We start from the raw sequence: 112,404 nt of genomic DNA, 5'->3' as shown, positions 1-112,404 counted from the left end.
GGAGGACGCACTGGGTGCATAGCTCGCCCAGCGCCCCGCCGCCGTGCCCGTTGCGTGCCCGATCGGGCGGTGAAGCACGGTCGATCAGGGACCCTAAGGAGTCCTGGCGTGCAACAGCAGGTAGCCCGTTCCCGCAGGTGAGAGCTTGTTTCGGGCCTGTGAGGCCCGGTGATTCCCAAGGTCAGAGCGCGAGTTCGATTCTCGTCACCCGCTCCAGCACAAAGCCCCAGGCCAGCGGCCCGGGGCTTCTTTGTTGTCTAGATCTCTCTCGGCGTCTTGCACCAGATGCGGAGTCATCGGCGGTCTTCTCGGTCGGGCGCTGTCGTGGCAGCAGGCACGGCCGACAGGGAGAGTCCTGACTGCCGCCCATGACTACAGCGATCTGCACGACTTCATCGAGCGGCTTGAGCCCGAGCAGGTCGAAGAGCTGCGTCGACATTCCCTGCGACTGGTGAAGACGCCTCCGCCGAGCCGGTTCCGCGTCCTGCGAAGCTTCGACGGGCCGTCGGACGACCTTGGAGCTCGTGCCAAGGACATCGCTCGCGAGGAGCTCGGCGAGGCCGATGCTGATCATTGACACCGGCCCGCGTCGCTCTGCTGAACCGCAACGACCCCGAACCATAAGGGCTGTGCCGAGCTGCTGGAGTCCCACGACGGCGAACTACCACTGGCACCGAGATCAACCATCGCTGACCGCCTACGACCAAGGGGAACTCCAGACTCGTTCAGCTAGTCGGCCAGTCGCTGACGGCGCAGCAGGAACCACGCCGCCACTGCGGTTGCCAGGAGCACGCCCGCACCGACGCCGGCCGCGATCCGCAGACCGCCGACGAACGCGTCCCGCGCCGTGGCCAGCAAGGCCGTCCCCGCCTCGGGCGGCAGCGCGGCGGCCGCCTCGACGGCACCGCCGATCGAGTCCTCCGCCCTGTCGGCCGCCGGGCCCGGCACCCCCACCGGCGGGGTAAAGCCGCGGTAGGCACCGGTCACGATGGAGCCGAGCACCGCGATGCCGAGCGCCGCGCCCAGTTCGTACGCGGTCTCCGACACGGCGGACGCCGCTCCCGCCTGGTCCTTCGGCACGGTGGAGAGGATCACGTCGGCGGTGACGGTGAACGCGAGACCCGCGCCGGCACCGACCACCAGCAGGACCGCTCCGAGGAGCGGGTAACCGGTATCGGTGCGCAGCCAGAGGAGAGCGGCCAGAGCGAGCCCGATCGCCGCCAGACCGCCTGAGACCACCGCCCGCACGGAGAAGCGGCGGGCGGCGCGTCCCGCCAGCAGCCCTGCCACCACGGCTCCGACCGCTGTGGGGAGTTCGGCGAGTCCGGCCTCCAGCGGGTCCCGGCCCTGCACCAGTTGCAGGTACTGCGACAGGAAGAAGACCAGCCCGGAGAGGCCGAGAACGGTGAACAGGTCGGCGAGGACCGCACCCGAGAAGCCCCGGTGATGGAAGAGCCGCATGTCGAGCAGTGGGGCGGGGAGCGTCAGCTGCCGCCGTACGAACCACCCCAGGGCCAGCACCCCGACCACGCCCGTGGCCGCGAGGTCCCCGCGCACTCCGTACACCGCCGTCTCCTTGACCGCGTAGACGACACCGACCATGCCGACGAGGGAGAGCAGCACGCTGGGCAGGTCCCATGGTCCGGGCGCCGGGTCACGCGACTCGGGGAGCAGCTTCGCTCCGACGATCACGAGGAGCGCCATGACGGGGAGGTTGATCAGGAAGACCGAGCCCCACCAGAAGTGTTCGAGCAGGAAACCGCCGAGGACCGGGCCGACGGCCATGCCCGCCGAGGCCGTCGCACCCCAGATGCCGACGGCCAGGCTGCGCTCCCGGGGGTTCCGGAAGAGGTTGCGGATGAGGGCGAGGGTGGAGGGCATGAGGGTCGCGCCCGCGACGCCGAGCAGCGCCCGCGCGCCGATCATCATCTCCGCGCTCTGCGCGTACGCCGTCAGCGCGGACACAGCGCCGAAGGCAACCGAGCCGCCGAGCAGCAACTTCTTGCGCCCGATGCGGTCGCCGAGGCCCCCCATGGAGACCAGCAGGCCCGCGATGACGAAGGAATATATGTCTCCGATCCACAGCAGCTGGGTGCTGGAGGGCCCGAGATCCTCGCTCAGGAACGGGGTCGCCAGCCCCAGGACGGTCGCGTCGACCGCGACCAGGAGGACGGCGAGGACGAGCACGGCGAGCGCCAGCCAGCGGCCGGGCCGCGGGGGCGCCTCGGCACTCTCTTCCCTGGCCTCGACGGGGCTCCCGCTCATGCGTCCCCGCTCCCCCGCCGCGCACCGCCGAGCAGCAGCTCCAGCACCATGTACTCCACGTCCTTGGCGGCGAGCCGCCCGTCGTAGACGCCCCACGCAGCCGACGCCATGAGCCCGTACATGGCCTCTGTCAGCCACACGGGTGTCAGGTCGATGCGGAATTTCCCCTGCTCCTGGCCGCGGCGGAAGAGCGCGGTGATACGGGCGTCGAGCCGCGCCCAGCCCGTGTTGATCTCCGCGCCCTCGAAGAGCTGGTTCTCGCTGTAGAGAAAGGCGAGGAAGCCGGAGACCGGCTGAATGGCCCCCACGAGCCGGCGCAGCGCCTCGACCGCGTCGCCCTCCTCGATGTGGGCCGTGTCCAGTGCCGCCTCGAACCGCTCGATGCCCAGCTCCTCCAGAGCCCGGATGAGCGCGTCGCGCCCGGCGAAGTGCCGGTGGAGCGTGGCACGGCTGATCCCCGCCGCCTTGGCGATGTCGTCCATCGAGGCGGTGGCCCTGCGGGTGAGCAGGGCGGCGGCATCGCGCAATACGTCTTTGGGGTCAACGGCCATGCGATAACCATAGCCCTTATAAGACGTTGATGTCTCATAAGGAACGCACTTGCCTCACCTGCGGCCGTCTCAGGCACGGACTGACCGGGACGACGGGCGAAGCATGCCTCAGACTCGCCTGCCGCCTGATCGCCCACCGGCAACTCAGCTCTTCGTACCCGTCGTTGCTTGCTTGAGCGGGACATCGGCCAGGGGGATTCCCTCGCCGAGGCGGGTGAGTACGTCGGCGAGCGCGTCCATCACGTTCCACCGCCCCGGCTCCCGGTCGGCCAGCGACATCGCGGCCAGCCGTGCGCCGATCAGCACCCCGGCCAAGCATCACGGCCTCCGGGGTCGTCGTCCTCGGGGCGCCCGACGGCCGTCGCCATCGTGCGGGCGATCGCCGACGTGCTGGCGATCGCCGACGTGCTGTGGAGTGCCGTCTCCCCGACGGTCGCGTTCTCCTACCTGACGGCCTGGATGCTCCTGGCCTTGGCCGGCCTACTGTTCGCCGGCCGACGCCCGAGCCACTGACGCCCACCGACTCCAAGGCCCCGACCTTCCTCGCCATGACCGGCTACGAACAGGTCCGTTCCATCGCCGCCGCCCTGGCAGGAGACCGCGCGGCGGTCGCGTGGTGGATGCTGACGGACACGCCAGCGGCTACGAGCGGTGACGCCCTCGGCGTCTCCTCGGCGGCGACCAGCCGCTTGCCGTACGCGAACCGAACGCCCGCGGCGACCGCATGGTCGGTCAGTGCCCGGAACAGACAGTCGCGCGGCAGCATCAGCGTGGCGGGCAGTTCCGGGAATCCGCCGAAGCCGGCGAGGGGGTTGCCGGCGCCATCCGCCATCACCATGCCGGGCACCGGCTGCCCGACGGCCTTCACCGCCGCGTCGGCACCGACCGTCGCCAGCGCCGCCTGACCGTTCGGCGCCAGGCCCAGCCAGGCCCCCACGCCGTCCGCCGCGCGGGGATACGCCTCGTAGACCGTCGCCCCGATGCCCGCCTTGCGCAGTGCGAGCGCCGTCACCGGGCCCGCTACACCGCCTCCGATGACCAGTGCTGTCCGTATACCGGAGCCGTGGCCGCGGTTATCGCCAAGGAGCAGGTCGTCAACGTCGGCCAGCGGGCCGGGCTGTATCGCACCATCGAGCGGCTACAGGCCGGCGGGCTGATCACCGTCCGGCAGACCGAGCGCGACCAGCAGTACCCCGAGCGGACCGTCTATGAGGTCACCGATGAGGGCCGGGCGGTCACCCGTGAGTGGCTGGAGCAGATGCTGGCGGTGCCCAAGGCCGAGTTCCCCGTGTTCCCGGCGGCGCTGTCGAACATGCTCCTGCTCAGCCCGGACGAGGTGGCACCGATCCTGGAACGACGGGCAGCACGACTCGCCGCCCAACGTGCCGAACTGGAGCGTCAGTCCGCCGACGCCGCGACCGGGCTGCCGCGCATCACTCTGATCGAGAACGAATACCTGCTCGCCGTCCTTGTCGCCGAGGAGGGCTGGCTACGGGGGGTGATCAGCGATCTGCGGGACGGAAGCCTGACCTGGTCCCCGGAGATGCTCGCTGCGTTCCAGGAGGCATCCGCACCAGATTCGGCTGCGACCTGACACGGTCAGCCAGGACGTAGGGGGCGAACCGTTCTTCACCTGGGCCCGTCGCTCTTCATCAAAGGAGCACCTCGCGCAGGCAGCGCCTCGGAGGCCGCGCCGCTCATGCGCAGGCGCTCGACCAGGAGGGGCAGTCCGACGACGACTATCAACCACACCTGCACGTAGAGCCTGTCGCCCTCCATCGCCACCGGGTGGGCCACGGACGTCAGCAGGCCCGTACCGCCCACGGCGATCAGGCACAGGGCGATGGGCACCGAGCGGCTGATCGCGCCCCAGGCGCCCAGCGCCAGGAGGAGGAGCAGAGAAGGAGCCAGTGCCTCTGTCTGTAGCCACTGCCACCAGTAGTTGACGTTGAGCCGGGCCAACCGGCGCCAGGGGTCGGCGACTTCGGAGTACGTCCAGTGGAGGGAGAAGGTGTCCTGGAGCGACGCCTCCCACCCGGGCAGCCGGAGCATCCTGCTCGCCGCGAAGGCGACCAAGGACTCGAAGAGCGAGACGATGAGCAGGCAGCGCATGCCCTTGTGCCGGGCCTGTGGAATGAAGATCAGCGCCGTGGCGCTCGCCGCCACCAGGCATGGCCCCACCAGGGCGAAGCTCGAGTACTTGACCGCGAAACCCAGCGCGAAGGCCCCCAGGGACAGCAGGGCCCCCGCCACCCACCGGCCCTGGCACAGCCACACCGCGCCGAGCAGCATGGCCACCATGAGGGCGATCACCGGCCCCTCCGTCATGGGCCGGCTGCCCCACAGCCCTATGGGCGTGACGTAATAGAGGCACTGACCGAGCCATGCCACGGGAGGCGGTGCACGCAGCGCGCGCAGGAGCACCAGGACCAACAGCCCTCCGAGCGCCGTGAAGCCCAGCGCAACGGCCGTCAGCCCCGCCTTGGCCCCCAGGAGCCGGACGAACGGTGCGGCCAGCAGGGGATAGGCGGGACGAGCGTGGAAGAGCGCCTCGTACCGCGGGTTGCTGGGGTTGAGGCCCTTCGCGTACTGGGTCAGGCAGTCCTGGAACTCCTTGGGGCGCACCGGGGCCCGGAACTCGATCTGGTGCAGCATGCGGCCTCGCTGAAGCATGGCCGCCGTGTCCGCGCAGTAGGCCCGCAGCGCACTGTCCTGGGCTTTCCGGTGGGGGGCGCCCAGGAACTCGTACGCCGAGCGGGCGTAGCGGTATGAGTCGTTGGCGAAGCGCGTGGCGGGATAGGCGAAGACGTGCAGTAACACGAAGACGACGACCGTCAGTGGCGGGGCGATCTTGTGTATGCGACTCATGACATACACCCTAAAGGCGGACAAACATGGCAACATCTCGAATCGTCCACCAGGGTGCGGCGGTCTTGGCCCACCGGGGCGGCCAGGCCACGCCCCGCGCGCTCAGGTTGCGTACAGGAGGACCGTGCCAGCCTCCCGCCATGACAACCACGACACAGCAGTCCGAAGCGGTGCCGGGCCACCGGCGCGTGTGGAACAAGGTCCCGGAGGTCACGGCCTACTTCTGGATCATCAAGGTCCTGTGCACCACGGTCGGTGAGACCGCGGCGGACTATCTGAACGACACCTTGGGCTTCGGCCTCACCAACACCACCTGGATCATGAGCGCCCTGCTGATCGGCGCACTGGTCGTGCAGTTCCGGTCCGCGCGGTACATCCCCGGGGTCTACTGGCTGTCCGTCGTGCTGATCAGCATCGTCGGCACACTGGTCACCGACAACCTGACGGACGGCATGCACGTACCGCTGGAGACGACGACCATCGTCTTCACCATCGTGCTGGGCGGCACCTTCGCGCTGTGGTACGCGAGCGAGAAGACCCTGTCCATCCACACCATTCACACCACCCGCCGAGAGGCGTTCTACTGGGCGGCGATCCTGTTCACCTTCGCCCTGGGCACCGCGGCGGGCGATCTGACGGCGGAGAAACTGGCCCTGGGCTACTGGGTGTCCGCCCTCATGTTCGGCGCACTGATCGTGGCCGTGGCCGTCGCGCACTTCTGGTTCCGGCTCAACGCGGTCACGGCGTTCTGGATCGCGTACGTGCTGACGCGCCCCCTGGGCGCCTCCCTCGGGGACGGCCTGTCCCAGCCACGCGCGAACGGCGGGCTCGCCCTCGGCACGGTCGGGACCAGCGCGCTCTTCCTCACCACGATCCTGGGCCTGGTCGTCTACCTGACCGCCACCCGAAAGGACCGGGAGCCGCTCGGCTGACGCACCTCCGGCACTCAGGGTCACGGTCACGGACTGTGTCCGACCGTGCTCACCTGTACGCGACCTGAATACGTCACGGCCGGGCCAGGGCCCGTGCGGCGCGGCAGGTGATACTGGGCGGGTGACCATTCACCGAGTGCTGGTCGTCGAGGACGACCGCGGATTGCGCGGTGTACTCGTCCGCGGCCTGCGGGACGAGGGCTTCGAGGCGCTGGCGGCCGCCGATGGCGCGTCCGCCCTGCGGGCGGTCACGGACCAGCGGCCGGTGGACGCCGTCGTCCTGGACGTGGGCCTGCCGGATTCGGACGGACGGGACGTGTGCCAGGCCATGCGTGCCGGCGGCCTGGACGCCCCCGTCCTGTTCCTCACCGCGCACGACGGCCTGGTCGACCGGCTCTCGGGCTTCTCCTCGGGCGGCGACGACTACCTGGCCAAACCCTTTCACCTGGTGGAACTGGCCGCCAGGCTGAGGGCGGCACTGCGCCGGGCGGGCCGCCGGGCGGCCCTCGAAGTCGGCGGCATCCGACTGGACCCCACCCGCCACCTGCTGGAGCACGGTGAGCACACCGCCTCGCTGACCCCCACCGAGTTCCGGCTCCTGGCATGTCTCATGGCCGCGCCCGGCACGGTGGTACGACGGCACACCCTGCTCCGGGCGGCATGGCCGGAGGGCGCGCTGGTGACCGACAACACGCTCGACCAGTATCTGATGCGGCTGCGGCGCAAACTGCGCGACGTGGGCGGCGACCGCGGCATCGGCACCGTGCGCGGCGTGGGCTACCAGTTCGGATGAAGGCGCCGCGCCGGGGGTGGCACCGCGCCCGACCGGGTACCCTGCGCGGGCGTCTGGCCCTGCTGGCCCTGTTCACGACCGCGGCCTGGGTGATCATCCTCACGGTCGTCTTCAACATCGCGCTGAGCGGACGGCTGCGCGCCGAGACCGACGACCTGCTCCGTACCCGCGCCACCGCGGTGACGGCCACGGTCCGGGTCCATCCCGACCGCTCGCTCGCCGTCGCCGAACCGGCGGACGACCGCGCCCTCGACACCGGCATCTGGATCTATCAGGGCCGACGGCCGCTGGAACGGCCGCCCGCGTCCCCCGAGGTACAACGTGCGGTGGACACGCTGGCCGGTCGGCAAGACGTCTTCGAGAACATCGGCGATCCGGCCACCACCCGCCTGTACGCACGCCCGATCCGGGCCGGCGGACGCCAGGTGGGGACCGTGGTGACCGCGGTGGGCCTCGCCCCGTACCGGCACAGCGCGCAATCGGCTCTCGCGGGTTCGATCGGGCTGGCCCTGCTGCTGCTCGGCGGGGTGTACCTGGTGACCCGCGCCACGGTCGGGCGCGCCCTGCGGCCGGTGACCGCGATGACCCGGCAGGCGGCCGAATGGAGTGACCATGACATCGGCCGCCGCTTCGGCGCCGTACCGCGCGCGGCGGAGCTCGACGCGCTCGCCGGCAACCTCGACGAACTGCTCGACCGGCTCGCCGCCGTCCTCCGCCACGAACAGCAACTGACCTCGGAGCTTTCCCACGAGTTGCGCACACCACTGGCGCGGATCACGGCGGAGGCGGACTGGCTGCTGGCCCGCGACCGCGGCGCCGAGGAACGCGACGAGGCCATCGAGGCGATCGCCGAAGGGGCGGACCGCATGCGGACCATCTGCGAGACGCTCCTGGCCGAAGCCCGCGCCCGCGGCACCGGCCGGGCTCCCGGCCGGGCGCCCGGCCGGTGCGAACTCCCGGCGCTCGTACGGGATCTCGCCACCCGCGACGCGCCAGGCCGCCCGGACGCACCACGGATCGCCGTCCACCTGACCGGTGAGGAATCCGCTCTGGTCGCGGGTGTCTCCCCGGAGATCGCCGAGCGGGTCCTCGCCCCGCTGCTGGACAACGCCCGTCGCTATGCCGCGGACAGCATCACCGTGGAGTGCGCCCCGGGGCCGCCCGGCAGCGTCCGGATCGTCGTCGGCGACGACGGACCGGGCGTACCGGACACCGCGCGGGACGCGATCTTCGAGCCGGGCCACCGGGCCCACCCGGACGACGGCCACGACGGCGCCGGGCTTGGCCTCCCCCTCGCCATCCGGCTCGCCCGCGCCGCCGGCGGCGACCTCCGTCTCGATCCCACGGCAGCCGCTGCGTCTGCCGTTTCTGCCGCGTCCGCCGTGCGGGGAGCGCGGGGAGCGCGCTTCGTGGTCACGCTCCCCGCGGGCTAGGGAGACCTTTTCGGACTTCCTTCGGCGGGTGGCGCGATGCGCACGCGGCGGGGCGGGGCCCCCTCTACACTTCTACATGTGTGTAGAAGTGCGGGCGGGTCGGCCGACGCGTTGGGCCTCGGCCCCGGCCGCGCTCGACAGCACGGGCAAGTAACCACAGGCGCATACGTACATAAGGAGTGGACGCCACGATGGTGTTCAAACGACTGCTCGGCTCACTCGGTGTCGGCGGCCCCACCGTGGACACCGTGCTGGACGCCGGTCCCGTACGTCCCGGCGGGCCGCTGAGCGGGCAGGTCCATCTTGAGGGAGGCAAGGCGGATTTCGAGATCGAGTCCATCACCCTGGACCTCGTCGCCCGGGTCGAGGCCGAGCAGGGCGACGAGGAGCGCGAAGGTGTCGTCGTCTTCGACCACTTCACGGTCGGGGGCGGTTTCCGGCTCGGCGAAGGGGAGCGGCGAGACCTGCCGTTCACCATCCATCTGCCCTGGGAGACACCCGTCACCGAGCTGTACGGGCAGCCGCTGGGCATCGTGCTCGGGGTCCGTACCGGACTGGAGGTGGCGGGCGCGAAGGACAAGGGCGATCTGGACCAGCTGACGGTGAGTCCGCTGCCCGCCCAGGAGGCCGTCCTGGAGGCGCTGGGGCAGCTCGGTTTCGGCTTCAAGTCGGCCGATCTGGAGCTGGGTCACATCGGCGGTACGGGGCAGCGGCTGCCGTTCTACCAGGAGATCGAGCTGACGCCGGCCCCGCAGTACGCCCACGCCGTCAACGAGCTGGAGGTGACCTTCCTCGCGAACCCCGGCGGCCTGGACGTCGTCCTGGAGGCCGACAAGCGCGGTGGGTTCTTCTCCGGGGGGCATGACGCCCTCACCCTCTTCACCGTCGGCCACGAGGGCGTCGAGCACCGGGACCTGAACACGGAGGTCGACGCCTGGGTCCGGCAGCTCGTCGATCAGCGTGGCGGGCGGGGCGACCGCAACCACGGCGGGGATGCGTACGGCCACGGGCACGACTACGGGCACGACCACGGGCACGGGGAACGCCGTTCCGGGCCCAGCACCGGGGCCATCGTCGGGGGTGTCGCGGCGGGCGTCGCGGTCGGCGTCGTCGGCGGCATGGTCGCGGCGGAGGTCGTCGACGAGATCGGCGACGCCTTCGAGGACGAGGAGGACTGAGCCCCCTCGGGCCACGGCCACTCTGCTAACTTCTACAGTATTGTAGAAGTAACGTGACGACATACGGAGTTGGTCATGGCCCTCTGGGACCGCATCAAGGAATCCGCATCGACGATGCAGAGCCAGCTGATGGCGAAGAAGAACGACCTCAAGAGCGGCGCGTTCCGCGACGCCAGCATGGCGATGTGCGCGTTGGTGGCGGCGGCGGACGGGTCGATCGACCCGTCCGAGCGGCAGCGCGTCGCCCAGCTGATCGCCACCAACGAGGTGCTGCAGAACTTCCCCGCCGACGACCTGCAGTGGCGTTTCAACGACTACCTCAACAAGCTCACGGCGGACTTCGACTTCGGCAAGGTCAGCGTCCTCCAGGAGGTGGCCAAGGCGAAGAAGAAGCCCGCCGAGGCGCGCGCGGTGATCCAGATCGGCATCGTCATCGGCGGCGCCGACGGCGACTTCGACAAGACCGAACGGGCCGTGGTCCGCGAGGCGTGCTTCACGCTGGAGCTGGATCCCGCCGAGTTCGACGTGTAGGACGCTCCGGGTCTGGTCACGGCGGCGATCCAGGCGGCGACGCCCGCGGCCGTGGAGGCGGGCGGCCGGTGCCGGGTGGACGGGACCGGGCGTACGGCACCGGGGCCCAGCAGCACGGCCACCCGGCGCGGGACGGGTCCAGGCGCGGCGAACCCGGCGAGCGTCGGGGCGGGGGTGCCGCGGGAGACCAGCGTGGCCTTGCCGACCGCCCTGGACACGACCTTCCGGCCACCGCGCTCGCCGCCTCCTCGTCCGCCCACCACTCCCCGCAGCGGGCGCGGCGCTCCGTGGCCAGCCGGCGCAGCAGGGGGTTCGCCCGCGCTGCCAACTGGGCGGGCAGGTAGCGGTGGTGCCGTCCGGCGGGGTGGGCGTGCACATGGGCGATCAGGGCGCGCCGTTCGGAGGCGTACAGGCAGGCGAGCATCGCTGTGGGGACGACGATCCGGCCGGTCCTGCCGGACGCGGCGGGCAGCGTGCCCGCGTACGGCTCGTCGGCCCGTCCTGCGACCGCCTCCTGGGCGCGCCGCCGCGCCCGGCGGTGCCGCCGCCCGGCAGCCGGGCCGTGCCGACGACCACCTCCACGCCGTGCCTGGCGCCGCAACCAGCCCCGGCAACAGGCGAGGGCGCGCCGGGGATGGAGGTACTGCTCGGCAGGACGAGGAGCAGAAAGACGAACGCCCCCCTCAGCTACCCTCCGCCTCGCTCAACAGGCCGCGCAGCAGCCGCTCGTCGTCGGCCGTCAGCCCCGTCACGAAGCCGGCCGGCACCGCTCCCCGGTCGTAGGCGAGATCGCCGTCGAGCCGCTCCCGCACCCAGGCGGCCGCCACCGGGCCGTCCGCCCGCTGGAGCGCCGCCGGCACCTGCGCCTCCGGCTCGCCCTGCCCCCGCCGACGGAAGCGCGGGGGCGGGTGCTCTCACACCGACTCCCTCCGCACACCGCTCACATCCAGCCGTCGGGTGGCGGTACAGGGTCCTCGAATACTTCTACAGTGCTGTAGATTTTCACTCGTCAGCAGCCGGACGCATGAAGTACTCAGGAGGAGATCGTGGGAGTTTCCCTGTCCAAAGGCGGCAACGTCTCGCTCAGCAAGGAGGCGCCGGGCCTGACCGCGGTCCTGGTCGGTCTGGGCTGGGACGTACGGACGACCACGGGCACCGACTACGACCTCGACGCCAGCGCCCTGCTGTGCGACGAGGCCGGAAAGGTCGTGTCCGACCGGCACTTCGTCTTCTACAACAACCTCACCAGCCCCGACGGTTCGGTCGAGCACACCGGCGACAACCTCACCGGTGAGGGCGAGGGGGACGACGAGTCGATCAAGGTGAACCTGGCGGCGGTCCCCGCCGACGTCACCCGCGTCGTCTTCCCCGTCTCCATCCATGACGCCCAGAGCCGCGGCCAGAGCTTCGGCCAGGTCCGCAACGCCTTCATACGGGTGGTCAACCAGGCCGACAACGCCGAACTCGCCCGCTACGACCTGAGCGAGGACGCCGCGTCCGAGACCGCGATGGTCTTCGGTGAGCTGTACCGCCACGGCGCGGAGTGGAAGTTCCGCGCGGTCGGCCAGGGGTACGCCTCGGGCCTGGCGGGCATCGCCTCCGACTTCGGCGTCCACCTCTGACACCGGCACGCCACGCACCGAGGACACAGACATGACCGGCACACCCGCGTTACGTCCGGAGGACAGACCCGCCTTCGAGCGGGTGCTGCGGCAGGCCCTGAACACCCCGGAGATCCGTGCGGCCCTGCGGCGGCACGGGTCCGCCGGGGCCGCGGCGGCCGAACGGCTACGGGCCCGCGCGCTCGCCGAGCGCGCGGGCATCGCCACGGCCGCGGCCCCCGAGTACGCCGCCTACCTGCGGCAACGCAACACGGTGGCCTCTTGCGTACGCGCCGATGGCACACCGTCCGCCGGGGCGGGGGCGCGCGGGCTGCTGTCGGCGCTCGCGGTCCTGGCGCCGGTGCTGGCGGCGGCCGCGACAGCGGTCTTCCTGCTCCTCGGATACGTCCTCGGGTACGTCCCGGGGCTCGGCGGCTCGGGACGCGAGCTGGGCGACGCGCTGCTGACCGCGGGGCATACCGCCGCCGTGGTCACGGCGGTGACGACGGCGGGCGGTGTGACCTGGCTGCTCATCACCGCCGCCCGCCACCGCACCCCGGCGACCGGCCCGCCCGGCGGCGCACCGGGAGCGGACGAGGCCTGGCGGCAGGCCCTCCTCGAACGCGGCATCCTGCCGTTCCTGCGCGACCAATTGCGGCAGACGCAGCCGGGTCGGCAGGGCCGGGCCGCTCACCCCCGGCGCCCGACGCTGGGCTACACCAGCCCGGATTTCGCGAGCCCCGAATTCTCCGGCCCCGGCTTCACCGTGCCGCCGTCCTCGTCCGAGGGATGACGAGGACTGACGAGGACTGACCAGGACTGACCAGGACTGACACCGAAAGGGAACGCATGACCGTGAACCTGGCCAAGGGCCAGCAGATCAGCCTGAGCAAGCCCGACGGCGGCGCGCTCACCGCGGTACGCATGGGCCTGGGCTGGCAGGCCGCGCCCCGCAAGGGCTTCTTCGCGCGGATGACCGCCCGCGACATCGACCTCGACGCCTCGGCGGTGCTGTTCTCCGCCGCCCGCCCCGTCGACGTGGTCTTCTTCCAGCAGCTCAGCAGCAAAGACGGCTCCGTGCGCCACACCGGCGACAACCTCGTCGGCGGCACCGGCCAGGGCGGCGACGACGAGTCGATCCTGATCGACCTGGAGCGGGTTCCGGAGCACGTCGACCAGATCGTGTTCACCGTGAACTCCTTCACCGGGCAGACCTTCGAGCAGGTGGAGAACGCCTTCTGCCGCCTGATCGACGAGACAAACGGGCAGGAAATGGCCCGTTACACGCTCAGCGGCGGCGGCCCCTACACCGCGCAGATCATGGCCAAGGTCTACCGCTCCTCGAACGACTCCTGGCAGATGGCGGCGATCGGCGCCCCCGCCACCGGAAAGACCTTCCAGGACCTGATCCCCGTCATCTCCCCGCACCTCTGACCCGCGGCCGCTACGCCGCTCGGCCCCGGGGGCCGCGGCGGGTCTGGGCCAGCCATTCGGGGGCCGGTTCGGTCTCGCCGTAGGCGTCGTGCCAGTTCCACCATTCGTACGGCGGGGTCTGGGGGTAGCCCTCGGGCGAGCTTTCCCAGTTCTCCTGCCGCCCGAGCGCGGTCATGTCGAGGTAGCTCCAGGTGCTGCCCAGCGCCTCGTCGCCGCGGGCGTTGATGAAGTAGGTGCGGAACACGCGGTCGCCGTCGCGGATGAAGGCGTTCGTGCCGTGCCACTGGTCCACGTCGAAGTCGGCGTCGAAGTCGTCGGTGATCGTGTACCAGGGCATCGTCCAGCCCATCCGCGCCTTCTGGGCCTCGATGTTCTGCTGCGGCGCGCGCGAGGCGAAGACCAGGGTGGTGTCGCGGGCGTGCAGATGGGCGAGGTTGCCGACGTGGTCGGCCACCATGGAGCAGCCGCGGCAGGCGTGGTCGGGCCAGCCGAAGACGCCGGGCTCGTAGAAGGCGCGGTAGACGATCAGCTGACGACGCCCCTTGAACAGGTCGAGCAGGCTCACCGTGCCCTCGGGCCCTTCGAAGGCGTACGGCTTCTCCACCGCCACCCACGGCATCCGGCGACGCTTGGCGGCCAGGGCGTCATGGGCGTGGGTCAGCTCCTTCTCCTCCACGAGCAACTGCCGGCGCGCGTCTTCCCACTCCTGCGGCGAAACGATCGGGGGTGTCTTCATGGCGCTGGTCCCCTTCCGGTCCGGTCCGCGCTCCCTTCGTCCAGGGTCGGTCGATGCGGGCGCGGGCGCACGCCGACCGTCGGAGGCACCGGAAAGCCCCAGGCCAGTGGCCTGGGGCCCGCTTGCTGCGGTCGGCGCTGATCGCGCCGTCCTTGCTCTTGAGGTCGACGCCGGGGAAGCCCTGGAGGGTGCAGAGCCATGGGAGGAGGAGTCGTCCCCCTGACAGGCGCTGAGCGAGAGGCCGGCCGCGACGGACCCTAACCCGAGCGCGCGGCGTCGAGGCTCAGGTCCTGCCGCATACGGGCCCGCAGCGCGGCGAGGGCGTCGTCGTACTGGCCGCGCCCCTCCACATAGACCTCGTCGGTGGCGGGCACGCCGTCCATCACCCGGTCCCGGAGATCGCGCAGACGGCGGAAGGCGTTCTCCGATGCCTCCACCACATGGCCGGGCGCCGTGATGGTGATCTGGTAGCGCAACCCGATGCACGGTCCGAACGCCTCACGCGCCGTCGTCCGGCGCGTCGCGCGGTCCATGTCCGGGTCCCGGGCCACGTTGCCACAGGCGTGGCGGGCCTCGGAGAGGCACGCCAGATAGTCGCCGTACAGGATGCGCCGTATCTCCACATCCCGGTCCTGACGTTCCCGTTGCCAGCGTCGGCGGTCCAGGAGCATCGCGGAGCCCGTGGCGATACCCGCGCCAACAACCGTGCCGGCCAGAGAAATCCACTCCATGGGCCCGACGGTATCCGGATGTCGCAGGTGAGCCGCCGCGCGTGACGCGCGCGGGGGCTCGGTGTGCCGGGGGTGGGGCGGGGCGGCCTAGTGTAGGGGCGGTTAAAGCCGTTGGGGGGAGGGGAAAGGGGGATCGCGATGCCGCTGAGTACCGATGATCCGGCGTCCATAGGCGGCTACGCCCTGCTCGACCGGCTCGGGTCGGGCGGGATGGGGGTCGTCTATCTGGGACGGTCGGCCTCGGGGCGGCAGGTCGCGGTCAAGCTCGTGCACGCGCAGTACGCGCAGGACGAGGAGTTCCGGACCCGCTTCCGGCAGGAGATCACGGCGGCGCGCAAGGTGAGCGGGGCGTTCACCGCGCCCGTGGTGGACGCCGATCCGGAGGCCGAGCGGCCGTGGATGGCGACGCAGTACGTGCCGGGGCGCACCCTCGCCGATGTGGTGCGGGAGGGCGGGCCGCTGGGCGGGCGGGAGTTGCGGACGCTGGGGCTGGGGCTCGTCGAGGCGCTGCGGGACATCCACCGGGCCGGGGTGGTGCACCGGGACCTGAAACCGGCCAACATTCTGATGGCCGAGGACGGGCCGCGCGTCATCGACTTCGGCATCTCGCGGGCCGCCGACAACCAGACGCTCACCCTCACCGCCGGTCGGGTGCTCGGCACGCCGCGCTTCATGTCGCCGGAGCAGCTGCGCAACCCGCGGGAGGTCACCGCGGCCTCGGACGTGTTCTCGCTGGGGGCGCTGGTGGTGTACGCGGCCACCGGCACCGGGCCGTTCGACGCCGAGAGCCCGTATCTGTCGGGGTACCAGGTGATGTACGAGCCGCCGACGCTGACCGGGGTGCCGGGTCCGCTCATCGCGCTCGCCAAGCGGTGTCTGGACAAGGATCCGGACGCGCGGGCGGGCCTGGACGAGCTGCACCGCATGCTCGGCGCGCTGCCGGACTTCGCCGCCGCGGCTCCCCCGGAGGGGACCGTCACGCGGGCGATGCGTCCGGCTCCACGGGGCGAGCCGACCGCGGTGGCGCCCCCGGAAGAGGCCGCGGAAAGAGCCGCGGCCGAGATCGGCCGGCGGCGCCGGAAGCGGCGGATCCTCATCTCGGCCGGCGCCGTGGCGGTCGGCGGGCTGCTCGCGCTCGCGCTGCTCTACGGTCCGCTCGCCACGAAACCGCCGCCGTACGACCCCTCCGCGTCCGCCACCGAGGACGCGAACCCCGTGTCCCTGCCCGAGGGCTGGCGCCCGTGGCGGACGACGCTGCGGTACGAGGCCCCGCTGCCCCCGCTCGTGTACCAGGACGCCGCGTGCGTGCACGACCGCGCCGCCGAACTGTACTGCGGCGGCAAGGGCTTCACCGTCGCCAAGGTCGACGCCGCCACCGGCCGCGTCCAGTGGCACAGCGGCACCAGGCCGCAGGACGCGCGCCCCATCGGGGTGCGGGACGGAATCGTCTACGCCTACTCCGCCCCGAAGGACGGGGACCGCCGGGTGGTGGCCCTGGACACCGGCTCCAAGAAGCAGCTGTGGGAGCGCCCGATCAGCGAGTCGGCGTCGGTGCGCCTGTTCCGCGGCGGGGTGCTGACGCTGTCGCCCGACGGCCGACGGATCGTCGCCTACGGGAAGTCGGGCGGGTTGCTGTGGCAGTCGCCCGCTAAGGAGGGGCAGTTCTGCGAACCGGCGACGCCGGTCGAGTCCGGCCTCCCGTACGTCCTGTGCTCGCCCCTCACGTCGGAAGGGCTGAGCACCGAAGGCCCGTACACCCTGCTGCGGCTCGACCCCGTCGACGGTGCGCGGCGCACCAGCGCGGCGCTCCCCAAGAAGGCGCTGAGCCTCGGCTCCCCCGACGGGGCGCCCCTCTTCCTCGCGCCGCAGACGGCGAAGGAGGTGTACGACGCCGGGTACGAGCGCCCGTACAACGCGCTGGTCCGGGTCGATCCACGCACCGGCGACACCAAGCGGATCCCGCTGCGGCACCCCCTGCGCGGCACGGCCACCCTCCTGGGCGGGGTCGTCTACGCCGCCCGGACCGACGGGACGGTCACCGCGGTGTCGGCGCGCAGCGGCGAGCAGCTGTGGCAGCGGCCGACGGAGACCGAGAACCTGTCCGCGCCCGTCGAGTCGAAGCGGCACGGCAAGCTCTACTTCTCCAACCGCTTCGGCCGTCTGCTGGCGCTGGACAGCGACACCGGGGCGGAGGCGTGGCGCACCGCCGCGCTGACCAACCCCGGGGACACGGCGCAGGAGCGGCCGCCTTCCTTGTTGCTCGTCAAGGACGCGCTCGTGGCGATGGCCGGGGACACGGTGTTCTCCGTACGCCCCGACCGGCCCACGGTGCCGAAGAAGTGATGCAGCGGGGCTAGGTCCTGTCCGGCGGATCTTCGTGGATCAGCCCGCGGCGTCTGGCGCGGTGTATCGCAAGGCGGAGGGTCGTCCTCGTACCGGGTCGTACTCGGGCGATCCCGACAACGCAGCGAGGTGCCGTGCCAGGCGTCGCGGGCCCGCGAAGATCCGCCGGACAGGGCCTAGCGGGAACCGTACGGGATCAGGGCCATCTCGCGGGCGTTCTTGATGGCGCGGGCGATCTGCCGCTGCTGCCGGCGCGTCACATGGCTCACCCGGCGGCTGCGGATCTTGCCGCGGTCGGAGATGAACTTCCGCAGCAGGTCGGTGTCCTTGTAGTCGACGTAGGTGATGCCCGCGGCGTCCAGCGGGTTGGCGCGGCGTCGCCGGGGGTCGGGGCGGCGGGAGGTGCGGTGGGACGGCATTCGGGGTCCTTTCCGTACGGAGGGGGAGGGATCACGCGACCGGGTCGAGGAGGTCGTCGAAGGCGTGCGGCAGCTTCTTCCAGCCGTCCGGGCCCGCCGCGTACTCGTCGTCGGTGAGCAGGCAGGAGTCGAGCAGGGTCAGCAGTCCGTCGCGGTCGAGGCCCGGGGACGTGAAGGTGAGGTGCTGGCGGCGGTCGCCGTGTTCCGGGTGCCAGTCCAGGGAGGCCGCGACGCGGCGTTCGGCGGGGACCATCTCCCAGGCGGCGTCCGGGAGGGCGGCCAGCCAGGGGCCGGAGGACTCCACGCAGAGCGCGCCGCCCGCGGCGTCCCACGAGAGGAGGGAGTCGGGCCGGTCGGCCAGCCAGAACCGGCCCCGGCTGCGGGCCGCGGCGCACGTCAGGTCCTCCAGGGCGGCATAGAGCCGACCGGGGTGGAAGGGGCGCCTCCGCCGCCAGACGAGGGTGGACACGCCGTGTTCGTCGGTGTCCTGGGGCAGCAGGGCGCACGCCGGGTGCTGACGGGCGGCCGCCGCCTCGATGTCGAAGCCGCGCAGCAGGGCGGCCCCGAGGGCACCGTCGCCGTCGCCGTCGTCGAGCCGTAGGTGCCGGGCGCCGGGGGTGAGCTGGGTGAGCACGGCGTGGTCACCGTCATCGGCGGGCTCGTCCCGCTCTCTGTCCTCGGCGACGGCGATCAGCGTGGGGTACTCCAGCTGCCGGGCGAAGGTGTCGGCCACGGTGCGCTGGTCGGTCGGGGCGGCGGCGAGCCCGGCGTCGGCCAGGTCGTCGCCGTTTGCCAGGTACGGCACGACCAGCGCCGGGTCGACCGCGGTGGCCACCCCGGTCAGCGCCAGGGGCGCGCCCTCGGCGGCGATGACCGCGGCCATGGCCTGCGGTTCGACGGAATCCCACAGCTCGACCACGGCCAGCCGGTGGCCGCCGCCCGCGGCCAGCCGCAGCAGCTCGGGGACCAGGTCCGCGCGCAGGGCACAGCACGCGCAGTCGTTCACCAGCGGCGCCTGACCGCTGCCGAGCGGGCCGGTGGCGTCCCGTACGGTGCGGTGCACGGCGCGGTCGGTCGCGGCCGACAGGTCGTGGTGCAGGGCGACGGCGCCGGGCACCGTGCGCAGGATCTCCTCGACGGCGGCCCGGCGGGCGTCGGCGTGCAGCCCGCCCACGACCGCGACGGCCAGCCGGGTCCCGTGCTCGCCGCTCACCGGGCGCCCCGGCCGGATCCGTACCGCCGCTCGAAGCGCTCCACGCGGCCCGCGGTGTCCACGATGCGCTGCGTGCCGGTGTAGAAGGGGTGGCTCGCCGAGGAGATCTCGACGTCGATGACCGGGTACGTACGGCCGTCCTCCCACTCGACGGTCTTGTCGCCGGTGGCCGTGGAACGGGTCAGGAAGGCGAAGCCGGCGGCGCGGTCGCGGAAGACGACCGGCTCGTACGCGGGGTGGATACCGGGCTTCATGGCGGTCAGCGCTCCTCTCGGAAGTCGACGTGGCGGCCCACGACCGGGTCGTACTTGCGCAGGACCATCCGGTCGGGGTCGTTTCGGCGGTTCTTGCGGGTCACGTAGGTGTAGCCGGTGCCGGCGGTGGACCTGAGCTTGATGATCGGGCGTAGTTCGTTGCGGGCCATGACACACAGAGTACATGGTGTTGGTTTTCATTTTCATATAAGGGTGGCAGCGCGCGGCGGGTATGGCACTTTCCCGCCATACCTTCATCCCCTACGGCCGCCGATGAGCGGAACCGCCCCGGTTTTCGTATCGCAGTACGACAACTACCAATGAGGGGCGTAGTGGTGAGGTACAAGAAGAGACACAAGCGGTCCCGCGTGCTGGTCGTGTCCGCCGTCGGCGTCACGGCTCTGGCGATCGGCGGCGGGGCGCTGATGATGACCGACAACAACGCCTCGGCCGGGCAATCCCCCAACCGGACCGAGGCCGCCCGACAATCCTCGATGACCATCCAGTGTCCCGACGTCGCCACGAAGCTGTCGAACGTGCCGCAGAAGGCACGGCCCGCCGTGGACAAGGAACTGGCGCAGATGGACACCCAGGTGGCCGCCGCCTACAAGCAGCTCTCCGCGCGGGGCCCCCAGGCCGCCGACCAGGAGTGGGTGCGTACGCGCGTCCTGGCGCCGCTGTCGTCCCAGCGCCGCAGCGCGCTGAACCGCATCGCCACCCGGATGGGACGGGGCTCGCAGCAGGCGTCCGGGCTGGACTCGATGGCGTCCTGCACGGTCAAGCAGGGCGAGACGAACGCCGTGGCCGCGGCCCCCGCGGCGGCCAAGGGCGGTGCGCAGGGCTCCGGTCCGCAGAAGGCCGACTTCGTGGACATCCGGAAGGTGCAGCCCAACGTCAAGAACCCCCGCCAGCAGGCGGCCGCCTCCAAGGGCACCTTCTCCTCGCGGTGCGGGCGCAACGAGAACAAGAAGTTCAACTCCGACAACGTCATCGTCGCCCCCGGCGTGAGCAACGGCGCCCACCACATGCACGACTACGTGGGCAACCAGAAGAACGACGCGTTCGCCACCGACCAGGTCCTCGCCACGGCGACCACCTCGTGCACCAACGGCGACCGCTCCACCCACTACTGGCCCGTGCTGCGCCTCCGCAACGGCAAGAACGAGAAGGACGTGAACGCCCCGGGCGGCGGCACCGAAGGCAACGTCGGCACCATCCTCCAGCCCGCCTCCGTCCAGCTCACCTTCCGCGGCAGCGCGGTCGGCAAGGTCGTGGCGATGCCGAAGTTCCTGCGCATCATCACCGGTGACGCCAAGGCCTTCACCAACGGCACGGCCAACGCCAACGCCTCCTGGAGCTGCACCGGATTCGAGAACCGCCAGCTCAAGGACAAGTACCCGCTGTGCCCCAAGGGCAGCAACGTGGTGCGGACGTTCAAGTTCCAGAGCTGCTGGGACGGACGGAACTCCGACAGCGCCAACCACCGCACCCATGTCGCCTTCGCCGGTGCCAACGGTGCGTGCGGCAAGGGCTTCAAGGCCATCCCGGCCCTGACCCAGCGCATCACCTACAAGATCGCGCCGAACTCGGTCTTCGCGGTGGACAGCTTCCCCGAGCAGCTGCACAAGCCGGTCACGGACCACGGTGACTTCATCAACGTGATGTCCAACTCGCTGATGAAGCAGGCCGTGAAGTGCATCAACAGCGGCCGTAAGTGCGGTTGACGCACGACCGCACCCACCGGGCCCGGCCCGGCAGGATGGCTGCCCCCATCCTGCCGGGCCGTCTCTTTTCGCGGTAAACCGCCTGCACACCTAGGGTCAGCCGGATCGCCGAACCGCATCCCACGGCGGCCGCACCACAGAGCGGCGGCGGTCAGGCTCCGGTGACGGGACGGTCCGTGGCGAGCTGGGCCACGTACGTCGCCACGGGGAGGTGGCTCGGGGGGAAGCGCGGGGCGCTGCCGTCCTTGGGGACGATCACCACCCGGGTGAAGGGCTGAAGTGCCACGTTCCCGGTGTCGAGGTATTCCTGCGAGGTGAACCGGATCGCCCACGCCGCCGCGTGCTCTTCCGACCGCTCGCGCTGCATGACGACCGTGAACTCCCCGGCCGCGTATACCTGTCCAAGGAACTCACGCGCTGCCGGAACGGCTTCGTCCAGTGAGAGCGTCACCGCTCCACGGTGGCCGCCCCCTTGCGCCGGGAGAGCCTTCGGTCGCCGCCACCACATCCACCTCGCCATGGGGCCACGATAGGTGTCGGGCGGGACCGCGACGGGGCCCGGGGCGAGCACTAGAATCAGGGGCTTACCGCTGGTTGGGGCCGGTGCGCGAGTGTGGGGCCCGTGGGCCCGGGGGGAGTGGGTACCGCATGAGCCGTCGCTCCGGTCGTTCCAGCGGCCTGATCTCCCTGTGGGCCGAGGCGCAGCGGCAGCGCGAGGCGCAGGAGCGGGCGCGGGTGCAGCGGGAGCGGGAGGAAGAGCGGCGGCTGCGGGCCGCCGAGCGGGCGCGGGCGCGCGATCAGCGGGAGCGGCAGGCGGCGTACCGGCGGCAGCGTGAGGCGGACGCGCGGCGGCGTACGGAGGAGCTGGAGGCGCGGGTCGGGGCGCTGGGGTCGTTGCTGGTGGACGGGTGCCGGGCGCCGGCGTTCCGGCCGGCGGGGCCGGCCCGGCCCGAGCAGGTCGAGCCGTTCGACCCGGGCGCGCTCGCCCACCCCGTACCGATGCCGGACCAGCGGCACTACCAACCGCAGGGCGGCGGGGTCTTCGGGGCCGGGCGGCGGGCTCAGGAGGAGGCGCGGGAGCGGTACGAGCGGGACTGGCAGGCCGCGCAGGCGGCGGAGGCCGAGCGGGTGCGGCAGCTGGACGCGTACCGGCGGCAGTACGAGCGGTGGGCCGAGCAGCGGATCGCGGAGATACAGCGGCTCAACGAGGGCGTGGCGGACCTGGCCGCCGAGGTGCGGGCCGGTGAACCCGACGCGGTGGTCGAGTACTTCACGGCGGCGCTCTGCCACACCGCGTATTCCTCGTATTCCTCCCCGGTGTGGCCGCCAGACCTGCCCCGCGAGGTGTCCGCCGCGTACGACCCGGCCGCGCGGCAGCTCGTCGTGGACTGGGAGTTGCCGCGGTACGAGATCGTCCCGGAGATCAAGTCGGTGCGGTACATGCCCGGTGCCGACGAGGACCGGGAGACGGCGCGCCCGGCCACGCAGCGCCGGGCGCTGTACCGGGACGTGCTCGCGCAAGTCATGCTGCTGGCGCTGCGCGACCTGTTCGCGGCGGACGAGTCCGGGGCGCTGGACTCGGTCGCGCTGAACGGCTTCGTGGACGACCACGATCCGGCGACCGGCCACCGGGCCCGGATCGTCCTGGCGACGGTGACGGTGACGCGTACCGCCTTCGCCGAACTGCGGCTGGAGCAGGTCAGCGCGGTGGACTGCCTGGTCGACGGCGTAGGCGGCCGGCTGTCCACGCGCCCCGACCAGCGCGCCGCCGTGACGCCCGTGCGGACGCCGGACGACGTCGGCTCCGGCGTCCTCACCCAGGGCGGGGGCGACGATCCGGATCTGTTCGCGATGGATCCGTTTCGCTTCGAGTCGCTGGTCGCGGACCTCTTCCGGGCCATGGGGATGCGGGCGGTGACGACCCGGCGTTCGAACGACGGCGGGGTGGACGTGGAGGCGGTGGACCCCGCGCCGATCCGGGGCGGCCGGATCGTGGTGCAGGTGAAGCGCTACCGCGGCACGGTGCCGCCGACGGCGGTGCGCGATCTGTACGGGACGGTGCAGGACAGCGGCGCGAACAAGGGCGTCCTGGTCACCACCTCGCGGTTCGGCCCCGGCTCGCACACGTTCGCCCATGGGAAGCCGCTGGAGCTGGTGTCCGGGGCGGAGCTGGTCGACCTGCTGCACCGGCATGGGCTACGGGGGCGGCTGGGGGACGGCGCCGCCGCTTCCGGGTCCCGTTCCGCTGAGGAACCGCCGCCCGAATACAACGTGCTGGGCATGTCGTGGTCGGGCGAGGTCGCCCTCGACGTCTGCGCCCTCGTCTGCGACGGCGACCGGGTGCTGAGCGAAGACCACTTCGTCTTCTTCAACAACCCCCGCACCCCCGACGGCACCGTCAGCGCAGCTCCCGCCACCGCCCCCGACCGGGCGGCGGTCCGCGTCGCCTTCGACGCCCTGCCGCCCGAGGCCGACCGCCTCGTCCTCGCCGCGGCCGTCGACCCCGAGGTCGACCCCGGGGCGGACCTGTCCGGCTTCGCCGACGCCCGGATACGGCTCCTGGACGCGTCGGGCGCGGAACTCGGCCGGCTGGAGGTCTCCGATGGCCGCCGCGGCGAAACCGCCCTGGTCCTCGGCTCGTTCCGGCGCCGCGCGGGGGGCGACTGGGCCTTCGTGATCGGCGGCAAGGGCTACCCGGGCGGGCTGGAGGCGCTGGTCCGGGAGTACGGCATCGACGTCGCGTGATCGTGACGCGTGGCGGAACAGTCGGCGGAACACTCGGGGTGTGGGTGTCGCGGGCACGGCTTCATCCGACATACTGCCGGGCGTGGAGCAGCGCATAGGTCAGATCACCCCGCCCGTACCCGCCGCCGGGACTGATCCGGGGCACATCCCCGGCCTGACGCCCCCGCGCCCGGAGGAGACCGAGGAGGTGACCGCAGGAACGAAGACGGCCACGGAAGAGGCGCCGGAGGCCGCGGAAGCGCCGGAAGCCCTGGAAACTCCGGAAGCGGAAGCGGAAGCCGAAGCCGCGGAAGCCCCGGACGAGGCCGCCGACGAGGCCGAGGAAGAGGCGGCGGCGGAAGCCGAGGACGAGCCCGAGGACGGGCCGGTCTTCGAGGTCTCCGACCGGCGCGGCTCGATCACCGCCGGGCGCTCCGGCGTCGCCTTCCAGCTGGACGGCGAGAAGGCCGAGTTCTCCTGGGACGAGATCGGCGCGGTGGAGATCGACACCCCCCGCTTCGGCCGCCGCTTCAGCGTCACCGTCTACACGACCGCCCACCGCTGGTACGCCGCCGACGTGGAGGCTTCGGCCCGCGGCGCCCTCAAGGAGTGGACGGCGAAGCTGGACGAGGTCCTGGACACGTACTTCGAGGACACCGCGGAGAAGTAGCCGACCACGTCAGCTCACGGCACGCGCCAGCCGAACTGGTGGGCGCCCGCGCCCTCGCCCTCGCCCCTGAAGGTGACCGCGTTCCGCGATATCCCGTGTCCCGTCACCGTCCTTGACGGCCCCGACAGCGTAGAACGTCCGTACACCGTCGCGATTCGGACCCGGAACGGTAAGGGCCGCGTAATGGCCGTGCTTCCCCGTATCCGGTGTCACAGGGGAGGGCTAAGGTTCGAATTCAGTGCACATGACGAGGGGGATGCCGTCACATGGCGCGGGATGAGTCCGTGATCGGTTGTACCGGAGTGCTGGTGATCGGCACCCGGGGGGCCGCCGGTCCGGGCGAGGTCCTGGTGCGCGTACGGGGCGGCTCGGAGACCTTCCTCGCCTGGTCCTCCGACCCCCTGCCGCAGGGGGCGTCCGTGCTGGTCATCGACTCCCGGGGTACCCGGCAGGTCGATGTCATGGAGTGGGCCGACCCATTGAACGCGTCGGCCGACTCGGCCGGCGGCGCAGCTTGAGGGAGACGAGCGATGTTCGGATACCGCGTGCCCGCGCCTGACCAGGCGATGCTGATTTCCGGAGGCAGGCGTGGCCAAGGGGGCGCGCCGTTCCGGGTGGTGACCGGCCACGGCAAGTTCGTGCTGCCCGTCTTCCGGAAGGTGCGTTTCCTGACGCTGGCGATGTGCGAGGCGGAGGTCGCCGAGACGTGCGTCAGCCGGCAGGGCATCGTGCTGACCGTCCGCTCGGTGATCGCCTTCAAGGTCGGCAACGACACCGAGTCGATCGTCAACGCCGGACAGCGCTTCCTCTCCGACCAGGAGCAGATGTCCGTCCTCACCGGCCGCATCTTCGCGGGTCATCTGCGGGCGATCATCGGCTCGATGACCGTCGAGGAGATCATCACCGAGCGGCAGAAGCTGGCCACCGAGGTGCTGGACACCTCCAAGGCCGAGATGGCGAAGATCGGCCTGATCGTGGACTCGCTGCAGATCCAGTCCATCGACGACGGCGACGCCGGCTACATCGACGCGATGTCCGCCCCGCACAAGGCCGCCATCCAGCGCCAGGCCCAGATCGCCCAGGCGCAGGCCACCCAGGCGTCGGCCGAGGCGGAGCAGGAGGCGGCCCGCAACCAGGCCGAATACGCCCGGCAGACCGCCATCGTGCAGGCCCAGTACAACGCCGAGGTGGACCGCGCCCAGGCCCAGGCCGCCCAGGCCGGGCCGCTGGCGCAGGCCCACGCCCAGCGGGAAGTGCTCGCCGCGCAGACCGAGCTGGCGCAGCGGGCGGCCGATCTGCGGCAGCAGGAGCTGGTGGCCGAGATCGTGAAGCCGGCGGAGGCCGAGGCCGAGCGGATCCGGGTGCTGGCGACGGCCGAGGCGGAGCGGATGAAGATCCAGGCCGAGGCGGCGGCCTCGCACGGCCGGGTCGCGCTGGACCGCATGCTCATCGACCAGCTGCCGCAGATCGTCAAGGAGGCTTCGTCGGGTCTGTCCGGCGCCAACGTCAACGTCCTCAACGGCGCGGACGGACTCGGCGAGATCGCGGCCGGGCTGGTGGGCCAGGGGCTGACCATCCTGGACTCGGTACGGAACAACCTGGGCGACGGGGAGACGCCGTCCCCGCGTGCGGGGAGCGGACGGAACGGGGCCCGGCCGGACGACGGCGCGGTCGACATCCGCTGACGACGGGAGCCGGCCGGCGCACGGCGCCCTCCGCGTCAGTGCGCCCTTTGCCGGTACGGGACTTGGGCTACCGTGAGGGCCGCGAAGCCAGTCGAGAGGGCCGAGGAACGTGACCGTGGACCGCCCGCACACAGTGAATGTCGCCGGCGTCATCGTCGACGAGCGGGGCCGGGCGCTGCTGATCAAGCGCCGGGACAGCAGCACCTGGGAGCCGCCGGGCGGGACGCTGGACCCGGACGAGACGATCCCCGATGCCCTGCGGAGCGAACTGCTGGCGGAGACCGGCGTCAAGATCGCGCTTCCGGCGGCCCTCACCGGCGTCTACAAGGACATGAACGGCCTGGGCGTCTGCCTCGTCTTCCGCTGCCGGGCGCTGGACGGCACCCCCGCCACCGGGCCCCGCACCCGGGCCTGGCGCTGGGCCACCCGTGCGGAGGTGCCCGACCTGGCGAGCGAGGCGTACGCGGCCCGCGTCCTGGACGCGCTCGACACCGCCGCCCCGCCCGCCGTCCGCGCCCATGACGGCGTGCGGCTGCTCTAGGGGGTGTCCGCCGGGAGGAGGCGGGCCAGTTCGGTGGCGACGGCCTGGGCGGCGGGGCTGGTCCAGCGGCGGCGGGCGTGGGTCAGCTGGACCGGGACCGGGGGGATTTCGGGGCCGTGGACCTCGGCCAGCGTGCCCTCGGCCAGCTGGCGTACGACCGTGGCCCGCGGGAGCAGGGTGAGGCCGAGACCGGCGGCGACGCAGGAGCGGGCGGCCTCGATGCTGCCGAAGCGGGTGAGGCGGGGCGGTGGGCCGGGGAGGGCGCGGAGGGTACGCACCAGGTGGTCGCTGTACGAGCAGCCCTCCTCGTGGACGAAGAAGCTCTGCCGGCCCAGCTCGGCCCAGCCCACGGTGCGGTCCGCGCACGGGTGGCCGGGGGCGGCGAGATAGACGAGGGGTTCGCGGGCGAGGGGGCGGGCGGAGAGGTCGGCGTGGTCGACCCGCTGCTCCAGCAGGAGCGCGAGGTCGAGGCGGCCCGCGCGCAGCCCCTCGACGGCGGCGGCGCTGCCCACGGGGTGGAGGTTGAGCTCGATGCCGGGGTGGCTGCGGGCGAGGGAGGCGATCACGCGGGGCAGCCGGGAGGCGCACAGGGACTCGCCCGCGCCGAGGGCGACCTGCCCCTCCGGGGTGCCGTGGGCCCCGGCGACGCCCGCAGCGGCCGCGCGCAGCCGGGCCTCGGCGTCGAGGACGTCCTCGGCGTCGGTGAGCAGCCGCCGCCCGGCGCTGGTGGGGACGGCGCCGGTGGGCAGCCGGTCGAACAGGCGGGTGCCCAGCTCCCGTTCCAGGGTGCGGACCTGGACGGTGACCGTGGACTGGGCGAGATGCAGCTCGGCGGCGGTGGCGGTGAAGCTCCCGGTCCTGGCCAGGGCCGCGAACGTCCGCAGGAGTCTGGTGTCCATCATGAAGAGGCTATCGGGTTTTTCGATCGCGTCCAGCGAAAGGAATCGTTGGACGCGATGGCATCCCGGTGGAAGCCTGGACGGCATGACCGACGTACTGCGTTACTCCGCCTTCACCACCGACCCTGAAGGCGGCAACCCCGCCGGTGTGGTCCTCGACGCCGGGTCGCTCGACGACGCGGCCATGACGGCCATCGCCGCCCGGGTCGGGTACTCCGAGACCGCGTTCCTCACCGCACACGACGAGCCCCGGCGCCGCTATCGGATGCGGTTCTTCAGCCCGCGCGCCGAGGTCCCCTTCTGCGGCCACGCCACCGTCGCCACCGCCGTCGCCCTGGCCGAGCGGGACGGCCCCGGCGAGCTGGTCTTCGACACGGCGGCGGGCGAGGTCCGGGTGGCGACGACCGTGGACGGCGGGGTGCCGAGCGCCACCCTCACCTCCGTGCCCACCCGGACGCGTCCCGCCGACGAGGCCACGGAGCTGGCGCCCGCGCTGGCGGCGCTGGGCTGGTCCCCGGACGACCTCGATCCGGCCCTCCCCCCGCATGTGGCGTTCGGGGGCAACGACCACCTCGTCCTCGCCGCCGCCACCCGTGCCCGCCTGGGCGACCTCGCGTACGACTTCGACGCGCTGGAGGAACTGATGCGGGAGCGCGGCTGGACCACCGTGCATCTGGTGCACCGACCCGACCCGGACCGGCTCGACTTCGACGCCCGTGACCCGTTCCCGGTCGGCGGGGTCGTGGAGGACGCGGCCACCGGCGCCGCGGCCGCCGCCTTCGGCGGGTATCTGCGCACGCTGGGCCTGATCGAGAAGCCGGAACGGGTCCGGATCCGGCAGGGCGAGGACATGGGACGGCCCAGCGAACTCCTCGTGGACATCGACCCCGACGACACCAGCGTCCGCGTCAGCGGCCAGGCGGTGCGGATCCCCGCATGACGACGCGCATCACGCGGACGACGCGTCACTTCGAACTGCCCCGCTTCACCGGCGTGGACGCCCTCCGCCCCGCGACGCGCGAAGTGCCCGCCCCCGGGCCGCGCGAAGTGCTGGTCCGGATGCGCGCCTGGTCGCTCAACTACCGCGACCTGATGATCGCTTCGGACACCTACGGCCGCGCGCTGACCCCCGGCCTGGTGCCGCTGTCCGACGGCGCGGGCGAGGTGGTCGACGCGGGGCCCGAGGTCACGCGGTGGTCCGCCGGGGACCGAGTGGTGGGCATCTTCATGCCGCGCTGGGTCTCCGGCCCGGCCACCGCGGACCGGACCGCGGGCGCGCTCGGCGGCCCGTCCGACGGCGTGCTCGCCCAGTACGTCCTCTTCGACCAGGACGCCCTCGTCGCCGCCCCCGCCCACCTGGACTTCGCCGAGGCCGCGACCCTCCCCTGCGCCGCCGTGACCGCCTGGCACGCGGTGGTGACGGCGGGCGGGGCCGCTCCCGGACAGAGCGTGCTGACGCTGGGCAGCGGCGGTGTCTCGCTCTTCGCCCTGCAATTCGCCGCGCTGAGCGGCGCCCATGTCATCGCCACCTCCAGCAGCGAGGAGAAGCTGGCGCGGCTGCGCGCGCTCGGCGCGGCCGACGGGATCGACTACGTCGCGACGCCCGCGTGGGGACAGTCGGTGTACGAGGCGACCGGCGGGGGCGTGGACCACGTGGTGGAGGTCGGCGGCGCGGGCACCCTGCCCCAGTCCCTCACCGCCGTCCGCACCGGCGGGCGGATCAGCATCATCGGGGTGCTGGCCGACGGCGACGGGGTCGATCCCATGGCGGTGGTGCGCAAGGGGGTCACGTTGCAGGGGATGTTCGTCGGCAGCCGTGACATGTTCGAGGAGATGAACCGGGCGATCGAGCGGCACCGGCTGCGCCCGGTGATCGACCGCGCCTTCCCCTTCGCGGACGCACCCGCCGCGTACCGCCACTTCGCGGGGCGGGGGCACTTCGGGAAGGTGGTCATCACCGATACGTGATCTCAGTCGTCCCAGAGGAAGTACGTACCGCCACCGTCGTCCTTCGCGATCGGCTCCAGCGGGGCGCCGGAGAACAGCCACACCGGCTCGTGATTGCCTAGGTGACGGCGTGGATCTTCCGTAGCAGGCGGTCCAGCAGATGGGCCCGGTCGGCGCCGGACGGGCGGCAGTTCTCCAGGCGGCGGACGACGCTTGGCCGCACATGATCGGGGCCGACGACGTCGACGACCTTGTCGAGGGCGCGGATTCCCCAGTACTGGCCGAAGGGGAGCGGTTCCTCGGTGACGGCGTACGCCAAGGTGTCCAGCGTGGCATCGTCCGGTACGGCGTACAGGCGGGCGTAGGCCGCGAGCCGCAGGCCGCCGTCCGATGACGTGAGCCAGTCGTCGAGTGCGGGGTTCGCGAGGCGCTGGGTGGTGCGTACCAGGCGGGCGAAGATGCCGTTCATGCGCTGCGTACGGGCCGATCCGTGGCGCATCGAGGCGCGCACCGACAGGTATTCGGCGGCCAGCCTGCGGACCTCCTCCAGGACCTCCGGGCCGTCGGTCTCCCCCGCGCCCTCGCCGCCGACGAGCGCGGCGTCGGCCATGCGCTCGGCCGCCTCGATGCGCTGCTCGACGTCCCGGAACTCGACCCTGAGCCCGCCGGGCAGTTCGATGCTGGTGAAGAGTTCGCGCAGCCAGGGGACGACGGCGATGACCAGCAGCGCGACCGTGACGTTGTCAATCTTCAGGTCCGGCGCGACGAGATGGGCGATGGCCACCCCGAGGGCCAGCAGACTCACCACCGTCGCGATGACATGCCGCCGCCACATCGGACTTCGCTCTCCCCGTTCGCTCACGGGGGCATCTTCTCAGGCCGGATAGGCGTGCGTCTGGGCGGCCTTGAGGGTGGCCCAGACCTCGCGCCCCGGGTGGAGGCCGAGTTCGGCGACGGCGGCGGTGGTGAGGTCGGCGAGGAGCGGCAGTTCGCCGGTGAGGGCGACGCGGATCTGGTCGCCGTGCGACTCCAGGCCGGTGACCTCGGCGCGCCAGGCGTTGCGCGCGCTGGAGGCGGGGCGGTCGCGGTGGAGGGTGACGGCGGCGGGCGGGAAGGCGACGAAGGCCGGTCCTGTGAGGTCGTCGGCGGTGGTGATGGCCGTACCGCTGTCGAGCCTCACGGTGTGGCCCTCGGCGCGCCCCTGGTACAGGTTGAGGCCGACGAGGCTCGCGATGTAGTCGGTACGAGGACGGCGGGACACCTCGGACGGGGTGCCGTCCTGGACGACGCGCCCGTCCTCGACGACGACGAGCCGGTCGGCGAGCACCATCGCGTCCAGCGGGTCATGGGTGACCAGGACGGCCACCGCCTCGAACTCGGCGAGGTGGCGGCGGAGTCCGGCGCGTATGTCGAGCCGGGTGCGGGCGTCCAGCGCGGCCAGCGGCTCGTCCAGCAGCAGCAGCCGGGGGCGTACGGCCAGGGCGCGGGCGAGGGCGACGCGCTGGGCCTGGCCGCCGGACAGCCGGCGCGGCTTGGCGCCCGCGTGGCCGTCCAGCCCCATCCGGGCCAGGATGCCGGCGGCCTGGGCGCGGGCCTCGGCCTTGGGGACGCCGTGGCAGCGGGGGCCGAAGGCCACGTTGTCGAGGGCGGTGAGGTGCGGGAAGAGCAGATAGTCCTGGAAGACGACGCCGACCGGGCGGGCCTCGGGCGGGATCCGCAGCCGCCGCGCCGGTTCCTCCAGCACCCGCTCGTCCAGGCGCAGTTCGCCCGCCGTGAGCGGGGTGAGCCCGGCCAGGGCGCGCAGCGCGGTGGTCTTGCCCGCGCCGTTGGGGCCGAGCAGGGCGACCACCTCGCCGGGGGCGGCGGTCAGCCGCAGATCGAGCCGGAAGTCGCCGCGGTCCACGACGAGATGGGCGTCGAGGCCGTCGGTGTGCGTATGCCTGGCGGGGGTGCGGGTGGTCATGCGGAGGACCCCATCCAGCGGTCGCGCAGCCCGGCGAGGACCGCGACGGATACGGCGAGCAGCACCAGGCTCAGCGCGATGGCGGCGTCCGGGTCGCTCTGGAGCGCGAGGTAGACGGACAGCGGCATGGTCTGGGTACGGCCGGGGAAGTTGCCAGCGAAGGTGATGGTGGCGCCGAACTCCCCCAGGGCGCGCGCCCACGCGAGCACCGCACCGGCCGCCACCCCCGGGGCGATCATCGGCAGGGTGACGCGCCGGAAGGCGGTGAAGCGGGAGGCGCCGAGGGTGGTGGCGGCCTCCTCGTACCGCGCGTCGGCGGCCCGTAGCGTGCCCTCGATGCTGATCACGAGGAACGGCATCGCCACGAACGCCTCCGCCACCACCACGCCCGCCGTGGTGAACGGCAGGGTGATGCCGAAGGCGGAGTCCAGCCACTGGCCCACGATCCCGTTGCGGCCCAGCGCGAGCAGCAGCGCCACACCGCCCACCACCGGCGGCAGCACCAGCGGCAGGGTCACCAGGGCGCGCACCACACCGCGGCCGGGGAAGCGGGCCCGGGCCAGCAGCCAGGCCAGCGGCACGCCCAGCACCAACGCGACGGCGGTGGCGGCGGTCGCGGTGATCAGGGAGAGCCGCAGCGCCTGCCACACCTCGACGCTGGTCAGCTGCTCCGGCAGCGACCGCCAGGGCGCCCGGATCAGCAACGCGGCCAGCGGCAGGACGAGGAAGGCGAACCCGGCGACGGCGGGCAGCAGCAGCGGCAGCGGGACGCCGGACCGGGTCCGCCGTTGCCGCCCCCGTCGGGGTTCACCTTCCAGGACCTCGGTGTCCTGCGGGGCGGAGATGGTCACGGCTTGAGGAAGCCCGCCTTGTTCAGCACCTTCTGGCCCTGCGGGGACTTCACGAGGTCGATGAAGGCGGAGGCGGCCCCGGCGTTCGGCGCGTGCTTCAGCAGGGCGATCGGGTAGTCGTTGATGGCCTTCTTCGACTCCGGGAACTCCACGCCCTCGACCTTGCCGCCCGCGGCCTTCACATCGGTCTTGTAGACCACGGAGGCGTCGACCTCCTTCAGCTCCACCTTGGTGAGCGCGCCCTTGACGTCCTGCTCGTAGCTGGCCGGGGTGAGCTTCAGATGCTCATTGTCCAGCACCTTCTGCGCGGCGGAGCCGCACGGCACCTCCTTGGCGCACAGTGCGACCTTCAGCCCGCCCTTGGTGAGGTCCTTGAAGTTGGTGATCTTCTTCGGGTTGCCGGGGAGGGTCGCGATCTCCAGCTGGTTGCGGACGAAGGTCGACGGGGTGCCCTTGGCGTCGCCCGCGTCGGTGACCGTCTTCATGGTCTTCGGGCTGGCGGCGGCGAAGACGTCGGCGGGGGCGCCGGAGGTGATGCTGGCGGCGAGGGCGTCGCTGCCACCGAAGTTGAACGTCACCTTGGCGCCGGGGTGTGCCTTCTCGAAGGTCTTCTTCAGCTCGGTGAAGCTCTCCTTGAGCGAGGCGGCGGCGAAGACCGTGACCGTGCCGGACACCTTCTTCGAGGACGATCCACTCTCCCCGTCCGACTTCTCGGCGGAGTCGGAGGAGCCGCCTCCGGAGCAGGCGCCGAGCGCCAGCACGGCCACGGTGAGGCCGCCCGCCATGCGCAGGGTGCGGGTTCGGCGAGTTCGGCGGGTTACGGAACGGGGCGTCACAGGTCTCTCCCTCGTCGGCGTGTGCGGCGGGGCGCGCTCACGGTTTCTCCACGACCACGTTGGTCGACTTGATCACCGCCACCGCGGGGACGCCCGGCTCGAGACCCAGCTCCTCCGCGGATTCCCGGCTGATCATGGACACCACCCGGAACGGCCCCGCCTGGATCTCCACCTGCGCGGACACATCGCCGAGGATCACCTCGGTGACGATGCCCGCGAACCGGTTGCGGGCCGAGGAGACTCCGCCGCCCTCCCGGTCCGCGCCGCGGCTCAGCTCCCGGGCGAACGCGGCGAGCGCCGGGCCCGGGATGATCCGGCGGCCCTGTTCGTCGCGCTCGGCGGTGAGCCGTCCGCCGTCGACCCAGCGGCGCAGGGTATCGGCGCTGACGCCCATCAGGGCCGCCGCCTCTCCGATCCGGTACGTGTGCATCCACCCATGATACGAGCGCGTTTGCGAGGACCTGCTCATCCATTGGATTGCATCGGCCCAACGATCGGGCAACGAACCCTGGCAGATGCGTTTCAGACTCCTGGTGCCTCAGTACACGTCGCGGGCGTAGCGCTTGTCGGCGGCGAGCTGCTTGACGTACAGCTCGGCCGCGTCCTCGTCGAGCCCGCCGTGGGCGACGGCGATGTCACGCAGCGCCCGGTCGACGTCCTTGGCCATCCGGGTGGCGTCCCCGCAGACGTAGAAGTGGGCGCCGTCCTGGAGCCAGGACCACAGCCGGGCGCCGTGTTCGCGCATCCGGTCCTGGACGTACACCTTGGCCCGCTGGTCGCGGGAGAAGGCGGTGTCGAGCCGGGTGAGCGTGCCGTGGCGGCGCAGCTGGTCGAGTTCGTCCTCGTAGTAGTAGTCGGTGGCGCGGCGCTGTTCGCCGAAGAACAGCCAGTTGGGGGCGGTCGCGCCGCGCGCCCGGCGCTCCTCCAGGAAGCCGACGAACGGGGCGACGCCGGTGCCGGGGCCGACCATCACCATCGGTGTCGTGGGGTCGGCCGGGGGCCGGAAGGCCGGGGCGCGCTGGACGAAGACGGGCACGGGGCGGTCGGTGTCGGCGTCCGCGAGATGGGTGGAGGCGACGCCCTTGCGGAGCATCCCGCCGCGGCTCTCGAAGCGCACCACGGAGACGGTCAGCCGCACCTCGTGGGGGTGGGCGAGGGGGCTGGAGGATATGGAGTACAGCCGGGGCTGGAGCCGTTTGAGGACGTCGGCCCACTCCTGGGCGGAGGCGCGCACCGGGTTTTCGGCGAGGACGTCCACGGCCTGGCGGCCCCAGGTCCACTGGGCCAGACCGTCCTTGTTGTCCGGGCGCATCAGCCGCTTGAGGTCGTGGCAGTGGGTGCGGTCGAGGACGAAGCGCAGCAGGTCCGGGGTGATCTTCGCGATCTCCAGATGGCGCCGGAGGGCGTCGCCGAGCGGCATCGGGACCAGGTCCGTGCCGGGCACGGCCTGGACGGCCACCTCGGCGGCCGGGTCGAGGCCGGTGACGGCGAGCCACTCGGCGACCAGGTCGGGGCAGTTCTCGGGCCAGACGCCGAGGGCGTCCCCAGCCTCGTAGGCGAGCGCGCCGTCGCCGGTGTCGAACGCGAACTGCCGCACCTCCTTGGCCGCGCCGGGCAGGCTCAGCAGCCGGTTGCCGGTGAGGCGGGTGGTGAAGGGCTCGGCCTTGGTGGGGCGGCCGGGGGCCTTCGGGCGCGGATCCTTCGGCGCCGGGGCTTTCGGGGCCCGGTTCGTCGGCGCCGGGGCCTCGGGCGCCGCGGTGCCCAGGGCGTCGAGGACGGCGTCCAGCCAGGCGCGGGCGGGCTCGTCGTAGTCGGGTTCGCAGTCGGTGCGCGGGGCGAGGCGTACGGCGCCCAGCTCGTCGAGGCGTTCGTCCAGGCGGCGGCCGTGGCCGCAGAAGTCGTCGTACGTGGAGTCCCCGAGGGCGAGGACGGAGTAGCGGGTGCCGTCCAGGCGGGGCGCGTCGGCGGCGGCCAGGGACTCCCAGAAGCCGGAGCCGTTGTCGGGGGCGTCGCCGTCGCCGAAGGTGCTGGTGATGACGAGGAGGTCGGCGGGGCGGGGCAGGGTGGCGACGGCGAGGCCGTCCATCTCCAGCAGCCTGGCCTCGCGTCCGGTCTCGGCGAGGCGGCGGGCGGTGGCACCGGCGACGTCCTCGGCGTTGCCGGTCTGGGAGGCCCACAGGACGACCACCTCGCGCCCCTGACCCGCGGTGTCCGGGGCCGCCGCCGGGGCGGGGGCGGTGGCGCGCGAGAACGCCCCGGCCAGGACGCCGTTGACCCACAGGGCGTGCTCGGGCGAGAAGGGCGCGTCCGGGGGCAGGACGGGGACGGCGGTGGTGGCCTGGGCGCTCGGGTTCGGCACCGCACCGTGCAGCCCGGAGAGGAAGCCGCGCAGATACTGGCGCTCGGGCTCGGTGAGGACCGGCGGGGTCAGATCGCCGAGGCCGAACGTCCCGGCGAGCCCGTCGGCGTCCGAGGCACTGGGGGTTTCCGAGGCCGGCGGCGCCGACGCGACCTTCGCCAGCGACACCGCGCACACCTTGAACTCCGGCTGGAAGGACACCGGGTCGACCGCGTCGCTGGTGACCGCGTTGACGCTGAGGTATTCGCCGAACAGGTCGTTCCAGTGGAACGGCGCGAAGCAGTTACCCGGCCGCACCCGGTCGGTCACCACCGCGGGCAGCACCGCGCGCCCGCGCCGCGAGGCCACCTCCACCGCGTCGCCCTCGCCGACGCCCAGCCGCTCCGCGTCCCGCGGATGCAGCTCGACGAAGGGCCCCGGGTTGAGCTTGTTCAGCTTGGCGACCTTGCCGGTCTTGGTGAGCGTGTGCCACTGGTGCTGGAGCCGCCCCGTGTTCAGGACATACGGGAAGTCGTCGTCCGGCAGCTCGGCGGCGTCCATGTGCGGGCGGGCGTGGAAGACGGCGCGGCCGCTCGGCGTGGGGAACACCAGCCGGGGCCGGGTGCCGTCCTCCCGGACGGCGAGGGTCTGGCTGACGCCGTCGTTGAGGTAGCGGACCGGGTTGCGGTCGTCGCCGTCGCCGGGCGCCGCCGGCCACTGCACCGGGGTCTCGCGCAGCCGCCCGTACGTCACCCCGCGCAGGTCATAGCCGGTCCGCGGGTTCGAGGCGCGCTTGATCTCCTCGAAGATCTCCTCCGCGCTCTCGTAGCCGAAGGCGTCCCCGTACCCCATCTCGCAGGCGATGCGGGCGATGATCCGCCAGTCCGGCAGCGCCTCGCCTGGCGGGTCGACCGCCTGCCGGGCGAGGGTGAGACTCCGCTCGGAGTTGATCATCACGCCGTCGGCCTCGGCCCACATGGCGGCGGGCAGCACCACGTCCGCGTACGCGTTCGTCTCCGTCTCGGCGAACGCGTCCTGGGTGACGACGAACTCGGCCGCCTCCAGCCCCTCGATCACCGTCCGGCGGTTGGCGACGGAGGCGACGGGGTTGGTGCAGACGATCCAGCACGCCTTGATCTCGCCGTCCGCCATGCGCCGGAACATCTCGACGGTGCCCTTGCCCGACCCGTCCGCCCGCAGCGTGCCGGGCTCGATCCCCCACAGCTCCTCGGTGAACGCCCGGTCCTCCGCATCGAGCACCGACCGCTGCCCGGGCAGCCCCGGCCCCATGTACCCCATCTCCCGGCCGCCCATGGCGTTGGGCTGGCCGGTGAGCGAGAAGGGCCCGCTGCCGGGGCGGCAGATCGCGCCGGTGGCCAGGTGCAGGTTGACCAGGGCGTTGGTGTTCCAGGTGCCGTGCGTGGACTGGTTGAGCCCCATCGTCCAGCAGCTCATCCACTCCCCGGCCTCCCCGATCCACCGCGCGGCTTGACGGATGTCGGCCTCCGGGATGCCGGTGATCTCCGCGACCCGCGCGGGCGGGTAGTCGTCCAGGAAGGCGGGCATGGTGTCCCAGCCCTCGGTGTGCTCCTCGATGAACTCCTGATCGGTGTACCCACCCTCGACCAGCAGCCGCAGCAGCCCGTTGAGCAGCGCCAGATCCGTACCCGGCTTGATCTGCAGAAACAGATCCGCCTTGGCGGCGGTCGCGGTGCGCCGCGGATCGACCACGATCAGCTTCGCGCCCGCCTTCACCCGGTCCATGAGCCGCAGGTACAGGATCGGATGGCAGTCGGCCATGTTGGAGCCGATGACGAGGAACGCGTCGGCGTGCTCGAAGTCCTCGTACGAACCGGGCGGCCCGTCCGCCCCCAGCGACAGCTTGTAGCCGCTGCCCGCGCTCGCCATGCACAGCCGTGAGTTGGACTCGATCTGGTTGGTGCCGATGAACCCCTTGGCCAGCTTGTTGGCCAGGTACTGCGCCTCCAGTGTCATCTGCCCGGACACGTAGAAGGCGAGCGCGTCCGGCCCGTGCTCGTCGAGGATCGCCCGCAGCCGCCGCGCGGTCGCCGTGATCGCCTCGTCCACCGGGGCCGCCGCGAGCTCCGCCCCCCGGTCGTCCCGCGACAGCGCCGTCTCCAGCCGCCCGGGCGCGGCCAGCATCTCCGCGCTGGTGGCGCCCTTGGTGCACAGCCGCCCGGCGTTGGCGGGATGCGCCTTGTCGCCGGATGCCTTCAGCGCCGTCCGGCGCCCCTCGGCGTCCCGCCCGACCTCGAGCACGATCCCGCACCCGACCCCGCAGTACGAGCACACGGTCCGCACCGATCCCGCCGCCCCCGCGGCAGGGTCGGTACGTGCCGGCTCCGCCGACCGAGCCGATGCCGTCACGACTGCCCCTCTCCCGCTCGCGGTGGGCCTCTCCCACTGCAGCACACCGTAAAAACTCCCGGTTGCGAGCGCGTCACAGCCGCCGATCGCGGGCGATTACGTCCCCTGCACAATCCCCTTCCTGCGCCTGTGAGCTTTGCCTTCTCCCGGGGCGCTACTCGGCGGCCCGGCGGGCCGGGCGGCGCTCCAGTTGAGCGACGACCCCGGCGTGGAAGCGGTCCACGGCGTCGTCGACGCTGCGGATGAAGCCCGACTCGGCATTGCCACGGGTGCTGCCCATGCTCTTGAAGAGGGACAGCCGGAAGCCGGTGATCCGGTCGCCGTCCTTGGGGAGGAGATCGCCCGGCTCGGGGCGCAGCCGCTCCAGCGTGCCGCGCGGACCGCCGTTCTGCCCCTCGACGAGGGTCTCGATGTGGAGGTCGGCCGGGGCCTCGGCCAGCTGGCGCACCAGGCGCTTGACCCAGGTCAGGGGGTAGCCCTGGCCGGGCGCCGGGATCTCGAGGGAGGTGCGCAGCTTGCCGGTGCGCAGGTCGGCGACGATCCCGAGGATCCCGGTGGTGCCCTCGATGCGCAGCTCGGCGTGGAGGCGGCCGTCCTGGCAGAACTGGTCGGCGAGGGCGGCGCGGCGGGAGCGCTGGTCCGTGCCGCGCTTGGCACGCTGGACGGGCAGCGTCCGCTGGCCCAGCTCGCCACCGAGCCGCAGACACACCTGCCGGATCAGCCGTTCCCAGCTCTCGACCACATCGATGGCGCGCTGGTCGCCCTGGCACAGGGTCTCGTCGTCGATGCCGTTGCGCACCGGCACCCAGGCCGGGCCCATGTTCTGGAAGCCGTGGCAGCCGGAGTTCTCGTGCTGCAGATAGTGCAGCAGTTCCTGGAGAAGCCAGGCGTGGGCGGGGTTGCCGACGCCCTCGTGCCGGATGAGCATCTGGGCGTGATGGGTCACCTCGGCCCAGGACAGATGCCACAGCGCGACCTTGTGCTTGCGCCGCCCGTCGATCTTGATGTCGACCAGCGGGCTGCCTTCCAGGGCGACATCGTTGGACAGGGTGATCACGGCCTCGTAGCCGCGCCGTGCCGCGATGTCCATGTAGTCCTGTACCTGCTCGGGCTTGAGCGGATTGCCGTTGGTCTTGGTCTCGACCAGGGCGGTCCAGAGCTTGCCGGCCCGCTCCACCCGGATCACGCCGTCGGGACGCTTGGGGGCGTTGCCCCCGTGCGGCAGCGAGACCTCCGTGAAGGTCTCCATACGGCCCGCCGGCGCACCGAACGCGGCGGTGAGCCGACGCCCGAACTCCGGCACCTGGGCGATCACCGACAGCAGCACGGACGTGGCGCGCATCTCGCGTTCGCGGTCGCTCTTGAGCGAGGAGACCGGGAAGAGCCGGGCCCGCCGCCAGGAGTCGTTCTCGGCCAGCGACTTCTTGGCGACCTTCGGGAGCGTGACCTTCTTCTTCGCCGTACGGGGGCGCCGGGGCGCCGCCGGTGCCGCCTCCGCCACCGGGCCCGCCGCCTGGGCGGGGACGGTCGGCGGCGCCGCGGGCGACGGCTCCTGCTCGACCGCGACGGTCTCCGCCGCCTCCGGTTCCTGCCCGGCGCCCTCGTCGTCGGTGTCGTCCTGGGCGTCGTCCTGGGCGTCATCGTCGATGTCGATGCCGAAGTCCGTCGCCAACCCGGCCAGCCCGGACTCGTATCCCTGGCCGACGGCCCGGAACTTCCACTCCTCGCCGCGCCGGTACAGCTCCCCGAAGATGAACGCGGTCTCCACGCCCGCGTCCTCGATGGTGAACCCCAGCAGGGTCTCCCCGGCCCGGTCGGCGAGCGTCATCCGGAGGTCCGCGAGGTCGCCGAAGCGGGCGCCGCCGTACCGGCTGGCCGCCACGACGATGCGGTCGACGTCGGCCGGGGCGGCGGTCAGATCGAGGCTGATGCGGTCCTCGCTGCCGTCGGCCGTCGGCGTCTTGCCGAGCAGTTGCACACTGCCGTCGGCCGCGGCCGGATTGTTGTAGAAGTAGAAGTCCGCGTCGCTGCGCACCTTGCCGCCCGCGTCGAGCAGCAGGACGGAGACGTCCGCGTCTCCCTCACCGGTGGCGGTGGACCAGCCCAGGCTCAGAATCACGGAGCCGGTGTCCTCGCTCAGCGCGGCGAGTCCGACGTTGCCGCCCTTGATCATCTCGTGCATAGGTTCCCCCCTATGTGCACAGCCGCTTCGGAACGTCCCCCCGCGGCTACCCGTGTCGCGATGCGTGATGGCTACATCCGCATGAGTGGTGAACCTTAACGCCCGAACCACGCGTTTCGCGACGCGATGGGGCGATTGCACCCCGGGATCATCGGCGGAATACGCGCCTGATGGCGCGTCAGGGATGACTTCTGACGCTGCGTCATAGCTATTTCTGACACAACGTCACTCATCGGTTCGGGACCCTTGGCCACAACTCCTTCGCCACTCCTCTATCGTCTCTTGTCAGTCGACTCACGGACGTGAAAGGCTCGGCCCACCCGTGAAGGGGATCCCCAACTCCGAGCCAGATCTGTGCTGTTGGCTGCCCACCCCCGCGGCCCCATGTGAGAGGCTTGCCCCCCGGCGGGGCGCCACTGTTCGTGAGTGAGGAATGTGCCTCCATGCCCGACCACTCGGCATCCCGGGACGGCGCGTTCGCGCCACCCGGCCAACCGTCCGTCTCCCCAGCGGACACCGACGCCGTCTCCCCGACGGACCTGCTCAACCTCTATTGGGACGCGGTAGCCGACTACGCGGACCTGTGCACCACCACCCCTGAAGACGGCATGCGGCTGGCCACCGAGGCGTTCCGGCGCGGCATCCGGGCCGCGCGCAACCGGCGGGCCCGCTCGTGGGGGCCGCGGCTGCCGTGGCTTCCGCTGCTCCTGACGTCCGTACGCAAGACCGCAGCCGACTGGCACACCCACCGGGACGGCGACCGGCTCGACCCGGAGCTGCGGGTCTGGCTCTCCTCCACGGGTGTCGCCCGCTACGCCGTCCCGCCCCGCGAACAGCCGCTCGCCCTGCGCGGACTGCGCGACCTGGGGGAACGTGACGGGGCGCTGCTGTGGGAAGTCGAGGTGGAGTCACTGCCGGTCGAGGCGGTCGCCTGGCAGCTGGGCGGCGACATCGAGTACGCCGCCGAGGAGATAGCCCGGGTCCGGTACGCCTTCCGGCAGCGCTGCCAGCGCAACCATCTGGACACCCTCGCGCATGAGGAGTGCCGCAGCTACGCCAAGCTGCTGGACGCGGCCACCCGTTCGCCCGATGCGCACTCCCCCGCGGACCTGTGGCAGCACCTCGCCCGCTGCCGCAACTGCCGCGAGGCCGCCGCCTGCCTGTACCTGCACGGTGGCGGGCTGCCCAACGCGCTGGCCGGTGGGGTGCTCGGCTGGGGCGGATCGGGCTATGTGGCGCGGCGGCGAAGAGCCGCCGAGCGGACCCCGGGCGCCACCTCCCCGTCGCACGCACCGGCCTCGCACGCCGTCCACATCCCGTTACGGGACCGGGTCCTGGACAAGGTCGGCGGACCGCTGATGATGGCGCCGCGCCTGCTGCGCCAGAGACTCGGCCCGACCGGGCGCCGGAGAGCCGCGCACAGCGTGCGCAGAGCCCGTACGGCGACGGTCGCGCTGGCGGTGGTGGCCGTCGTGGCGCTGGCCATGATGGTGGCGTTAACGCGAACCGCCGCGGTGTCCGGCGGCGGAAACGGGGAGCAGGCCCACGTCACCCGCGACACCACCGCCCCCGGCGCCCCCTCGGACACCACACCGGCGGGCACCGGGACACCCGGCCACCCGGGCGATTCCGCCGAGCCCTCCTCCTCCCGCAGCGGCGACGGCGTGGGCGGCAAGCCCGGGAAGGACGACCCGGAGGGCGAGGACCGCAAGGGGGACGAGGGAGGCGAGGGGGACAAGGGCGAGAAGGACGGGAAGCGCACCTCGCCGCCGCCCGCCTCACCCTCCGGCTCGCAGGACTCCGGCGAGGGCCACCGGCCCCCCGGCGACTCCCCCCGGAAACCCCCGGGCGAGCAGCCCGGCTGCACGGCCCGCTACAACGTTGTCACCGAATGGCCCGACGGCTTCAAGGCCGAGGTCACGCTGACCTCCCGCAGTGCGCTCGACACCTGGCGGGTCTCCTGGGACTTCCCCGGATCCCAGCGCGTCACCCAGATGTGGAACGGCCAATTCACCCAGCAGGGTTCCACGGTGACCACCACTCCGGCCGACTACAACCACAAGGTCGACGCGGGCAAGCCCTTCTCCGTGGGCTTCCTCGGCACCTGGAACGGCCAGAACTCCCCGCCCCGCGCCTTCAGCCTCAACGGTGAGCGCTGCTCGGCCTGAGCGCCTGAAACACCACACGACGCGGCCCGGGATTCCGGGCCGCGTCCGGTACGGGGCCGTCAGCCGCCGTTGGAGACGAGCTTCCTGATGCCGCGCTGGTCCGCGGCCGTGTACTTCCCGCCGTTCGCGTTCAGATAGCCGCCGTTGGGCGACGTCATCACCGGCTTGTTCTCCTTCGGGTCGAAGGAGGAGGGGTTCGGGTGGTCGAGACCCATCATGTGGCCCAGTTCATGGGTGACCGCGTTGCGGGTCATCGCCGTGTTCCTGGCCTTGTCGGAGCTGAACCAGCCGTTCTCCTTGCCCGCGCTGTTCCAGTACTCGTCGTCCATCAGGACGTATCCGCCCCAGGCGCTGTTGTCGGTCGTGTTGTAACAGGGCTTGGCCTGCGACATGCCCTTCTTCCCGTTCAGCGGGCGGTGGGCCAGCGTGAACATGATGTGGTTCCGGGGCCCCGCGCAGTACTTCTTGTTCTTGAGGTTCGTACCGCCCTCGACCGTGGTGGACACCTTGAAGGTGATGCCCGCGGCCTTGACCTCCGGCAGGGCGTTCAGCTGGGCGACCGGGATCCTGAGATACGGCGTGAGCCGGTCCCGGGCGGCCTTCGTCACGAACGACAGGGTGTAGGTGGAGTGGTGGCGCAGCGATTCGATGTAGTACGGGCTGCCGCTCTCCAGCTTCCAGCCCACCCCGCTGTTCGCGGCCTGGGCGACGCCGCCCGTGGCCAGCAGCGCCGTGGCGGCGGCCACGGCGACGATGCCTATGCGCTTCATCTGTGTTCTCCCGTTGGCGGTCGCTCCCCGTCCGCGCGGCCGTGGCCGCCCCTGTACGGCGGCTCCCCGTCCGGCCGGCGGTCCGTGAGCTTCCGCCCCCGATTCTGCGGGCGCGGGCGGCACGCGACGCGCCAGGGAGCGGATTCATGACCGGATCATGACCGGATCGGGACCCATGGCCCCGGCGGTTTCCCCACCCGGATGGCCGTACGGGACGCCCGACCGTGTCACACCCCGGGCGCGGGTGGCATGTAATGGCGCGCATGAGCAGTGTCCTGAGCGGCATCGTGTCCCTGCCCCCGGACACCCCCACGGTCCGGGCGGCCCGGGTGGTGGTGGAAGTGCGCAATGTGTCCCGCGCCGATGTGGCCACCTCCGTCGTGGGGGCGCAGGTGCAGACCGATGTGCCGCTGAGCCCGGCCGGCCACATCCCGTTCAGCGTCACGGTCCCGGGCGAGCTGGACCCCGACGACGCCTACGGGCTGCGCGTCCACGTGGACCTGAGCGGTACGGGGTTCCTGGAGCGCGGCGACCTGGTCAGCGCCCGCGTGGGCCCCGTGCCCCCGGCCTCCACGGCCGGGCTGATCGCCCCGGTCAGCGCGGTCTGATCACACGGTGTGGTGGGCCAACGGGGCGTGCGGATCGGGACACCGGGCGGACGGGGCCGGGTCGGCGTGGATCAGGGCCGCGGTCAGCCGGGGCACCGCGTGCAGCAGGGCGTGTTCGGCGTCCACCGCGACCCGGTGTGCCTCCCGTACGGTCAGCTCGGCGCCGACCACGACCGCGACCTCCGCGCGCAGCCGGTGGCCGATCCAGCGCAGCCGCAGCTCGCCGATGTCCCGTACGCCCGGTACGGCGCGCAGCGCCCGCTCGGCGGCGTCGGTCAGGTCCGGGTCGACGGCGTCCATCACCCGGCGGAACACTTCGCGGGCGGCGTCGCGCAGCACCAGCAGGATCGCGGCGGTGATGGCGAGGCCGACCAGGGGGTCGGCGAGCCGCCATCCGAGGGCGGCACCGGCCGCGCTCAGCAGGACGGCCAGTGAGGTGAAGCCGTCGGTACGGGCGTGCAGACCGTCGGCGACGAGGGCGGCCGAGCCGATCGCGCGGCCGACGCGGATGCGGTAGCGGGCGACCCATTCGTTGCCGACGAATCCGACCACGGCCGCGGCGGCGACGGCGGGCAGCTGCTCGATGTCGCGCGGGTGCAGCAGCCGGTCCGTGGCGGTCCAGGCGGCGAACGCGGCGGAGGCCGCGATGGTGAGCACGATCGCGATCCCGGCCAGGTCCTCGGCCCGCCCGTACCCGTAGGTGAAGCGGCGGGTGGCGGCGCGGCGGCCGAGCAGGAACGCGAGCGCGAGCGGGAGGGCGGTCAGGGCGTCGGCGGCGTTGTGGACGGTGTCGCCGAGCAGCGCGACCGAGCCGGAGGCGGCCACGACGACGGCTTGCGCGACGGCCGTCGCGCCGAGGACGGCGAGGGAGGTCCACAGGGCGCGCAGGCCGCGGGCGGAGGACTCCAGGGCCCGGTCCACCTTGTCGGCGGAGGTGTGGGAGTGGAGGCGGGGCAGATGGCCCGCCCGGTGGCGCCACCGGGCACCGCGGCCGTGGGTGTGCGCGTGGTCATGTCCGTGGTCATGTCCGCGCCGCTCGTCCATGGCGTCCGCCCTCCTCGCGCTTTCGTACCGGACACGGTCCGTCCCCCACCACCCATTGTGCCCATCATGTGCGCATGAGCGCACGCAGGCACCTATCAGGTGCGCACGATACGCATCCGCGCACCCCGAGCACGGAGCATGACGTGATTGCCGCACTACCCATTCAGCCCCGGCAGGCCCACTGGTTACGATCTGGCGCGATGGGCAGTGGGCGGGGCGGAGACGACGGCATAGGGAAGCGCGCGGTGCGAGCCACCGCGCGCTCCGCGCTCAGACGTGTCGTCGCACTCCTCGGCGCGGTGCTGTGGGTGGCGCCGTCGTGCGTCCACTCCGGCGGCGACCACCCGCCGGTATCGGTGGGCTGCCGGCACCGTCTCGTGGCCGAACCACGGCTCGAAGCGCCGTCGTCACCCAGGCGGGCCCCGGCCGTCCCCATCGCCGCGTTCCACACCGCGCCCGACGCCCCGGCCACGGGGCACGACGCGAAGCCCCCGGGCGGCGGCAGCGACGACTGCGTGGCCGGTCCCCGCGGCGGGAACCCCGCCCTGGTCCCCGCCCCCGTCCCGCCGCCCGCCCTCGCCGGTTTCCGGCCGCCGGACGGCCCTCGGGGCACGGACTCCGTACGGGCGCCGCCCGACAGACACGTCCACGCCCTCGGCCTTCATCAGCTCCAAGTACTCCGCACCTAGGCCGACCGCCGACATCCGCCACCACTTCACTCATTCAGTGCGACAGTGCGAGAACTGCGAGGACTGGGACAGCCATGGCTTCCAAGGGATCGAAGACGAAGGGCGCGGCCGAGCGCCGCGCGAAGATAGAGGAGCTGCGCCGCGCGGAGAAGGCCCGCGAGCGCAGGTACCGGATCATCACCATCACCTCCTGCACCGTGATCGTCGCCGGGCTGGCCGTCGGCGGCTTCTTCCTGGTCGACGCGGGCAATAAGAAGAAGGAGAAGGCCACGAAGGTCACCTCCTCGGTCGTGAAGACCGGTGAGTTCAAGGGCATGAAGACCTGGAAGAACCTGGGCCGCACCCATGTGGGCGGCACCGTGAAGTACGCGATGTCGCCGCCCGTCGGCGGCAACCACAACCAGGTCTGGCAGAACTGCCAGGGCGACGTCTACGACAAGCCGCTGACCAAGGAGAACGCCGTGCACTCGCTGGAGCACGGCGCGGTGTGGGTGACGTACAGCGACAAGGCGTCCAAGGAGGACATCGCGACCCTCCAGGCCCGGGTGAAGAAGACCCCGTACTCGCTGATGAGCCCCTACAAGGACCAGGACGCGCCGATAGTCCTCAACGCCTGGGGCAACCAGCTGGACATCCAGAAGGCGTCGGACCCGCGGGTGGCCGCCTTCTTCAAGAAGTTCGTCCAGGGCAAGCAGACCCCCGAGCCGAACGCCTACTGCACCAACGGGAAGTCGTCGTGACGGACGGGACCTCCGCCGTCGGCCGCGCGTCACGGCAGCCGCTGGTGGCGGGGATCACCGCCGCCCTCGCGGTGCTGACGCTGGTGGCGGTGGGGGTGGTGTGGCTGATGAGCGACCGCTCGGAGGGCACGACCGGCACCGGCACCCCGAAGGACACCTCCGCCGAGGCCGGTTTCGCCCGCGACATGTCCACCCACCATCAGCAGGCGGTGGAGATGTCGCTCATCGTGCGCGACCGCACCGGGAACGAGGACGTGCGGCGGCTGGCGTTCGACATCCTCACCGCGCAGGCCACCGAGCGCGGGATCCTCCAGGGCTGGCTGGACAGGTGGGGGCTGGACCGGACGTCCGAGGACCCGCCGATGACGTGGATGAAGCACGACTCGTCGGACGACATGGAGGGCATGGACCACGGCTCGATGAAGGGCATGGACCCCGACTACAAGCCGCACGACGGCTCGCTCATGCCGGGCATGGCCACCAACACCGAGCTGGACGAGCTGCGCAAGGCCAAGGGCAAGGCGGCCGAGGTGCTCTACCTGAAGCTGATGACCGCCCACCACAAGGGCGGCGTCGCGATGGCGGAGAGCGCGGCCCGGCTGGTCGAGGACGCGCCCGAAAAGCGGCTGGCGAAGACGATGGTGAAGGCCCAGCAGTCGGAGATCCAGCTGATGGCCGACATGCTGAAGGAGCGCGGCGCCCGCTCCTGAACCCTCCCGGTAGCGCCCCCGGCCCAGCGCGCATGGGCCGGGGGTCTCACTGCCCGTCCGCCCCGGTACGGAACACCCCCGCCCGCGCCGCCGCGTACGCCGCCTCGGCGCTGGTACGCACCAGCCGGGCGTCGATGGGCCGGCGCAGGATGAGCACCCGGTAGTAGAAGGGCGCGGCCAGTGCGGCGATGACGCCCTTGCCGTCGGTGTCCGCGGGCAGTTCACCCCGGTCGATCGCGTGCCGCACGATCTGGGCCCGCGCTTCGATCCGGCCGACGAAGGTGTCGCGGACGATCTCCTCGGCCCGTGGATGGTGGGCCGCGGCGGCCACCAGCCCCTGGATGACGTTGCGGTTGCGCAGCGCGTTGTTGAAGTCCGCTATGGACTGGGCGAGTTCATGCAGGTCCCGCCGTAAGTCACCCGAGTCGGGGGTGGGCAGCGTGGCGGCCCGCTCGGCCAGCAGATCGAGGACGACCCCTTCCACCGACCGCCAGCGCCGCCGGATGGTCGACACGTGCACCCCGGAGCTCTGGGCGAGCTTGTCGAGGGTGAGGGTGCTGAACGACTCGGCACCGAGGGCGTCGTAGAGGGCGGCCAGCACGGCGGCGCGGGTCCGTGCCGTGCGCCCTCCGGGGCGCGCCGAGCCGTGGGGTGGTCGCGCGTTCATGGATGGTGAGCCGCCATGTCTCCTGTGCCGCGGATGGGGTCGGTAACGGGCCGACCCTATGTCCCGCCCGAACCGGGCGCACGAGATCTTCACTTCTTTGAGCCGCTACCGGCCAGTACGCCATTGCGTGACGTGCCCACGTCCGGATACGGTGACGCCTCCAACTTAACGCGCGCCCGCGAGCATTAAGGGCGAGCCATCCGGTAAGCGTGCTGGACCTTCCGTACGCGGGGAGGGAAGGTCCAGCGCGCTTGCAGCCCCGCATCCCGGCGTTTCGCGATCCCCCGCTCAGTCCCGCGCCGCCGAGCGCTCCACGATGCGGATCATCTGGCCCTGGGTCAGGGCGGGTTCGGCGAGCGAGTGGGCGGCGTCGGCGCGCAGACCGTCGAGGAAGAACCGCAGGCAGCGCCGCCAGGCCCGCGGCGCCGTGTCCATGGACTGCCGGATCACCTGGGACATCGCCCAGATGAGAACGGCGAGATCCTGCGGTTCGAAGTCGGCGCGCAGCCGGCCGCCCTCCTTGGCGCGCTCGATGACCCGCTCGGTGTGCCGCAGGCAGGGGCGGGACGCCTCGTTCAGCTCGGTGGCCGCGGGGAAGCCCTGGGCGATCGCGTCGTTGAGCCCGCGGTCCTCGGCCTGCAGGGCGAAGAGCCCCTCGACGTAGCCGACGAACCCGCCCCAGGGGCTGGGGTCCTCCAGCGGGGCTTCGAGCCCGCGCTCGCCGAACACCGTGGTGGCGGCGCGCAGCAGTTTGTCGCGATGGGCTGCACTGAGCCGCCGGCGGGCAGCAAGCGGCCCCGGCAGTGGTGCGGGGGCACCGCCGGGGCCGGAAGGCTTCGGTCAGCGGGCGAAGGCCGGGGTGAACTCGACCGGGATGGACGAGACGCCGCGCATCATCAGCGAGGAGCGCCACTGCAGCTCCTCCGGGGCGACCGCGAGGGTCACGTCCGGGAGGCGGTCGATCAGGACCTCGATCGCGGCCATGGCGATGTTCTCGGCCAGCTCGCGGGAGGCCTGGGGGCAGCCGTGGGTGCCGTGGCTGAAGGCCATGTGGGCCTGGTTGCCGGACGCCCCGGCGCGGAAGTCGGGGCGTACGTCGGGGTCGGCGTTGGCCGCGGCGAGGCCCAGCATCATGCAGTCGCCCTTACGGATGTGGTGCCCGGCGAACATGGTGTCCTCCGAGGCCCAGCGGCCGACCCAGTTGGGCACCGGGGTGGCCTCCCACAGCACCTCGTTGAGCGCCTGGCCCACGCTGCGCCGCCCGCCGGACATGGTCACCGCGAACCGCTCGTCGGTCAGCATGAGCCGCAGCGCGTTGCCGATCAGGTCGGTGGTGGGCTGGTGGGCCGCGTAGACGTTGCCCAGGAGGTCGTTGATGATCTCGTCGTCGGTGAGCCCCGCCGGGTGGAACGCCAGCACCGAGGCGATGTTGGTCGCGCCGGGGTTGGCCCGGGTGTGCTCCAGCAGTGCCACCATCCGGTTGGTCAGCCTGTCGAACGCCTCCGGTCCGGCCTTCCCGCTGACCAGGTCGACCGTCTCCTGTGTCAGGGCGGGATCGTCGCCCAGGCCGTACATGGGGTTCAGTACCCGCAGCGGGATCTGGCTGGCGTACTCGGCCATCAGATCGGCGCGGCCACTGCCCGCGAAGACGTCGATCAGCGCGTCCGCGACCCGCTCGCACTGCGCCCGCAGTTCGAACGGCTCGATGGCCTCCATGCTGTCGATGATCGCCTCGGACCGGCGCTCGTGGTCGGCGCCCTCGGTGAACAGCATCGTCGGCCTGTAGGCGACGAACGTCATCAACTCCCAGTCGGGCGGGACCCGGTCCCAGGAGTGCCAGCGGCGCGAGTCGCGGGCGAACAGCTTGGGATCCGTGGTGACCCGCAGCAGCTCCCGGTAGCCGAGCACCATCCAGACGGGGATGTCCGGTTCGAGCAGCACGGGCACGACGGGGCCGTGCTCGCGGCGGAGCTTGCGGTACAGCTCGTCCGGATCGCTGCGGAGCAGATCCATGTCCAGCCGCACCGCGTCCGGCTGCTCCGGCCAGCCCTGGAGCGGTGCGTCGGGGGAGAAGGGGTCCACGAGCGGGGACGTGGGGTCCGGGGTGGTCACGCGGTGGTCTCCCGGGCGGCGGCGGAGGAGGTGGACAGGGAGTAGAGGTGGCGGGCCAGCGCGACCAGCACGGCCTTGCTGGACTCGCGCTCACGGGCGTCGCAGTCGATCACGGGGATGTCCGAGGGCAGATCGAGCGCGTCCCGGACCTCCTCCAGGGTGTGCTGCGGCTCGGTGAAGTTGTTGCGGGCCACGATGAACGGCGTCCCGTGGTATTCGAGACGGTCGATGGCGTACCAGGAGTCGGAGAGCCTGTTGGTGTCGACCAGGACGACCGCGCCCAGGGTGCCGGCGAAGAGCCGGTCCCACAGGAACCAGAAACGTTCCTGCCCGGGCGCGCCGAACAGATAGAGCACCATCTGCTCGTCCAGGCTGATGCGGCCGAAGTCGAAGGCGACCGTGGTGGTCGTCTTCGACCGGACGAACGAGGCGTCGTCGATCCCGACGCCCGCCTGGGTCATCGTCTCCTCGGTACTGAGCGGGCGGATCTCGCTCACCGACTGGACCATCGTCGTCTTGCCCACGCCGAAGCCGCCGACGATCACGATCTTGAGGCCGTCGCTCGCGCTCGCCCGCAGCGGTGCCCGGACGTCGGCGCGGTCAGAGGTTCTGGAGTGCAACGAGCACCTTCTTCAGCGTTTCGGGCTCCGGCAACCCTCCGTTGTCCGGGCGGGCCGCATGCGGATGACGCGCGGTGATCTTGCCGGTGTCGAGCAGGTCGCACAGCAGGATCTTGACCACGCTGACGGGCATTCCCAGGTACGAGGAGATCTCCACCACCGCCATGGGCCGCCGGCACATCCGCAGGATCTTGACGTGCTCGGACTGCATGCCGAGTGAGGGTTCGGATTCGCTGACGATGAGCGTGACCATGTCGAACAGGCTCTCGTCGACACGGCTGCGGCCGCCGGTGACGGTGTAGAGCCGGTCGGGGTCCTCGCTGTCGAGCGGCCCTCGGATCATGCGTTCGTCCCGCCGCCACGGCCGCCGTTCGCGAAGGTACGGGGCGCCGCCCGCAGATGGTCGCCGATCTGCTCGACCAGTTCGTTCATGTTGTGCCCGATGATGCCGACGTCGGCCTCGTCGTGCGCCACGACGGCCAGGTGGGCGCCCTCGCCCGCCTCGACGATGAACAGAATTCCCCCGTGGAACTCCGTCATGGACTGCCGGACGCCGCCACTGCCGTCCCCGAACTCGATCGACGCGCCGTGGGAGAGGCTCTGGATTCCCGAGGCGATGGCCGCCAGCTGGTCGGCCTGGTCCACGGAGAGCCCGGACGTGAGGCACAGCTTGAGCCCGTCCCGGGACAGCACCAGCGCGTGCCGGGCGCCCGGCGTCTTCTCCAGCAGGTTTTCCAACAGCCAGTCCAAGCTGCGGTCTGTGGTGTTCATCGGCGTTCCTATCATCACGGCTGGTCGTTCTCTGCGGACTCAGCGGATTCGGCGGGCTCGGCGGACTCGTCGGACGGCATGGCCCCGGTGGCTTCTGCGGACGCCGCCGACGTGGTGTTACGCCCGTCGGTACCGCCGTTGGGGCAGCCGCGCGTGGCGTCACGGAACGCACCGAAGCGGGCTCCGGCGTCGGTACGCGGAGGCTTCGGCTTGGTGTCGGGCGCGGGGCGGGGCGTGGCCCGGGTGGCGGCGGCGAGCGTCTCGCCGCGGCGGCGCCGGGGCAGCCCGTTGACGCGCTTCTCCGCCGGGGCGTCGGCGCCGGAGGAGTCATCGGACGGGTCGGAGGTCGTCCCCTCGGTCGCGGAGGGCACCTCCTCGGGCAGCGGCGCGGAGGGGGCTGACGGGGCGGGCGGGGCCGCGGGGGCGGGCGCCTCGGCCACCGGCTCGGCGCGCTCGGCGACGGCGGACACCCGGGAACCGGCCGGCTCCACCGGACGCCCGGCCGGGGCGGCGGGCCGCGGCCGGGCCCCGGGCACGGCGTCCTGGTTGACGTGCGTGATCAGCTGCTGCGGGATGAGAACCACGACGCCGGTACCTCCCCGGGCGGACGGGCGGAAGGAGACCGTCAGCCCGTGCTTGCGGGCCAGACAGCCGACGACCGCGAGGCCGAGCCGGGTGCCGGACAGGGACGTCAGGTCGAGAGCCTGCGAGGAGACCGCCTTCTGGGCGCGGGCCAGCGCGGAGGGGCCCATGACCAGGCCGCCGTCCTCGATGGTGACGACGACGCCGGTGTGGGTCTCCTCGACGTACACGTGCACCTCCTCGGTGGGAGGCGAGAAGCTGGTGGCGTTGTCCATCAGCTCGGCGAGGGCGTGCATGACGCCCTCGGCGGCGTACCCGGCCACGGCGGCGTTGCTGGCCGCGTGGACCCGTACCCGCTGATAGGCGCTGATCCGGCCGACCGCGCCGCGCAGGATGGACTCCATCACGATGGGCTTGGTCCAGCGGCGCCCGGAGCGGGCGCCGGTGAGCACCGCGATGCTGTCCGCGATGCGGCCCGTCTGGGCGGTGGTGTGGTCGATCTTCAGCAGGTCGCCGAGGACGGCCTCGTCGTGCCGGTTCTCCATCTCGCGCAGGTCCGCGAGCATGCTGGTGGCCAGGGCCTGGACGCGGCCCGCGGCGTTGGCGCACGCCGCCATCGCGGAGGCGCGCATCCGCTCACCGGTGCCGATCTCCTGCACCACCGTGCGCAGCACCCGGCCGTGCGCCTGGTCGCCGGGCTTCGTCACCTGCGCCAGCACGGCGTCCACCGAGCCGCCGTCCCGCAGGCCCTTCACCGCAGCGGGAATCGTTTCGTCAGCGAGCCGGGCAGCCTCCGCGGAGTGCTGCGCGGCCGAGGCCTCCAGGCTCGCGATCCGGGACTGGAGCCGGCCGATGGTCCGCGACCGGTGGGCGGCGACCGCGAGGGCCACGATCAGAGCAACGGCCACCAGCGCGAAGGAGACGGCGACGAGGACGCGCTGGGATTCCGGCACCGCTGCCGTCACCCACGCCCCCGCCCCGCCGGCGACGACCGCGGCCAGCAGCGGCACGGCCAGGGCCTGCCGGGATGCGGCAGGCCCTTTGTAGGGATGGCTGGATATATGTGCTGACATCTATCAGGTCCTCATGGGCGCGTTCGAGGGTTGAGGGTGGACCACGCGGACATCAAGCCGTGGGCGGCACATGCTAGTACTGCTCAGAGGATTTTGAACGACCCCGCTCGGCACACGGGCAATGACGGTCCGTCAGCGTCGGGGCCCGGGACCGGATGCCGCCCGATCGAGCCAAAAGTGAACGGTTCTGAGCTGGGGTCACGTATCCCATCCTGCACACAACCGGCCCCGGCGGGGGCCCGTTTGCCGAGGCGCGTACTGGCCCGCGCGGGGCGGATCCCGCCGGAGCGACAGCGGGAGCGGCTGGACGTCCTGGTCGAGCGGTTCGCCGCGGACGCGGCGGCTTCGGTGGGCGACGGTCAGGACGGCTCGGGCACCGCCGGCGGCCGGGACGACTGAGCCGGCGGCGAGGCCCCGTACGGCTCCGGCGGCGCCGACGGCCCCGGCAGGTGGGGCAGCTCGGGCGGTTCGGGCAGCGCCAGTTCGGCCCAGATGACCTTGCCGCCCGCGGTGTAGCGCGTCCCCCAGCGCTCGGCGAACTGGGCGACCAGGAACAGCCCGCGGCCGCCCTCGTCGGTCGTCGTCGCGTACCGCAGATGCGGCGAGGTGCTGCTGGTGTCGGACACCTCGCAGATCAGGCCGCGGTCGTGGACCAGCTGCAGCCGGATCGGGCCGGTGGCGTGCCGGATGGCGTTGGTGATCAGCTCGCTGAGGACGAGTTCGGCGGTGAACGCCACCTCCTCCATGCCCCACTCCTCCAGCTGCCGCAGCACCTCGGCGCGCACTCCGGCCACCGCGGCGGGGTCGGACGGCACGTCCGAGGACACCACGCGGCCGGGGCCCAGCACCCGGGTCCGGGCGGCGATCAGCGCGATGTCGTCGCCCGGCTGGGCGGGCAGCATCGCGTCGAGCACCTCGGTGCAGATCTCCTCGGGCGACCGCCCCGGGTGGGCCAGGGCGGCGCGCAGCATCTCCAGACCGATGTCGATGTCCCGGCGGCGGTCCTCGATGAGCCCGTCGGTGTAGAGGACGAGATGGCTGTTCTCGGCCAGCTCCAGTTCGGCCGTGTCGAACGGCAGCCCGCCGAGGCCGAGCGGGGGCCCCGCGGGCAGGTCCGGGAACTCCACCGAGCCGTCCGGGCTCACCACCGCGGGCGGCGGATGACCGGCCCGGGCCATGGTGCAGCGCCGGGTCACCGGATCGTAGATCGCGTAGAGGCAGGTGGCCCCGGTCGCGCCGGTCAGCGGCTCGCCCCCGCCCCCGGGGACGTCCTGGCCGATGGGGCTCTCGTCCTGGTCGATGCGGGCCACCAGGTCGTCCAGGTGGGTCAGGATCTCGTCGGGCGGCAGATCGAGGGTGGAGAAGTTGTGCACCGCGGTCCGCAGCCGCCCCATCGTGGCCGCCGCGTGCAGCCCGTGCCCGACGACGTCCCCCACCACCAGCGCCACCCGGGCACCGGGCAGCGTAATGACGTCGAACCAGTCCCCGCCGACGCCCGACTCGGCGGGCAGATAGCGGAAGGCCACGTCGAGGGCGCTCTGCGCGGGCACGGCGCGCGGCAGCAGGCTGTGCTGGAGGGTCACCGCCATGGTGTGCTCGCGGGTGTAGCGGCGGGCGTTGTCGATGCACACAGCCGCGTGGGAGGCCAGCTCCTCGGCGAGCGTGATCTCCTCCTCCTCGAAGGTGTCGCGCTCCGCCATCCGCCAGAAGTTGACCAGGCCGAGCAGCACGCCGCGGGCCCGCAGCGGCACGGTGACCAGCGACCGCACGCCGTAGTCGAGGATCCTGGCCATCTGCTCGGGATCGTGGGCATGCCAGCCGTACTCCCCGGTCAGATCGTCCTGGACGACCGGCCGCCCGCTGCCCAGGCCCCGCGCCTGGGGCGCGGAGTCGGTGAACGTGAACCGCTTGCCGACGGGGTAGAAGGGGTGGTCGGACCGGAAGCCGTGGACGGCCGCCCGGCACATCTGGGCGGCACCGGTCGCGGTCGGCTCATCCCCGCGCGGTACGGGCTCCGCCAGGTCGACCGTGACGAAATCGGCGAACCGCGGCACCGCCACCCGCGCCAGCTCCTCGGCGGTGCGCCCCACGTCGAGCGTGGTGCCGACCTCCACGCTGGCGTCGTACAGCAGCTTGAGCCGCCTCTGGGCCACGTCGGCGCGGCCCGAGAGGGCGCGCAGCTCGGTGGAGTCGCGCAGGGTGGTGACGCTGCCGGGCGGGCCGCCGTCGCGGTCGGTGGGCCGGTTGTTCACCGCCAGCAGCCGGTCGCCCGCCACCAGCACCTCGTCCGTGACGACGCGCCGGGAGACCAGCAGACCGGCGATCCCGGGATCCAGGCCCAGCTGGTGGACCGGGCGCCCCTCGGGGCGCGGCGGCAGGCCGAGCAGCCGGGACGCCTCGTCGTTGGCGAGCACGAGCCGGCCGTCGACGTCGACGATCAGCACGCCCTCCCGCACGGCGTGCAGCACCGCGTCGTGGTGCTCGTACATCCGCGTCATCTCGCCGGGTTCCAGGCCCCGGGTCTGGCGCCGCAGCCGCTTGCCGACCAGCGCGGTGCCGCCGGTGGCCAGGGCGAGCGAGGCGGTGACGGCGCCGATGAGCAGCGGCATCTGGCGATCGGCGAGACCGCTCACCGTCTTGATCGTGACCCCCGCGCCGACCGCGCCGACGACCTTGTGGTGGCGGTCGAAGATGGGCACCAGCGCGTCCATCGCCTCGCCCAGGGTGCCGGGGCCGATACCGGTGGTGGGGTGCCCCCGCAGCGCCAAGTCGATGCCGCCGACGTAGCGCTTGCCGATCCGGTCGGGCTTGGGGTGGGTGAGCCGGATGCCCTTGTCGTCCGTGACGACGACGAAGTCGAGCCCGGTCTTCTTCCGGACGACCTCCGCCTTCGGCTGGAGCACGGCGGTCGGATCGCGGCTGCGCAGGGCCTGGACCATCCCCGGCGCGTGGGCGAAGGACTCGGCGACGGCCATCGAGCGGGCACGGGCCTCGTCGGTGGCGTCGTGCCGAACCTGAAGCACCAGGGCGACGGTGGCCGCGGCGCCGAGCAGCATCACGACGATCAGCTGGAGGACGAAGACCTGGCTTGCGACGCTGCGGACGCTCAGCCATGCCCGGGTGCGCCGCCCCGCCTCCTGAGGGCGCTCACGCCGCCGACTTCGTGGGCGCCGACCGGGGAATATGCGGGCAACCCACGATCGACCCATAAACCGGGCCATAGAGATACATCTACACCGGGATTTCCCGGAAGGCGAGCCTCGCATGCCCTTCATGTCCGTAAAAGCACCGTCTGCCGAGAAGAGGTGACTTTGCGTGCGACAGTCCACCGGGACGCGGGGTGCCGACCTCGACGGACTGTGCAAACCTGACAACAGGGCAATTCACCCGAATTGCCGCGAACGGCGACCGCCCGGTCGTCGATCGCGCCTGACGAAGGAGCCCGACATGGCCACTCACGCGGGTGGAGTCCACCCGGGAACCGCGCCCCGCACCTACGGCGGGGTCAGCGGACGTCTCGTCTTCGGGGCCGTCATGATGCTCTTCGGCGGCCTGATGACCCTCGCCCAGGGCATCGCGGCCGTACGCACCGACAAGGTGTTCGTGACCACTCCGAGCTACATCTTCAGCTACGACCTCACCGGGTGGGGCTGGATCCACATGGTCCTCGGCATCGTCCTGGTGATCGCCGGGCTCGCGACGTTCACCGGCGCGATGTGGGCCCGGGTCGCGGGCGTGGTGCTCGCGGGGCTCGCGCTGATCGCGAACTTCCTGTGGCTGCCGTACACCCCGCTGTGGGCGACGATCCTGCTGCTCATCGACGCGTTCATCATCTGGGCGCTGTGCACCGGGGGCCAGGGCACGGAGGCCGGAATGGCCACGCCGGCCGCCATGGGCGGCGGCACCGGCACTACGGGCGGCGGCACCGGCACCGCGGGCGGCGGCACCGGCACCGCGGGCGGCGGCACTACGGGCGGCGGCCAGGGTCCCCAGCCCCGAGGCGGCGGAACCGGTCCCGGAGTCGAATGACGACCAGGGCGGTGTCATCGGCGGCCGGGCCTCCGGTGACACCGAGATCGGCCAGCAGCGCGTCCGCCATCGGCTCGGGGGCCAGACCGCGGTGGCGGGCGAGGCTGTCGGCCAGCCGGCCGAGACCTACGTCGATGTCCTCGTCGCGGCGCTCGATGAGCCCGTCGGTGTAGAGCACGAGGGTGTCCCCCGGGTCGTACACCACCCTCGCCTGCGGCCGCCCGACCTGCTCCGGCCGGGCGCCCAGCGGTGGATCGGTGGCCCGGTCCAGCGGCTCCACGGCGCCCCCGCCGCGCAGCAGCAGGGGCGGCGGGTGACCCGCGCAGCTGTACGCGACCGAGTGCGCGGCCGGGTCGATCACCGCTTGCACGGCGGTGGCGGCGAGCGCCCCGTCGACGAAGCCCGAGTACAGCCCCAGCACCTCCAGCGCCCGCGCGGGGCCCGTGACCACCCGGGTCGCGGCCGACAGCGCGCTGCGCAGCTGCCCCATCACACAGGCCGCCTCGAGACCCTGCCCCACCACGTCCCCCACGGCGACGGCGATCCGGCCGTCCGCCAGCTCGGTCAGCTCGTACCAGTCGCCGCACACATTGAGCGAGCCCACGGCGGGCCGGTAGCGCACGGCGGCGTACGGATGCTCCCCGGGCGGGCCCGTGGGCAGCATGGAGCGCTGCAGCACCAGCGCGGTCTCCCGCTCCCGGGCGTGCGCCGTCCGCAGCCGCTCGTTGACCTCCTGGAGCTCGCGGGCGCGAATGTAGAGGTCCGCGTCCATGGTGTCGGCGTGGACGGCCTCGTGGCCCGCGTCCTCGCCGCGGCCCCGCAGCCGCTGCTCGCGACCCCGGACGAACGCCGTCACGTCCTCGACGCGGTGCATGACCAGCACGACCGCGCCATCCGGGCCGAGCACCGGGGTGTTGATCTGGCTCCAGTACCGCTCCTCGAACCCGCCCTCGGCGGTGGGCACCGGCAGGTCGTACCGCTGGAGCGCCATCGCGTCGCGCTCGCCGGTGTGCAGCACCCGGCGCAGCGAGGCGTGCAGATTGCGGGTGCCGGAAGCCTCGGGGTCGGCCGGGTTGTCGGGGAACGCGTCGAAGACGTACCGGCCGAGCAGGTCCTCGCGTGCCTGGTGGGTGACCGTCAGATACGCCTGGTTGACGGCGACGATCATCAGGTCGGGGTCCAGGGCCAGCAGGGGGCTGGGAGCGGCCTCGAAGAGCGCTGCGTAGTCGATCTGCTGTCCCGTGGCCCGCTCCCGTCTCGACCCCAGCCGCCCCCTTTGTGACCATTGTGCCGCTTGTGCCGCCTCTCCTCCCTGCCAAGCGCGTGCGGCACGGCGGAGGCGGAGGCAGGCTGGAGCCATGCTGCTGGCCGATGTCGCACGCACCTCCCGGCAGGTCGCGGCCACCTCCGCCCGCTCGGAGAAGATCGCCGCCCTGGCCGGGCTGTTCCGCCGTACCGAACCCGCCGAGGCCCCCGTGGTGATCACCTACCTCGCGGGGAAGCTGCCGCAGCGCCGCACCGGCGTCGGCTGGTCCACCCTGCGGCAGCGGCACCGGCCCGCCGACGCCCCGCGGCTCGGCGTCCTCGACGTGGACCGCGCGCTGAGCCGGATCGCCGCCGTCTCCGGCACCGGCGCAGGGGCGGAGCGAAGGCGGCTGGTGGGCGCGCTGATGGCCGACGCCACCGAGGACGAGCAGCGCTTCCTGCTCGGGCTGATCGGCGGGGAGCTGCGCCAGGGCGCGCTGGAGGCACTGGCCGTGGAGGGGCTCGCGCAGGCGGTCGGCGCACCGCCCGCCGAGGTGCGCCGGGCGGTGATGCTCGGCGGTTCGCTGGGCGCGGTCGCCGAGGCGCTGCTCGCGCGCGGCCCGGCCGCGCTGGCCGACTTCCGGCTGGAGGTGGGGCGGCCGGTGCTGCCGATGCTCGCGCAGAGCGCGGCGGACCTGGACGAGGCCATGGACCGGCTCGGCCCGTGCGTGATCGAGGAGAAGCTGGACGGCATCCGGGTCCAGGTGCACCGGGACGGGGACGACGTACGCGTCTACACCCGCACCCTGGACGAGATCACCGGCCGGTTGCCCGAGGTCGTGACGGCGGCCCGCGAGCTGGCGGTGGAGCGGGCCATCCTCGACGGCGAGGTGATCTCCCTGGACGAGTCGGGGCGGCCGCGGCCGTTCCAGGAGACCTCGGCCCGGGTCGGCTCCCGGCTCGACGTCGCGGGGGCGTCCGCCGCGCTGCCGCTGTCCCCCGTCTTCTTCGACCTGCTCGCCGTGGACGACCGCGATCTGCTCGCGCTGCCGACCCGCGAGCGCCACGCCGAACTGGTCCGGGTGGCCCCGGCGCCCCGCCGGGTGCGGCGGCTGGTCGCCGAGGACCCGGCGGACCCGGAGATCCGGCGGGCGGCCCGCGAGTTCGCCGCCGATGTGCTGGCCCGGGGCCACGAGGGCGTGCTCGCCAAGAGTCTTGAGGCCCCGTACGGGGCGGGGCGGCGCGGGGCGTCCTGGCTGAAGGTCAAGCCGGTGCACACCCTCGACCTGGTGGTGCTGGCCGCGGAGTGGGGGCACGGCCGCCGCACCGGGAAGCTGTCCAACCTCCACCTGGGCGCCCGGCGGCCGGACGGCACGTTCCTGATGCTCGGCAAGACCTTCAAGGGGCTGACCGACGCGCTGCTGGAGTGGCAGACGGAAGCGCTGCTGGGGATCGCGGTCAGCGACGACGGCTGGGTGGTGCGGGTGCGGCCCGAGCTGGTGGTGGAGGTGGCCTTCGACGGCCTCCAGCGCTCCTCCCGCTACCCGGCCGGGGTCACGCTGCGCTTCGCGCGGGTGCTGCGCTACCGGGAGGACAAACCGGCGGACCAGGCGGACACGGTCGAGACGGTGCTGGCCCTGCGGCGGCCGTGAGCGGGTGCGCTGACGCGACGTCAGGAACCCTTCCCCCGGAGCCAGGTTCGCGTCACCTCACGGCCGGTGGGGGACAATGTGCGCGCCCCGAGCTCCCGCCGAGAGGCCCCCCGTGGAGACGACCGTCGCGACGGACCGCGCCGCCGAGCGGGGGCGCGGCCGCCGCCTCGTGCCGCTGTCCGGCGGGGGCCGGGCGCGCCGAAGGGCGGCCTGGGCGCGCTGGTGACGCTGACCGTGGTGAGCGCCGTGCTGGGGTGCCGGGCCGTGGACACCGACGGGATCACGCCCGTACCGCAGCTGCTGGCCTTCCTGCCCTGGCTGCTCGTCCCCGCCCTGCTGGGGCTGCTGCTCAGCGTGGCCGCTCGTCGGCCGCTGGGCTGCGGCTGGGCGCTGCCGGCCGCCGCGGTGACCGGCTGGTTCATCCAGCCGTACGACCCCGGCCCGGCGCCCGCGCCGCGCGGGCCGGTGGTGGCCCGGCTGCGGGTCCTCACCGCGAACCTGGAGTTCGGCCGGGCCACGGACGGGCTGCCGGCCGCGCTGCGCCGGGAGCGGCCGGACGTGGTGTCCGTCCAGGAGTGCGACGTCCACTGCGCGGGCGCGCTCGGCTCGGCGGCCGCCCGCTTCCTCGACCTGCGGACCACCGACCACCGGGGGCTGCTGGTCGACCTCGACCTGCACCGGGGCTACGGGGTCTCCTCGCCCGGGTCCTGCGCGGTGGCCAGCTCGAACGGGTCCTGGGCCGGGCCCTCCCCGGGCCCGTGGCGCTCGCGCCGCCACCGCTCCTTCTCCAGCTCCAGCGCGTTCCACAGCAGATTGAGCGGATGGCCGGCGTCATACCCCGCGCGCTCACCGCGGCGGGTGAAGGCGCCCAGCAGCACCTCCGGCTTCGGCCCGGTGTCGTGGACCAGTTCGACGGGGCGCAGCCCGCGCGCGTACGCCGCCTGCGGATCGCCCGCCGCGTCGGCGACGCCCTCGGTGACCAGCATGCAGCCGCGCACCACCCCCGATCGCAGCAACTCCAGGCCGTAGTTGACGTTGTCGATCTCGGCGGCGATGCGCAGGGTCTCGCGGTAGTCGGCGCCGAACCAGGTGCGCAGCACTCCGGCCATGACCCCGCTGGCCGACACCACCAGCGGCAGCGTGGCCAGTTCGCCGCGCTCGACGGCCGGGCCGGGCAATTCGTCCACGGGCAGATTGGTCACCAGCGACACCGCGCTGCGCCGCCACTCCATCACGTCGAAGGCGTCGAGTTCCCTGGAGGCCGACTCATCGGCGGGCCGGGTCACCACACTTCCGCACACCAGATCGATTTCCTTGGTGCGCAGTTTGGCCAGGACGTCCCGGGTCCGCACATGGCCGACCCTGAGGTCGATCCCGCGTTCCCGGAATTCCTCGGCGACCCGCTCGCGTGCGCTCGCGAGATAACCGAGAGTAAAGCGCGTGGTGCCCACCATCAGGCTCCGGCCGAGCCGCCGACGGGAGCTGTGGATGCCGTTCATCCAGTCGCCGAGCGTTCCCCGGGCCAATTCGACGAGAGCCGTCCCCGTGCCGGTGAACAGCACGTTCTTGCCGCGCCCCTGCTTGAGCACCAGAGGCTCGCCGCACAGCTCGGAGAAGTTGCGGTTCATCGTGTCGAGCTGCTTTTGCACACTGGCCTGTTCCCGCCCGAGCGCACGGGCGGCGCCCAGCGCCGTACCGGTCTCATGGACCACGACCAGCGTGCGGAGCTGGTCCATGGTGGTGTCCATGAGCGCGAGCGGACCGTCCAGCAATCCGGACCTCGTCATCTCTCTTTTTCCTCCCCGTTTCCCTCGCTCCCCGCCAAGGGCTCCCGAGTTTACGCAGCCGCCCCCTGGTAACCCGGGCGGATATGAGCGAGATACCCACCGATGCACGGAAGGTCAGGGCCGGACGGCACACCGTCGAGATCAGCCGCCCGGAAAAAGCGCTCTTCCCCGACGACGGAATCACCAAATCGGATCTCGTCGATCACTATCGTGCGGTCGCCCGGCTCATCGTCCCGCAGTTGCGCGATCGCCCCCTGATGATGGAACGCCACCCGGACGGAATCGGCGGCAAGCCGCTCATGCAGAAGAATGCACCCGACTACTTTCCGGAATGGGTGCGCCGGGCCGTTCTCCCCAAGGAGGGCGGCAAGGTCACCCACCCGGTGTGCGACGACACCGCCACCCTGGTCTACCTCGTCGGCCAGGCGTGCATCACCCCGCACCGCTGGCTCTCCCGCGCCGACCGGCCCGACCACCCCGACCGGCTCGTCTTCGACCTCGACCCGCCCGACGGGAAGGGCTCCGGCTTCGAGGAGGTGCGGTGGGCGGCCCGGCAGGTGTGCGGGCTGCTCGGCGAGCTGGGGCTGCCCGGGCTGCTGATGACCACCGGTTCGCGCGGGCTGCACGTCATCGTCCCGCTCGACCGGCGTGCCGACTTCGACACCGTACGGGCCTTCGCCCGTGACGCCGCCGACACGCTCGCCGACCGCCACCCCGACCGGCTCACCACCGAGATGCGCAAGGACCGGCGCGGCGGGCGGCTCTACCTCGACATCCAGCGCAACGCCTACGCGCAGACCGCCGTCACCCCGTACGCCGTGCGCGCCCGCCCCGGCGCCCCCGTCGCCGCGCCGATCGACGCCACGGAACTGGACGACCCCGCGCTGGCCGCGGACCGCTGGACGCTGCGCACCTTCGAGGAGCGGCTGCACGACGGCCCCTGGGCCCATACGGACACCAGGGGTCGTTCGCTGCGCACCGCGCGGCGCCGGCTGACGCGGCCGGCCGAAACCGCGAGCTGAAGCCGCGAGCTGAAGCCGCGAGCGGCTAGGCGTCGGCGCCGATGTCGCCGCCGTCGCGCCGCCAGACGCTGACCACCGACGGGCGGACCAGCGTGCCCGGGCCCTCCGGCCACGTCGACGCGGGCTTCTCCACGCTCGCCCCGTCCAGCTCGCCCGGATGCTGCACCGCCACCAGCACCCGGCGGTCCTGCACGATCGGCCCGCAGGTCTCGGCGCCGGTCGGGACGGTCAGGAACTGCCGTACCTCACCGCGCCGGCCACCCGCCGTCGCCACCCCGAAGAGACCGTCGTGGTTGCCCAGGGCGTTGCCGTCGGTGGAGATCCAGAGGTTGCCGAACGCGTCGAAGGTGAGGTTGTCCGGGCAGGAGATCGGGCTGACCTGGTCCTTCGGGAAACCGCCGAAGTAGGTGCTCGGGTCCTCCGGGTCGCCGCACACCAGGAACAGCCGCCAGTTGAAGCGGGTGGAGCCCGGGTTGTTCAGGCGCTCCGTCAGCTCCACGATCTGGCCGTGCTTGTTGCCGTTGCGCGGATTCGCCTCATCGGCCGGGGCCTTGCCGTCCTTGCCCCGGTCCTTGTTGTTGGTCAGCGCGATGTAGACCCGGCCGGTGCGCGGGCTCGGCTCGACGTCCTCGGGGCGATCCATCTTCGTCGCGCCCACCTTGTCGGCGGCGAGCCGCGTGAAGACGTACACCTCCTCGGCCGTCATCCCGTCCACGTGCGAGGTGTCGCCGGTCGCCAGCTTGATCCACTCGCCGGAGCCGTCGAACTCCCCGTCGTCGGGCAGCTTCCCGGAACCGTCGATCTGCGCGGCGGGGCTGTCGCCGGTGAACTTGGCGACGTACAGCGTGCCTTCGTCCAGCAGCGTGCGGTTGTGCTCGCGGGCGGTGCGGCTGCTGCCCTTCATCATGCGCTTGGACGACACGAACTTGTAGAAGTAGTCGAACTTCTCGTCGTCGCCCATGTAGAGGACCGGGCGGCCGTCGGTCGTCAGCCGTGGCTCGGCCGCCTCGTGCTTGAAGCGGCCCAGCGCGGTCAGCTTGCGCGGGGTGGCCTCCGGGTCGAACGGGTCGATCTCGATCACCCAGCCGAAGCGGTGCGGCTCGTGGGGCTCCTTGGCGAGATCGAAGCGGTCGTCGAAACGCTCCCACTTGCGCTCGGAGGCGCCGTCCTCGAAGCCGTAACGCTTCAGGCCCGCCTTGACGACCGGATCGGTGACCTTGTCCGGGTTCGCGAAGTACTGGTTGAAGTTCTCCTCGCCGGAGAGGACCGTGCCCCACGGGGTGATGCCGCCGCCGCAGTTGTTCAGCGTGCCGAGGACGCGCTTGCCGGACGGGTCCGCCGAGGTCCGCAGCAGCTTGCCGCCCGCCGCCGGGCCCGTCACCTCGAACGGCGTCGTCGCCGTGATCCGCCGGTTGAGGCGGTGCCGCGGGACAGCCGTCAGCTTGCCGACCTGCCGGTGCTCCTCCGCGACGACCACCGACAGCCCGTGCGCCGCCCAGCCGATCTCGGCCTGCTCGCGGGTGGGGTTGTCCGCGTCGTACCCCGCGAACATCAGCACCTCGTCGGTGTACTCGTGGTTGGCCACCAGCAGCTGCCGGCCCTTGGCGTCCGGGACGTCCAGCACGGCCATGTAGTCGTTGTTGTAGCCGAACTGGCCCGCCTGCGCCTTCGCCGACTGGTTGTCCGGGTCGAAGGCGGGCGCGCCGCGCAGGATCGGGTCGCCCCAGCGGATGACGAGGTTCTGGTCATGTCCCTCGGGGACGACCACCGCGTCCTTCGTGTTCGGCGCGACCGGCGAAAAGCGCAGCCCACGGGCGGGCTTGCCGGACTTGGCCGCGTCGGCCGACGCGGCCGCGGCCGCGGCCGGGGGCGCCTGCCCCACCGCGGCCGCCGTCCCGGTGGCGGCCGCCACCGTCACCACGGCGCTCGCCCGCAGCAGGGAACGACGCGACACGGCGCCCGCGATGACGTCCCCCACGTAGTCGTTGTCACTCGTGTTCGGCGTCTCGTGGAGACACGCGTCACCACAGCGGTACCGGCAGGTCAGCGCGGAACGACCGCCCCGGTGCGAGCTGATGAGCGGCAGGAGCTTGGGCACGACTTCCCCTCCGTAGGACGTCACATCGTGGCGGCCCCCGCCGACATGACGTCGGAATCCATTGGCGGCGAAGCTAGGCGTGTAGAACCGCATGACGACGACCACCCAGTGAACCGAGGGTGAACGACCGGCGACCGGAATCGGCGACCGAAACCAGCCGGTGGGCCCGCTAGCCTTTCGGCACCACGGTCATGCAAGGTCATGCACCGCACTCGAACACGTGAGAGGTATCTCCCATGGGCATACGGGACCTACTGAGCAAAGTATTCGGACGCTCCCGAACGACCCGGGTGGACGATTCCGCTGCGCCCGAGGCGGCAGTTGTCCCGGACCCCGAGCCGAAGCCGGAGGCCAAGCCCGAGCCGGCTCCGGCTGCGGCGCCGGCCGCTGAGACGGCGAAGCCCGACCCGGCTCCGGATCCGGCTCCGGCTCCGGCTCCCGAAGAGCGCCCGCAGGACCCGGCGCTGGCCGAGCCCCTGAAGTCCCTGGACGAGATCCTGGGCGGCCCCGCCGAGCCGGCCGCTGCGCCCACAGCGGCCCCCAAGGACAAGCCCGCCGCGTCGGCGGCCGCGGCAACCGGCGCCGCGCCGAAGCCGACCGCCGAGGCCGCCCCGGCGGACGACGCCAAGGCAGAGCCGGTCGCCGCTGCGAGCGCGGACGCCGAGCCGGAGGCGAAGGCCGACGAGGAGCCCGCCCAGGCCGAGCCGGAGGTCGCCACGCCCGTCGGGGACGCGACCGCCACCCCGGCCGACGTCACGACGGACACCGCACCGGAGCCGACCAACCAGCCCGCGCCCGTGCCGGTGGCGACCGCCGCCACCGAAGAAGGGCCCGTCCCGGCGACGAAGGCCGAGACCGACGACGAGCCCGCCACGGCAGAGGCGGTACCCGCGACCGAGCCGACGGCCGAGGCCGCCGCGGCGGACGACACCGAGGCCGAGGCCGACGCCGTCAGCGCGGAAGCCGCGCCCGAGGCGAAGACCGACGAGGAGCCCGCCCAGGCAGAGGCAGAGGTGGCCACCCCCGCCGACGTCACGGCGGACACCGCACCGGAGCCGACCGCCCAGGCCGCGCCCGCGCCGGTGGCGACCGCCGCCACCGAAGAAGGGATCGTCCCGGCGACGAAGGCCGAGGCGGCGCCGGGGCTCGCCGGGATGCGGGCCGCCGCGGCCGATGTCCTGTCGGGGCGCAAGCTCGGCGGGACCCGTGCCGTCGTCTACCTCGTCCTCGACCGCTCCGGCTCGATGCGGAACTACTACAAGGACGGCACCGTCCAGCATTTCGCCGAGCAGACGCTCGCCCTCTCGGCGAGCGTCAACGACGGCGGCACCCTGCCCATCGTGTTCTTCTCGACGGACATCGACGGCACCGCCGAGATCGGCCTGGACGACTACAGCGGACGGGTCGAGGAGCTGCACGCCTCGCTCGGGCACATGGGGCGGACGAACTACCACCGGGCGATCGACGCCGTGATCGAGCACTACAAGGCGTCCGGCACCACCGACCCGGCACTTGTCGTCTTCCAGACGGACGGCGCGCCCACCGGCAAGGCGGCGGCGGAGAAGGCGCTGTGCGAGACGGCGGGGCTGCCGCTGTTCTGGCAGTTCGTCGGGTTCGGCGATCCGGAGGCGAAGGGCTTCGACTTCCTCCGTAAGCTCGGCACCTCACCGGCCCTGGCCGTGCCGGAGAAGCGGGCGCTCGACAACGCGGCGTTCTTCCACGCCGGGCTCGACCCCCGCTCCCTCTCCGACGCGGAGGTGTACGAGGAGCTGCTGAAGGCGTTCCCGGGGTGGCTCGAGGCGGCCCGGGCCGCGGGCGTGCTCGCGTAGAGGACCAGCACACGGCGAGGGCCATCCGTACGGCGAAACGCCGCGCGGGTGGCCCTCGCCGCTCGGATACGATATGGGCGGCTCGTGTAGGCGGCCGCCACCCGCCCAGCGAGCGAAAAGTCACCCACCGTACCGACTTGGGAGCAGCCTGCAATGGCTCGACACCTCATCACCAGCGCCCTTCCCTACATCAACGGGATCAAGCACCTGGGCAACATGGTGGGGTCCATGCTCCCGGCCGACGTCTATTCGCGCTACATGCGCCAGCGCGGCCACGACGTGCTGTACATCTGCGCCACCGACGAGCACGGCACCCCGGCCGAGCTGGCCGCCAAGGAGGCGGGGCTGCCGGTGGACGTGTTCTGCGCGCAGCAGCACGAGGCGCAGAAGGCGATCTACGACGGTTTCGGCCTGGCCTTCGACTACTTCGGCCGCAGCTCGTCCCCGCAGAACGTCGAGATCACCCAGAGGTTCGCGCGCGAGCTGAAGGCGAACGGCTTCATCGAGGAGCGGTCGGTCCGCCAGGTGTACTCCAACGCCGACGGCCGTTTCCTCCCCGACCGCTACATCGAGGGAACCTGCCCCCACTGCGGTTACGAGCGGGCCCGCGGCGACCAGTGCGAGAACTGCACCCGGGTGCTGGACCCGACCGACCTGATCGACGCCCGCTCCGCGATCAGCGGCAGCAGCGATCTGGAGATCCGGGAGACCAAGCACCTGTTCCTGCTCCAGTCGAAGCTGGCCGAGGAGGTCGGCGCCTGGGTCGAGGAGACCGGGAAGCAGTGGCCGACCCTCGCCTCCTCGATCGCCCGCAAGTGGCTGACGGAGGGGCTCCAGGACCGCGCGATCACCCGCGACCTGGACTGGGGCGTTCCGGTGCCGGCCGACACCTGGCCGGAGCTGGCGGCCGAGGGCAAGGTCTTCTACGTATGGTTCGACGCCCCGATCGAGTACATCGGCGCGACGAAGGAGTGGGCGGACCACGACCCGGCCAACCGCGACTGGAAGTCGTGGTGGTACGACGTGGACACCACCGTCCGCTACACCGAGTTCATGGCGAAGGACAACGTCCCGTTCCACACGGTGATGTTCCCGGCCACCCAGCTCGGCACCAGGGACGCCTGGAAGAAGGTCGACTTCGTCAAGGCGTTCAACTGGCTGACGTACTACGGCGGCAAGTTCTCCACGTCGCAGAAGCGCGGGGTGTTCACGGACGCCGCGCTGGAGGTGCTGCCCGCCGACTACTGGCGCTACTTCCTGATGGCGAACGCGCCCGAGTCCGACGACACGTCGTTCACCTGGGAGCACTTCACCGCGACGGTCAACAAGGACCTGGCGGACACCCTCGGCAACTTCGTCAACCGGGTGCTGTCGTTCTCCCGTAAGCGGTTCGGCGACGAGGTCCCGGCCGGAAAGGCCGCGGGGGAGGCGGAGGAGCGCCTCGGCGAGGAGATCACGCGGCTGCTGGCGGAGTACGAGGAGCACATGGACACGCTCCAGTTCCGCAAGGCGGCGGCGGCGCTGCGTGCGCTGTGGAGCGCGGGCAACTCCTACCTGGAGGAGAAGGCCCCCTGGCTGGAGATCAAGGCCGACCCGGAGGCCGCGGCCCTCACGCTGCGCACGGCGATGAACCTGATCCACCTCTACGCGATCGTCTCGGAGCCGTTCATCCCGGCGTCGGCGGCGGCCATGCGGTCGGCGTTCGCGCTGGAGGGGGACACCGCGCGGTGGGTCGGCCAGGAGGAGGCCAGGGCGCTGGCCGCGGTCCCGGCGGGCACGGGCTTCACGGTGCCGCCGGTGCTCTTCGCGAAGATCACCGAGGATGACCTGGAGTCCTACCGGGAGCGCTTCGGCGGTACGGAGGAGCCGGTGGCGCCCGCGGAGCCCACGGAGCCCAAGGCCGAGTAGCCGGCCGAACGGCGGCCGCGTCGATCTTTCGGCAAGCGTACGTTCAGCCCGCTCGATGACCCTGTGGAGCAACAACCACGGGGAAGTCGAGGAAACCAGTGCCGGACCCACGTGTCACGGTGTCGGTCCACGGCCCCGATCCGCTCGCGCGGGCCGGGGTCGTCCGCCATCTGGATCAGCAGCCCGGCGTCGTGCTGACGCGCCCGACCGGCACGGTGGCCGTCATGCTCGCCGAACGCCTCGACGCCCGCGCCGGGGCGGAGCTGCGCCGCCTGGTGCGGGGCGGGCGGCAGCGGGTGGTCCTGGTCGCGGGCGAACTGCGCGAGGCGGAGCTGCTGACGGTGATGGAGTACGGGGTACGGGCGGTGCTGTGGCAGCACCGGACCACGCCGCGGCGGCTGCTGCGCGCGGTGCACCGGGCCGCCCGCGCGGAGCGGGGCGAGCCGTGCGGCGTGGACCGGCGGCTGACCGATCTGTTCCCGCGCTGACCAGCGGGCGCGGGAGCAGAGGCCCCCGGAGAGCCCCCCGCGAGCTCCCCGGGGGCCGCTGTCACCTTCCGGTGCCGTCGTTCGTCGCGTCGGGGTCGACCCCGAGGGTCAGCGAGCCGACGACCCCCTTGGCGATCTTCCCCTTGCGGTACTGGAGCCGCAGCAGACCGCCCTCGGCCCCGTTGCCGGGGTAGATGCCGTCCTCGTCGAGGGTGGTGCGCGGGGTGGTGCTGGTGCTGTACGGCGCCACCTCGGCGGAGGCGAGCACGGCCTCCTCGGCGAAGAAGAGCTGGCCGGTGTGGCAGGCGTGGCCGCCCTCGTAGCCGGAGTCGGTCATCGTGCCGCCCACGTGCACCTTGGTGTGGATGTGCACGCACCGGCCCCGGTACCAGCCGGGGAAGACGGTGGTGAACTCGACGAAGCCGTTCCGGTCGGTGAGCTGGGTGCCGCGCAGGTACCGCTTGTCGTCGGTCGGGTCCTGGTGGCCGCCTCCGCCGCCGGGCGGGGTCCCGGTCGGCGTACCCGTGGGGGTGCCGGTGGGCGGGGCGCCGGTCGGCGGGGTGCCGCCGCCGCTGCTGGAGTCCTCGTAGCCGGAGTACAGCCCGAGCGCGTCGCAGTGCCAGATGTCGACGGCCGCTTTCGCCAGGGGTTTACAGGTCTCGGAGTCGATCAGCTTGAGCCGGAGGGTCATCGGGATGCCCTCCTTGCCCTCCGTGATGTTCTTTCTGATCTTGTCGGCGTCGATGTAGTACGGGCCCTCGGTGGTCTCCGAAGTGAGCTTGTAGCAGACCTCCTTGGACGGGGAGGAGGCCGACGCCGAGGGGGACGCGGTGGAGGAGGAGCCGTCGGCCGACGCGGCGGTGGCGACGGCGGTGCCCAAACCGGCTGCCGCGACCGCGGCGCCGCCCGCCACGACGACCCGACGCCTCGTCATGTCCCGTGCTGCGACGGGGGTGTTCTTCTGGGGTTCGGTCATGGCAGGGGACGCTAGATCCGCAACCTGGCAAGCACATGGGTGCCGGCTGTGAATGCCTGGGGAACGGCGTCATCGAGCCAAGGAGCCCGCGTCGCCCATCACCACGACCGGGTGACGGGCGGGGTCCAGGGTGCGCAGCAGCTTCCGCATGTGCGGCTTGGAGAGGCTGATACAGCCCTGGGTGGGCCCGTCGTGGTCGACGTGGAACCAGATGCCGCCGCCCCGGTCCTCGCCCAGCGGACGGGTCCAGTCGCGCGGGGAGGTCCCGGCCTTCCGGTTGTAGTTGATCGCCACGACGTAGTCGAAGGCCCCGGCCAGCGGCTCGCCCTCGGCGCCGGTGCCGCTGATGGTGAAGCCCTGCTCGGCGTGGTCGTAACTCAGCCGGGTGCCCGGGTCCGGCAGCTTGCCGCCGCCGTCGGTGAGGCCGAAGACGCCGACCGGGGAGCGCAGGTCGCCCTGCCGATGGTGCTCGGTCCAGCCGCGGGCGGCGTTGTGCGCCGTCCAGGAGGGCCCCGCCCGCCAGGCGGGGCGCCCGCCGGCGTCGCCGGTCTTCTCCTCCGCCGCCGACCGCTCGTAGAGCACGACGGTGGAACGGGACGCGTCACGGCCGCTGCCGGTGACGACGACCACCTGCTCGGCGTCCCGGGGCACCTCGGCGCGGGTGCGCGGCCCGAGCCCGGGCAGGTCGTCCACCCGCTCCGCGGGGGCCGGCCGCCCGGCCGGGCTCTGCGTGCCCGAGGGCGCGCCCACCGTGCCGGACCGGCCCGCGGAGCCCTTGGCGTCCGTGGCGTGCTTACGGGACCCGTCCCCGGGCCCCGCGCAGCCCGCGAGCGCCGCGATGAGCAGTGCCGTGGCCACGGCCGGAATCCGTACCCTCACTGTGTCCTCCGCCCCTGGGAACGCACCGGGCACGGATCTCCTTTCGCTTCCGCGCCGCTACCTACTCGGCGTTCTTCCCCTCAGCCGGCTTCTCAGCCTTCTCAGCCTTCTTGATCTGCGGCTTGCGCACCGACAGGTGCAGCTCGCGCAGCCGGGCCTCGTCCACCTCGCTGGGCGCGCCCATGAGCAGGTCCTGGGCGTTGCCGTTGAGCGGGAAGGCGATGGTCTCGCGGATGTTCGGCTCGTCGGCGAGCAGCATGACGATGCGGTCGACGCCGGGGGCGATGCCGCCGTGCGGCGGCGCCCCGAAGTGGAACGCCCGCAGCATGCCGCCGAATTCCCGCTCGACGTCCTCCCGGGAGTATCCGGCGATCTCGAACGCCTTGAACATCACGTCCGGCTCGTGGTTCCGGATGGCGCCGGACGACAGCTCGGTGCCGTTGCAGACGATGTCGTACTGCCACGCCAGGATGTCCAGCGGGTCCTGGTTCTCCAGCGCCTCCAGGCCGCCCTGCGGCATGGAGAACGGGTTGTGGGAGAACTCGATCTCGCCGGTGTCCTCGTTCCGCTCGAACATCGGGAAGTCCACGATCCAGCAGAACCGGAAGACGTTCTCCTCGAAGTGGCCGGTCCGCTTCGCGGCCTCGACCCGCACCGCGCCCATGATCTTGGAGACCTCGTCGAAGTCGCCCGCGCCGAAGAAGATCGAGGTGCCGGGCTTGCCCTCGACCTCGGCGATCAGCTTCTCGACGTCCTCGTCGGAGAGGAACTTGGCGATCGGGCCGGTCAGCTTGGAGTCCTCGCCGATCCGGACCCAGGCCAGCCCCTTGGCGCCCTGGAGAGTCGCGAACTCGCCCATCTGGTCGAAGAACTTCCGCGACTGCTCGGCGGTGTCCGGCACGGCCAGCGCGCGCACGTGCTTGTCGGCGAACGCCTTGAAGCCGGAGCCCGCGAAGACATGGCTGACGTCGACCAGTTCCAGCTTGGCCCGCAGGTCCGGCTTGTCGGAGCCGTACTTCAGCATGGCCTCGCGGAACGGGATCCGCGGGAACGGCGAGGTGACGTGGCGGCCACCGCCGAACTCCTCGAACAGGTCGGTCATCACCTTCTCGATGACCTCGAAGACGTCCTCCTGCTCGACGAAGCTCATCTCGACGTCGAGCTGGTAGAACTCGCCCGGCGAGCGGTCGGCGCGGGCGTCCTCGTCGCGGAAGCAGGGCGCGATCTGGAAGTAGCGGTCGAAGCCCGCGATCATCAGCAGCTGCTTGAACTGCTGCGGGGCCTGCGGCAGGGCGTAGAACCGGCCCGCGTGCAGCCGGGACGGGACCAGGAAGTCACGCGCGCCCTCGGGCGAGGTGGCGGACAGGATCGGGGTCGCCATCTCGTTGAAGCCCTGCGCGGTCATCTTCTGCCGGATCGCGGAGATCACGGCGGAGCGCAGCATGATGTTGCGGTGCATCCGCTCCCGGCGCAGGTCCAGGAAGCGGTGCTCAAGACGCCGCTCCTCGCCGACCCCGTCCTCCGGGAAGACGGTGAAGGGCAGCGGGTCGGCCGCGCCGAGCACCTCGACGTCCGTGACCTCGACCTCGATCTCGCCGGTCGGCAGCTCGGGGTTGACGTTGTCGGCGCCGCGGGCGATCACCCGGCCGTCGACGCGGACGACGCTCTCCTTGGAGATCGAGCCGAGCTTCTCGTTGGCGGCGGTGTCGGGCCGGACGACGAGCTGCACCAGGCCGTAGTGGTCGCGCAGATCGATGAAGAGGATGCCGCCCAGGTTCCGTCGATTGTGCAGCCAGCCGGAGAGCCGTACGTCGGTGTCGACGTCAGCGGCGCGGAGCTGACCACAGGTGTGGGACCGGTACCGATGCATCATTCATCCAAGTCGTGTGGTCGGGAGCGTTGCGTACCCTTGTGAAGCTTCCGGCCAAGCCTACCGGCGCCATGACCCTCACTGGTAAGCGCGCGGAAAATGCCCATAAGGTAGCGCAATGCGCACCGAGGACCTGCTGGCCGCCATAGCGACCGGCCTGTGGCGGTGGGACAGCGTCTCGGGCGCCGTCTCGTACGACGCCGAAGCGGCCCGTCTGGTGGGCCTGCCCGCCGAGGCGGTCACGCTCCCCGAGGCCGCCGCCCGCGCCTGCTTCCACCCGGCGGACTGGCTGGAGGTCAAGGCCATCGTGGAGCTGGCGGTGGCCGAGGGGACCCTCGCCGAGACCCGGCTGCGCATCGTCGACGAGAAGGGCACGGTCCTGCGGACCGTGCGCACCCGGTCCCGGCCCGTCCCGCGCACCGACGGCGCGGACGGCTTCCATCTGCTCGGCACGCTCCAGGAGGTCGCCGAGCCGCTGCCCGGCACCACCGCGGGCGGCACCCCGGTCACCGGCGACTGGCGGCGCAACCGCGAGGCGTTCCTGCTGGACGCGGGGCGGGCGCTGGCCGAGGCGATGTCCACCGCCGAGGTGCTGCGGGTGGCCGCGGGGCTGTCCATGCCCGGTTTCTCGCCGGACGGGCTCACCGTCTTCGGCGTCAAGGGTGACCGGATCTCGCTCATCGGCCACCACGGGCCCCGGGTGGACGCCGAGCACTCCTTCTCCGACATTTCGGTGGACACCGAGTACCCGGCGGCCGAGGTGGTCCGTACCGGCCGGGCGGTCTATCTGCCCTCGCAGGAGGAGTACCGCGGCCGGTTCCCGGCCGCCTGGCACCGGATGCGGCCGCTGAAGCGCAGGTCCTGGGCCTTTCTGCCGCTGATCGTCGCGGGCCGCACCATCGGCGCGTGGATGGCCGGTTTCGCGCACCCGGTCGCGTTCTCGCCCGACGAGCGCTCCGTCCTCACCACGATCGCGCGGATGCTCGCCCAGGCGCTGTCCCGGGCCGCCCTCCAGGAGACCGAGCGCGAGCTGTCGGACGGCCTCCAGCGCTCGATGCTGCCGGCCGCCAAGCCCGACATCCCGGGGCTCACGGTGGCCGCGCGCTACGTGCCGACCGGCGGCGGGCTCCAGGTCGGCGGCGACTGGTACGACGTGATCGCGCTGCCCTCGGGGCGCACCGCCCTGGTGATCGGCGACGTCCAGGGGCATGACGTCCGGGCCGCCGGGATCATGGGACAGCTGCGGATCGCGGTCCGGGCGTACGCCTCCGAGGGCCACCACCCGGACGCGGTGCTCGCCCGCGCCTCCCGCTTCCTGTGCGGGCTCACCGACCCCGGCGGGGACGGTGCCGATCCGCGCTTCGCGACCTGCCTCTACATGGAGGTGGACCCGGTCGCGGGCACCCTGGACATCGCCCGCGCGGGCCATCCGGACCCGGCGGTCCGGCTGGCCGACGGCACGATGATGATCCGCCCCACCGCGGGTGGGCTGCCGCTGGGCGTCGACCCGGAGGGCGACTACCCCACCACCCGGGTCGTGCTGGAGCCCGGCGAGACGCTGCTGATGTGCACCGACGGGCTGATCGAGACCGGCGGCCACGACCTGGAGACCGGCTGGACCCGGATCCGGTCGGTCTTCGAGCACCCGGCCACCGCGACCGACGGCCCCCACGACCTGGAAGCGCTCGCCGAGGCCCTGGTGCAGGCCGTGCACGGGCCGCCCTCGCACCACACCACCGGCCCCCTCGCCGACCGCCGCGAGGACGACATAGCGCTGCTGCTGATCCGCCGGGACGCGGAGGTGTGCCTGGTCGGACCCGGTTCGGCGCCGGTGCGGCGTACGGCGATCACGCTCGCGCAGGCCGAGCCGGAGCGCATAGCGGGCGCCCGCCGCCAGCTGCGCGACATGCTGCACGACTGGGCGGACGAGGACCAGGTCGAGTCGGCGGTGCTGCTGCTCTCCGAGATGGTCACCAACGTCCTGGTGCACACCGACGGGGACGCCCTGCTGGTCGCCGAGGTCAGCGGGCGGCGCGGCTCGAGGCGGCTGCGGCTCGACGTCGCGGACGGCAGCGACGAGCTGCCGCACCGCCGCCGCCCCGGCGAACTCGCTTCGTCGGGGCGGGGGCTGATGCTGATGGAAATGCTGGCCGACGCCTGGGGAGTGGACCCGCGGGGCGACGGCAAATGCATCTGGTACGAGCTGCACGAGCGCGCACCCGAGGCGTAGCCCCGTGGACCCGGTTATTCGGCGTCGGCCGGGATCACGCCGAGCTTGCCCGCGCGGAAGTCGTCGAAGGCCTGGGCCAGTTCGGTGTGGGTATTCATCACGAACGGGCCGTAGTGCATCATCGGCTCGCGGATCGGCTGCCCGCCGAGCAGCACCACCTCGAAGTTGGGGCTGCGCGACTCCTGGGCCGCGTCCGCCCGTATCGTCAGCGCGTCACCGTCGCCGAAGACCACCGTCTGCCCGGTGCGGAAGGGCCGCTGCTCCGTGCCCGCGGTCCCGCGCCCGGCGAGCCCGTAGGCCAGGGCATTGAAGTCGGAGCGCCACGGCAGGGTCAGCTCGGCGCCGGGGTTCAGCGAGACGTGCAGCATGGTGATCGGGGTGTGGGTGATGCCCGGCCCCTGGTGACCGTCGATGTCGCCCGCTATCAGCCGCAGCAGCGCGCCACCGTCGGCGGAGGTGAGCAGCTTGACCTTGGCGCCGCCGATGTCCTGGTAGCGCGGCGGCATCATCTTGTCCTTGCTCGGCAGGTTCACCCACAGCTGGAGCCCGTGGAAGAGGCCGCCGGACATGACCAGCGACTCCGGCGGGGCCTCGATGTGGAGCAGCCCGGAGCCCGCGGTCATCCACTGGGTGTCGCCGTCGTTGATCGTGCCGCCGCCCCCGTGCGAGTCCTGGTGCACGAAGGTGCCGTCGATGAGGTACGTCACGGTCTCGAAGCCGCGGTGGGGGTGCCAGGGGGTGCCCTTGGGCTCGCCCGGCGCGTACTCCACCTCGCCCATCTGATCCATCATGATGAACGGGTCGAGGTGCTGGTAGTCGATGCCGGCGAAGGCGCGCCGCACCGGGAATCCCTCGCCCTCGAAGCCGCTGGGCGCGGTGGAGACGCCCAGCGCCGGGCGGGTGCGCGCCTCGGCGGGTGCGGCGACCCGGGGCAGGGTCAGGGGGTTGTCTACGGTCACTGCGGGCATGACGGCCTCCTCGGTCGTTCACCATTCAACTTAATTGAAGGCTGAACGACTCGCAAGACCGACCCTATTCCGGCTCTAGTGGGACACGAGTGACCTGCGGCGCCTAGCCATACATGCGCCGCATGGCGAAGTCGACCATCTGCTCCACCGCCTTGGCGTCGAAGACCATGCGGTGCTCACCCTCCATGTCGAGGACGAAGCCGTAGCCGGTCGGCAGCAGGTCGATCACCTCGGCGCCGGTGATCACGAAGTACTTGGACTCCTTGCCCGCGTACCGCCGCAGCTCCTTGAGCGAGGTGAACATCGGGATCACCGGCTGCTGGGTGTTGTGCAGCGCGAGGAAACCGGGGTTGTCACCGCGCGGGCAGTAGACCTTGGAGGCCGCGAAGATCTGCTGGAAGTCCTCTGCCGCCATGGAGCCCGTGGTGAAGGCCCGCACCGCGTCCGCGAGGGACGGCGGCGAGGGCTCGGGGTACAGCGGCTGCCCACCGTAGCCGGGACCCGGCTGTGAGTGGTGTGACGAATGCGGCTGCTGTTGCGGCGGAGGTGGTGGGGCGGCGTAACCCTGCCCTGCGCTCGCGTTCTGGTCGTAGCCGTACATGCACCGAAGCGTACTGAGTCACAGTTACCCGGTTGAGGGTTGCCCTTTATTACCCACGGGTAGCATCATGGCGGAACCGGATTGACTGCACCGGACTGCTGATCGATACCGCGCCAAGAAGAGGTCCACCGCCTCTCCCGAGCCTTACGGAGCCGTCGCCATGGGGCACTACAAGTCGAATCTCCGCGACATCGAGTTCAACCTCTTCGAGGTCCTCGGCCGCGACAAGCTGTACGGCACCGGCCCGTTCGCGGAGATGGACGTCGAGACCGCCAAGAGCGTGCTCGCCGAGATATCGCGGCTCTCCGAGAACGAGCTGGCCGCCTCCTACGCCGACTCGGACCGCAACCCGCCGGTCTTCGACCCGAAGACGCACACGGCGCCGCTGCCCGAGTCGTTCAAGAAGAGCTACCGGGCGTACATGGACGCCGAGTGGTGGCGGCTCGGGGTCCCGGAGGCCCTCGGCGGCACCTCCTGCCCGCGCTCCCTGCTGTGGGCCTCGGCCGAGACGATCCTCGGCGCCAACACCCCGATCTGGATGTACGCCTCCGGGCCGGCCTTCGCGGGGGTGCTGCACGACGAGGGCACCGAGGAGCAGCTGAAGATCGCGCAGCTGATGGTGGACAAGCAGTGGGGCTCCACCATGGTGCTGACCGAGCCCGACGCGGGCTCGGACGTGGGCGCCGGCCGCGCCAAGGCGGTCCGGCAGGAGGACGGCACCTGGCACATCGAGGGCGTGAAGCGGTTCATCACCTCCGGTGAGCACGACGTCTCCGACAACATCATCCACTTCGTGCTGGCCCGCCCCGAGGGCGCGGGGCCCGGCACCAAGGGGCTGTCCCTGTTCGTCGTCCCGAAGTACGACTTCGACTGGGACAGCGGCGAGCTGGGCGAGCGCAACGGCGTCTACGCGACGAACGTCGAGCACAAGATGGGTCTGCGCGTCTCCAACACCTGCGAGCTGACCTTCGGCGCCGGCGCCCCGGCCAAGGGCTGGCTGCTGGGCGAGAAGCACGACGGCATCCGCCAGATGTTCAAGATCATCGAGTTCGCGCGGATGATGGTCGGCACGAAGGCCATGGCCACCCTGTCCACCGGCTACCTCAACGCGCTGGAGTACGCCAAGGAGCGGGTCCAGGGCCCGGACCTGGCGGCCTTCACCGACAAGACCGCCCCGCGCGTCACCATCACCCACCACCCGGACGTGCGCCGTTCGCTCATGACGCAGAAGGCGTACGCGGAGGGCCTGCGCTCGCTCGTCCTCTACACCGCCTCCGTCCAGGACGAGATCATGGTCAAGGAGGCCGCGGGCGAGGACGCCTCGGCCGAGAGCCGCCTCAACGACCTGCTGCTGCCGATCGTCAAGGGCTACGGCTCGGAGAAGGCGTACGAGCAGCTGGCGCAGTCCCTGCAGACCATCGGCGGCTCCGGTTACCTCCAGGAGTACCCGCTGGAGCAGTACATCCGGGACGCCAAGATCGACACCCTCTACGAGGGCACCACCGCCATCCAGGGCCAGGACTTCTTCTTCCGCAAGATCGTCCGGGACCAGGGCCAGGCGCTGACCGTCCTCTCCGAGGAGATCAAGAAGTTCCTGGCGGAGGCCGCCGGCGGGGAGGAGCTGGCCCCGGCCCGCGACCGGCTCGCCCAGGCCGCGGTCGACCTGGAGGGGATCGTGGGCGCCATGCTCACCGACCTCTCGGCCACCGAGCAGGACGTCAGCTCGATCTACAAGGTCGGCCTCAACGCCACCCGGCTGCTGCTCGCCTCCGGCGACGTGGTGATCGGCTACCTCCTGCTGCGGGGCGCGGCCGTGGCCGCCGAGAAGCTGGGCGGGGCCGCCGCCAAGGACGTGCCGTTCTACGAGGGCAAGGTCGCGGCCGCGAAGTTCTTCGCCAACGAGGTCCTGCCGGGCGTCTCGGTGCAGCGCGCGCTGGCCGAGTCCGTCACCAAGGAGCTGATGGACCTGGACGAGGCCGCGTTCTAGGCCGCGTTCCAGGCCCGTAGGGCCCGCTTCCACAGACCCGGGAGCCGGTCGCCCCTCTCCTTCACCGGGGGGCGGCCGGCTCCCGCCTCGTCGTCAGGGCTCCTTGTCGGGCGGATGCTCCCGCAGGGCCCGCTCCACCTCCTCACGCGCCTGGCGCCGCAGCTCCTCGCCCTGCGCCAGCAGCTCCTCGACCGTCTCCTGCCCCGCTCCGGGCGCACGCGGCCGGGCCCGCAGCCTGGACAGCAGGTCCTGGCACGCCTCGTCCTCGGAGGCGTGCCGGGTGACGTCCTTGTCCACCGAGCGCTCCCACAGTCCGGTCACCCAGCCGCCGTCCGGCGCGGGCCGCAGGAAGTAGTAGGTGTCCGGCTGGACTTCGATGTCCCGCACACCGGGAATGTCGTACAAAGCGTCCGGGACCTGCTCGGCGCGCAGCACCCGGACGAGTTCCGTTCTGTCCACGGCAACCAGGATGCGCGGTCAGTTCAGCGGCCGCAGGTTACCCGCGGCAATGAGCTGAGGAATCGAAGGTCCCGACAGATACCGCAGCCCGTGGCCCGGCTGACCGAACCAGGGTCTGCTGGGCCCCGCGTCCACCAGGAACGGCTTGGTGACCTCGTAGAGGTGGTAGCCGTACGGGTACGCCGGGTCGTAGGTGTTCAGGTTGCCCGGCGGCAGCGCCCGCTGCGCGTACGGGGTGCCCGCCGGGGCGAGGGTGTGGCCGGTGCCCCTGCCGAAGACATCGACCTTCTGACCCACCTTCAGCGTGATGACCGTCTTGAGCGGTACGCCGTTCAGCAGGACCCAGCGGCCCGGGTACGGGTACGGCTGCCACCAGCCGCCGGTCCGCTCGTTCCAGTAGCACTTCAGAAACGCGGAGGCGGTCAGGCCGCCCAGCCGGTCGTAGCCCTTCAGCATCTTGCCGATCGCGCCCGTGCGCGGCAGTTCGGCGGGGCCGAGCCGCCAGTGGCCCTTGGCATACCGCTGGAAAGGCTGCGTGGGTGCGGAGTTGGTCCCCCCGATGCGGTCGGTCGTCGGACAGGGAGGGTGGCCCTTCGCGCCGACTTCGGCACCGTCCTCCGCCACCGCGGCATCGGGGGTGGACTCGGGCGCCGGTGCCGGGACCGGGGCCGGCAGCCGTCCGGCGGGGAGCAGCCCGGCGGATTGCGCCATGGCCTGTCCTCCGCCGCACAGCAGCAGCAGCGACCCCAGGATGACGAGGAGGTGTCGAAGAACGCGCATCCGCTGTCCTCTTGAGTGCGTTGGTGAGCGGTTAAGTGGACTATCGGCAGATACGCGAGTTTTATACCACCGACCTGACGTGCTTTCATCAGATTGGATCAACGCAATGCCACGTATGGATCCCCTTCGACCCCCGCCCCTGGGCGCACCGCACACCGGCAGGCATGGCGGTCCCGAATCTATGCTGATGTCATGAGCGCACACCCCGGCATCGACCGCGGCCATACCGATGACCTGATGTCCTTCCTCCGCGCCAGCCCCTCGCCGTACCACGCAGTGGCGAACACGGCAGAGCGCCTGGAAGAGGCCGGGTTCCGGCAGGTCGCGGAGACGGCGGCCTGGGACGGCGCGGCGGGCGGCCGGTATGTGCTGCGGGGCGGCGCGATCATCGCCTGGTACGTGCCGGAGGACGCGAGCCCGTCCACTCCGTACCGGGTTGTCGGCGCTCATACCGACTCTCCCAATCTTCGCGTCAAGCCGATCCCCGACACCGGGGCCCACGGCTGGCGGCAGATCGCCGTCGAGATCTACGGGGGCGCGCTCCTCAACACCTGGCTCGACCGCGACCTCGGGCTCTCCGGCCGGATCGCCCTGCGGGACGGCTCCAGTCGCCTCGTCACCGTCGACAGACCCTTGCTGCGCGTGCCGCAGCTCGCCGTGCACCTCGACCGGTCCGTCAACACCGACGGCCTCAAGCTCGACAAGCAGCGCCACATGACGCCGGTCTGGGGTCTTGGCAGCGCCGAGGAGGGCGACCTCATCCGGTTCGTCGCCGAGGAGACCGGGGTGGCGGCCGAGGACGTGACCGGCTGGGACCTGATGGTGCACAGCGTCGAGCCCCCCGCCTATCTCGGCCGGGACCGCGAGCTGGTCGCCGGGCCCCGGATGGACAACCTGCTGTCCGTGCACGCCGGGACGGCCGCGCTCACCGCCGTCGCGGCCCGCCCGGAGCTGCCGTACATCCCGGTGCTCGCCGCCTTCGACCACGAGGAGAACGGCAGCCAGTCCGACACCGGTGCCGACGGCCCGCTCCTCGGGAACGTGCTCGAACGTTCCGTCTACGCGCGCGGAGGCGGCTACGAGGACCGGGCGCGGGCCTTCGCCGGCACCGTCTGCCTGTCCTCCGACACCGGACACGCGGTCCACCCCAACTACGCCGAACGCCACGAGCCGGGCCACCACCCGCGCCCCAACGGAGGTCCCATCCTCAAGGTCAACGTCAACCAGCGGTACGCCACCGACGGCTCCGGGCGGGCCGTCTTCGTCGCCGCCTGCGAGCGCGCGGGCGTGCCCTGGCAGAGCTTCGTCTCCCACAACGCGATGCCGTGCGGCACCACGATCGGCCCGATCACCGCCGCCCGGCACGGCATCGCCACCGTCGACATCGGCGTCGCGATCCTGTCCATGCACTCCGCCCGCGAACTGTGCGGGGCGCAGGACCCGCGACTGCTCGCCAAGGCACTGACCGCCTTTCTGGAGGGCTGAGTTGGACTTCTCCCTGCTGGGCCCGGTGACTGTGACCACCGGCCCCGCGGCGACCCCCGTCGAGCTTCCGCTGGGTCCGGCCAAGCGCCGCAGCGTGCTCGCGATGCTGCTCCTGCGCCCCAACTCGACCGTCTCGGTCGATCAGTTGGTCGCCGGACTGTGGGAGGACGAGCCGCCCGCCCACGCCCGAACCGTCATCCAGGGCCATGTCTCCCGGCTGCGCGCGGCCCTCGCCGAGGGCGGCGCCGACGCTTGCGGTGTCGAGCTGACCACCCACGCTTCCGCCTATCTGCTCCGGCTGCCCGCCACGCTGGTGGACACCGTGCGCTTCGACGACCTGGTGGCCCGGGCCGACCCCGAGTCCGCACCCGCCGATGCCGTGCCGATGCTGCGCCGGGCGCTCGGGCTGTGGCGCGGCCCGGCGCTCACCGGGACGGTGGCCAGCCCGCCGTTCGCGGCGGCCGCGCACGCCCTGGAGGAGCGGCGGCTGACCGCCGTGGAGGCCCTCGCCCGGGCGCACGGGGCGCTCGGCGAGTACGAGAAGGCGGCGGGCGTGCTGCACCCGGCGGCGCTCGGCAATCCGCTGCGCGAGGGGCTGATCGCGGACCTGATGCTGGTGCTGTACCGCACCGGGCGGCAGTCCGACGCGATCGCCTGGTTCCACCGCACCCGCGAGATGCTCGCCGACGACCTGGGGGTCGACCCGGGGGAGCGGCTGACCGCCGCGTACCAGGAGATCCTGCGGGCGGTGCCCGCGGAACCGCAGCCCGAACCGCGTGAGCCGCACGCCCCGCGTGACCCGCGTGACCCGCGCGTGGCCGCCGAGGCCGCGTCACCGCCCCCACCGGCCGCGCCGGCCGCGGCGTCCGGCCCGACGGTGGAGCTGCTGCCGCGGCCGCCCGCCGGGTTCCTGGGCCGGGAGGCGGAGCTGGCCGAGCTGACCCGGCTGGTGCTGCCCGGCGCCGGGCAGGAGCGCCCGTACGGCGGCGCCGCCGGGCTCCCCGCCGAGGGCGGCATCACCCTCGTCACCGGGGCCGCCGGGGTCGGCAAGACGGGCCTGGCCGTGCACTGGGGCCATGCGTACGCCGCCGCCTTCCCCGACGGGCGGCTCTTCGCCGATCTGCGGGGCTTCAGCGGCGGTGAGGAGGCGGAACCCGCCGATGTGCTGCGGGAGTTCCTGCTCGCCATGGGCACCCCCGCCGACCAGATACCCCCCTCGGAGCAGGCCGCGGGGGCGCTCTACCGCTCGCTCATGGCCCAGCGGCGGATGCTGGTGGTGCTGGACAACGCGAGCAGCTCGGCCCAGGTGCGTCCGCTGCTGCCCGGCGGCCCGCACTGCGCCACGCTGGTCACCAGCCGGTCCCGGCTGGACGGGCTGATCGCCACCGACGCCGCCCGGCCGGTACGGCTGCACGCGCTCGGCCCCGAGGACGGGGCGGCCCTGATCGGCGCGCTGCTCGGCCCCGACCGGGTCGCCGAGGACCCGGCCGCCGCCGAGGAGCTGGTGACGCTGTGCGACGGGCTGCCGCTCGCGCTGCGCGCCGCCTCCGCCCAGCTGGTGGCCCGGCCGCGGTGGCGGCTGGCCCGGCTGGCCACCGCGCTCCGCGACGAGCGGCGGCGGCTGGCCCTGCTGTCGGCGGAGGACGCCGGGGTGGCCGCGGCGCTGCGCAACTCGGTGGCCCGGCTCTCCGCGGACGACGCCCAGCTGCTGCGGGTGCTCGGCGCCGGTTTCGCCCGGGAGGTCAACACCGCGGAGGCGGCGGCGCTGTCCGGGGCGGACCCCGACCTGATCCAGGACTCCCTGGAGCGGCTCGCCGAGATGCATCTGCTGGACGAGGAGGCCACCAACCGCTACGTCATGAGTGACCTGGTGAAACTCTTCGCCCAGGGCGACGGCGGCCGGGGCTCCGGGCCGCCCGGCGAGGGCTCCGGCGGGCCGCGGGAGGGGGACGGTCCGCCGTGAACGACAGGGCGGTCAGCGGGGCGTTAGTGAGGCGTTAGCGCTCGGCAGCCGGACGGCAGCGATACGGCAGCGGGCCCGGACAGAGTTGTTGTTGCAGCCGGACAACAGCCGAAACCCACCGGGGGAACCCACCATGTCGCACTCCACCGCCTTCCTCGCCCGCCGCGCCCAGACCGTGCGCTCCGTCGCCGCCGGGCTGACCATCCTGGCCGCGGGCCTGACCCTCACCGCCTGCAACAACGACGGTACGGGCGCCAAGAGCTCCGGCAAGGCCGAGTCCTCGGCCACGGTCCCCGCCGACCAGGGCGCCGACGCCGGGGCCCGCGGTGGCGGCGGCGACAAGGGCACCGGCGGTAACGGCGGCGCGAAGGGCGGGGCGCAGGGCAGCGGCACCGGCGGTGCGCAGGACACCACGGAGAAGGCCGGGAAGAACGGGAGCGCGGCCAAGCAGAACGCGGGCGGCACCGGGTCGAACGGCGCCCAGGAGATCGGCACCTGCGACGTCAACAAGGCCGCGGTGTCCGTCCAGTCCGTCAACCGGCCCGTGAACCACCTGCTGCTGAAGTTCACCAACCGGGCCGGCGTGGACTGCAACGTCCCCTACTACCCCATCCTCCGCTTCGACAACGCGCAGGCCGCCACCCCGGCGTTCGAGGACAGCAAGCCGCAGGCCGTCGTCACGCTGGCCCCCGGCGAGTCCGCCTACGCGGGCATCGCCACCTCCAGCGCCGACGGTTCGGGCGAGGGGGGCGCCAAGTCGTCCAACCTCGAGGTGTTCCTCAAGGGCCTCGACAGCTCGACCACCGTGAAGCTTCCGGGCGACGGGGTGTACGTCGACAGCAGCGCCAAGGTGACCTACTGGCAGCGCAGCGCCGCCGACGCGCTCACCTGGTAATCACCTCTCCACGGTTTTCCAGACCGACAGGTAGCCGTCTCCCCCCGGCTACCTGTCCGCGACGGCCCCCGCCACCGGCGGGGGCCGTCCGCTGTCGTCCGCTGTCCCGTCATGTGTCCCGTCATGTCCCACAGCACCACCGCCGGTGTCCCGCACCCGGCCGTCCCCGGGCACGTCTCCGCAGGTCAGAGAAGTGCGAAGGAATGGGACGTCCCAGAGGACAACGACGCCCCCGACCCCCCCCCCCGCCATCCGGCCGAGAGTGGTTCCCGTCGCCGCGGCGGATCGGCCCGGCGGCCTCGACCGAGCGGCTCCGACGGTCACGTCGGCGCCCCTTCGTCACAGGGGGATTCACACATGACGCACTCCATCACCACCGCCCGGCGCCGGACCGTCCTGCGCAAGGTGCTCCCCACGATCGCCGCCGCGGGTCTGGGCGTCAGCGGACTCGTGGGCTGCTCGGGCGGCGGGGACACCGGCGGCCATGACGCGAAGGCGGGCAAGGTCGCCCAGGGGGCCGACAAGAACGCCATGAGCCGCGGCACGGGGGCGGCGAAGGGCAAGGGCAGCGCCCTCAAGCTGAAGACGACCAGCGGGGAGTTCGGCACCAAGGCGGCCGCGGCCGCCGACTTCCCCACCTGGGGCACCCGCTGGGTCGTCCACGAGACGGCCGACACCAGCTCTCGTTCCGTCGGCATGATCAACAAGGATGCGGCGGGGCAGGACCGCATCACCGCCGACTACCAGGTCGACACCGGCAAGAAGGCGTGCGAGGGCAGCACCTGCTCGACGTACATGGCGCACATCACCGGGCCGGTCAACGGCTTCCTGAGCGTCCTCGCCGTGGACATCCCCGAGGACTCGCTCCCCGGCGTCCCCGTGCAGAACGGCCCTCAGCAGCCGCCCCAGCCGCCCCAGCCCGGCGGCACCCGCGCCGAGGCGCTCCAGCGCGCCTCCACCTGGCTCACGGCCAACGGCGGCGGCCGGGTCCCGTACAGCCAGGCCAAGCTCTGGAAGGACGGCTACCGCCAGGACTGCTCGGGCTATGTCTCCATGGCGCTGGGCCTGAAGGCGCCCGGCACCAACACCGTGGGCCTCACCGGCTCCGGCATCACCAAGCCGATCGCCGTGAACGACCTCAAGCCGGGCGACCTGCTGATCGACGCCGCCGGCAACAACAACACCCGCCACGTCGTGATGTTCGAGAAGTGGAACAACGACGCCCACACCTCGTACACCTCGTACGAGCAGCGCGGCGACTTCGGTACGGACCACACGACCCGTACCTATGGCCTGGAGCCGGGCAGCGAGTACAAGCCCTATCGGCCGGTGAAGTTCACGGACTGATCCGGTAGTTCACGGCTTGATGCACAACTGATCCGGTTCCGGTAACGAGCGGCACGTCCACCTCGGGGGTGTGGACGTGTCGCTCGTCATGTTCATGATCCACATGCTCCAATGGGAAGCGTGCCAGCGCATCCGCATCAGTCCGAGAATCCACGACGAAAGCCGCTCGCCCCGCTTCCCGAGGAACTGTCCGGCCCGGTACGGGAATTCGTGACCGCACTGCGTCACATGCACGGCGAACTGGGCCTGAGCCTCAAGGAGCTGGAGGGCCGGCTGCCCGCCAGCCGCTCCTCCCTCTCGCGCTATCTGCGCGGCCAGAGCCTGCCCGACGAACGGCTCCTGGTCCAGTGGGGCAAGCTCTCCTTCACCGCCGAGGACCGGCTGCCGGAGCTGGTGAAGCTGCTCCACCGGGCCAACGAGGCAGCCCCCGAGGCCGAACCGGTGGTGGAGCCCGGCGGCGAGGCCACCCCGCCTCCGCAAGTCCGGCCGCCCCGGCGGCGGCTGCGGCTCACGCTCGCGGCGGTGGGCACGGTCGCCGTGGCGGCCGGGGCCACGGCCGGCGTGCTCGTCCTCCGCTCGTCGGACTCCTCGGACGACGACAAGCCCCCGGCGGCCGTGGGCAACGCCGAGATCACCGTCTTCAACGCCGAGAAGAGCTGCCGGGACAAGCGCGTCCGCACCTGCGCCCTGGGCCTGGCCGAGGACCCGTACATGGCCTACCGGCCGTCCAACATCACGGGCCGGGCCTGGCACGGCGACGTGCTGCGCGCCGACTGCCGCATCGCCAACGGAGTCACCGTCACCGACGAGGCGGGCGGCCACAGCAGCATGTGGTTCCGCGTCACCAAGGACGGCGAGCGGATGTGGGTCCCGGCCATCCGGATCCAGCACGACCAGGTGCAGTACTCGACGCTCCCCGACTGCCCCGACTAGGCGTCGTCGTCCAGCCCGGCCAGGACCAGCGGCAGCCGGGCCGCGCCGCCCTCGGTGACCCGGACCGGAACGCCCCAGTCCTGCTGGTGCACATGGCAGGCCGGGTACTCGTTCGACCCCGCGGCGGAGCCGCTATCGGACTCCGTGTCGTCGCAGGAGGCGGCCATCGCCGAGACGTGCAGCACGCCCTCGGTCACCCCGTCGGCCAGCACCAGTTCGCGGCGCAGGTCCGTGCCCGCGCCCTCGCCGTCCGCCAGCAGCCCGGGCGGGGTGGAGCTGACCAGCAGCCGGGTGGAGGGGCCGTAGCGGGTGTCCAGCTTCTGGCCCGCGGGCGCCTGGAAGACCACGTCCAGCCGGAGCGTGCCCGGGGCGATGTCGGTGGCGGCGCGCTGGGTGCGGTGGGCCACCGCCTCGACCCGTACGGCCTCCTCGGGCAGCCGCAGCCGGGTCAGCCGGTGCCGGGCGGACTCCACCACCACGATGTCCTGGTCGACCAGCACCGCGCCGGACGGCTCACGCAGATCCGTGGCGAGCGTGGAGACCTCGCCGGTGGCCGGGTCGTAGCGGCGCAGCGCGTGGTTGTAGGTGTCCGCGACGGCGACCGAGCCGTCGGGCAGCGCGGTGACGCCCAGCGGATGCTGGAGCAGGGCCTGGTCGGCGGCGCCGTCACGGTGGCCGAAGTCGAAGAGCCCGGTGCCGACGGCGGTGCGGACCGCGAAGCCGTCCCCGTCCCGCTCGACCCAGCGCACCGCGGAGCTTTCGGAGTCGGCGACCCACAGCCGGTCCTCGGTCGCGGCGAGCCCGGACGGCTGAGAGAACCACGCCTGGTCCGCGGGCCCGTCCACCAGGCCCTCGTTGGTGGTCCCGGCGACGGCCCGTACGGTCGCGTCCTGAAGGTCGTACGTCCACAGCTGGTGCACGCCCGCCATGGCGATCCACAGCCGCCCGGCGAACCAGGCCAAGTCCCAGGGGGAGGACAGATCGATGTCGCGGGCGGGCCCCTCGGCGGGCGAGCCCTGCCACCACTGGCGGCCGGTCCCGGCGAGCGTGGTGACCTCGCCGGTCGCGGGGTCGAAACGGCGCAGCGCGTGGTTCACGGTGTCGGCGACCGCCACCGTGCCGTCGGGCAGCGCGGCGAGCCCCTGCGGCTCGCTGAACCGGGCCCGGTCCGCCGGGCCGTCGGCGAACCCGCGCGTCCCCGCGCCGATCCGCCGCAGCACGCTCGTCCCCTCCGCCGCCAGCTCCACCAGCTGGTGGCGGGTGGTGTCCGAGACCAGGAAGGTGCCGCCGGGCAGCAGCAGCGCCTTGCCGGGGAAGCGCAGTTCGGTGGGGACCGGCTCCGGCGGTACGTACGGGCCGTCACCGCGGCGCAGCGTGCCCTTGGCGCCGTGCTCGGCCTCCAGCTGCCCCACCAGGGTCTCGATGGCGTGGGCGTGTCCCTCGCCCGCGTGCTGGGCGACCACGTAGCCCTCGGGGTCGATGACGACGAGGGTGGGCCAGGCCCGTACCGCGTACTGCTTCCAGGTGGTCAGCTCCGGGTCGTCCAGGACCGGGTGGTGCACCTCGTAGCGCTCGACGGCGTCCACGACGGCTTGGTGCTCGGCCTCGTGGACGAACTTCGGCGAGTGCACCCCGACGATCACGACGGTGTCGCGGTGCTTCTCCTCCAGCTCGCGCAGCTCGTCCAGGACGTGCAGACAGTTCACACAGCAGAACGTCCAGAAGTCGAGGATGACGATACGGCCTCGCAGATCGGCGAGGGCGAGGTCTTTTCCGCCGGTGTTGAGCCAGCCGCCCCGGCCGGTCAGCTCGGGGGCGCGGACGCGTGCACGTGGAGCCATATCCCCATCCAACATCAGGCGGGGGAAACGCATTCCCGCGGGCCGGTTCGACCGGCTCGTCCCGGTCCGTCCCGGTCCGGGGCGAGGGGGTCGGGAGATGGCCGCAGCCGACACGCGGCAACCCGGCTTTCCGGGCCTACGATCGGACTCGAAGCACTGCCCTCGCGCGCGTGGGCAGCGTAACTTGAAGCCACACACCCTGCACCCAGCCCGCGTACCAACCGCCCGAGGGGTCCCGTGACCGTCCATCCCAGCCTTCAGACCTCCATCGACGCCTGGACGCATTCCATCGACGCCATATCGGAGTTGGTGAACCCGCTCCCGGAGAGGGAATGGAACCGCGCCACCGAATGCCCGGGATGGTCGGTCCGGGACGTCGTCTCACATGTGATCGGCCTCGACTGCGAGCTGCTCGGCGATCCGCGTCCCATCCATACGCTGCCGCGCGATCTGTTCCACGTCACCAGCGAGATGTCGCGTTACATGGAGGTCCAGGTCGACGTGCGGCGCTGCCACACGGCCCCCGAGATGACCTCCGAGCTGGAGTACACCGTCATCCGGCGGGCCCGTCAGCTGCGCAACGAGAAGCGCGCGCCGGACACCATGGTGCGCTGGCCCGGTGGCAGCGAGCTGACCCTGGAGGAGTCGCTGACCCGCCGGGCCTTCGACGTGTGGGTGCACGAGCAGGATCTGCGGCGGGCGCTGAACCAGCCCGGCAACCTGGACTCGCCGGGCGCGTACCTCAGCCGGGACGTGCTGCTGTCCGCGCTGCCGAGGGTCGTCGCCAAGGACGCGGGCGCGGGGCCCCATTCGGCGGTGGTCTTCGACGTGAACGGCCCGATCGAGTTCATGCGCACCGTGCGGGTGGACGCGGAAGGCCGGGCCACCATCGACGGCAGTGTGTCGCTGGGCCCGACCGTCACGCTCTCCCTGGACTGGGAGACGTACGTGCGGCTCGCGTGCGGCCGGGTGCGGCCGGAGGCGGTCGCCGAGCAGGTGAAGGTCGAAGGGGACCAGCAGCTGGCCGAGGCCATCCTGGCCCACTTCGCGATCACCCCATGACCCCGTAACGGGCCCTCACGCCGGTACGTGCACCGCCTCGACGCGGCTCGCGACCACGCGCTCGCGCTCCCTGCGGTGCGCGCGGCCGCGCAGCCGCAGGATCTGGGAGACGCCGAGCGCCTGGAGCACGAACACCACCGCGAAGGCGATGCGGAAGTCCTGACCGGTCATGTCCAGAAGTACGCCGATGGCGAGCAAAGTACTCATCGAGGCCGTGAATCCGCCCATGTTGACGATCCCGGAGGCGGTCCCGGTCCGCTCGGGCGGGTTGGCGGGGCGGGCGAAGTCGAAGCCGATCATCGACGCGGGACCGCACGCGCCGAGCACCGCGCACATGACGGCCAGCATCCACAGCGGCGCGTGGTCGCCCGGCCAGAAGAGCGCGGTGCCCCACACCAGCGCGGTCGCGCCGACCGTGCCGAGGGCCAGCGGGGTGCGGGCGACGTGGTGGCGGGCGATGACCTGCCCGTAGACCAGGCCGAACACGATGCTGGACAGCACGGTCACCGTCAGCAGCTCACCGGCGGCTCCGCGGGACATCCCCTGCGCCTCGACCAGGAACGGCATCCCCCACAGCAGCAGGAAGACCATGGCGGGGAACTGGGTGGTGAAGTGCGTCCACATGCCCAGCCGGGTGCCGGGCTCGCGCCAGGCGTCCACGATCTGCCGGCGCACGAAGCTCTTGTCCGTCCGGGACGCGGGCTCCGGTTCGTACCCCTCCGGGTGGTCCTTGAGGAAGAGCAGCACCAGCACGAGCATGACCACCCCGCCGACCGCGCTGCCCGCGAAGGTCGGGGTCCAGCCGACGCTGTGCAGGGTCTGGGCGATCACCAGCGTGGAGACCAGGTTGCCGGCCATCCCGATCAGCCCGGCGAGCTGCCCGACCAGCGGCGCCCGGCGGGCCGGGAACCAGCGCGAGCCGAGCCGCAGCACGCTGATGAACGTCATCGCGTCGCCGCAGCCGAGCAGCGCCCGGGAGCCCAGGGCCATGGCGTACGAGTGGGACAGCGCGAAGCCGAACTGGCCGAGCGTGAACAGCACGATCCCCAGCGCCAGCACCTTGCGGGTGCCGAGCCGGTCGACCATCAGCCCGACCGGTATCTGCATCCCCGCGTAGACGAACACCTGGAGCATGGAGAAGGTCGACAGCGCCGAGGCGTTGATGTGGAAGCGCTCGGCGGCGTCGATCCCGGCCACGCCCAGGCTGGTGCGGTAGACGATGGCGACGAAGTAGACGGCGACGCCCAGACCCCAGACGGCGACGGCACGCCGTCCCCCGGGCGGGTCCCCGGGCAATCCGGGCGTGGTCATCGCTCGTCTCCCCGGGCGAGCGTGTTGACCCAGCTGATGTGGCGCTGGACGAACCCGGCCGCCGAGCCCGCGTCCCCGGCGCGCAGGGCGTCCAGGATCTCGGTGTGCTCGGTGATGTTCTTGGCGATCCGGCCGGGCTCGGCGTGCATGGTGGCCACGCCCATCCGCAGCTGCCGGTCGCGCAGCTGGTCGTACAGCTGGGCCAGGATCGTGTTCCCCGCCGCCCGGACGATCTCCGCGTGGAAACAGCGGTCGGCGATCGCGAACGCGGCCAGGTCACCGGTCGCCGCGTGCCCCTTCTGCTCCTCCAGCAGCGCTTCCAGCCGCTCCAGCAGCTGCGGCCCGGCCGGCACCACCTTGGCGACCGCGTGCTGCTCGACCAGCAGCCGGGTCTCCACCACGTCCGCGATCTCCTGGGCGGAGACCGGCAGCACCAGTGCGCCCTTCTTGGGGTAGAGCTTCAGCAGTCCCTCGGCCTCCAGCCGCAGCAGGGCCTCGCGGACCGGCGTACGGGAGACCCCGACGGCCTCGGCCAGCTCGCCCTCGCTCAGCAGCGTGCCGCCCTCGTAGCGGCGCTCCAGGACGGCTTGTTTGACATGGGTGTAGACGCGTTCGGCGGCGGGCGGCGGCTTGGTGGCCGTATCGGTGGGACTCATGATGCGCACAGCATAGATACAACAGGTATGCCTGCGTATCCCCCGTCCGCCATGCGGACGGGGGATCCAGGGCCCCTACCCCCAGGTGATCAGGCGCTTGGGGCGTTCCAGAATGGCCGCGACGTCCGCGAGCACCTTGGATCCCAGCTCGCCGTCGACCAGCCGGTGGTCGAAGGAGAGCGCGAGGGTCGTCACCTGGCGCGGCTTGACCTCGCCCTTGTGGACCCACGGCTGGAGCTTGACCGCGCCGAAGGCGAGGATCGCCGACTCCCCGGGGTTGAGGATCGGGGTGCCGGTGTCGATGCCGAAGACGCCGACGTTGGTGATGGTCACGGTGCCGCCGGTCATCGCCGCCGGGCTGGTCTTCCCCTCGCGGGCGGTGGACACCAGGTCGCCGAGGGCGGCGGCCAGCTCGGGCAGCGTCTTGTCGTGCGCGTCCTTGATGTTCGGGACGATCAGACCGCGCGGGGTGGCGGCGGCGATGCCCAGGTTCACGTAGTCCTTGTAGACGATCTCCTGATGTTCCTCGTCCCAGGAGGCGTTGACGTCCGGGTTGCGCTTGATGGCCACCAGCAGCGCCTTGGCGACCAGGAGCAGCGGGTTCACCCGCAGCCCGGCCAGCTCCGGGTCCTGCTTGAGGTCGGCGACCAGCTTCATGGTGCGGGTGACGTCGACGGTGATGAACTCCGTCACGTGCGGGGCGGTGAACGCGCTGTCCACCATCGCCTGCGCGGTGGCCTTCCGCACGCCCTTGACGGGCGCCCGGCGCTCCCGGGCGCCCGCGGCGGGGGCGACGGGCTCCGGGGCCGCCGCGGGGGCTTCCACGGCCGCGTGGACGTCCTCGCGGGTGATGATCCCCCCCGGGCCGGTCGGGGTGATCGTCGCCAGGTCGATGCCCAGGTCCTTGGCGAGCTTGCGGACCGGGGGCTTGGCCAGCGGACGGGCGGTCCCGGTGTGGCCGTTCAGCTCGGGGCCGGGCTCCGGGCGCGCCGGCGCGGCGGGGGCGGGCTGCGCGGGCGCCGGGGCGGCCTCGGCCGCCGGGCGCTGCCGGCCCGGCCGGCCCTTGCGCGGGCGACGCTTGGTGGAGGAGGGCGCGGCGCCGTATCCGACCAGGTTGGCCTGGCGCCCCTCCGGCTCGGCCTCCTCCTGCGCGGGGGCCTCGGCGGCGGGTTCCGGCGCGGCGGCGGCCTCGGGCGCGGCTCCGGCGCCCGGATCGGTGTCCACCGAGATGATCGCCGTGCCCACGTCCACCGTGGTGCCCTCGCCGAAGTGCAGCTCGTGCACCACCCCGTCGAACGGAATGGGCAGTTCCACCGCGGCCTTGGCCGTTTCGACCTCGCAGACCACCTGACCGTCGGTCACGGTGTCGCCCGGTGCCACCAGCCACTTGAGGATCTCGGCCTCGGTCAGTCCCTCGCCCACGTCGGGCATCTTGAACTCACGGAAGCGCTGCTCGACTGCGGTCATCGTCACGATCTCCTCAAGCCCTTCAGTACGCCAACGCACGGTCTACGGCGTCGAGCACCCGGTCCAGGTCGGGCAGGTACTCGTCCTCCAGCCGCGAGGGCGGGTACGGGGCGTGGTAGCCGCCGACCCGCAGCACCGGGGCCTGGAGGTGGTAGAAACACCGCTCGGTGATGCGCGCGGCGATCTCCGACCCGGTCCCCAGGAAGACCGGTGCCTCATGCACCACGACCAGCCTGCCGGTCCGCTCGACCGACTGCTGGATCGTGTCGAAGTCGATCGGCGACATCGACCGCAGATCCACCACCTCCAGCGACGTGCCCTCCTCGGCGGCGGCCGCGGCCGCGTCCAGCGCGACCTTCACCATGGGGCCGTAGGCCGCGAGGGTGAGGTCGGTGCCGGGCCGCGCCACCCGGGCGGCGTGCAGGGGGCCGGGGATCGCCGAGACGTCGACCTCGGACTTGTCGTGGTAGCGGCGCTTGGGCTCGAAGTAGATCACCGGGTCGTCGCTGCCGATGGCCTGCTGGAGCATCCAGTAGGCGTCGGAGGCGTTCGAGGGCGAGATCACCTTCAACCCGGCGACGTGCGCGAACAGCGCCTCGGGGGACTCGCTGTGGTGCTCGACCGCGCCGATGCCGCCGCCGTACGGGATGCGGATGACGACCGGCATCTTGACCTTGCCGAGCGACCGCGCGTGCATCTTGGCGAGCTGCGTGACGATCTGGTCGTACGCGGGGAAGACGAAACCGTCGAACTGGATCTCCACCACCGGGCGGTAGCCGCGCAGCGCGAGCCCGATCGCGGTGCCGACGATGCCGGACTCGGCCAGCGGGGTGTCGATGACCCGGTCCTCGCCGAAGTCCTTCTGGAGCCCGTCGGTGACGCGGAAGACGCCGCCGAGCTTGCCGACGTCCTCCCCCATGATCAGGACCTTGGGGTCGCTCTCGAGCGCCGTCCGCAGGGAGGCGTTGATCGCCTTGGAGAGCGACATCTTCTCGGCGGCCATGTCAGATGCCCTCCTCGGCGGTGACGAACGAAGCCTGGTACGCGGCGAACTGCGCCCGCTCCTCGTCCACGAGCGCGTGGCCGTCGGCGTAGGTGTGCTCGAACATCGCCATGTCGTCGGGGTCGGGCATCGACCGGACCGCCTCCCGCACCCGCTTGGCGAGCGCGTCGGCCTCCTCCTCCAGACCGTCGAAGAACGCCTCGTCCGCGAGCTTCTCATTGGTGAGCAGGGTGCGCAGCCGCAGGATCGGGTCCTTCGTCTCCCACAGCTCGCGCTCCTCGGACGAGCGGTAGCGCGTCGGGTCGTCGGAGGTGGTGTGGGCGCCCATGCGGTAGGTGAACGCCTCGACGAGCGTCGGCCCCTGGCCGGTGCGGGCCCGCTCCAGGGCCGCCTTGGTGACGGCGAGACAGGCGAGCACGTCGTTGCCGTCCACTCGGACGCCGGGGAAGCCGTAGCCCTGGGCGCGCTGGTAGAGCGGCACCCGGGTCTGCTTCTCGGTGGGCTCGGAGATGGCCCACTGGTTGTTCTGGCAGAAGAAGACGACCGGGGCGTTGTAGACGGCGGAGTAGGTGAACGACTCGGCCACGTCGCCCTGGCTGGAGGCGCCGTCGCCGAAATAGGCCAGCACGGCGGAGTCCGCGCCGTCCTTGGCCACACCCATCGCGTAGCCGGTGGCGTGCAGCGTCTGCGAGCCGATGACGATGGTGTAGAGGTGGAAGTTGTTGCTGTTGGGATCCCAGCCGCCGTGGTTCACCCCGCGGAACATCCCCAGCAGATTGGTCGGGTCGACCCCGCGGCACCAGGCGACGCCGTGCTCGCGGTAGGTCGGGAAGACGTAGTCGTCGTCGTGCAGCGCCCGGCCGGAGCCGATCTGGGCGGCCTCCTGGCCGAGCAGGGAGGCCCACAGGCCCAGTTCGCCCTGGCGCTGGAGGGTGGTGGCCTCGGCGTCGAAGCGCCGCGTCAGCACCATGTCCCGGTACAGGCCGCGCAGCTCGTCGGGGGTCAGGTCGATCGCGTAGTCGGGGTGCTCGACGCGCTCGCCCTCCGGGGTCAGTAGCTGTACGAGTTCCGGTTCCGCCGACTGCTTCTTCGTGCTCCGCGCGCTGGTGCTGCGCTTGGCTCCGCTGCGGCGCGGCTTGCGCGCGGCAGTGCTCTCCACGGTCACGTGTGCTCCTCCGTCTGTCCGGCCTCCGGGATCCGCCGGCGGCCAGTTGCGGCTCGCCCGTCCGACGACGACGCACGGGGTGGGTGCGACGAAACGTCCGTCCGGGCGTGACAGGTTCCCGGCGGTCGGCCCCGCACAAGGCACGTTACCCAGTGGTCCGCATCTCTGCGAAACCCCACCTGACCTGCAATTTTGCTTGGATTTCCAAGTAAATCGCGCGCTTGGGTGAACTTCCACTGGTCACAGCCTCGGCGAGCCGCCGGACAAGCGCACGGTATCCCGCTGGACAAAGGCACGGGAAGACTCCGTATGTGAGACTGGAGCCGTGCGCGAAGAAGGAAAAATCAGTATTTTCCTACTCGACGACCATGAAGTCGTACGACGTGGCGTGCGCGAGCTGCTGGCGAGCGAGCCCGACATGGAGGTGGTCGGCGAGGCGGGCACCGCGGCCGACGCCCTCGCCCGGATCCTCGCGACCCGCCCCGACGTCGCCGTGCTCGACATCCGGCTGCCCGACCGCAGCGGCGTGGAGGTCTGCCGGGAGATCCGCTCGCGCGACGCGGCCATCCGCTGCATGATGCTCACCTCCTTCGCCGACGACGAGGCCCTGTTCGACGCGATCATGGCGGGCGCGTCCGGCTATGTGCTCAAGGACATCCGCGGCAGCGAACTGCTCGCCGCCGTCCGGGACGTGGCCGCGGGCCGCTCGCTGCTCGACCCGGTGGCCACCGCCCGGGTGCTGGAGCGGCTGCGCGGCGGCGGCACCAAGCCCGACGACCGGCTGTCCTCCCTCACCGAGCAGGAGCGCCGGATCCTGCTGCTGATCGGGGAGGGACTGACCAACCGGGTGATCGGCGAGCGGCTGCACCTCGCCGAGAAGACGATCAAGAACTATGTCTCCAGCCTGCTCTCCAAGCTCGGCATGGAGCGCCGCTCGCAGGCCGCCGCCTTCGTGGCCCGGATGCAGGCCCAGAAGAACTAGCGCGTCCCCCCAAGCACCATTCGTCCGGCCGCGTCAACTCACGCACGGTCCGTGACGCCGGGTGATCTAACATCTGGCAGGTGCCGCGCTCACCTGTACACCTCGCCGAGGCCGCTCCCGACGGGGAAACCCTGAGCGCCCTGCTCCGCCGCTACGACCGGGCCGGTGAACCGGTGTCCTGCGACCCCGTCACCGAGGGCCTGCTCAACCGCGGCTACCGGCTCGCCACCACCCGCGGCCGGTTCTTCCTCAAGCACCACCTCGACGGCGACCGCACCGCCATCGCCCGCCAGCACCGGGCCACCCAGCGGCTGGGCGCCCTCGGCCTGCCGGTCGCCCCGCCGGTACCGGACGCCCACGGCCGCACGGTCGCGGTCATCGGCGGCCGCTGCTACGCCCTCCACCCCTGGATCGACGGGCGGCACCGCGACGGCGCCGCGCTGACCATGCCCCAGTGCTGGCGGCTGGGCGGGCTGCTGGGGTTCGCCCATGCCTGTCTGGAGCAGGTCATGCGGGCCGGAACCAGCGACCGCGAGCCACCGGAGCCGGCGGCCGACCCCGAGGACACCTTCGCCGTCATCGACGAGCTGCTGGCGCTGGTCCGCGGGCACCGGCCGCGCGACACCTTCGACGAACTCGCCGAGCACCGCCTGACCGAGCGCCGCGCGCTGCTGGAGCGGCACGCCCACCGGCGGCCGGAGGCGGACGCGATCCCGGCCACCGGCTGGGTGCACGGCGACTTCCACCCGCTGAACCTGCTCTACCGCGACACGGAACCCGCCGCGATCGTCGACTGGGACCGGCTGGGCGTCCAGCCGCGCGCCGAGGAGGCCGTACGCGCCGCCGCGATCTTCTTCGTACGCCCCGGCGGCACCCTGGAGCTGACCAAGGTCCGGTCCTACGCGCGGGCCTACCACCGCATGGCGGGCTGCGGGGCCGCCGAGATGGCCGCGGCCGTGCACCGGGTGTGGTGGGAGCGGCTCAACGACTTCTGGATGCTGAGCTGGCACTACCAGCGCGGCGACCACCGCGCCGATCCGCAGTTCCCGGCCGCGGCCGCGCTGGTGGTGTGGTGGACGCGGGAGTACGAGGCGGTCCGCGACGCCTTCTGCGGCTGAGGCACGCCGTCGCGAGACTGCCCCGGCACCGCTCGCGCGGGGCCGGGGCAGTCGGCGGTACGGGACCGGGTCAGCCGACGTTCTCGCCGGTCGGGAGACCACCGCCGGTCGGCTCGCCGCTGCCACCCTCGTCGGGCGGCGTCGTCTGGCCGCCGCCGTCGGGCGGGGTGGTCGGGGTGCTGCCGTCATCCGGCGTGGTCTGGGTGTTCGACGGGACGTCGGTCGGGCCGCTGGTCGGCTCGTCCGACACCCCGGGGCCGGAGGGCTGACCGGTGTACGAGGGGCCGGTCGGGTCCTGGGACGGGGTGTAGTCGCCCGTACCGCCGGTGGAGTCGTCGGACGTCGGCGGCGCCGTCGTCTCCTCCGTGGGCTCCTTGCTCGGCTTCTTGGTCTCCTTCTCCGCGGTCGCCGACGGGTTCTTGTTCGGCTGCTTGCCCTTGTCGCCATTGCCGCCGAGGTCGAGCGCGAACGCGACCCCGACCGCCACGGCGATCACGGCGAGCGCCGCGATCAGCCACATCTTGCCGCGGCCGCCCCGGCGGCCCCGGCCGGAGCCCCCGTCGTAGCCGCCCCCGCCGTCGCCCAGGCCGGACCCGACCAGCGGCTGCTGGGAGGTCTCGCTGTGCCCCGGATGCGGCATCGCGGTCGTCCCCGCCATGCCCATCGCCCCCGTGGAGCCGCCGAGGTGCTGGGTGACCGGGCCGGTGTTCCAGACGCCGGTGTGGCCGCCCGCCTCCTGGAGCATCTGGAGCGCGTACTGGACCAGTCCGCGCATCTCCTCGGCGCTCTGGAACCGGTCGTCCGGGTCCTTCGCGAGCGAGCGCATCACCAGGCCGTCCAGCTCCGGCGGAACCGTGCCGCCCGAAATTTCGGACGGTGGCACCGGATTGTCCTGGACGTGCTGATAAACGACCGAAAGAGGAGTCTCACCGGTGAACGGCGGGCGCAGCGCGAGCAGTTCGTACAGCAGACACCCGGTCGCGTACAGGTCGGAACGGTGGTCCACGGCCTTTCCGAGCGCCTGCTCGGGCGAGAGGTACTGCGGGGTGCCCATGACCATGCCGGTCTGGGTCATGGTGGACTGCGCGCCGTGCAGGGCGCGGGCGATGCCGAAGTCCATCACCTTGACCGCGCCGGTGTTGGTGATGATCACGTTCGCGGGCTTGATGTCACGGTGCACGATGCCGTGCTGATGGCTGTAGGCGAGCGCCTCCAGCACCCCGGAGACGATGATCAGCGCCTGGTCCGGCGGCGGCGCCTCGGCGTTCAGCAGCAGGTCGCGGATGGTGTGGCCCTCGACCAGCTCCATCACGATGTAGGGCACGGTGTTCGACCCGATGACATCCTCACCGGAGTCGTACACCGCGACGACCGCGTGGTGGTTCAGCCCCGCGACGGACTGTGCCTCACGGGTGAAGCGGGCCTTGGACACCGGGTCCTCGGCCAGGTCGGCGCGGAGCAGCTTCACCGCGACCGTTCTGCCGAGCCGGATGTCCTCGGCGGCGAAGACCTCCGCCATGCCGCCTCGGCCCAGGCGACCGGTGAGACGGTAGCGGCCATCGCCGACCAGCCCACCATTACCCCACGCCTCGGGCACATCGGACATTCCGGACCCGGTAGCGTCAGGTTCGGAGGGCCCCTGCGCGCTCTGGGTCTGTGCCATCGGTCCTCGCCGTCTCGGTCTAGGTGGGGGTCTGGTCGAGATCGCCCCGCCCGCGGGCGGTACGGTTCCTGCTAGGCACGCTACAGCCTTCGCGCCGCGCATCGGTTCGTGATGGACCGGCCATCGAACCTGTTGACGGTGAAGTGTTGCAAATCGCGTGACGGGTTCTTGAGCATCCGGTCACGGAACGGGCACGTGGCTTGACGTGTCCGTGGCCTGGGGCAGACTTGGCCACGATATCCGGAACACGAAGATCATGGCGTCGAAACGTGCGGGTTGAACGGTGAGTGCGCCGAGGGGGAAGCAAGAGATGAGCCAGCACGGCGCACCGGGCCGTTACCAGGGCACCTCCCTGGCCGGCGGCCGTTACCAATTGCGGGACCTGCTCGGCGAAGGCGGCATGGCGTCCGTGCACCTCGCCTACGACTCCGTGCTGGACCGCCAGGTGGCGATCAAGACGCTGCACACGGAGCTGGGCCGCGAGCAGTCCTTCCGCGAGCGCTTCCGCCGCGAGGCCCAGGCCGTGGCAAAGCTCACGCACACCAATATCGTCTCGGTCTTCGACACCGGCGAGGATTCGATCGACGGCGCGCTCATGCCGTACATCGTCATGGAGTACGTCGAAGGGCAGCCGCTGCGTTCCGTCCTCGACGCCGACGTACGGCAATACGGCGCGATGCCTGCCGAAAAGGCGCTGAAAATCACCGGTGATGTTCTGGCGGCGCTGGAGATCAGTCACGAAATGGGGCTGGTTCACCGCGACATCAAGCCCGGTAACGTGATGATGACCAAGCGTAATGTGGTCAAAGTCATGGACTTCGGCATCGCCCGCGCCATGCAGTCCGGGGTCACCTCCATGACCCAGACCGGCATGGTCGTCGGCACCCCGCAGTACCTCTCGCCCGAGCAGGCGCTGGGCCGCGGCGTGGACGCCCGCAGCGACCTCTACTCGGTGGGCATCATGCTCTTCGAGCTGCTGACCGGGCGGCTCCCCTTCGACGCGGACTCACCGCTCGCCATCGCGTACGCGCACGTCCAGGAGGAGCCGGTCGCGCCCTCCTCGATCAACCAGTCCGTCCCGCCCGCGGTGGACGCGCTGGTCGCTCGCGTTCTGAAGAAGAACCCGAACGAGCGCTTCCCGACCGCCGAGGCCATGCGCGACGAGTGCGCCCGCATCTCCCGCACCGGCCAGACCGGCGCCGCCCCGATCATCATCACCGGCGGCCCGCCCGCCTCCAGCGGTTCCGGCGTCGGCGCGGCGGTCTTCCCGCCCGTCGACCAGACCCCCGGCCACGGCGCGGGCAGCGTCCGGACGCCGTACCAGCCGCAGCCCGGATCGGGGCAGTACGGCGCCTTCGGCCCGTCCACCCCGCCGCCGCCCACCCAGCCGGTGGGCCAGCAGCAGTACGGCACCCCGCCGTCCCCGTACCAGGCCGGCCACGGCCCGAGCACCCCGCCGCCGTACAACATCGCGCCCAGCCCGGCGCCGTCCCCGTCCCCGGGGTCTCCGGGCAGCAACAAGCGCGTGATCATAGGCTCCGCCGTGGTGGCCGCGATCGCGGTCATCGGCGTCATCCTGGTCCTCGCGCTCAACGGACCCAATGACGGCGACAAGAAGGACGAGAGCAAGGGCGACGGCGGCAAGAAGACCTCCGCACCCAAGTCGACGGCCGCTGCGGGCTTCCGCATGGGCGACAAGACGAAGACGATCGACCCGGCCAAGTGCACGGACGCGTACGAGAACAGCGACGAGAAGGGCACCTACAGCGTGCCCGACTTCCAGAACCTCTACGTCGACTCGGTGAAGAAGTGCATCCGGGCCGCCGGCTGGAAGTACCGCGTCACGCCCCAGGACGAGAACCTGTGGGGCAAGGGCACGGTCCTCAACTACACGTACCGCAACTACGAGCCGTACAACCCGGACACGGACACCATCGAGCTGACGGTCTCCACCGGCAATCCGGGCTGAGGCGGCCCCGCCTCATCGGCCCTCCGTGAATCCCGTACGCCAGGTCGGGTGGCGGGGGCGCCAGCCCAGGCGGCGGGCCAGGGCGTTGTCGGCGCCGCGCTCCCAGCCCTCCCGGCCGGGGGCGGCGGGCGCCGGGGCCGGGGCGCCGAGGGCGGCGGCGAGCGCGGGCAGCCAGTCGCGAGCGGGCGCCGGTTCGTCGTCCACCACGTTCACCGCGCCGCTCGGCCAGTCCAGCGCGGCGACCGCGGCCCGGGCGGCGTCCGCGACATGGACGAACGAGCTGATCGCGTCGTTCGGCACCACCTGACCCACCATCGCCGCCCCCGGCCGCGCGCCGGGCCCGTCCAGGGGCGCGCCGCGCAGTACGGCGTCCAGCGCCCCGCCGGGCGCGTACCAGGTACCCGGGCCGTAGAACGTCCCGTAGCGCAGCACCACATGCGCCTCGATCCCGGCCACCGCCTCCTCCAGCGCCCGCGCGCCGCCCACCATGGCGGCGCGCGGCGGCGGGGCCTCCAGATCCAGCGGGGTGGACTCGACGGCCGGGGCCACGCCCGGTGCGTAGGCCCACGCGATGGACTGGGCGACGATGCGCCGGACCCCGGCGCGCAGCGCCGCGTCCACGAGGTGCCGGGTGCCCTCCCGACGGATGCGCCCGTTCTCGGCGCGGCTGCCGCCCGCGAGGGCGGTCAGCTGGTGGATCACCGCGTCCGGGGCGGCGTCCGCGACCGCCCGTTCCACGCTCGCGGCGTCGAAGACGTCGAGCGGTACGGCCGAGGCACCTTGGGCGCGCAGCCGCTCGGCGCCCCCGGCGGTGCGGGCGGTCCCGGTGACCCGGTGCCCGGCCGCCACGAGCAGGGGGACGAGGAGACGGCCGACGGCGCCGGTGGACCCGGCGATGAAGATGCGCATGCGGTCGAGCGTAGGAAGCCACCGGACCACTGTCAGGGGCCAATGACGGGGCGTGCGCGTGGGCCACTTCGCCGCCACTTCGCCCGGGCCCCTCGGCTCCCGCGCGAACGGCGGGCCGCCCCGGGACTCTCCGGCCCCGGGGCGGCCCGCCGTTTCTTCGGCGCTCCCCCGCTACAGGTACGGGCCCGAGCGGGCGCCGCCGTGCTCAGGCCCCATCCCCTGGCCTTCCTCAGCCCCGCCGACACCCGGGGGCAGCGCCCTGCGCATCTGCTCCAGCTGCGCACGGGCGGCCATCTGCTGGGCGAACAGCGTCGTCTGGATGCCGTGGAACAGCCCCTCGAGCCAGCCGACCAACTGCGCCTGGGCGATGCGCAGTTCCGCCTCGGTCGGGACGGACTCCTCCGTAAAGGGCAGCGACAGCCGCTCCAGCTCCCCGATCAGCTCGGGGGCGAGACCGTCCTCCAGCTCCTTGACCGAACTGGCGTGGATCTCCTTGAGACGCGCGCGACTCGCCTCGTCGAGAGGTGCGGCCCGGACCTCCTCCAGCAGCTGCTTGATCATGCTCCCGATCCGCATGACCTTCGCGGGCTGCTCGACCATGTCCGTCACGGGAACCTCGCGCGACTCGTCGTCACCACTGCCATCGCCAGGAGTGCCACCGCCGAGTGCCATGCCGTCCGGGCCGACGACCAGGACGTGCGGGCTCTCCTGCGATCGTTCGTTCATCGGCTGGTTCATACCCCCATTGTTCCGCACCGCCACCTCCGGGGGAGGCCGTGGGTCCCCCCGGGCCCAGGGGAACCGGACCGTCCGCGTCCTCAGCGGCGCCGGAGCCGCAGGCCGAGGAAGGCCAGCCCGAGCCCCAGCCCGCTCAGCGCCAGCCCGGTGCCGAACGGCAGCACCCGCGTCGCCCGCTCCCCGGGCGACGCGGCGGTCCGCTCGGTGGCGTACGGACGATCATCCTGGGGCGCCTCCCGCGCCCCGCGCGACTCCCGCTCGTGCGGGAGCCGAAACGAGGACGGTGTCCAGTCCGGCACCAGCGACAAGCGCGGGTCCGCCTGGTCCCGTCCGCTCGGCCGCCCGCCCTGGTCGGCCGGGTCGGTCGGGTCGGTCGGGTCTGCCGGGGTGGGTGAGGGGTCCGGGGAGGGGGTGGGCGCCGCGCTCCGGCCGGGGTGGGCCCGACCCTCCCCGGCGTGGGTCCCCGCCAGCTCGCCGTCGTCGTCGCGCGCCACCGCCTGCGGGGCGGCGAGCAGCGCGGCGCCCGCCAGCAGGGCCATCGCGGGCAGGGCCATCGCGGGCAGGGTGCGGAATGCGGGGTTCACGGTCGTCGCCCTCCCGTGCCGGGCCGTCGCCTCACGGACGAGCGTCGCACAGAGGTGCAGACCGGGCATTCCGGGCGCGGCCGATCAGGCCATCTCGGCCGTCCGAAGCGGGCCGCGCCCGGATCCGGTCCGCGCTCAGACCGTCAGCAGCACCTTGCCCACGTGCCCGCTGGACTCCAGCAGCCGGTGCGCCTCCGCGGCCTCCCGCATCGGAAGCGTACGCTCCACGATCGCGCGGACCCGGCCGCCGCCGATCAGCGGCCAGACGTGCTCCCGTACGGCCGCGACGATGGCCGCCTTCTCGGCGAGAGAGCGGCCCCGCAGCCCGGCGGCCGTCACCGCGCCGCTCTTGCCCAGCAGCTTGACCAGGTTCAGCTCGGCCTTCGCCCCGCCCTGGAGACCGATGATCGCCAGCCGTCCGTTGAAGGCCAGCGCGTCCACGTTCTTGGCCAGGTACTTCGCCCCGACGATGTCCAGGATGACGTCCGCCCCGGCGCCGTCGGTGGCCGCGCGGACCTCCTCGACGAAGTCCTGCTCGCGGTAGTTGATCAGCACATCGGCCCCCAGCTCCCGGCAGGCCGCCAGCTTCTCCGCCGACCCGGCGGTGACCGCCACGCGCGCCCCGGCCGCCTTCGCGAGCTGGATGGCCATGGTGCCGATGCCGCTCGACCCGCCGTGCGCCAACAGCGTCTCGCCGGGCCGGAGATGGGAGATCATGAAGACGTTCGACCATACGGTCGCGGTCACTTCGGGAAGCGCGGCTGCGGTGACCAGGTCGACGCCCTCCGGCACCGGCAGCAGCTGCCCCGCCGGGACCGCCACCTTCCCGGCGTACCCGCCGCCCGCCAGCAGCGCGCACACCTCGTCGCCCACCGACCAGCCGCTGACGCCGGGGCCCAGCTCCACGATCCGGCCCGAGCACTCCAGGCCGGGGTATGCGGGGGCGCCGGGCGGCGGCGGATAGTGGCCCTGGCGCTGCATCAGATCGGCGCGGTTGACGCCACTGGCCACGACCTCGACCAGGACCTCCCCCTCGCCGGGCGCGGGATCGGGAACCTCCGTCCACTGGAGTGCGTCGGGACCGCCGGGTTCAGGAATGGTGATCGCATGCATGGCCGCGAGGCTACTCCTGGGCCAGCGGCGCGCGAACGATGGTGATCAGCCGGTCGGCGGCCTGCAACGGGCTCGCGTCGGGGTCGTCGTACGCCAGCAGGCGATGCCCGCGCCGTACGGACACCACGAGGTCGTCCGTGTCCCGCACCGACCTGCCCACCTCGGACTTCACCACCGTGCGCTCCACCAGGTCCAGGCCGCTGCCCTGCTGGATCAGGTCCTCGATCACCGCCCCCGCGGTCGGCGACTGCACGCTCAGCCCCAGCAGCCGTCCCGCCGCGCTCGCGCTCGTGATCACCGCGTCCGCGCCCGACTGGCGCAGCAGCGGGGCGTTCTCCTCCTCGCGCACCGCCGCCACGATGTTCGCGCTCTTGTTGAGCTGCCGCGCGGTCAGCGTGACCAGCACCGCCGTATCGTCCCGCTGGGTCGCGATCACGAACTGGCGGGCCCGCTGCGCCTCCGCCCGCAACAGCACATCGCTGCGGGTCGCGTCGCCCACCACGCCCGCGAACCCCTCCGAGGTGGCGGACTCGATCACCTTGTGGTTCGGATCGACCACCACCACCCGGCCCTTGGGCAGCCCGCCCGCGCAGAGCGTCTGGACGGCCGACCGGCCCTTGGTGCCGAAGCCGACGACGACGGTGTGATCGCGCAAGGCGGACCTCCAGCGGTTCAGGCGGTATTGCTCGCGGGTGCGCTCGGCGAGGACCTCGAGGGTGGTGCCGACCAGGATGATCAGGAACAGCACGCGCAGCGGGGTGACCAGCAGGATGTTGGTGAGCCGGGCGCTGTCGCTGTGCGGGACGATGTCGCCGTAGCCGGTCGTCGACAGCGTCACCGTGGAGTAGTAGACGGAGTCGAGGAAGTCGACGCTGTCGTCGGCGTTGTCGTGGTAGCCGGCCCGGTCCGCGTAGACGATCAGAACCGTCGCCACCAGGACGAGCAGCGCCAGCAGCAGCCGGCGGCCCACCTGGCGCAGCGGGCCGTCCGGGTAGCGCGGCAGCTGGACGCGGTGGCCGGTGTCCTCCGGTGGCGTGCGGGCCGCCGCGTCATGACTGGGCAGCTTCACGCGGGGCCCTCCTGGGTGGGTATGCCATCGTCGTCGTCCTCCTGGCTCCTGCTCCCGCCGGCTTCGCCGGTGCCGGTCGACCAGGGCAGTTCCAGCACCTCGACCTCCGCGCCGCGCCCGGCCCCGCCCGGCGGGATCACCGCGAGACCGTCCGCGACGGCGACGCCGCGCAGCATCGCCGGGCCGCTGAAGCGCAGCGGCCGCGCCTCGTCGTACCGGAACGCCACCGGCACCAGCCGGGTGTCGTGCGGATGTCCGCTCACCGCCTCGGCCAGCGGGGCCGGGCGGCGCTCGGGCGCGGGGCGGCCGGTCAGCGTCCGCAACAGCGGCTCCGCGAGCGTCAGCAGCCCCGATACGGCGGCCAGCGGATTGCCCGGCAGGCCGACCAGATGCCGTTCGGGCCCGAGACGGGCCAGCAGCATCGGGTGGCCCGGCCGCACCTCCACCCCGTCCACCAGCAGCTCGGCCCCCAGCCGGTGCAGCGTGGGGTGCACATGGTCCACCGGGCCCGCCGCCGTGCCGCCCGTCGTCACCACCAGGTCCGCCGTCGAGCCGTCGATCGCCGCGAACAGCGCGTCCGCCTCGTCGGCCACCCGACGGGTGCCCGACACCTCCGCGCCCAGCGCCCGCAGCCACGGCCCCAGCATGGGCCCCAGCGCGTCCCGGATCCCGCCCTCGCGGGGCAGCCCCCGGTGCAGCAGCTCGTCCCCGAGGACCAGCACCTCCACCCGTGGCCTGCGTACGGTCGCCACCTCGTCGTACCCGGCGGCGGCCGCGAGCCCCAGTACGGCGGGCGTGATCCGCGTGCCCGCGGGCAGCAGCCGATCGCCGCTGCGGCACTCCTGGCCGCGGGGGCGGATGTCCTGCCCGAAGCCGACCGGCCGCGGGGCCTTCGCCGCGGACAGCCGGCCGTCGCCGGTTTCCGTGCCGTGCTCCGTACGCAGCACGGCGGTGGCGCCGGGCGGGATCCGGGCGCCGGTGGCGATCCGCACGGCGTGCCCGTCGGACAGCGGGTCGACCGCGCCGGTCCCCGCCAGGATCCCGCGCCCCGCCCGGCCCGCCGTGAGCCGCCACGGGCCGGGCCCGGCGAGGGCCCAGCCGTCCATGGCGGACGTGTCGAACGGCGGCAGGTCGGTCAGCGCGGTGAGGGGTTCGGCGAGGACGTGCCCGAGCGCGTCGTCCAGCGCCCGCAGGACGGGCGCCGCCTTGGCGACGGCCCTGGCGGGGGCGCGGGCGGCGATGCGATGGGCGTCGGGCCAGGAAGTCAGGGGGACCTCAGGTGGTGCGGTGTCGTCGGGCGCGGGATCGGTGCCGGGTGCGGGCTTGGTGCCGGACGCGCGCTCGTTGTCGGGCGCGGGCTCCTTGTCGGATGCGGGTCGCGCACCGGGTGCGCGGCCGGGCGCGGAGCCGTCCGGAACCCCACGGCTCCACACATCCACGTCAGTGTCCAGGATCCCCGCCCCCGCACCCCCGCCCCCTCCCGGGTACGGCACCCCTGCGTCCGGTGGCCCGGGCCTGATGCTCGGCGGTGGCCAGCCGAGCGCCTCGTCGGGCTCGTCCCCGGGGGACCGGCGGGACGCCGTGGGGGGCGCCTCGGGCCCGGGGGCGCCGTGGCGGATCGTGCGCGCCACGCTCGGCGGGGGCCAGCCCAGCTCGGGGTCGGGCACGTCCGGCGGGGGCGAGGCCCGATGCGCGGAGGCCCTCTCGTTGGCCAGCGCCAGGGCCTCGTCGACCTGGCGGTCGAGCTTGTCGGCGTCCCCGGGGCGGGGGTCCCGCCGCGTCATTCCTCGTCAGCCCAACGCGCCGCCAGCGCCGCCGCCTTGCGGCTGGCGGCTGCCAGGGCCTCGGGTCCGCCGCCCTGCTGCGCGGCGGCATAGCCGACGAGGAACGTGGTCAGCGGCGCGGCCGGCCGGGCGACCCCGTGCGCGGCGTCCCGGGCCAGGTCGAGGAGGGCGGCGGTGTCGACATCGAGATCGATTCCGAGTTCCGCTTTGACTGCGGCAATCCATTCTTCCAGCACCCGCCCATGCTCCCTGATCCGCGCACGGGCTGTCGTGATGTCCTCCCAGGTGTCGCAGTCGAAGGACGCGGTGGCGTGCGAAATGTGGCGGAGGTTCAGCTCGGTGGTGAGCAGCCGCAGCGGCAGCCCGCCGAGGCCGCCGTGCTCGGCGGCGAGCAGGGCGATCTCACGCCGCAGCGGTTCGGCGCGGTAGGCGGCGACGAGGGGCTGCTCGCGCCCGTCCGGATCGATGAGCACGGCGCCGTCGGCCTGCCCGAGCCCGGCGAGCAGGGACCGCACGGTCTCCCCGGTGAGGAACGGCAGGTCGGCGGAGAGCAGGAGGACGACGGGGGCTGTGGTCCCCCGCACGCCCGCGTCGACGGCCGCGACCGGCCCGCCCCCGGGCGGCTCCTCCCGCGCCCACCGCACGGGCCGTACGGTGGGCCGGCGCGGCCCGACGACGACGGTCCGCCCGGCATCCCGGCACGCCCCCAGCACCCGGTCCAGCAGGGCCCGCCCGCCCACGCGCAGCGCGGGCTTGTCCACGCCGCCGAGCCGCCGGGCGGCGCCCCCGGCCAGGATCACCGCGTCATACGTCACCCCCCGAGTATGGCCGCTCCGGGGTGCCCTGCCCTAAAGCCCTCGCAGCAGCACCGAGGGCTGCTCGACGCAGTCCGCCACGTACCGCAGGAACCCGCCCGCCGTCCCGCCGTCGCACACCCGGTGGTCGAACGTGAACGACAGCTGCACGACATGGCGGACCGCCAGCTCGCCGTGGTGCACCCACGGCTTGGGGGCGATCCGCCCGACGCCGAGCATGGCCGCCTCGGGGTGGTTGATGATCGGGGTCGAGCCGTCGACCCCGAACACCCCGTAGTTGTTCAGCGTGAACGTGCCGCCCGTGAGGTCGGAGGGAGACAGCGTGCCCGCTCGCGCGGCCTCGGTCAGGCGCGCCATCTCGGTGGCCAGCCCCTCGACGCTGCGCGTATGGGCGTCGCGCACGACGGGGACGACGAGGCCGCGGTCCGTTTGCGCGGCGAACCCGAGGTGCACCTCGCCGAGCCGGACCACCTCGCGACGGTCCATGTCCACCGTGGCGTTCAGGTCGGGGAAGCGCGCGAGGGCCGCGGTGGAGATGCGGGCCAGCAGGGCGAGTACGGAGATCTTGGGGCCGCCGGTGGCGTTCATGGCGGTGCGGGCGGCGAGCAGTTCGGTCGCGTCGGCGTCCACCCAGCAGGTCGCGTCGGGGATCTCGCGGCGGCTGCGCGCGAGCTTGTCGGCCACGGCGCCCCGCACCCCGCGCAGCGGGGTGCGCTCCTCGTGCCTCTCTCGCCTCTCGCCGGCCGGCTCCGCCGTCCTGGGGACGGCCCGCTCGACGTCGGCGCGCAGGATCAGTCCCTCGGGGCCGGTGCCCACCAGCTGCCGCAGGTCGATGCCGTGCTGCCGGGCAAGCCGACGGACCAGGGGAGAGATCACCGGAAGGGGGCCCTCCGCGGTCTTGGCCGCCGCCTCTCCCTTGGCGGGACGCACCCGGCGCCGCCGCTCGGCGGGGGCTGCCGTGCCGTAGCCGACGAGCACATTGCCGGAGCCCTCGGCCTCGGCGGGACGACCGGCCCCGGCGGGACCGCTCACCGCATCCGGCTCGCCGGACACATCGGACGCACCGGAAGACGCCACGGTCAGCAGCGGCGCGCCCACCGGCAGCTCGGTGCCCTCCTCCCCGAAGCGCGCCGTCACCACCCCGGCATACGGGCACGGCACGTCCACCATGGCCTTCGCTGTCTCGACCTCCACGACCGGCTGGTCGACGGTGACGACGTCGCCGACCTGGACCAGCCAGCGCACGATCTCCGCCCCGGTGAGCCCCTCCCCCAGGTCGGGCAGCGTGAACTCCCGTACGACAGCCATCAGACCGCGCTCCCCTCGGTCCACTCCGACTCCCACTGCAGCCGGGCGACGGCGTCCAGCACCCGGTCCACGCCGGGCAGATGGTGCCGTTCGAGCATGGGCGGCGGATACGGGATGTCGAACCCGGCGACCCGCAGCACCGGTGCCTCCAGGTGGTGGAAGCACCGCTCGGTGACGCGGGCGGCGATCTCGCCGCCGGGCCCGCCGAAACCGGCGGCCTCGTGGACGACGACCGCACGGCCGGTGCGGCGCACGGAGGCGCACACGGTGTCGTCGTCGAAGGGGACGAGCGAGCGCAGGTCGATCACCTCGAGGTGCCGGCCCTCGGCCCGGGCCGCCTCGGCGGCTTCGAGGCACACCGCGACGGAGGGCCCGTACGAGATCAGCGTGGCGCTGGTGCCGGAAGCGCGGACCACCGCCTTCCCGATCGGCGGGACCTCGTCCGGGTGGTCGGCGTCCCAGTCGGCCTTGGACCAGTACAGCCGCTTGGGTTCGAGGAAGACGACGGGGTCGTCGGAGGCGATGGCGGCCCGCAGCAGCCCGTACGCGTCGGCGACGGTCGCCGGGGCGACGACCTGGAGGCCGGGCGTGGCCATGTAGTACGCCTCGGAGGAGTCGCTGTGGTGCTCGACGCCGCCGATGCCGCCCCCGTACGGCACGCGCACGGTGAGCGGCATCGGCACCGCGCCCCGGGTGCGGTTGCGCATGCGGGAGACATGGCTGACGAGCTGCTCGAAGGAGGGGTAGGCGAAGGCGTCGAACTGCATCTCGACGACGGGCCGCAGCCCGTACATGGCCATGCCGACGGCGGTGCCCAGGATGCCCGCCTCCGCCAGCGGCGTGTCCGTGCAGCGGTCGTCGCCGAACTCCTCGGCGAGCCCGCTGGTGATCCGGAAGACGCCGCCCAGGGTGCCGACGTCCTCACCGAGGACATGGACGGCCGGGTCGGCGGCCATGGCGTCGCGCAGCGCCCGGCCGAGGGCCTGGGCCATGGTGGCGGGCTTGCGGGCGGTGGCGGTGGTCATCGGTCCCCCTCGGCCTGTCCCGAGTCGGCTTCGGCGTCGAGCTCGGCCCGCAACTGCGCCGCCTGCTCCCGAAGTTGGCTGGTTTTATCCGCGTAGACGTGTTCGAAAAGCTCCAGGGGGTCGAGGACCGGGTCCTGGTGCATCCGGGCCCGAAGATCGGCGGCGAGTCCCTCCGCGGAGTCGCGCACGGCCTGGAGGCCGTCGTCGTCGAGCAGCCCGCGGTCCCGCAGGGTCGCTTCCAGCAGCCCTATCGGGTCATGTCGGCGCCACATCTCGACCTCGGCGTCGGAACGGTAGCGGGTGGCGTCGTCGGCGTTGGTGTGGGCGTCGACCCGATAGGTGACGGCCTCGACCAGGGTGGGGCCGCCACCGCCGCGGGCCCGGCGGACGGCCTCGCCGAGGACCTGGTGCACGGCGGCCGCGTCGTTGCCGTCGACGAGCCGGCCGGGCATCCCGTAGCCGACCGCCTTGTGGGCCAGGGAGGGGGCGGCGGTCTGCTTGGCGAGCGGGACGGAGATCGCGAAGCCGTTGTTCTGCACGAGGAAGACGACGGGGGCCTGCCAGACGGCCGCGAAGTTGAGCGCCTCGTGGAAGTCTCCCTCGCTGGTGCCGCCGTCGCCGACCAGGGCGAGCGCCACGACGTCGTCGCCCTTGAGGTGCGCGGCGTGGGCCAGGCCGACCGCGTGCGGCAGCTGGGTGGCCAGCGGGGTGCTCAGCGGGGCGACGCGGCGCTCCCGGGGGTCGTAGCCCGAGTGCCAGTCGCCGCGCAGCAGGGTGAGGGCTTGGACGGGGTCGATCCCGCGGACCACGGCGGCCAGGGTGTCGCGGTAGCTGGGGAAGAGCCAGTCGCGCTCCTCCAGCACCAGGCCGGCGGCCACCTGGCAGGCCTCCTGCCCGGTCGAGGACGGGTAGACGGCGAGCCGGCCCTGCCGGGTGAGGGCGGTGGCCTGCGCGTTGTAGCGGCGGCCGTGCACCAGCTCCCGGTGGAGCCTGGTCAGCAGCTCGGGGGGCAGGTCGTCGGCTGCGGGGGTGCCCAGCAGGCGGTATGGCTCGGGCTCTGGCAGCAGCGGTGCCGCGTCGGTACGGGGACGCCAGGCGGGCGGGGGAGTGGGCCGGTAGGAGCCGGACTGCTGTAGGACCGTCATGACACGACCTCCTGGGCGGGCAGACTGCTGGAGGGCACGCGCGCCATACGGCATCGCTCCCCCTACCGATTGTTCGGTCGACGACGCATTTTGGCTACAGACGACCCTAGCCTGTGGACAATCGGTTCTGCATCACATGAGATAAAGACAAGACGTCCATGAAGGGTAGGCGGGGCGGCATGCAGGGCGAACAGATGGCCAATGCGGACGGCAGTCCTCCCGCGCGGCCGCTGGACCCCATCGATCGCGACATTCTGCGGTTGCTCCGGACGGACGGCCGGGCCTCGATACGGTCCGTGGCCGAGCAGGTGCATGTCTCGCGCGCCAACGCCTATGCCCGGATCAACCGGCTCCTGGACGACGGGGTGATCCGGGGCTTCAGCGCCCGGGTGGACCAGGAGCGGGCCGGGCAGGGGGCATCCGCGTACATCACGCTGAAGATCGTGCAGAATTCCTGGCGCACCGTGCGCGAACAGCTCCGACTGCTGCCGGGAGCGGCCCACATCGCCCTGGTCAGCGGCGATTTCGACGTACTGCTGCTGGTACACACCGAGGACAACCGCTCGCTGCGCGAACTCGTCCTCACCCGGATCCAGGCGATTCCTGAGGTGCTGAGCACCCGCACCCTGCTGGTCTTCGAGGAAACGGACCTGGACCCGGAGGTCTAGTTCCCAGAGGTCCGGTCCCCGGAGGTCTGGTGTCCGGGGACGCGCAGGCCCGCGAAGGCCGTGCGGACCACGGCCTCGGCCACCTCGTCGGCCCCGGCGGCCCCACCCCGGCCGGGCCGGTACCACTCCACGATGGAGTTGATCATGCCGAAGAGGAGCCGGGTCGCCAGCCGCGCGTCCACGTCGGCGCGCAGATCACCGTCGGCGGCCGCCCGCTTGAGCAGGTCGGCGACCTCGTGGTCGAAGTCCCTCCGGCGCTCCATGGCCCACCGCTCGGTGTCCGTGTTGCCACGGACCCGCAGCAGCAGCGTGACGTAGGGCAGCTCCTCCATCAGTACCTCGGCGGTGCGCCGGACCACGTACTCCAGCCGCTCGATCGCCCGGCCGTCGCACGCACCCGGTTCCTGGAGGATGCCGAACAGTCCGTCGAGCGCACGGCTCGTGGCGCGCCGGAGCAGCTCTTCCTTGCCCTTGACGTGGTGGTAGATCGACGACTTGGAGATCCCCGCGGCATGGGACAGATGCTCCATGGAGGTGCCGTCGTACCCCCGCTCGTTGAACACCTCCACGGCGACCGCGAGCAGCGATTCGGGCGTATAGGTGTTGCGCTTGGCCATGGCCACGATTAGAGCAGCTTTCCTTCGGTGGCAGCACGCCGGATCAGGGCCTGGGAGGGGGCGTAGCGGCCGGTGGGGCAGGCGTCGTGGAGGTTCCTCAGGACATCGCGCACCCAGCCGGCGCCGAGCAGGGACCCCCAGTGCAGCGGGCCGCGCGGATAGTTGACGCCGGTGCGCATGGCGGTGTCGATGTCCCCGGCGCTCGCCACCCCGCGGGCGACGGCGTCCTCGGCGAAGTCCACGAGCATCGCGACGGTGCGAGCCACGATCATGCCGGGGAGGTCCCCCACGACGCTCACCTGCTTGCCGAGCGCCTGGAAGAGCCCCGTCGCGGCCGCGATGGCCTCCGGCGCCGCGGTCGCGGAGGGGGCGAGGGC

General features: G+C 72.3%; 106 protein-coding genes and 1 pseudogene (2 of these 107 running past the window's edge). 44 read left to right on the top strand and 63 right to left on the bottom strand.

The genetic code is table 11. From position 1 onward, the window contains the following. Positions 1-22: the final stretch of a hypothetical protein gene (locus ACH4SI_RS13795; RefSeq protein ID WP_398295905.1), read on the top strand. The gene continues 131 nt to the left of window position 1, outside the view; only the last 22 of its 153 coding nucleotides appear in the window; its start codon lies off the left edge, out of view; it ends in the stop codon at positions 20-22. Between the two features lie 159 nt (positions 23-181). Here the strand turns inward: ACH4SI_RS13795 and ACH4SI_RS13790 are convergent, their stop codons facing one another. The 4 genes from ACH4SI_RS13790 to ACH4SI_RS13775 all read right to left on the bottom strand — a co-directional run bounded on the left by ACH4SI_RS13790 (position 182) and on the right by ACH4SI_RS13775 (position 3,122). Beyond that, a complete protein-coding gene (locus ACH4SI_RS13790) occupies positions 182-574 on the bottom strand; it encodes a hypothetical protein (protein WP_398295904.1) in 393 nt (130 codons plus the stop codon). Positions 575-729: 155 nt separating this feature from the next. Further along, positions 730-2,265, bottom strand: a complete 1,536-nt coding sequence (locus ACH4SI_RS13785; protein WP_398295903.1) for an MFS transporter — start codon at positions 2,263-2,265, stop codon at positions 730-732. After that, complete coding sequence (locus ACH4SI_RS13780) at positions 2,262-2,816, bottom strand: TetR/AcrR family transcriptional regulator (RefSeq protein WP_398295902.1); 555 nt, start codon at positions 2,814-2,816, stop codon at positions 2,262-2,264. Before ACH4SI_RS13780 ends, ACH4SI_RS13785 begins: the two co-directional genes overlap by 4 nt. Positions 2,817-2,960: 144 nt before the next feature. Continuing rightward, positions 2,961-3,122 (bottom strand): hypothetical protein, encoded by a 162-nt coding sequence (locus tag ACH4SI_RS13775; RefSeq protein ID WP_398295901.1) that lies wholly within the window; start codon positions 3,120-3,122, stop codon positions 2,961-2,963. Positions 3,123-3,185: 63 nt separating this feature from the next. On the opposite strand from ACH4SI_RS13775, the gene ACH4SI_RS13770 reads away from it, so the two are divergent. Then, positions 3,186-3,329, top strand: a complete 144-nt coding sequence (locus ACH4SI_RS13770) for a hypothetical protein (RefSeq protein ID WP_398295900.1) — start codon at positions 3,186-3,188, stop codon at positions 3,327-3,329. Positions 3,330-3,540: 211 nt separating this feature from the next. Here the strand turns inward: ACH4SI_RS13770 and ACH4SI_RS13765 are convergent. Then, positions 3,541-3,828, bottom strand: a pseudogene (locus ACH4SI_RS13765) (FAD-dependent oxidoreductase); the annotation flags it as partial. A gap of 51 nt (positions 3,829-3,879) precedes the next feature. Between ACH4SI_RS13765 and ACH4SI_RS13760 the strand changes: the two are divergent. Continuing rightward, positions 3,880-4,410 carry a PadR family transcriptional regulator gene (locus ACH4SI_RS13760; protein WP_398295899.1) on the top strand — a complete coding sequence of 177 codons (531 nt, stop codon included), beginning with the start codon at positions 3,880-3,882 and terminating at the stop codon, positions 4,408-4,410. 35 nt (positions 4,411-4,445) lie between these two features. On the opposite strand, the gene ACH4SI_RS13755 is transcribed toward ACH4SI_RS13760, so the two are convergent. After that, positions 4,446-5,684, bottom strand: coding sequence for a hypothetical protein (locus ACH4SI_RS13755; protein ID WP_398295898.1), 1,239 nt, complete (start codon positions 5,682-5,684; stop codon positions 4,446-4,448). 140 nt (positions 5,685-5,824) lie between these two features. On the opposite strand from ACH4SI_RS13755, the gene ACH4SI_RS13750 reads away from it, so the two are divergent. The 5 genes from ACH4SI_RS13750 to ACH4SI_RS13730 all read left to right on the top strand — a co-directional run bounded on the left by ACH4SI_RS13750 (position 5,825) and on the right by ACH4SI_RS13730 (position 10,551). Beyond that, positions 5,825-6,616 (top strand): hypothetical protein, encoded by a 792-nt coding sequence (locus ACH4SI_RS13750; protein WP_398295897.1) that lies wholly within the window; start codon positions 5,825-5,827, stop codon positions 6,614-6,616. A 121-nt stretch (positions 6,617-6,737) separates the two neighbouring features. Continuing rightward, complete coding sequence (locus ACH4SI_RS13745; RefSeq protein WP_398295896.1) at positions 6,738-7,409, top strand: response regulator transcription factor; 672 nt, start codon at positions 6,738-6,740, stop codon at positions 7,407-7,409. Continuing rightward, entirely contained in the window at positions 7,406-8,842 is a 1,437-nt protein-coding gene (locus tag ACH4SI_RS13740) for a sensor histidine kinase (RefSeq protein WP_398295895.1), read from the top strand. Before ACH4SI_RS13745 ends, ACH4SI_RS13740 begins: the two co-directional genes overlap by 4 nt. A 191-nt stretch (positions 8,843-9,033) precedes the next feature. Beyond that, positions 9,034-10,020, top strand: coding sequence for a sporulation protein (locus ACH4SI_RS13735; protein WP_398295894.1), 987 nt, complete (start codon positions 9,034-9,036; stop codon positions 10,018-10,020). A gap of 75 nt (positions 10,021-10,095) precedes the next feature. After that, complete coding sequence (locus tag ACH4SI_RS13730; protein ID WP_398295893.1) at positions 10,096-10,551, top strand: tellurite resistance TerB family protein; 456 nt, start codon at positions 10,096-10,098, stop codon at positions 10,549-10,551. Positions 10,552-10,567: 16 nt separating this feature from the next. Here the strand turns inward: ACH4SI_RS13730 and ACH4SI_RS13725 are convergent, their stop codons facing one another. Together ACH4SI_RS13725 and ACH4SI_RS13720 are read right to left on the bottom strand one after the other, a co-directional pair. Then, complete coding sequence (locus ACH4SI_RS13725; RefSeq protein WP_398295892.1) at positions 10,568-11,152, bottom strand: hypothetical protein; 585 nt, start codon at positions 11,150-11,152, stop codon at positions 10,568-10,570. Between the two features lie 82 nt (positions 11,153-11,234). Beyond that, positions 11,235-11,411, bottom strand: coding sequence for a hypothetical protein (locus ACH4SI_RS13720; RefSeq protein WP_398295891.1), 177 nt, complete (start codon positions 11,409-11,411; stop codon positions 11,235-11,237). A 186-nt stretch (positions 11,412-11,597) separates the two neighbouring features. Between ACH4SI_RS13720 and ACH4SI_RS13715 the strand changes: the two genes are divergently transcribed. The 3 genes from ACH4SI_RS13715 to ACH4SI_RS13705 are packed head-to-tail and all read left to right on the top strand — an operon-like array spanning position 11,598 to position 13,586. Further along, on the top strand, positions 11,598-12,173 hold the full coding sequence (locus ACH4SI_RS13715; protein WP_398295890.1) for a TerD family protein: 576 nt from the start codon (positions 11,598-11,600) through the stop codon (positions 12,171-12,173). A 31-nt stretch (positions 12,174-12,204) separates the two neighbouring features. Continuing rightward, positions 12,205-12,945, top strand: coding sequence for a hypothetical protein (locus ACH4SI_RS13710; protein ID WP_398295889.1), 741 nt, complete (start codon positions 12,205-12,207; stop codon positions 12,943-12,945). 56 nt (positions 12,946-13,001) lie between these two features. Then, complete coding sequence (locus ACH4SI_RS13705; protein WP_398295888.1) at positions 13,002-13,586, top strand: TerD family protein; 585 nt, start codon at positions 13,002-13,004, stop codon at positions 13,584-13,586. A 10-nt stretch (positions 13,587-13,596) separates the two neighbouring features. Here the strand turns inward: ACH4SI_RS13705 and ACH4SI_RS13700 are convergent, their stop codons facing one another. After that, positions 13,597-14,322 carry a DUF899 domain-containing protein gene (locus ACH4SI_RS13700; RefSeq protein ID WP_398295887.1) on the bottom strand — a complete coding sequence of 242 codons (726 nt, stop codon included), beginning with the start codon at positions 14,320-14,322 and terminating at the stop codon, positions 13,597-13,599. A gap of 257 nt (positions 14,323-14,579) precedes the next feature. Then, positions 14,580-15,053 carry a hypothetical protein gene (locus tag ACH4SI_RS13695; RefSeq protein WP_398295886.1) on the bottom strand — a complete coding sequence of 158 codons (474 nt, stop codon included), beginning with the start codon at positions 15,051-15,053 and terminating at the stop codon, positions 14,580-14,582. 138 nt (positions 15,054-15,191) lie between these two features. Between ACH4SI_RS13695 and ACH4SI_RS13690 the strand changes: the two genes are divergently transcribed. Then, positions 15,192-17,396 carry a protein kinase gene (locus tag ACH4SI_RS13690; protein ID WP_398295885.1) on the top strand — a complete coding sequence of 735 codons (2,205 nt, stop codon included), beginning with the start codon at positions 15,192-15,194 and terminating at the stop codon, positions 17,394-17,396. 176 nt (positions 17,397-17,572) lie between these two features. Here ACH4SI_RS13690 and rpsR read toward each other — a convergent pair whose 3' ends face one another. Genes rpsR through rpmG form a run of 4 tightly spaced genes read right to left on the bottom strand, consistent with a single transcriptional unit; the run spans position 17,573 to position 19,452 of the window. Further along, positions 17,573-17,815: a 30S ribosomal protein S18 gene (gene rpsR / locus ACH4SI_RS13685; protein ID WP_398295884.1), complete on the bottom strand. Its 243-nt coding sequence runs from the start codon at positions 17,813-17,815 to the stop codon at positions 17,573-17,575. 31 nt (positions 17,816-17,846) lie between these two features. Further along, entirely contained in the window at positions 17,847-19,028 is a 1,182-nt protein-coding gene (locus tag ACH4SI_RS13680; RefSeq protein ID WP_398295883.1) for a GTP-binding protein, read from the bottom strand. Beyond that, a complete protein-coding gene (locus ACH4SI_RS13675; RefSeq protein ID WP_398295882.1) occupies positions 19,025-19,282 on the bottom strand; it encodes a type B 50S ribosomal protein L31 in 258 nt (85 codons plus the stop codon). Before ACH4SI_RS13675 ends, ACH4SI_RS13680 begins: the two co-directional genes overlap by 4 nt. A gap of 5 nt (positions 19,283-19,287) precedes the next feature. Beyond that, on the bottom strand, positions 19,288-19,452 hold the full coding sequence (gene rpmG / locus ACH4SI_RS13670; protein ID WP_009716346.1) for a 50S ribosomal protein L33: 165 nt from the start codon (positions 19,450-19,452) through the stop codon (positions 19,288-19,290). Positions 19,453-19,602: 150 nt separating this feature from the next. On the opposite strand from rpmG, the gene ACH4SI_RS13665 reads away from it, so the two are divergent. Then, the gene (locus ACH4SI_RS13665; protein WP_398295881.1) at positions 19,603-21,006 is read left to right on the top strand and encodes a DUF1996 domain-containing protein; all 1,404 of its coding nucleotides are present in this window, start codon (positions 19,603-19,605) and stop codon (positions 21,004-21,006) included. 151 nt (positions 21,007-21,157) lie between these two features. Here ACH4SI_RS13665 and ACH4SI_RS13660 read toward each other — a convergent pair whose 3' ends face one another. Further along, positions 21,158-21,457: a YrhB domain-containing protein gene (locus ACH4SI_RS13660; protein WP_398295880.1), complete on the bottom strand. Its 300-nt coding sequence runs from the start codon at positions 21,455-21,457 to the stop codon at positions 21,158-21,160. A 197-nt stretch (positions 21,458-21,654) separates the two neighbouring features. Between ACH4SI_RS13660 and ACH4SI_RS13655 the strand changes: the two genes are divergently transcribed. The 5 genes from ACH4SI_RS13655 to ACH4SI_RS13635 all read left to right on the top strand — a co-directional run bounded on the left by ACH4SI_RS13655 (position 21,655) and on the right by ACH4SI_RS13635 (position 26,626). Continuing rightward, entirely contained in the window at positions 21,655-23,751 is a 2,097-nt protein-coding gene (locus tag ACH4SI_RS13655; RefSeq protein WP_398295879.1) for a restriction endonuclease, read from the top strand. Between the two features lie 82 nt (positions 23,752-23,833). Continuing rightward, positions 23,834-24,400: a hypothetical protein gene (locus ACH4SI_RS13650; RefSeq protein ID WP_398295878.1), complete on the top strand. Its 567-nt coding sequence runs from the start codon at positions 23,834-23,836 to the stop codon at positions 24,398-24,400. A 266-nt stretch (positions 24,401-24,666) separates the two neighbouring features. Then, the gene (locus tag ACH4SI_RS13645) at positions 24,667-24,918 is read left to right on the top strand and encodes a hypothetical protein (RefSeq protein ID WP_398295877.1); all 252 of its coding nucleotides are present in this window, start codon (positions 24,667-24,669) and stop codon (positions 24,916-24,918) included. A gap of 12 nt (positions 24,919-24,930) precedes the next feature. Then, positions 24,931-26,085 carry an SPFH domain-containing protein gene (locus ACH4SI_RS13640; protein ID WP_398295876.1) on the top strand — a complete coding sequence of 385 codons (1,155 nt, stop codon included), beginning with the start codon at positions 24,931-24,933 and terminating at the stop codon, positions 26,083-26,085. A 109-nt stretch (positions 26,086-26,194) separates the two neighbouring features. Next, positions 26,195-26,626, top strand: a complete 432-nt coding sequence (locus ACH4SI_RS13635) for an NUDIX hydrolase (protein ID WP_398295875.1) — start codon at positions 26,195-26,197, stop codon at positions 26,624-26,626. Here the strand turns inward: ACH4SI_RS13635 and ACH4SI_RS13630 are convergent. Beyond that, positions 26,623-27,525: a LysR family transcriptional regulator gene (locus tag ACH4SI_RS13630; RefSeq protein WP_398295874.1), complete on the bottom strand. Its 903-nt coding sequence runs from the start codon at positions 27,523-27,525 to the stop codon at positions 26,623-26,625. The genes ACH4SI_RS13635 and ACH4SI_RS13630 overlap by 4 nt on opposite strands. Before the next feature lie 85 nt (positions 27,526-27,610). On the opposite strand from ACH4SI_RS13630, the gene ACH4SI_RS13625 reads away from it, so the two are divergent. Beyond that, a complete protein-coding gene (locus ACH4SI_RS13625) occupies positions 27,611-28,465 on the top strand; it encodes a PhzF family phenazine biosynthesis isomerase (protein WP_398295873.1) in 855 nt (284 codons plus the stop codon). After that, on the top strand, positions 28,462-29,493 hold the full coding sequence (locus ACH4SI_RS13620; RefSeq protein ID WP_398295872.1) for an NAD(P)-dependent alcohol dehydrogenase: 1,032 nt from the start codon (positions 28,462-28,464) through the stop codon (positions 29,491-29,493). The genes ACH4SI_RS13625 and ACH4SI_RS13620 overlap by 4 nt, the downstream gene beginning before the upstream one ends. A 97-nt stretch (positions 29,494-29,590) precedes the next feature. Here ACH4SI_RS13620 and ACH4SI_RS13615 read toward each other — a convergent pair whose 3' ends face one another. From ACH4SI_RS13615 to ACH4SI_RS13585, 7 genes are all read right to left on the bottom strand, one after another. Beyond that, a complete protein-coding gene (locus ACH4SI_RS13615; protein WP_398295871.1) occupies positions 29,591-30,334 on the bottom strand; it encodes a hypothetical protein in 744 nt (247 codons plus the stop codon). 12 nt (positions 30,335-30,346) lie between these two features. After that, complete coding sequence (locus tag ACH4SI_RS13610) at positions 30,347-31,435, bottom strand: ABC transporter ATP-binding protein (RefSeq protein WP_398295870.1); 1,089 nt, start codon at positions 31,433-31,435, stop codon at positions 30,347-30,349. Next, positions 31,432-32,286: an ABC transporter permease gene (locus ACH4SI_RS13605; protein ID WP_398295869.1), complete on the bottom strand. Its 855-nt coding sequence runs from the start codon at positions 32,284-32,286 to the stop codon at positions 31,432-31,434. The genes ACH4SI_RS13610 and ACH4SI_RS13605 overlap by 4 nt, the downstream gene beginning before the upstream one ends. Beyond that, the gene (gene modA, locus ACH4SI_RS13600; protein WP_398295868.1) at positions 32,283-33,071 is read right to left on the bottom strand and encodes a molybdate ABC transporter substrate-binding protein; all 789 of its coding nucleotides are present in this window, start codon (positions 33,069-33,071) and stop codon (positions 32,283-32,285) included. Before modA ends, ACH4SI_RS13605 begins: the two co-directional genes overlap by 4 nt. Before the next feature lie 88 nt (positions 33,072-33,159). Further along, entirely contained in the window at positions 33,160-33,552 is a 393-nt protein-coding gene (locus ACH4SI_RS13595) for a molybdopterin-binding protein (RefSeq protein ID WP_398295867.1), read from the bottom strand. Between the two features lie 108 nt (positions 33,553-33,660). Beyond that, on the bottom strand, positions 33,661-37,782 hold the full coding sequence (locus ACH4SI_RS13590; protein WP_398296059.1) for a molybdopterin-dependent oxidoreductase: 4,122 nt from the start codon (positions 37,780-37,782) through the stop codon (positions 33,661-33,663). Between the two features lie 220 nt (positions 37,783-38,002). Further along, positions 38,003-40,030 (bottom strand): TerD family protein, encoded by a 2,028-nt coding sequence (locus tag ACH4SI_RS13585; RefSeq protein WP_398295866.1) that lies wholly within the window; start codon positions 40,028-40,030, stop codon positions 38,003-38,005. Positions 40,031-40,473: 443 nt separating this feature from the next. Here ACH4SI_RS13585 and ACH4SI_RS13580 point away from each other — a divergent pair, with 443 nt between their 5' ends. Next, positions 40,474-42,198, top strand: a complete 1,725-nt coding sequence (locus tag ACH4SI_RS13580) for a cellulose binding domain-containing protein (protein WP_398295865.1) — start codon at positions 40,474-40,476, stop codon at positions 42,196-42,198. Between the two features lie 59 nt (positions 42,199-42,257). On the opposite strand, the gene ACH4SI_RS13575 is transcribed toward ACH4SI_RS13580, so the two are convergent. Then, positions 42,258-42,968: a hypothetical protein gene (locus tag ACH4SI_RS13575; protein WP_398295864.1), complete on the bottom strand. Its 711-nt coding sequence runs from the start codon at positions 42,966-42,968 to the stop codon at positions 42,258-42,260. A gap of 263 nt (positions 42,969-43,231) precedes the next feature. On the opposite strand from ACH4SI_RS13575, the gene ACH4SI_RS13570 reads away from it, so the two are divergent. Continuing rightward, entirely contained in the window at positions 43,232-43,576 is a 345-nt protein-coding gene (locus ACH4SI_RS13570) for a hypothetical protein (protein WP_179935572.1), read from the top strand. Here ACH4SI_RS13570 and ACH4SI_RS13565 read toward each other — a convergent pair whose 3' ends face one another. Next, on the bottom strand, positions 43,577-44,620 hold the full coding sequence (locus tag ACH4SI_RS13565) for a cation diffusion facilitator family transporter (RefSeq protein WP_398295863.1): 1,044 nt from the start codon (positions 44,618-44,620) through the stop codon (positions 43,577-43,579). A gap of 245 nt (positions 44,621-44,865) precedes the next feature. On the opposite strand from ACH4SI_RS13565, the gene ACH4SI_RS13560 reads away from it, so the two are divergent. The 3 genes from ACH4SI_RS13560 to ACH4SI_RS13550 all read left to right on the top strand — a co-directional run bounded on the left by ACH4SI_RS13560 (position 44,866) and on the right by ACH4SI_RS13550 (position 46,759). Further along, positions 44,866-45,309, top strand: a complete 444-nt coding sequence (locus tag ACH4SI_RS13560; RefSeq protein ID WP_398295862.1) for a hypothetical protein — start codon at positions 44,866-44,868, stop codon at positions 45,307-45,309. 74 nt (positions 45,310-45,383) lie between these two features. After that, positions 45,384-46,049, top strand: a complete 666-nt coding sequence (locus ACH4SI_RS13555; protein ID WP_398295861.1) for a DUF3105 domain-containing protein — start codon at positions 45,384-45,386, stop codon at positions 46,047-46,049. After that, positions 46,046-46,759 (top strand): DUF305 domain-containing protein, encoded by a 714-nt coding sequence (locus ACH4SI_RS13550; protein WP_398295860.1) that lies wholly within the window; start codon positions 46,046-46,048, stop codon positions 46,757-46,759. Before ACH4SI_RS13555 ends, ACH4SI_RS13550 begins: the two co-directional genes overlap by 4 nt. A gap of 46 nt (positions 46,760-46,805) precedes the next feature. Here ACH4SI_RS13550 and ACH4SI_RS13545 read toward each other — a convergent pair whose 3' ends face one another. The 7 genes from ACH4SI_RS13545 to ACH4SI_RS13515 all read right to left on the bottom strand — a co-directional run bounded on the left by ACH4SI_RS13545 (position 46,806) and on the right by ACH4SI_RS13515 (position 52,584). Then, the gene (locus ACH4SI_RS13545; RefSeq protein ID WP_398295859.1) at positions 46,806-47,426 is read right to left on the bottom strand and encodes a TetR-like C-terminal domain-containing protein; all 621 of its coding nucleotides are present in this window, start codon (positions 47,424-47,426) and stop codon (positions 46,806-46,808) included. A gap of 288 nt (positions 47,427-47,714) precedes the next feature. Beyond that, positions 47,715-48,155, bottom strand: coding sequence for a hypothetical protein (locus tag ACH4SI_RS13540; protein ID WP_398295858.1), 441 nt, complete (start codon positions 48,153-48,155; stop codon positions 47,715-47,717). Positions 48,156-48,266: 111 nt separating this feature from the next. Continuing rightward, positions 48,267-49,538, bottom strand: a complete 1,272-nt coding sequence (locus ACH4SI_RS13535; RefSeq protein WP_398295857.1) for a cytochrome P450 — start codon at positions 49,536-49,538, stop codon at positions 48,267-48,269. Then, positions 49,535-50,158: a GTP-binding protein gene (locus tag ACH4SI_RS13530; RefSeq protein WP_398295856.1), complete on the bottom strand. Its 624-nt coding sequence runs from the start codon at positions 50,156-50,158 to the stop codon at positions 49,535-49,537. Before ACH4SI_RS13530 ends, ACH4SI_RS13535 begins: the two co-directional genes overlap by 4 nt. Further along, positions 50,139-50,501 carry a DUF742 domain-containing protein gene (locus ACH4SI_RS13525; protein WP_398295855.1) on the bottom strand — a complete coding sequence of 121 codons (363 nt, stop codon included), beginning with the start codon at positions 50,499-50,501 and terminating at the stop codon, positions 50,139-50,141. Before ACH4SI_RS13525 ends, ACH4SI_RS13530 begins: the two co-directional genes overlap by 20 nt. Beyond that, complete coding sequence (locus ACH4SI_RS13520) at positions 50,498-50,929, bottom strand: roadblock/LC7 domain-containing protein (protein WP_398295854.1); 432 nt, start codon at positions 50,927-50,929, stop codon at positions 50,498-50,500. Before ACH4SI_RS13520 ends, ACH4SI_RS13525 begins: the two co-directional genes overlap by 4 nt. 14 nt (positions 50,930-50,943) lie before the next feature. Further along, positions 50,944-52,584, bottom strand: a complete 1,641-nt coding sequence (locus ACH4SI_RS13515) for an ATP-binding protein (protein WP_398295852.1) — start codon at positions 52,582-52,584, stop codon at positions 50,944-50,946. 243 nt (positions 52,585-52,827) lie between these two features. On the opposite strand from ACH4SI_RS13515, the gene ACH4SI_RS13510 reads away from it, so the two are divergent. After that, positions 52,828-52,983 (top strand): hypothetical protein, encoded by a 156-nt coding sequence (locus tag ACH4SI_RS13510; protein WP_398295851.1) that lies wholly within the window; start codon positions 52,828-52,830, stop codon positions 52,981-52,983. Here the strand turns inward: ACH4SI_RS13510 and ACH4SI_RS13505 are convergent. Then, on the bottom strand, positions 52,944-55,793 hold the full coding sequence (locus ACH4SI_RS13505; RefSeq protein WP_398295850.1) for a SpoIIE family protein phosphatase: 2,850 nt from the start codon (positions 55,791-55,793) through the stop codon (positions 52,944-52,946). The genes ACH4SI_RS13510 and ACH4SI_RS13505 overlap by 40 nt on opposite strands. Before the next feature lie 238 nt (positions 55,794-56,031). Here ACH4SI_RS13505 and ACH4SI_RS13500 point away from each other — a divergent pair, with 238 nt between their 5' ends. Next, the gene (locus tag ACH4SI_RS13500) at positions 56,032-56,613 is read left to right on the top strand and encodes a hypothetical protein (RefSeq protein WP_398295849.1); all 582 of its coding nucleotides are present in this window, start codon (positions 56,032-56,034) and stop codon (positions 56,611-56,613) included. On the opposite strand, the gene ACH4SI_RS13495 is transcribed toward ACH4SI_RS13500, so the two are convergent. Continuing rightward, a complete protein-coding gene (locus ACH4SI_RS13495; protein ID WP_398295848.1) occupies positions 56,552-57,973 on the bottom strand; it encodes a PP2C family protein-serine/threonine phosphatase in 1,422 nt (473 codons plus the stop codon). The genes ACH4SI_RS13500 and ACH4SI_RS13495 overlap by 62 nt on opposite strands. Between ACH4SI_RS13495 and ACH4SI_RS13490 the strand changes: the two genes are divergently transcribed. Beyond that, positions 57,972-59,510 (top strand): ATP-dependent DNA ligase, encoded by a 1,539-nt coding sequence (locus tag ACH4SI_RS13490; protein ID WP_398295847.1) that lies wholly within the window; start codon positions 57,972-57,974, stop codon positions 59,508-59,510. The genes ACH4SI_RS13495 and ACH4SI_RS13490 overlap by 2 nt on opposite strands. A gap of 57 nt (positions 59,511-59,567) precedes the next feature. Here the strand turns inward: ACH4SI_RS13490 and ACH4SI_RS13485 are convergent, their stop codons facing one another. Together ACH4SI_RS13485 and ACH4SI_RS13480 are read right to left on the bottom strand one after the other, a co-directional pair. Beyond that, complete coding sequence (locus tag ACH4SI_RS13485; protein WP_398295846.1) at positions 59,568-60,188, bottom strand: hypothetical protein; 621 nt, start codon at positions 60,186-60,188, stop codon at positions 59,568-59,570. Positions 60,189-60,193: 5 nt separating this feature from the next. Beyond that, positions 60,194-61,297, bottom strand: coding sequence for a LysR family transcriptional regulator (locus ACH4SI_RS13480; RefSeq protein ID WP_398295845.1), 1,104 nt, complete (start codon positions 61,295-61,297; stop codon positions 60,194-60,196). 83 nt (positions 61,298-61,380) lie between these two features. Between ACH4SI_RS13480 and ligD the strand changes: the two genes are divergently transcribed. Beyond that, on the top strand, positions 61,381-62,319 hold the full coding sequence (ligD, locus tag ACH4SI_RS13475) for a non-homologous end-joining DNA ligase (protein ID WP_398295844.1): 939 nt from the start codon (positions 61,381-61,383) through the stop codon (positions 62,317-62,319). A 25-nt stretch (positions 62,320-62,344) separates the two neighbouring features. On the opposite strand, the gene ACH4SI_RS13470 is transcribed toward ligD, so the two are convergent. Next, entirely contained in the window at positions 62,345-64,417 is a 2,073-nt protein-coding gene (locus ACH4SI_RS13470; RefSeq protein WP_398295843.1) for a PhoX family protein, read from the bottom strand. Positions 64,418-64,707: 290 nt separating this feature from the next. Here ACH4SI_RS13470 and ACH4SI_RS13465 point away from each other — a divergent pair, with 290 nt between their 5' ends. The 3 genes from ACH4SI_RS13465 to ACH4SI_RS13455 all read left to right on the top strand — a co-directional run bounded on the left by ACH4SI_RS13465 (position 64,708) and on the right by ACH4SI_RS13455 (position 68,642). Next, entirely contained in the window at positions 64,708-66,246 is a 1,539-nt protein-coding gene (locus tag ACH4SI_RS13465) for a VWA domain-containing protein (protein WP_398295842.1), read from the top strand. Between the two features lie 153 nt (positions 66,247-66,399). After that, positions 66,400-68,154, top strand: a complete 1,755-nt coding sequence (gene metG, locus ACH4SI_RS13460) for a methionine--tRNA ligase (RefSeq protein ID WP_398295841.1) — start codon at positions 66,400-66,402, stop codon at positions 68,152-68,154. A 98-nt stretch (positions 68,155-68,252) separates the two neighbouring features. Then, positions 68,253-68,642, top strand: coding sequence for a DNA-binding response regulator (locus tag ACH4SI_RS13455; RefSeq protein WP_398295840.1), 390 nt, complete (start codon positions 68,253-68,255; stop codon positions 68,640-68,642). A gap of 61 nt (positions 68,643-68,703) precedes the next feature. On the opposite strand, the gene ACH4SI_RS13450 is transcribed toward ACH4SI_RS13455, so the two are convergent. The 3 genes from ACH4SI_RS13450 to aspS all read right to left on the bottom strand — a co-directional run bounded on the left by ACH4SI_RS13450 (position 68,704) and on the right by aspS (position 72,367). Further along, positions 68,704-69,618 (bottom strand): intradiol ring-cleavage dioxygenase, encoded by a 915-nt coding sequence (locus ACH4SI_RS13450; RefSeq protein ID WP_398295839.1) that lies wholly within the window; start codon positions 69,616-69,618, stop codon positions 68,704-68,706. 69 nt (positions 69,619-69,687) lie between these two features. Beyond that, on the bottom strand, positions 69,688-70,485 hold the full coding sequence (locus tag ACH4SI_RS13445) for a L,D-transpeptidase family protein (protein ID WP_398296058.1): 798 nt from the start codon (positions 70,483-70,485) through the stop codon (positions 69,688-69,690). Positions 70,486-70,558: 73 nt separating this feature from the next. Then, entirely contained in the window at positions 70,559-72,367 is a 1,809-nt protein-coding gene (gene aspS, locus ACH4SI_RS13440) for an aspartate--tRNA ligase (RefSeq protein ID WP_398296057.1), read from the bottom strand. A 118-nt stretch (positions 72,368-72,485) separates the two neighbouring features. Between aspS and ACH4SI_RS13435 the strand changes: the two genes are divergently transcribed. Beyond that, positions 72,486-74,597 carry a SpoIIE family protein phosphatase gene (locus tag ACH4SI_RS13435; protein WP_398295838.1) on the top strand — a complete coding sequence of 704 codons (2,112 nt, stop codon included), beginning with the start codon at positions 72,486-72,488 and terminating at the stop codon, positions 74,595-74,597. A gap of 14 nt (positions 74,598-74,611) precedes the next feature. Here ACH4SI_RS13435 and ACH4SI_RS13430 read toward each other — a convergent pair whose 3' ends face one another. Both ACH4SI_RS13430 and ACH4SI_RS13425 read right to left on the bottom strand, forming a co-directional pair. Next, positions 74,612-75,565 carry a pirin family protein gene (locus tag ACH4SI_RS13430; RefSeq protein WP_398295837.1) on the bottom strand — a complete coding sequence of 318 codons (954 nt, stop codon included), beginning with the start codon at positions 75,563-75,565 and terminating at the stop codon, positions 74,612-74,614. Between the two features lie 103 nt (positions 75,566-75,668). After that, positions 75,669-76,166, bottom strand: coding sequence for an SseB family protein (locus tag ACH4SI_RS13425; protein WP_398295836.1), 498 nt, complete (start codon positions 76,164-76,166; stop codon positions 75,669-75,671). A 160-nt stretch (positions 76,167-76,326) separates the two neighbouring features. On the opposite strand from ACH4SI_RS13425, the gene ACH4SI_RS13420 reads away from it, so the two are divergent. Then, on the top strand, positions 76,327-78,153 hold the full coding sequence (locus ACH4SI_RS13420) for an acyl-CoA dehydrogenase (RefSeq protein WP_398295835.1): 1,827 nt from the start codon (positions 76,327-76,329) through the stop codon (positions 78,151-78,153). A gap of 93 nt (positions 78,154-78,246) precedes the next feature. Here the strand turns inward: ACH4SI_RS13420 and ACH4SI_RS13415 are convergent, their stop codons facing one another. Both ACH4SI_RS13415 and ACH4SI_RS13410 read right to left on the bottom strand, forming a co-directional pair. Further along, positions 78,247-78,612 carry a hypothetical protein gene (locus tag ACH4SI_RS13415; RefSeq protein WP_398295834.1) on the bottom strand — a complete coding sequence of 122 codons (366 nt, stop codon included), beginning with the start codon at positions 78,610-78,612 and terminating at the stop codon, positions 78,247-78,249. Positions 78,613-78,630: 18 nt separating this feature from the next. Continuing rightward, a complete protein-coding gene (locus tag ACH4SI_RS13410) occupies positions 78,631-79,392 on the bottom strand; it encodes a TNT domain-containing protein (protein WP_398295833.1) in 762 nt (253 codons plus the stop codon). Positions 79,393-79,584: 192 nt separating this feature from the next. Between ACH4SI_RS13410 and ACH4SI_RS13405 the strand changes: the two genes are divergently transcribed. From ACH4SI_RS13405 to ACH4SI_RS13385, 5 genes are all read left to right on the top strand, one after another. Then, positions 79,585-80,877 (top strand): M18 family aminopeptidase, encoded by a 1,293-nt coding sequence (locus ACH4SI_RS13405; protein WP_398295832.1) that lies wholly within the window; start codon positions 79,585-79,587, stop codon positions 80,875-80,877. A gap of 1 nt (position 80,878) precedes the next feature. Then, positions 80,879-82,840 (top strand): BTAD domain-containing putative transcriptional regulator, encoded by a 1,962-nt coding sequence (locus ACH4SI_RS13400; protein ID WP_398295830.1) that lies wholly within the window; start codon positions 80,879-80,881, stop codon positions 82,838-82,840. A 133-nt stretch (positions 82,841-82,973) separates the two neighbouring features. After that, on the top strand, positions 82,974-83,735 hold the full coding sequence (locus ACH4SI_RS13395) for a DUF4232 domain-containing protein (RefSeq protein ID WP_398295829.1): 762 nt from the start codon (positions 82,974-82,976) through the stop codon (positions 83,733-83,735). A gap of 357 nt (positions 83,736-84,092) precedes the next feature. Then, on the top strand, positions 84,093-85,082 hold the full coding sequence (locus tag ACH4SI_RS13390) for a hypothetical protein (RefSeq protein WP_398295828.1): 990 nt from the start codon (positions 84,093-84,095) through the stop codon (positions 85,080-85,082). A gap of 111 nt (positions 85,083-85,193) precedes the next feature. Then, the gene (locus ACH4SI_RS13385) at positions 85,194-86,015 is read left to right on the top strand and encodes an XRE family transcriptional regulator (protein ID WP_398295827.1); all 822 of its coding nucleotides are present in this window, start codon (positions 85,194-85,196) and stop codon (positions 86,013-86,015) included. Here the strand turns inward: ACH4SI_RS13385 and ACH4SI_RS13380 are convergent. Beyond that, positions 86,012-87,856: an NHL domain-containing thioredoxin family protein gene (locus tag ACH4SI_RS13380; protein WP_398295826.1), complete on the bottom strand. Its 1,845-nt coding sequence runs from the start codon at positions 87,854-87,856 to the stop codon at positions 86,012-86,014. The two genes, ACH4SI_RS13385 and ACH4SI_RS13380, sit on opposite strands and share 4 nt — an antisense overlap. A gap of 237 nt (positions 87,857-88,093) precedes the next feature. On the opposite strand from ACH4SI_RS13380, the gene ACH4SI_RS13375 reads away from it, so the two are divergent. Then, positions 88,094-88,918: a maleylpyruvate isomerase family mycothiol-dependent enzyme gene (locus tag ACH4SI_RS13375; protein ID WP_398295825.1), complete on the top strand. Its 825-nt coding sequence runs from the start codon at positions 88,094-88,096 to the stop codon at positions 88,916-88,918. 15 nt (positions 88,919-88,933) lie between these two features. Here the strand turns inward: ACH4SI_RS13375 and ACH4SI_RS13370 are convergent, their stop codons facing one another. From ACH4SI_RS13370 to pdhA (ACH4SI_RS13350), 5 genes are all read right to left on the bottom strand, one after another. Beyond that, positions 88,934-90,229, bottom strand: coding sequence for a nitrate/nitrite transporter (locus ACH4SI_RS13370; RefSeq protein WP_398295824.1), 1,296 nt, complete (start codon positions 90,227-90,229; stop codon positions 88,934-88,936). Then, positions 90,226-90,885 (bottom strand): GntR family transcriptional regulator, encoded by a 660-nt coding sequence (locus ACH4SI_RS13365; protein WP_398295823.1) that lies wholly within the window; start codon positions 90,883-90,885, stop codon positions 90,226-90,228. Before ACH4SI_RS13365 ends, ACH4SI_RS13370 begins: the two co-directional genes overlap by 4 nt. Before the next feature lie 75 nt (positions 90,886-90,960). Beyond that, positions 90,961-92,352: a dihydrolipoamide acetyltransferase family protein gene (locus ACH4SI_RS13360; protein WP_398296056.1), complete on the bottom strand. Its 1,392-nt coding sequence runs from the start codon at positions 92,350-92,352 to the stop codon at positions 90,961-90,963. 22 nt (positions 92,353-92,374) lie between these two features. Then, the gene (locus ACH4SI_RS13355) at positions 92,375-93,355 is read right to left on the bottom strand and encodes an alpha-ketoacid dehydrogenase subunit beta (RefSeq protein ID WP_398295822.1); all 981 of its coding nucleotides are present in this window, start codon (positions 93,353-93,355) and stop codon (positions 92,375-92,377) included. 1 nt (position 93,356) lies between these two features. After that, complete coding sequence (gene pdhA, locus ACH4SI_RS13350; RefSeq protein WP_398295821.1) at positions 93,357-94,520, bottom strand: pyruvate dehydrogenase (acetyl-transferring) E1 component subunit alpha; 1,164 nt, start codon at positions 94,518-94,520, stop codon at positions 93,357-93,359. A gap of 325 nt (positions 94,521-94,845) precedes the next feature. On the opposite strand from pdhA (ACH4SI_RS13350), the gene ACH4SI_RS13345 reads away from it, so the two are divergent. Together ACH4SI_RS13345 and ACH4SI_RS13340 are read left to right on the top strand one after the other, a co-directional pair. Beyond that, positions 94,846-95,502, top strand: a complete 657-nt coding sequence (locus ACH4SI_RS13345; protein ID WP_398295819.1) for a response regulator — start codon at positions 94,846-94,848, stop codon at positions 95,500-95,502. Positions 95,503-95,582: 80 nt separating this feature from the next. Further along, a complete protein-coding gene (locus ACH4SI_RS13340; RefSeq protein ID WP_398295818.1) occupies positions 95,583-96,620 on the top strand; it encodes a phosphotransferase in 1,038 nt (345 codons plus the stop codon). Positions 96,621-96,690: 70 nt separating this feature from the next. Here ACH4SI_RS13340 and ACH4SI_RS13335 read toward each other — a convergent pair whose 3' ends face one another. Further along, entirely contained in the window at positions 96,691-98,283 is a 1,593-nt protein-coding gene (locus ACH4SI_RS13335; protein ID WP_398295817.1) for a protein kinase, read from the bottom strand. Between the two features lie 310 nt (positions 98,284-98,593). On the opposite strand from ACH4SI_RS13335, the gene ACH4SI_RS13330 reads away from it, so the two are divergent. Next, positions 98,594-100,252, top strand: coding sequence for a protein kinase (locus ACH4SI_RS13330; RefSeq protein WP_398295816.1), 1,659 nt, complete (start codon positions 98,594-98,596; stop codon positions 100,250-100,252). Positions 100,253-100,264: 12 nt separating this feature from the next. On the opposite strand, the gene ACH4SI_RS13325 is transcribed toward ACH4SI_RS13330, so the two are convergent. The 10 genes from ACH4SI_RS13325 to pdhA (ACH4SI_RS13280) form a co-directional block, all read right to left on the bottom strand. Continuing rightward, positions 100,265-101,161 (bottom strand): NAD-dependent epimerase/dehydratase family protein, encoded by an 897-nt coding sequence (locus tag ACH4SI_RS13325; protein ID WP_398295815.1) that lies wholly within the window; start codon positions 101,159-101,161, stop codon positions 100,265-100,267. Between the two features lie 171 nt (positions 101,162-101,332). Continuing rightward, positions 101,333-101,899, bottom strand: a complete 567-nt coding sequence (locus ACH4SI_RS13320; protein WP_398295814.1) for a bacterial proteasome activator family protein — start codon at positions 101,897-101,899, stop codon at positions 101,333-101,335. An 80-nt stretch (positions 101,900-101,979) separates the two neighbouring features. Then, positions 101,980-102,483 carry a hypothetical protein gene (locus tag ACH4SI_RS13315; protein ID WP_398295813.1) on the bottom strand — a complete coding sequence of 168 codons (504 nt, stop codon included), beginning with the start codon at positions 102,481-102,483 and terminating at the stop codon, positions 101,980-101,982. A 135-nt stretch (positions 102,484-102,618) separates the two neighbouring features. Beyond that, positions 102,619-103,596, bottom strand: coding sequence for an NAD(P)H-quinone oxidoreductase (locus tag ACH4SI_RS13310; protein WP_398295812.1), 978 nt, complete (start codon positions 103,594-103,596; stop codon positions 102,619-102,621). A gap of 10 nt (positions 103,597-103,606) precedes the next feature. Beyond that, positions 103,607-104,665: a potassium channel family protein gene (locus tag ACH4SI_RS13305; RefSeq protein WP_398295811.1), complete on the bottom strand. Its 1,059-nt coding sequence runs from the start codon at positions 104,663-104,665 to the stop codon at positions 103,607-103,609. Continuing rightward, positions 104,662-106,449 carry a molybdopterin-binding protein gene (locus tag ACH4SI_RS13300; RefSeq protein ID WP_398295810.1) on the bottom strand — a complete coding sequence of 596 codons (1,788 nt, stop codon included), beginning with the start codon at positions 106,447-106,449 and terminating at the stop codon, positions 104,662-104,664. Before ACH4SI_RS13300 ends, ACH4SI_RS13305 begins: the two co-directional genes overlap by 4 nt. Beyond that, a complete protein-coding gene (locus ACH4SI_RS13295) occupies positions 106,446-107,264 on the bottom strand; it encodes an NTP transferase domain-containing protein (protein WP_398295809.1) in 819 nt (272 codons plus the stop codon). Before ACH4SI_RS13295 ends, ACH4SI_RS13300 begins: the two co-directional genes overlap by 4 nt. 33 nt (positions 107,265-107,297) lie before the next feature. Further along, positions 107,298-108,572 (bottom strand): dihydrolipoamide acetyltransferase family protein, encoded by a 1,275-nt coding sequence (locus ACH4SI_RS13290; RefSeq protein ID WP_398295808.1) that lies wholly within the window; start codon positions 108,570-108,572, stop codon positions 107,298-107,300. Next, positions 108,572-109,597 (bottom strand): alpha-ketoacid dehydrogenase subunit beta, encoded by a 1,026-nt coding sequence (locus ACH4SI_RS13285; RefSeq protein ID WP_398295806.1) that lies wholly within the window; start codon positions 109,595-109,597, stop codon positions 108,572-108,574. The genes ACH4SI_RS13290 and ACH4SI_RS13285 overlap by 1 nt, the downstream gene beginning before the upstream one ends. Beyond that, the gene (pdhA, locus tag ACH4SI_RS13280) at positions 109,594-110,742 is read right to left on the bottom strand and encodes a pyruvate dehydrogenase (acetyl-transferring) E1 component subunit alpha (protein ID WP_398295805.1); all 1,149 of its coding nucleotides are present in this window, start codon (positions 110,740-110,742) and stop codon (positions 109,594-109,596) included. Before pdhA (ACH4SI_RS13280) ends, ACH4SI_RS13285 begins: the two co-directional genes overlap by 4 nt. 179 nt (positions 110,743-110,921) lie before the next feature. Between pdhA (ACH4SI_RS13280) and ACH4SI_RS13275 the strand changes: the two genes are divergently transcribed. Then, positions 110,922-111,410: an Lrp/AsnC family transcriptional regulator gene (locus ACH4SI_RS13275; protein ID WP_398296055.1), complete on the top strand. Its 489-nt coding sequence runs from the start codon at positions 110,922-110,924 to the stop codon at positions 111,408-111,410. Here ACH4SI_RS13275 and ACH4SI_RS13270 read toward each other — a convergent pair. Both ACH4SI_RS13270 and ACH4SI_RS13265 read right to left on the bottom strand, forming a co-directional pair. Further along, positions 111,407-112,033 (bottom strand): TetR/AcrR family transcriptional regulator, encoded by a 627-nt coding sequence (locus ACH4SI_RS13270; RefSeq protein ID WP_398295804.1) that lies wholly within the window; start codon positions 112,031-112,033, stop codon positions 111,407-111,409. The genes ACH4SI_RS13275 and ACH4SI_RS13270 overlap by 4 nt on opposite strands. A gap of 2 nt (positions 112,034-112,035) precedes the next feature. Further along, a protein-coding gene (locus ACH4SI_RS13265; RefSeq protein WP_398295803.1) for a 3-hydroxyacyl-CoA dehydrogenase crosses the window boundary here: on the bottom strand, positions 112,036-112,404 show its 3' portion. The gene runs 1,176 nt beyond the window's last position; 369 of the gene's 1,545 nt are visible here — the last part of the coding sequence; its start codon lies off the right edge, out of view; it ends in the stop codon at positions 112,036-112,038.

Origin of the sequence: Streptomyces sp. NPDC021212, assembly GCF_044332925.1 — a bacterium.
GTDB lineage: Bacteria > Actinomycetota > Actinomycetes > Streptomycetales > Streptomycetaceae > Streptomyces.
Note: the sequence above shows the minus strand (reverse complement) of the source record. Positions and strands in the feature narration are given on the sequence as shown.

Excerpts from the sequence above, each read along its gene's own strand:
- ACH4SI_RS13790 (WP_398295904.1), bottom strand. The coding sequence starts at position 574 with ATGATCAGCATCGGCCTCGCCGAGCTCCTCGCGAGCGATGTCCTTGGC.
- ACH4SI_RS13785 (WP_398295903.1), bottom strand. The coding sequence starts at position 2,265 with ATGAGCGGGAGCCCCGTCGAGGCCAGGGAAGAGAGTGCCGAGGCGCCC.
- ACH4SI_RS13780 (WP_398295902.1), bottom strand. The coding sequence starts at position 2,816 with ATGGCCGTTGACCCCAAAGACGTATTGCGCGATGCCGCCGCCCTGCTC.
- ACH4SI_RS13755 (WP_398295898.1), bottom strand. The coding sequence starts at position 5,684 with ATGAGTCGCATACACAAGATCGCCCCGCCACTGACGGTCGTCGTCTTC.
- ACH4SI_RS13750 (WP_398295897.1), top strand. The coding sequence starts at position 5,825 with ATGACAACCACGACACAGCAGTCCGAAGCGGTGCCGGGCCACCGGCGC.
- ACH4SI_RS13740 (WP_398295895.1), top strand. The coding sequence starts at position 7,406 with ATGAAGGCGCCGCGCCGGGGGTGGCACCGCGCCCGACCGGGTACCCTG.
- ACH4SI_RS13735 (WP_398295894.1), top strand. The coding sequence starts at position 9,034 with ATGGTGTTCAAACGACTGCTCGGCTCACTCGGTGTCGGCGGCCCCACC.
- ACH4SI_RS13730 (WP_398295893.1), top strand. The coding sequence starts at position 10,096 with ATGGCCCTCTGGGACCGCATCAAGGAATCCGCATCGACGATGCAGAGC.
- ACH4SI_RS13710 (WP_398295889.1), top strand. The coding sequence starts at position 12,205 with ATGACCGGCACACCCGCGTTACGTCCGGAGGACAGACCCGCCTTCGAG.
- ACH4SI_RS13705 (WP_398295888.1), top strand. The coding sequence starts at position 13,002 with ATGACCGTGAACCTGGCCAAGGGCCAGCAGATCAGCCTGAGCAAGCCC.
- ACH4SI_RS13700 (WP_398295887.1), bottom strand. The coding sequence starts at position 14,322 with ATGAAGACACCCCCGATCGTTTCGCCGCAGGAGTGGGAAGACGCGCGC.
- ACH4SI_RS13695 (WP_398295886.1), bottom strand. The coding sequence starts at position 15,053 with ATGGAGTGGATTTCTCTGGCCGGCACGGTTGTTGGCGCGGGTATCGCC.
- ACH4SI_RS13690 (WP_398295885.1), top strand. The coding sequence starts at position 15,192 with ATGCCGCTGAGTACCGATGATCCGGCGTCCATAGGCGGCTACGCCCTG.
- rpsR (WP_398295884.1), bottom strand. The coding sequence starts at position 17,815 with ATGCCGTCCCACCGCACCTCCCGCCGCCCCGACCCCCGGCGACGCCGC.
- ACH4SI_RS13675 (WP_398295882.1), bottom strand. The coding sequence starts at position 19,282 with ATGAAGCCCGGTATCCACCCCGCGTACGAGCCGGTCGTCTTCCGCGAC.
- rpmG (WP_009716346.1), bottom strand. The coding sequence starts at position 19,452 with ATGGCCCGCAACGAACTACGCCCGATCATCAAGCTCAGGTCCACCGCC.
- ACH4SI_RS13665 (WP_398295881.1), top strand. The coding sequence starts at position 19,603 with ATGAGGGGCGTAGTGGTGAGGTACAAGAAGAGACACAAGCGGTCCCGC.
- ACH4SI_RS13655 (WP_398295879.1), top strand. The coding sequence starts at position 21,655 with ATGAGCCGTCGCTCCGGTCGTTCCAGCGGCCTGATCTCCCTGTGGGCC.
- ACH4SI_RS13645 (WP_398295877.1), top strand. The coding sequence starts at position 24,667 with ATGGCGCGGGATGAGTCCGTGATCGGTTGTACCGGAGTGCTGGTGATC.
- ACH4SI_RS13640 (WP_398295876.1), top strand. The coding sequence starts at position 24,931 with ATGTTCGGATACCGCGTGCCCGCGCCTGACCAGGCGATGCTGATTTCC.
- ACH4SI_RS13630 (WP_398295874.1), bottom strand. The coding sequence starts at position 27,525 with ATGGACACCAGACTCCTGCGGACGTTCGCGGCCCTGGCCAGGACCGGG.
- ACH4SI_RS13625 (WP_398295873.1), top strand. The coding sequence starts at position 27,611 with ATGACCGACGTACTGCGTTACTCCGCCTTCACCACCGACCCTGAAGGC.
- ACH4SI_RS13620 (WP_398295872.1), top strand. The coding sequence starts at position 28,462 with ATGACGACGCGCATCACGCGGACGACGCGTCACTTCGAACTGCCCCGC.
- ACH4SI_RS13610 (WP_398295870.1), bottom strand. The coding sequence starts at position 31,435 with ATGACCACCCGCACCCCCGCCAGGCATACGCACACCGACGGCCTCGAC.
- modA (WP_398295868.1), bottom strand. The coding sequence starts at position 33,071 with ATGGCGGGCGGCCTCACCGTGGCCGTGCTGGCGCTCGGCGCCTGCTCC.
- ACH4SI_RS13595 (WP_398295867.1), bottom strand. The coding sequence starts at position 33,552 with ATGCACACGTACCGGATCGGAGAGGCGGCGGCCCTGATGGGCGTCAGC.
- ACH4SI_RS13585 (WP_398295866.1), bottom strand. The coding sequence starts at position 40,030 with ATGCACGAGATGATCAAGGGCGGCAACGTCGGACTCGCCGCGCTGAGC.
- ACH4SI_RS13580 (WP_398295865.1), top strand. The coding sequence starts at position 40,474 with ATGCCCGACCACTCGGCATCCCGGGACGGCGCGTTCGCGCCACCCGGC.
- ACH4SI_RS13575 (WP_398295864.1), bottom strand. The coding sequence starts at position 42,968 with ATGAAGCGCATAGGCATCGTCGCCGTGGCCGCCGCCACGGCGCTGCTG.
- ACH4SI_RS13570 (WP_179935572.1), top strand. The coding sequence starts at position 43,232 with ATGAGCAGTGTCCTGAGCGGCATCGTGTCCCTGCCCCCGGACACCCCC.
- ACH4SI_RS13565 (WP_398295863.1), bottom strand. The coding sequence starts at position 44,620 with ATGGACGAGCGGCGCGGACATGACCACGGACATGACCACGCGCACACC.
- ACH4SI_RS13555 (WP_398295861.1), top strand. The coding sequence starts at position 45,384 with ATGGCTTCCAAGGGATCGAAGACGAAGGGCGCGGCCGAGCGCCGCGCG.
- ACH4SI_RS13545 (WP_398295859.1), bottom strand. The coding sequence starts at position 47,426 with ATGAACGCGCGACCACCCCACGGCTCGGCGCGCCCCGGAGGGCGCACG.
- ACH4SI_RS13525 (WP_398295855.1), bottom strand. The coding sequence starts at position 50,501 with ATGATCCGAGGGCCGCTCGACAGCGAGGACCCCGACCGGCTCTACACC.
- ACH4SI_RS13520 (WP_398295854.1), bottom strand. The coding sequence starts at position 50,929 with ATGAACACCACAGACCGCAGCTTGGACTGGCTGTTGGAAAACCTGCTG.
- ACH4SI_RS13515 (WP_398295852.1), bottom strand. The coding sequence starts at position 52,584 with ATGTCAGCACATATATCCAGCCATCCCTACAAAGGGCCTGCCGCATCC.
- ACH4SI_RS13505 (WP_398295850.1), bottom strand. The coding sequence starts at position 55,793 with ATGGGTCGATCGTGGGTTGCCCGCATATTCCCCGGTCGGCGCCCACGA.
- ACH4SI_RS13500 (WP_398295849.1), top strand. The coding sequence starts at position 56,032 with ATGGCCACTCACGCGGGTGGAGTCCACCCGGGAACCGCGCCCCGCACC.
- ACH4SI_RS13490 (WP_398295847.1), top strand. The coding sequence starts at position 57,972 with ATGCTGCTGGCCGATGTCGCACGCACCTCCCGGCAGGTCGCGGCCACC.
- ACH4SI_RS13495 (WP_398295848.1), bottom strand. The coding sequence starts at position 57,973 with ATGGCTCCAGCCTGCCTCCGCCTCCGCCGTGCCGCACGCGCTTGGCAG.
- ACH4SI_RS13480 (WP_398295845.1), bottom strand. The coding sequence starts at position 61,297 with ATGACGAGGTCCGGATTGCTGGACGGTCCGCTCGCGCTCATGGACACC.
- ligD (WP_398295844.1), top strand. The coding sequence starts at position 61,381 with ATGAGCGAGATACCCACCGATGCACGGAAGGTCAGGGCCGGACGGCAC.
- metG (WP_398295841.1), top strand. The coding sequence starts at position 66,400 with ATGGCTCGACACCTCATCACCAGCGCCCTTCCCTACATCAACGGGATC.
- ACH4SI_RS13450 (WP_398295839.1), bottom strand. The coding sequence starts at position 69,618 with ATGACCGAACCCCAGAAGAACACCCCCGTCGCAGCACGGGACATGACG.
- aspS (WP_398296057.1), bottom strand. The coding sequence starts at position 72,367 with ATGCATCGGTACCGGTCCCACACCTGTGGTCAGCTCCGCGCCGCTGAC.
- ACH4SI_RS13435 (WP_398295838.1), top strand. The coding sequence starts at position 72,486 with ATGCGCACCGAGGACCTGCTGGCCGCCATAGCGACCGGCCTGTGGCGG.
- ACH4SI_RS13430 (WP_398295837.1), bottom strand. The coding sequence starts at position 75,565 with ATGCCCGCAGTGACCGTAGACAACCCCCTGACCCTGCCCCGGGTCGCC.
- ACH4SI_RS13425 (WP_398295836.1), bottom strand. The coding sequence starts at position 76,166 with ATGTACGGCTACGACCAGAACGCGAGCGCAGGGCAGGGTTACGCCGCC.
- ACH4SI_RS13420 (WP_398295835.1), top strand. The coding sequence starts at position 76,327 with ATGGGGCACTACAAGTCGAATCTCCGCGACATCGAGTTCAACCTCTTC.
- ACH4SI_RS13410 (WP_398295833.1), bottom strand. The coding sequence starts at position 79,392 with ATGCGCGTTCTTCGACACCTCCTCGTCATCCTGGGGTCGCTGCTGCTG.
- ACH4SI_RS13405 (WP_398295832.1), top strand. The coding sequence starts at position 79,585 with ATGAGCGCACACCCCGGCATCGACCGCGGCCATACCGATGACCTGATG.
- ACH4SI_RS13395 (WP_398295829.1), top strand. The coding sequence starts at position 82,974 with ATGTCGCACTCCACCGCCTTCCTCGCCCGCCGCGCCCAGACCGTGCGC.
- ACH4SI_RS13390 (WP_398295828.1), top strand. The coding sequence starts at position 84,093 with ATGACGCACTCCATCACCACCGCCCGGCGCCGGACCGTCCTGCGCAAG.
- ACH4SI_RS13385 (WP_398295827.1), top strand. The coding sequence starts at position 85,194 with ATGGGAAGCGTGCCAGCGCATCCGCATCAGTCCGAGAATCCACGACGA.
- ACH4SI_RS13380 (WP_398295826.1), bottom strand. The coding sequence starts at position 87,856 with ATGGCTCCACGTGCACGCGTCCGCGCCCCCGAGCTGACCGGCCGGGGC.
- ACH4SI_RS13370 (WP_398295824.1), bottom strand. The coding sequence starts at position 90,229 with ATGACCACGCCCGGATTGCCCGGGGACCCGCCCGGGGGACGGCGTGCC.
- ACH4SI_RS13365 (WP_398295823.1), bottom strand. The coding sequence starts at position 90,885 with ATGAGTCCCACCGATACGGCCACCAAGCCGCCGCCCGCCGCCGAACGC.
- ACH4SI_RS13360 (WP_398296056.1), bottom strand. The coding sequence starts at position 92,352 with ATGACCGCAGTCGAGCAGCGCTTCCGTGAGTTCAAGATGCCCGACGTG.
- ACH4SI_RS13355 (WP_398295822.1), bottom strand. The coding sequence starts at position 93,355 with ATGGCCGCCGAGAAGATGTCGCTCTCCAAGGCGATCAACGCCTCCCTG.
- ACH4SI_RS13335 (WP_398295817.1), bottom strand. The coding sequence starts at position 98,283 with ATGGCACAGACCCAGAGCGCGCAGGGGCCCTCCGAACCTGACGCTACC.
- ACH4SI_RS13330 (WP_398295816.1), top strand. The coding sequence starts at position 98,594 with ATGAGCCAGCACGGCGCACCGGGCCGTTACCAGGGCACCTCCCTGGCC.
- ACH4SI_RS13325 (WP_398295815.1), bottom strand. The coding sequence starts at position 101,161 with ATGCGCATCTTCATCGCCGGGTCCACCGGCGCCGTCGGCCGTCTCCTC.
- ACH4SI_RS13320 (WP_398295814.1), bottom strand. The coding sequence starts at position 101,899 with ATGAACCAGCCGATGAACGAACGATCGCAGGAGAGCCCGCACGTCCTG.
- ACH4SI_RS13310 (WP_398295812.1), bottom strand. The coding sequence starts at position 103,596 with ATGCATGCGATCACCATTCCTGAACCCGGCGGTCCCGACGCACTCCAG.
- ACH4SI_RS13300 (WP_398295810.1), bottom strand. The coding sequence starts at position 106,449 with ATGACGCGGCGGGACCCCCGCCCCGGGGACGCCGACAAGCTCGACCGC.
- ACH4SI_RS13290 (WP_398295808.1), bottom strand. The coding sequence starts at position 108,572 with ATGGCTGTCGTACGGGAGTTCACGCTGCCCGACCTGGGGGAGGGGCTC.
- ACH4SI_RS13285 (WP_398295806.1), bottom strand. The coding sequence starts at position 109,597 with ATGACCACCGCCACCGCCCGCAAGCCCGCCACCATGGCCCAGGCCCTC.
- pdhA (WP_398295805.1), bottom strand. The coding sequence starts at position 110,742 with ATGACGGTCCTACAGCAGTCCGGCTCCTACCGGCCCACTCCCCCGCCC.
- ACH4SI_RS13275 (WP_398296055.1), top strand. The coding sequence starts at position 110,922 with ATGCAGGGCGAACAGATGGCCAATGCGGACGGCAGTCCTCCCGCGCGG.